The organism is Variovorax sp. GW823-FHT02B07 (assembly GCF_058797695.1).
In genome coordinates this window covers 276968-389640 of the sequence record NZ_JBXAJX010000002.1, presented here as the reverse complement: position 1 = coordinate 389640, position 112673 = coordinate 276968, and the positions used below count along the sequence as shown (strand labels likewise).

Below are 112673 nucleotides of genomic sequence, written 5' to 3'. Positions count from 1 at the left end.
AGCGCGTCGCTGGCCTTGGCCAGCTCGGCCGCGAGGTCGCCGGTGGTGATCGCCACCTTGGCGTCGGGGTCGACGATGTAGTGCTTGAGCTCTTCGGCCCGGTTCATCGGGTTGACCGGCACCACGACGGCATTGGCGCGCAGGATGGCGAAATGCGCGATCACCAGCTGCGGGCAGTTCTGCATGTTCAGCACCACGCGGTCGCCGCGCTGCACGCCCAGCGCATGCAGCGTGCCGGCCAGCCGCTCGACCTGGTCGGCCACGTCGCGGTAGCTCAGCACGCGGCCGAAGAAGACCAGCGCGGCCTTGTCGGGGTAGCGCGCCGCCGAGGTGGCCAGGTTGTGCCACAGCGAGGTCGCGGGGACGGTGATCGAATGCGGGAGGCGCTTGGGCCAGAACTTGTAATGCGGGCGTGGTTGCATGGTCTGTGAACAGGCGAAGGAGGAAAGAGAGGGGAAAGAAAGCGGTGCGAAAAGGCGCAGTGCGCCAGCCTAAGCCGCACCGGCCGCCGCTCCCATCGGGGAAGCCCCCGGGGCGTCACCTTGGCGACGCCCATTCTTCGTACGTCGGGTAGGCACAGCGCATCGGCTATCGTGCGGGCTCCGCTTCACCTGTGCCTGCCTGCCATGCCCGATCCCGCCCGCCCCACCTTGCGCCGACGCATCGCCCTCTTCGGTGCCGCACTGGCCGCCCTGGCCGCGGCGGGCTGCTCGCGGGTCCCCCGGTTCGGCATGTCGGCCCCGACGACGGAGCAGCCGTCCAAGGAACCACCGACGTGGTTCGTGGCCGACTGCTGGCTCGGAACCGAAGAGGTGGTCCCGCCGCACAAGGGCAAGGCCGGCGGCTCGGCGGCCGGCACCCTGACGCTGGCCACCGGGGTGTTCGAATGGCGCGTGAACGCCGCACGCCTGAGCGGGCCGGCAACGGTCGTCGGCTTCTACGGCCCCGCCGCCACGGGCAGCAATGGACCGCTGGCGATCCAGCTGCCGCTGTCCAGCGAGGGGGAGCCGCGCAACGACGGCACCGGCGCCGGCTACGAGCGGACCGGCACGAGCCGGTTGACGCCCGCCCAGATGGCCGACCTGATGGCGGGCCTCTGGTATGTCAGCGTGTCGACGCAGGCCTGGCCGGGCGGCGAGGTCCGGGGCCAGCTCAAGCGCAGCACCTGGGGCGTGCACGGCGGCTGACGTCGGCCCCCGATGCGATGCGCTCTGCGACTACAGACAGGCGCGGATTTCGGAGCGATACCTGCGGTTCTCCCTCCGATCCACCCTCCACCTGACTGAAGGAATGTCCATGGCAGCAGACAAGCACGCAAGCGTTCACTGGGAAGGCGCCGGCAAGACCGGCAAAGGCCTGGTCAGCACCGAGACCGGCGCCCTGAAAGACTACCCCTACGGCTTCGCCAGCCGCTTCGAAGACGACCGGCGCGGCACCAACCCCGAGGAAATCATCGGCGCGGCCCATGCGGCCTGCCTGACGATGGCCTTCGCCTTCGCGCTGGAAGCGGCAGGCCTGACCGCGACGCGCATCGACACCAAGGCCGCCGTGCGGCTGGCCAAGGACGGCGCCGGTTTCAAGATCGATCGCATCCAGCTCGAACTGGACGCGGCCGTGCCGAACCTCGACGAAGCGAAGTTCCAGGAAATCGCCGCCGCCGCCAAGGCCGGTTGCCCGCTGTCGAAGGCGCTGGCGAGCGTGCCCGAGATCACGCTGAAGGCCACGCTGGCGAGCTGACCGCGCTGCTTATGATCGTCTCCACAAAAAGGAGACGGATCATGAGCAAGCCCACCCGGACCGCATCGGCGGTCCTTTCTTTCGCCCTCGGCGCATTTGGCACGTTCGGCACCACGGCGGCCCTGGCCGCCTACCCCGACAAGCCGATCAAGGTCGTCATCGGCTTTCCGGCCGGCGGCCCGCTCGACCAGCATGCGCGCCTTTTGACCGACAAGCTGCAGGCCGTGCTCGGCCAGCCGCTGATCGTCGACTACAAGCCCGGCGCGGGCGGCTCGGTCGGTGCCGACTTCGTCGCCAAGAGCCCGGCCGACGGCTACACGCTGGTGCTGGCTAACACCGGGGTGGCGGTGATCAACGGCGCGCTCTACAGCAAGCTGCCCTACAACACGCAGCGCGACTTCGTGCCGATCGCGCGCACCGCGATGCAGCCGCTCGCGCTCTTGGTCACGCCCAAGCTGCCGGTGCAGAACCTCAAGCAGTTCATCGACTACGCCAAGGCGCGGCCGGGCCAGGTCAACTACGGCTCGGCGGGCAACGGCGGCATCAGCCACCTCGTGCCCGAGATGTTCAAGACCGCGACCGGCCTCTTCATGGTGCACATCCCCTACCGCGGCAGCGCGCCGGCCTTCACCGACCTGATGGGTGGGCAGGTGCAGTTCATGGCCGAATCGATTCCGCAGGCCGCCAACTATCACAAGCAGGGCAAGGTGCGCGCGCTGGCCGTGACCAGCCGCGAGCGCAACCCCGCGCTGCCCGACGTGCCGACCGTCATCGAGTCGGGCGTCAAGGGCTTCGAGGTGGTGGGCTTCTACGGCTTCCTCGCGCCGAAGGACACGCCCAAGGACGTGGTCGCCAAGCTCAGCGATGCGTTCAGGCAGGTGCTGACCAGCCCCGAGGTGCGCGAGCGCATGGTGAGCCAGGGCGCGGACCCGGCCTACCTGGGCAGCGAGGACTTCGCACGCTTCCTCGCGACGGAAACGCCGCGCTGGGACAAGGCGGTGAAGGCCTCGGGCGCGCGGATGGACTGAACCCCGGCCGCGCTCAGCGCGGCGTGGCCGCGTGCCGCTCCAGCTGCGCGCGGTCGAGCAGCTCGATGCTGCGGTAGCGCACGCGCAGCGTGCCGTCTTCTTCCCACAGCTTGAGCTGGCGGTTCACGCTCTGGCGCGACACGCCGAGCATGAACGACAGGTCTTCCTGCGACACGCCCAGCAGCGTGCCGCCCCCTTCCTCCGTCGGCGCGACCGCGCGCGCGTCCAGCGTGAGCAGCCGGTGCGCCAGCCGCACGGGCAGCGGCATCAGGATCACGTCGTCAATCCAGGCCAGCGCCTGGCGCAGCCGCAGGCACACGAGCCGGGTGAAGGCCATGTGCACGTCGGGATGGTCGGCCACCAGCCGGTGGAAGTCGGCCGCCGCGACCACGGCCATCTCGGTGGTGTCGACGGCGCAGGTGTCGTAGACGCGCTCGCGCCCCACCAGCAGCGAGACCTCGCCGAACCAGTGGCCCGGCTCGAGCATCGCGATCACCGCCTCGCGCCCGCCCGGCGCGACCACGCTCACGCGCAACGAGCCGCTGACCACGCCGAACAGCGCATCGGGCGACGAGCCCTTGTGGAACAGCGATTCGCCGCGCACCAGCGTGCGCCGGTGCGCCACCGCGAGCAGCCGCTGCTGCACGTCGTCGGCCAGCCGCATGTCGCTGTTGTGCACGGGCGAAGGCTGCGCGTCCGGCGCGGCGGGGCTGGCGCTGGAAGAAGGGGAAGAGCGTGGCATCGCGGGTTTGTCCGGGGCCTCGATTGCCAACACCGGACAGTCTGGGTTCGAGGGGCTGTCGATAGTACGCAGGCCACCCGGGTCGACGCATTCGCGGCAACCCGATGTCCCCTGTCACCCCTGTCGCATGGAGCACACCCCGATGACCACACTGACCGACCTGCAAGCCCGCCGCGAGCGCCTCGTGCTCGACCATTTCGCCGACGAGACGCGGCAGGATTTCGACGCGGTGCTCGGCACCTTTCCGCACCCGCACTACGAGCTGATTCCCAGCGGCGAGGTGCACGACGGCATCGCCGACGTGCGCCAGTACTACACCGACACGCGCCGCGCCTTCCCCGACCAGCGCCACGAGATCATCCAGCTGCGCCATGCCGACGATTCGGTGATCGTCGAGTTCTGGCTGCTCGGCACGCACCGCGGCCCGCTCAAGGGCCTGCCGCCGACGGGCAACAGCTTTCGCTGCCGCATGAACGCCTTCTTCATCTTCGAGAGCGACCGGCTGGTGTGCGAGCGCGTGTACTTCGACACGCTGACGATGCTGCGCCAGCTGCTCGTGGGCGTGCCTGCGGAGATGGTGGGCGGGCTGGTTGCCGGCCTGCTCGGCCAAACCGCCCCGCGGGCCGAGGCCGCCACGGCATGACCGACACGCCCGCCCGGCCACTCGAAGGACGCCATGCGATCGTGACCGGCGGCGCGCGCGGCATCGGCCTGGCCATCGCGCGGCGCTGCCTCGCGAACGGCGCGAGCGTCGCGCTGTGGGACGTCGAGGCCGCGACGCTGGCGGATGCCATGGCGCAACTGGCGCCGCTGGGCACCGTGGTCACGGCATTGGTCGACGTGCGCGACGAAGTGCAGATCGCCCGCGCGGCTTCGCAGTCGCAGGAGCGCTTCGACCGCGTCGACGTCCTCGTCAACGACGCGGGCGTGCTCGGGCCGACGGTGCCCGCGTGGGAGCACACGCCCGCGCAATGGCGCCACGTGCTCGACATCAACCTCACGGGCGCCTGGCTGTGCTGCCGCGCCATCGCACCGCTGATGCTGGCGCAGCAGCGCGGGCGCATCGTCAACATCGCCTCGGTCGCGGGCAAGGAAGGCAACGGCTTCAACGCCGCCTACTCGGCCTCGAAGGCCGGGCTCATCGCACTGACCAAGTCGCTCGGCAAGGAACTGGCGTCATCGGGCGTGCTGGTGAACTGCATCACGCCATCGGCGGCCGACACGGCCGTCTTCGCAGGCGTGCCCGCCGAGCACCGCGAACAGCTGCGCACCGCCCTGCTCTCGCGCGTGCCGATGGGGCGCTTTGTCGACGTCGACGAGGTGGCGGCGATGGCCGCGTGGCTGGCGTCGGACGAGTGCTCGTTCAGCACCGGGGCGGTGTTCGATATCTCCGGGGGGCGCTCGATGTATTGAGCGACGCACCAGGCAGCCCACGCATCCAGACACAGGAGACCCCCATGACCCGAGACCCCGACCCCATCGGCTTCGCGCAGATCACCGAACTCGACGGCACGCGCCACGCCGCCATGCCGCAGGACCGCCTGCGCGCCATCCGCCGCGGCGCCGAGGCCCTGCGCGAGCGGCTGCTCGACGCGCCGCCCGTGCACTTCGCGCGCAGCTTCAACCTGCTGCGCATTCCGTATCCCGCGTGGTTCGCCTTCACCGGCGTGTACTCGCAGCAGTTGCTCAAGCCGCACATGGTGCATCTGCTGGCGCGCACCGTGCTCGTCCAGTACGACGACTTCGAAGGCCGGCTGCGCACGCTGCTCTTCACGCCGGCCGACTTCGAAGCCGGCAACGAGACGCCCTACTTCAAGCGCCTGAGCGACCAGACGCCGAAGTTCCTGCACAAGGCCATCGCACCGGTCTACCAGACCGTGCTGCAGGCGCTCGCCGGCTGCGGCGTCGCGCCCGAACAGATCGACCACATCACCTACGACCACTTGCACACGCAGGACGTGCGCCGCTGGCTCGGCAGCGAGGGCACACCGGGCCTGCTGCCGAACGCGAAGCTGCTGGTGCACCGCCAGGAACTCGCGAACGTGCAGGGCCTGCTGCCGGTGCAGGCCGAGTGGTACTGCCCGCACGGCCTGGACGGGGTGCCGCCCGAGCGCATCGTCGCCTTCGACGGCAGCCTGCAGCTCGGCCCCGGCGTCGCGCTGGTGCACACGCCGGGGCACACCGAAGGCAACCACTCGCTGGTGTACCGCACGGGCGACGGCCTGCGCGTGAGCAGCGAGAACGGCGTGTCGGCCGACAGCTGGGCGCCGCTGCAGTCGCGCCACAACGGCATCCGCCGCTATGCACAGGCCACGGGCGCCGAGGTGATCCTCAACGGCAACACGCAGGAAAGCAGCAACGACCAGTACCTGTCGATGGTGCTCGAGAAGACGCTCGCGGGCACCTCGGCGCTGCACGGGTTCAGCAACGTCGTGCCGTCGGCCGAGTGCTCGCCGCACTGGCTGTTTCCGGGCGCGCCCACGAGCCACCTGTGGGGCGAAACCAGCTTCGGCGCGCTCGTGCCGGCCTGATCCGCGAACACGCGCAGAACAGAAAAGAGAGAAGGAGACACACCGATGAACACCGCCACCCTCGACGCCGCCGCCGGCGCGCGCACACCGGCCTCGGCCGATGCGCGCGACGACGCCGCGCTCTTTCGCAAGATCACCTGGCGGCTGATGCCGCTGCTGTGCGCCTGCTACGTTCTGAACTACCTGGACCGCACCAACGTCGGCTACGCGCAGCTGCAGATGAAGGACCAGCTGGGCTTCAGCGACGCGGTGTTCGGCCTGGGCGCCGGCATCTTCTTCCTGGGCTACGCGGTGTTCGAGATCCCGAGCAACCTGATGCTCGCGAAGATCGGCGTGCGCGCCACGCTGCTGCGCATCATGGGCCTGTGGGGCCTGGCTTCGGCGGCGATGATGTTCGCCACCACGCCCACGCAGTTCTACGTGCTGCGCTTTCTCATCGGCGTGTTCGAGGCCGGCTTTGCGCCGGGCGTGCTGTTCTACCTGACGCTGTGGTTTCCCTCGCGCCGCCGCGCGCAGGCCACCGCGCTCTTCTTCATGGCCTTCGGCGCAGCGCCCATCGTCGCGGGGCCGATCGCCGGGCTCACGATGACCTACCTCGATGGCGTGCTGGCGCTGCGCGGCTGGCAGTGGCTCTTCCTGCTCGAAGGGCTGCCGAGCGTGCTGCTGGGCGTGATCGCCTTTCGCACACTGTCGAACAGCCCGGCGCAGGCGCCGTGGCTCTCGGCGGCCGAGAAGCAGCGCGTGGCCCACCTGCTGGCCGAGGACCAGGCCGCGCACGGCGCCGCCGGGCGCCACACCTTCGGCGCGGCGATGCGCGACGGGCGCGTGTGGCTGATCGGCTTCATGTCCTTCCTGATCATCCTGGGCATCTATGCGCTGTCGTTCTGGCAGCCGACGATCCTGAAGTCGATGGGGCTCAGCGTGCTGCAGATCGGCTTTTATTCGGTGATTCCCGCCATCGCAGGCATTGCCGCCAACATCGTCGTGGGGCGCCACTCCGACCGGCACCAGGAGCGCCGCTGGCACTTCGCGCTGGGCGCGCTCGCGGGCGCGGCCGGGCTGGCGCTGACCACGCTCTTCATGCACAGCCCCATCGCCGCCGTGCTGTGCCTGGCGCTGGCGTCGATGGGCATCTCGAGCGCCTTCACCGTGCTGTGGGCCATTCCCGGCAGCTTCATGTCCAGGAGCGCAGCGGCGGCGGGCATTGCGCTCATCAGCACCATCGGCGGCAGCGCGGGGCTGGTGGCGCCGATGATGGTGGGCGCGCTCAAGACGCTCACGGGCGGCTTCACGGCCAGCCTGTATGTGCTGAGCGGCGCGCTGGTGCTGTCGGCGCTGCTCATGCTGCTGGCCCTGCCCCGCAGCGCGCTCGGCAAACGGTAGCGCGCACCGCCGGCGCACCACGGCCGGCCCATTTCGGTGCACACGGCTTGCATACCAGTTGGCACGGAAGCTGCTGATATGCAGGCCTATGGCCATCTCCGCATCCGAAATCAGTGCACGCATCGTCGAAGCGGTGATGGCGCAGAAGCTTGAGCCCGGCGCGCGCCTGGGCGAGCAGCCGCTGGCGATGCTGTTCGACTGCAGCCGCACCATCGTGCGCGAGGCGCTCACGCGGCTGGCCGCGCGCGGCATCGTCACGGTGAGCGCGCGGCGCGGCTGGTTCGTCATCGAGCCTTCGCAGGACGAGGCGCGCGAGGCCTTCGAGGCGCGGCGCGTGATCGAGCTCGGCCTCATCCGCAGCACGGGCCGGATCGACAAGGCCGCCCTGCGCCAATTGAAGGCGCACCTGCAGCGTGAAAAGGCCGCACTGAAAGAGAGCGACGTCGGCCACCGCAGCTTCCTGCTGGGCGACTTCCATGTGTGCCTGGCCGAATGCCTGGGCAACACGCTGCTGGCCGACACGCTGCGCGACTTCACCGCGCGCACCACGTTGATCGCCATGCTCTACCAGAGCACGCACGACGCGGTGCAGTCGTGCGAAGACCACGTGCAGATCGTCGCGGCGCTGGAGCGCGGCGACCACGCCGCCGCCGAGGCGCTGATGGCCGAACACATCGGCACGGTGCAGTCAGCGCTGCGCGTGCAGGCGCCTGCCGACCCGCTCGCACAGCTGCGCGATGCGCTGGCACCGCTGAACAACACCCCCGCGCCGAAGCGCCGCCGCAAGGCCGCGCCCGCCGACGACGCCACCACCGATTCATCGACCTACCTAGGAGCCCTGCTATGACCTCTTTCGCCTCCCGCCGCTTCGCCCTCGCGCTGGCCAGCGTCGCCCTGCTGGCCGCCACCGGCGCCGCCCAGGCGCAGAACGCGCTCGACAACGTGCTCAAGGCCAAGACCATCAAGATCGCCGTGCCCACCGACTACCCGCCGTACGGCTCGGTCGACCGCAACATGCAGCCGCAGGGCCTCGACGTCGAGATGGCGCAGCTCGTCGCCGCCAAGCTCGGCGTGAAGGTCGAGCTGGTGCCGGTGACCAGCGCCAACCGCATTCCCTACCTGCAGACGCGCAAGGCCGACCTCGTGATCTCCACGCTCGGCAAGAACGTCGAGCGCGAGAAGGTGATCGACTTCAGCGCGGCCTACGCGCCCTTCTTCCAGGCCGTGTATGCGGCCAAGAGCATGAAGCTCACCAGCTTCGCCGACATGGCCGGCAAGACCGTCGCCGTGACGCGCGGCGCCATGGAAGACCAGGAACTGAACAAGGTGGCGCCGCCGAACGTCGACTACCGCCGCTTCGAGGACAACAACGCGACGATCGCCGCCTTCGTGGCCGGCCAGACGCAGACCCTCGCCACCAGCGCGGCGGTGGCCGGCGACATGCTCGCGAAGAATCCGAAGGTGAGTGCCGAGTACAAGCTGCTGCTGAAAGACAGCCCCTGCTTCATCGGCATCGCCAAGGGCGAAACCGCATTGAAGACGCGGGTCAACGAGATCATTGCCGCCGCCAAGAAGGACGGCACGCTCGACGCGATGTCCAAGAAGTGGCTCGGCAAGGCGGCCGGCGACCTGCCGGTCTGAGCTGAAGGCGCGGCCATGGGCATTGAATTCGACTTCGGCGCGGTGCTCGCCGAGTGGCCGCTGCTGCTGCGCGGCGTGGCATGGACGCTGGGCCTCACGGCCGTGGGCACCGTGCTCGGGCTGGCCGTGGGCACGCTGTGCGCGTGGGCCCGCTCGGGCGGGCCGGCGTGGCTGCGTGCGCTCGTGGGCGCGTACGTGGAGCTGATCCGCAACACGCCCTTCATCGTGCAGCTGTTCTTCATCTTCTTCGGGCTGCCGGCCGCGGGCGTGAAGCTCTCGCCCGAGGTGGCGTCGGTGATCGCGATGGTGATGAACCTGGGCGCGTATTCCACCGAGATCATCCGCGCCGGCATCGAGGCCACGCCCAAGGGGCAGATCGAGGCCGCGGTGAGCCTGGCGCTCAGCAAGGCGCAGGTGTTCCTGCGCGTGGTGCTGCCGCCGGCGCTCAAGAAGGTGTGGCCCGCGATGGTGAGCCAGATCGTCATCGTGATGCTGGGCTCGGCGGTGTGCGGGCAGATCTCGACCGAGGAGCTGAGCTATGCGGCCAACCTGATCCAGAGCCGCAACTTCCGCGCCTTCGAATCCTTCATCGTCGCCACGCTCATCTACCTGGCGCTGGCCGTGGCGCTGCGCCGCCTGCTCCAGTGGGCGGGGCCGCGCTTCTTCTTCGGCCGCTGAACGCGAGGCCCTTGCACCATGGTCGACTTTTCTTTGTGGGACATCCTGCGCAACCTGCTGATGGCGCTGCGCTGGACCGTCGTGCTCTCGCTCATCGCCTTCGTCGGCGGCGGGATCGTGGGCGCGCTGCTGCTGTTCGCGCGGCTGCGCGGCGGCAAGGCGGCGCAGCGGGCCGTGGGCCTGTACGTGCAGCTGTTCCAGGGCACGCCGCTGCTGATGCAGCTGTTTCTCGCCTACTTCGGCATCGCGCTGTTCGGCATCGACGTGTCGGCGTGGACGGCCGCGAGCGTGGCGCTCACGCTGTACACCAGCGCCTTTCTCACCGAGATCTGGCGCGGCTGCGTGGCCTCGATTCCGAAAGGCCAGTGGGAGGCCTCGGGCAGCCTGGCGCTGAGCTTCGGCGAGCAGATGCGCCACGTGATCCTGCCGCAGGCCGTGAAGATCGCCATCGCACCCACGGTCGGTTTCCTGGTGCAGGTGATCAAGGGCACGGCGCTGGCGTCGGTGATCGGGTTCGTCGAGCTCACCAAGGCCGGCAGCATGATCTCGAACGCCACCTTCCAGCCCTTCGTGGTGTTCAGCTGCGTCGCCCTGCTTTACTTCGTGCTGTGCTTCCCCGTGAGCCTGTACGCCAAGACCCTCGAGAGGAAGACCCATGGCCGCCGTGCTTGAACCCCAAACACAACCCGAAGCCGCATCGTTCGCCGCGCCCATCGTGCGCATCACGGCGCTGCGCAAGTCCTACGGCACGAACGAGGTGCTCAAGGGCATCGACCTCGATGTGAAGCGCGGCGAGGTGATCGCCATCATCGGCAAGAGCGGCTCGGGCAAGAGCACGCTGCTGCGCTGCATCAACGGGCTCGAGGTGTTCCAGGAAGGGGCACTCACGGTCGACGGCAAGCCGCTCCTGCATGAGAGCGCGATGGCCATGCGCACGCTGCGCCAGCGCGTGGGCATGATCTTCCAGGGCTTCAACCTGTTCCCGCACCTCACGGTCGGCAAGAACGTGATGCTCGCGCCCACGCTGGTGAAGAAGCGATCGCAGGTGGAAGCCGCTTCGCAGGCGCGCAAGCTGCTCGAACGCGTGGGCCTGGCCGAGAAGTTCGATGCGATGCCCGAGCAGCTGTCGGGCGGCCAGCAGCAGCGCGTGGCCATTGCCCGCGCGCTCGCGATGGAACCGGCCGTGCTGCTGTGCGACGAGATCACCTCGGCGCTCGACCCCGAGCTGGTGGGCGAGGTGCTGCGCGTCGTGGAGTCGCTGGCCGACGAAGGCATGACGCTGTTGATGGTCACGCACGAGATGAGCTTTGCGCGCAAGGTCAGCGACCGCGTGATCTTCATGCACCAGGGCCGCGTGCACGAGATGGGCCCGCCGGCGGAGCTGTTCGGCGCGCCGCAGACGCCGGAGCTCAAGCAGTTCCTGTCGTCGCTGCACGACTGACCGCGCGCGTGGCTGCGGCAGCAGCGGCCGCCGTTACAGGTGCTGCGATTCGTCGATGCCCAGCCGCAGCCCCGCGGCCAGCGGCGGCACCAGCCGCCCGCCGCGCCGCTCGACCTCTTCGCCGGCCTTCAGCAGCTGCTGCACCTGCTGGAAGAGTTCGTCGCCGGCCGCGGTCAGCTGCACGCCCTGCTGGCTGCGCGCGAACAGCGCGTGCCCGAGGATGCCTTCGAGCTCCCTCACGCGGGCCGTGATGGCCGGTTGGCTGACAAAGAGATGGCGGGCCGCCGCGTTGACGGAGCCCAATGTCGCGGCCCAGTGAAAGGCCTCCAGTTGCCGGAAGGTGATGCGCAACACCGCAGCCCCTTTCAGCCGGGGGCTGTTGTAGACGTGCAGGGGTACACCGCGGCCTGTTCGCTCTTCTGCTTCATGTCTGCCTTCTTTCAAAGCAATTCAATCGCATCGAATGGCGAGAAGGCCACGCAACGGGGAATTCTAATTGCGTGAATTCCCATGACTACGGACGCAAACCACGGATCCAATCCAATTCAACAGAGGTGATTCCTTCTCATCAAATCCTTGAATTAACCGACTCCCAAGCTTGTAAGGCATCGCCGGGAGTGAATTGAGAATTTAGTGCAATTGCAGTTCCTGTTAAAGAGAAATTTTTTGATATAGAACTTTGGTGGTAGGCGTAATTCGACCGAAAGCCACGGGAATCGGTGGGCCTTGCGGACCTGGCCGGGGCCGCGCGTCAATGCGCCGTCAATGCGCCGTCAACGCGCGCTCCCGCCAGGCCCCCAGGCCTTCCGGCCCGAAGCGCTCGGCGATGCGGTGCAGCCAGATGGTGAAGTGCGCCGGGGCCCGCGCCAGTTCGCGGTGCAGCTCGGGCAAGGCCAGCCATCGCCACTCGCGTACCTCGCCGGGGTCGGGTTGCGGCAGGTCGTGCGCGATGCCGACGAACACGTGGTCGTACTCGTGCTCGACCAGCTCCGCGGACACCGCCTCCCGGTAGAGAAAGGCTGTCACCGGCTGCAGCGCGCACCGCAGGCCCAGCTCTTCGTGCAGCCGCCGCAGGGCGGCCGCGCCGGTGTCCTCGCCGGGGCGGGGGTGCCCGCAGCAGCTGTTGCTCCACAGGCCGGGCGAGTGGTACTTGCCCAGGGCGCGCTGCTGCAGCAGCACCCGGCCCTGCGTGTCGAACAGGAAGATCGAGAACGCCCGGTGCAGGATGCCCTCGCGGTGGGCACTCATCTTCTCGACCGCGTGCAGCGGCCGGTCTTCGGCGTCGACGGCGATCAGGAATTCGTCCATGAGCTGCTCCAGAAGTGAGGGCCCGGAGCCTCGCGGCCCTGCGATTTCCGTGGCCTGGCGGCTTCGAAAAAACCGGTTCACTTCTTTAGCACGTATTTTTTGCCAGACTGCAATAAGAAATTCAAATTAGTTCGAACTTATTACATCGAAGAAGAATATAAAAAATGGAATAAACACAAATAATTACATAGATAACAAAAATATCGAATCCGATTAGCAAATGAGCTCAAATCGCCCCGCAGGTATTTCTTGCGCATTTCGAACCGTGGTTCCTGGTTCGCCCCTCGCGGCCCGGTCAACGGCGCGCCATCGGCAACGCGTGATCGCCGGCGCTTTCCCGCGCGCCCCGGGCCGGGTTAACCTCGCCCTTCATGGCCCGCCTTCGCACCGCATCGATCATTCGCCCGCTCTCGCGAGAGCGGGTGAGCTAGCGCACGGTTCGAAACCACGCCATGCAACCCGCCCCAGGAGGCGGGTTTTTCTTGTCCGTCTCCCGAGGTTTGTTCCCACCCGCAGGAGACCGAATGACATCGACACCCCCCACATCTCCCCCGCCCGTGCTGCACATGGTCTGCGGCAAGATCGGCGCCGGAAAGTCCACGCTGACCCGGCGCCTGGCGCAGGCGCCCGCCACCGTGTGCATCAGCGAGGACACCTGGCTCGCCGCGCTCTACCCCGGTGAAATCCACGCACTGCCCGACTACGTGCGCGCCGCCGGCCGGCTGAAGCAGGCGATGGGCGAGCACGTCTGCGCGCTGCTGGGCGCCGGCGTGTCGGTGGTGCTCGACTTTCCGGCCAACACGGTGAGCCACCGCGCCTGGGCGCGCGGCCTCTTCGAGCAGGCCGGCGCGGCGCACCAGCTGCACTTTCTCGACGTGCCGGACGAGGTCTGCAAGGCGCGGCTGCGGGCGCGCAACGCGTCGGGCGAGCACCCCTTCGAAACCTCCGACGCGCAGTTCGACCTGATCACCCGCCACTTCGTGCCGCCCACGGCCGAGGAAGGGTTCCACGTGATCCGGCACGCCTGACACCGGTGCCGGTAAGCTGCGCGCCGATGCACATCGAACCCGCCCTTTCCACCGAAGCGCCCGCCGTCGTGGCCGTGTTGACCGAAGCCGCGCAATGGCTCGCCGAGGGCGGACGCCCGCTCTGGAGCGCCGCCGACACCGGCATCGAACGCATCCAGCGCGACACCGACGCCGGCCGCTACGTGGTGGCGAAAGAGAACGGCGACTGGGCCGGCGTGATGCGCCTCGATCTGGAAGACCCGTCGTTCTGGCCCGAGATCGCGCCCGGCAGCGCGCTGTTCGTGCACAAGCTGGCCGTGCGCCGCGCCTGGGCGGGCCGGGGCGTGTCGCGCGCGCTGCTGGGCCATGCACGCGACCACGCCCGCGCGCTCGGGCGCCCCTGGCTGCGGCTGGACTGCGTGGCCGACCGCGCCGCGCTGCGCACGCTGTACGAAGGCTTCGGCTTCGCGCTGCACAGCTGCATCGACCTGCGCGGCGGGACGTTTGCGCGCTACGAACTGCGCATCGACGGCTGACCGTCCGACACGCCGACGCGCCCCTTCGGCGCTGGCGGGAACATCGTCGCCTGTGGCAAGCTCGCAAGCTCCATGACCGACCGAATCCCGCCCTCTCATTTCCGCCGTCGGGTGCTGCGCGCGCTGCTGGGCGCCGCCGCCCTGCCCGCGCCGTTCGCGGCGCTGGCCGGCTTCAACTTCTTTACCAACGAATACACCGCCACGCGCGAGGAGCTGCAGTCGCAGATCGCCAAGCGCTTTCCGGTGGCCGAGCGCTATGCCGAGATCTTCATGGTCGGGCTGCGCGACCCGCAGCTGGGCCTGGACGGGCGCGCCAACCGCGCGGCCATCACGGCCACGCTGACCATCGCCAGCCCGCTGCTGGCGGCCTCGCCGGTGCAGGGCGTGGTGTCGGTGAGCAGCGCGCTGCGCTACGACGCGGCGGCACGCGCGCTGCGGCTGGACCAGCCCAAGGCCGAGCGGCTCGAGCTGCAGGGCGTGGAAGGCCGCGACGCCGAGCGACTGCAGAAGGTCGGCGCGGTGGTCGCGCAGGAACTGCTGCAGGGCCAGATCCTGCGCAGCTTCACGGCCGACGAGCTCACGGTCGGACGCAAGACCTACGAGGTGGGCGACATCACGGTGCAAGACAACGGCATCAAAGTGCAACTCAAATGAAACAACGCACCGCCTTTCTCCTGATCGCCGCCGCCCTGCTCGGCGCCGGCTGCGCCGCCATCGCCCCCAAAGTGAAGCAGCATTTCGACCTGCAGGCCCACCGCGGCGGACGCGGCCTGGCGCCCGAGAACACGCTGGCCGCGTTCTCGAACGCAATGAATCTGGGCGTGACCACGCTCGAACTCGACATCGGGCTCACGGCCGACGGCGTGGTGGTGGTGTCGCACGACACGGCGCTCAACGCCGACCACACGCGCGACGCGCGCGGCGCCTGGCTCACGGCCAAGCCCGCCCCTTCCGTGCGCTCGCTCACGCTGGCGCAGCTGCAGACCTACGACGTGGGCCGTCTCAACCCCGAGAGCAACTACGGCAAGCAGTTCGCGCTGCAGCAGCCGCGCGACGGCGAGCGCATTCCCACGCTGGCCGCGCTGTTCGCGCAGGTGCAGGCGCGCGGCGCCGATGCCGCACGGGTGCGCTTCAACATCGAGACCAAGATCGACCCGACCAAGCCCGACGAAACCGCCGCGCCCGAGCCCATGGTGCGCGCGCTGCTGGCCGAGATCGACAAGGCGAAGGTGGGCGAGCGCGTGACCATCCAGAGCTTCGACTGGCGCACGCTCGCGCTGGTCGGCCAGCTCGCGCCGCAGCTGTCGCGCGCCTACCTCACCACGCCCCGCACACTGAAGGACAGCCGCTGGACCGCCGGCCTTGACGCCGCCGGCTTCGCCTCGGTGCCGCAGCTCGTGAAGGCCGCGGCCGGTACATCGGCCGGGCCGGTGATCTGGTCGCCGGCGCATGCCGACCTGGGCGCCCCCGCGATCCGCGAGGCGCAGAAGCTCGGCATGAAGGTCGTGCCCTGGACCGTGAACCAGCGCGCCGACATGGTGCGGCTCATGGACGCGGGCGCCGATGGCCTGATCACCGACTACCCCGACGTGCTGCGCGACCTGATGCGCGAGCGCGGGCTGGCATTGCCACCACCAGCGAAGGCCACCTCATGAGCACCGTGACGCAACTCGACACCATCGCCTCGGGCATCGCCGCGCTGCAAGGCGGCGCCGGCTCGGTCGCCACGCTCTCCACGGCCGCGCGCGCCAGCACCGAGCTGCTCGGCGCCCTGCCGCCGCGCTACGGCGAGGTGCTGCTGAACCTGCTGGACCGCCTCGAATCGAGCGCGCTCTTCAGCGAGGAAAGCTGCTCCTTCAGCCAGAAAGACCTGCTCGACAACCTGCAGGTGTGGGTCGACAAGGCCCGCGGCCAACTGGTGTCTTGAGGCGCCGACGCCCCACCCCGGTTTATCATCGCGCCCAACCATGCGCACCCTGCTGCTCGCCCTCATGATCGCCCTGCTGCCCATCCGCGGCTGGCTCGGCGACGCCATGGCGCTCGAGATGGTGCGGCATTCGCTGCCCGCCGCCGAGGCGGTGGTGGCCGCGGCAAACGGCATCGCCGAATCGCACTGCCATGAAGCCACCATGGAGGCCGACACCGGCCACGACATGGCGGCCATGCACGGCACCAGCGGCGACGCGCAACAGTCCCACGGCACCGACCACGCGAACTGCGGCACCTGTGTCGCCTGCCAGGTCTGCCACACGGTGGCGCTCGGCGGCATGCCGCTGGTCGACACCCCGCATGCGGCGCCCCAGGCGCCGCCGGCCGCGCACGCGGCCCGCTTTGCCAGCGCCGAGCCCGTCCTGGGCTTCAAGCCGCCCATTTCCTGATCTTCCTGCCCGTAGTCCGTCCGCAGTGAGCCCTTCCCGGCTCGCAGCGTTCGCCGTATTGCCCATGGAGATCGCTCGTGAATTCCCTTGCTCGCCGGCCGTATGCCGGCATCCCCCGCTATCGAACAGGTAGCCCGCCCCTCGGGCGAAAAAGTCACTTTTCATTCCTCAGAACCGCCACCGCGCTGACCGCTGCGTTGGTGCTCGCCGGCTGCGCCAGCCTGTCGCCCGACGGCGGCGCCGGCGACGTGCAGGCGCTGGTCGACGGCAATCCGCTCATGGCGGGCGCCGCGGCCCAGCGCAAGCCGGACGATGCCTCGCAGCAAAGCGTCGACGCGCTGCTCGCCAAGCCGCTGGACGCTGAAGCCGCCGTGCGCATCGCGCTCGTCAACAGCCCGCGCGTGCAGGAGGCCTTTGCCACGCTGCAACTGAGCGACGCCGACCGCGTGCAGGCCGCGAGCCTGCCGAACCCGGTGCTGTCCTTCAGTCGGCTGGCGCAGGGCAGCGAGCGCGAGTTCGAGCGCATGCTGACTTTCAACGTGGTGGGCCTGCTCACGCTGCCGTGGCAGGCGCGCTGGGCCGGCCAACGGCACGAAGCGGCCAAGCTGCAGGCGGCGCAAAGCGTGCTGCTGCTGGCCGCCGACACCCGCCGCGCCTGGGTGCGCGCGGTGGCCGCGCAACAGAGCGTGAGCTACCTGCGAGATGCGAAGGACGCCACCGAAGCCGGCGCCGAACTGGCGCACCGCATGGCCCAGGTCGGCAACTGGAGCGCGCTGCAGCGCACGCGCGAACAGCTGCTGCTGGCCGACGCGTCCGCGCAGCTCGCACGCGCCGAACAGGCGGCCGTCGCCAGCCGCGAACAGCTCACGCGCCTGCTGGGCCTGAGCGGCACGCGCACCGCCTACACCCTGCCCGACCGCCTGCCGCCGCTGCCGAAAGCCGCGCCCGAACTCGGCGACGTGCAGGCCCTGGCGCTGCGCGACCGGCTCGACGTGCGCTCGGCGCGGGCGCAGAACACGGCCGTGGCCGGTTCGCTCGGCCTCACGCACGCCACCCGCATGATCAACGCGATGGAACTGGGCGTGGTGCGCAACACCACCTTCGAGAACGATGCCGATCGCTCGAAATCGACCACGCGCGGCTTCGAGCTCGAGCTGCCGATTCCGATCTTCGACTGGGGCCAGGCCCGCAGCGGCCGCGCCGAGGCCCAGTACCTGCAGTCGGCCGCGCGCGTGCGCGACGTGGGCGTGCTCGCGGCCAGCGAGGCGCGCGAAGCCTGGCAGGGCTGGAACACCGCCTACGCCCTGGCGCGCCGCTATCGCGACGAGGTGCTGCCGCTGCGCAAGCAGGTCAACGAGGAGATGGTGCTGCGCTACAACGGCATGCTCGCCAGCGTGTGGGAGCTGCTCGGCGAAACGCGCGCCAGCATGCTCGCCGTCAACGCCGGCATGGAGGCCCAGCGCGACTTCTGGCTGGCCGACACCGACCTTCAACTGGTGCTCACGGGCAGCTCGCCCGGCGGCATGACGGCCCTGCAGACCGCGGCCACCAACGAACCAGCGGCGGGAGGCCACTGACATGAACCGTCGCAACTTCTTTGCGGGCGCCGCCACGGCCGTGGCCGCCACCACCGTGAGCCGCGTGAGCATGGCCGCGCTGCCCGAACCGGTGACGCAGGCCTCGACCGCCACCGCGCCACCACTCGTGCCGCCCAACGGCCGCCCCTACAACCCCGTCGTCACGCTCAACGGCTGGACGTTGCCCTGGCGCATGAACGCCGGCGTCAAGGAATTCCACCTCGTCGCCGAACCCGTCGTGCGCGAGATGGCGCCGGGCTTCAAGGTCAACATGTGGGGCTACAACGGCCAGTCGCCGGGCCCGACCATCGAGGTGGTCGAAGGTGACAAGGTGCGCATCTACGTCACCAACAAGCTGCCCGAGCACACCACCGTGCACTGGCACGGCCAGCGCCTGCCCAACGGCATGGACGGCGTGGGCGGCATCACGCAGCCGCACATTCCGCCGGGCAAGACCTTCGTCTACGAGTTCACGGCGCGCCGCCCCGGCACCTTCATGTACCACCCGCATGCCGACGAGATGGTGCAGATGGCAATGGGCATGATGGGCTTCTGGGTCACGCACCCGAAGGCGGAGCATCCGCTGATCGAGAAGGTCGACCGCGACTTCTGCTTCCTGCTCGGCAGCTTCGACGTGGAGCCCGGCAGCGCCACGCCCAAGGTCAACACCATGACCGACTTCAACATCTGGAGCTTCAACAGCCGCGTGTTCCCGGCCATCGACACGCTCAACGTGCGCAAAGGCGACCGCGTGCGCATCCGCGCGGGCAACCTCACGATGACCAACCACCCGATCCACATCCACGGCCACGAGTTCGAGGTCACGGGCACCGACGGCGGCCCCGTGCCGCGCACCGCGCGCTGGCCCGAGGTGTCGGTGGACGTGGCGGTGGGCCAGATGCGGCAGATGGAGTTCATTGCCGACGAGGAAGGCGACTGGGCGCTGCACTGCCACAAGGCGCACCACACGATGGGCCCGATGGGCCACGACGTGCCGACCATGATCGGCGTGGACCACAAGGGCGTGGCCGAAAAAATCAAGAAGCTCGTGCCCGACTACATGGTGATGGGCGACAAGGGCATGGCCGACATGGGCGAGATGGAAATGCCCATTCCCGAGAACACCGTACCCATGATGACCGGCACCGGTCCCTTCGGCTCGGCCGAGATGGGCGGCATGTTCACGCTGCTCAAGGTGCGGCGCGACCAGAAGCCGGGCGACTACCGCGACCCGGGCTGGTTCAAGCACCCGGCCGGCACGGTCGCGCGCGAGGTGTCGGCCAGCGGTGCGCCGGTGGCGCCGTGCAAGACCGGCGCCGCACCCGCGAGCCCCGACAGCGGCAGCGCCACCGTGCGCAAGCCCTCGGGCCATGGGGCCCACAACCACTGATCGCATCGATCCAACTTTTTTGAGATTCCATTCATGAACACCCGTTTCTCCACCCTCGTCGCCGGCCTCGCACTCGCAGCCGTCACCACGCTCGCCACGGCTCACGAAAACCACGCGCCCGAAGCCGGCAAGGCCGCTGCCGCATCGCTCGCACCCGAGCAGAAAGCCTGGGGCATCGCCGGCAAGGCCAGCGCCGTGAAGCGCACCATCGACATCGCGATGGCCGACGACATGACGTTCACGCCCTCGGTCCTGGAGGTGCGCGAAGGCGACACCATCCGCCTGCGGCTGAAGAACCGCGGCAAGGACCTGCACGAGCTGGTGCTTGGCACCACCGCCGTCATCGAGGACCATGCCGCCATGATGAAGAAGCACCCCGGCATGGAGCACGACGAGCCCTGGATGGCGCATGTGCAGCCGGGCAAGACCGGCGAACTGATCTGGACCTTCAACCGCGCCGGCGACTTCGACTTCGCCTGCCTCGTGAAGGACCACTACGAACTCGGCATGGCCGGCCGCGTGCGCGTGCGGGCCGCTGCCGCGCCCGCACGATGACCCACTGAAAGGAACTCCACCATGCAACGACGAACCCTCCTGAAACTCGCCGCCGCCACCGCGTCCCTGCCGCTCGCCGCGCAGGCCGCCGCGCCGATGGTCGAGATCTGGAAAGACCCGAACTGCGGCTGCTGCCAGGACTGGGTCAAGCACCTCAACAAGAACGGCTTTGCCACGCGCGTGCACGACGAGGGCAACGGCCCCGCGCGCGAGCGGCTCGGTATTCCAGTCAAGCTGGGTTCGTGCCACACCGGCCGCGTCGGCGGCTACGCCATCGAAGGCCACGTGCCGGCGCGCGAGATGCAGCGCCTGTTGAAGGAAAAGCCCAAGGCCGTCGGCCTGGCCGTGCCCGGCATGCCCATCGGCTCGCCCGGCATGGACGGCCCGGCCTACGGCGACCAGCGCGACGCCTACGACGTGCTGCTGGTGCTGGCCGACGGCAGCACGCGCGTCTTCCAGAGCTACCGCTGACCCCCTCTTACCTTTCATCCCATCCAAACAAGGAAGGAACCCCGACCATGAAAAAAGTCCTCACCGCCCTCTCCACCCTCGTGCTCGCCGCCGCGGCGTTCGCGCAGGCCGCGCTGCCCCAGGTCGACGGCGAAGTCCGCAAGGTCGACACCGACGCCAAGAAGATCACCCTGCGCCACGGCGACATCCCGAACCTCGAAATGACCGGCATGACCATGGTGTTCCGCGTGAGCGACCCGGCGCTGCTCGCCAAGGTGAAGGCCGGCGACAAGGTGAAGTTCACCGTCGACAAGGTCGACGGCGCACTCACCGTGCTGTCGATCACGCCGGCGAACTGAGAAGGTGTGAACCTCAGGACCTGAAGCGCCCCGGATCGAAGGGCGCCAGCGGTATCTCCGGCGCAACGCCCGCCAGCAGTTGCGCCGCCAGCCGCCCGGTTCGCGCCGAGCCGCACAGGCCGACGTGGCCATGCCCGAAGGCCAGCACGATGTCGGCGCTGGCCGCCGACGGGCCGATGCACGGCAGGCCGTCGGGCAGGCTCGGGCGGTGACCGAGCCAGTGCGCCACCGAAGGCGCACCGGGCGCGGGCGGTGCCAGCGACGGAAACATCGATCGCAGATGCGCGTGCAGGATCTCGGCGCGGCGCCAGTCGGGCGCCGCTTCGAGGCCCGCGATCTCCACCTGGCCTGCCGCGCGCAGGCCGCCGTCCATCCAGTGCGCGATGAGTTTGCCGTCGGCCACCATGGTCGGCGTGCGCGGGCCGGCCGTGGCGCCTTCGATCACCACGTGGTAGCCGCGCTCGGACTCCAGCGGCACCGCCGAGCCTGCCGCTGCGGCCAGCGGGCCCGAGCGCGCGCCGGCGCAGATGGCAGCACCATCGCAGGCGATCTCGCCGGCCTCCGTGCGCACGGCGCGCAGCCGGCCGCCCTCGATGCGAAAGCCGGTGGCCCGCGCGGCGACGCGTTCGGCGCCCGCGTCGAGCGCATGTTGAGCGAGGGCCGCCACGTAGGCGCCCGGATTGCGGCAGTGGCCGGCTTCGGGCACGAAGATGCCGAGCGTGTAGCGCGTGGCCAGATCGGGCTCGCGGCGGCGCAGTTCGTCCGCCGGCCATTCTTCCCACTGGACACCGGCGCGCCGGCGCACGCGCCAGCCCAGCGCATCGCCGTCGAACTCGGCGCGCGAACGGTAGGCATGCAGCAGCCCGCGCCGCTCGATGAGCTGCGGCACGCCGGCTTCGGCGGCCAGTTGCGCATGCAGCGCGGGCGCGTCGGCCAGCAGCGTGCGCAATGCGTCGGCGGTGCGCTGCACGCGCGCCTCGGTCCAGCCCGAGGCCAGGTAGCGCAACAGCCACGGCAGCGCGCGCGGCAGGTGGCGCCAGCGCAACGCCAGCGGCCCGAGCGGGTCGGCCAGCCAGCCCGGCACCTTGCGCCAGGCCCCCGGCAGCGCAGGCGGCACCACGGAGTGCGACGACAGCCAGCCGGCGTTGCCGTAGCTCGTGGCCTGCGGGCCACCCGGCTCGCCGGGTTCCACCAGCGTCACGCGCAGGCCCGCGCGCAGAGCCTCGATGGCGGTGGCGCAGCCCACTGCGCCCGCGCCGATCACCACCACGTGGCGGCTGCCGCCCTCGGGGGAGAAACTTCTTGCAACTGTCATTGTGGGGATCGTAAAGGTCGCGGTCCCATAATCGGCCGCCATGTCCGCTGCGTCTTCTTCCCCCTCTTCTCGCGCCGGTGCCATCACCGACGTCGCCGGCATCGAAGTCGGCCATTTCTCCGACACCCGCCGCCCCACCGGCTGCACCGTGATCATTGCGCGCGACGGCGCCGTGGCCGGTGTCGATGTGCGCGGCGCCGCGCCCGGCACGCGCGAGACCGACCTGCTCTCGCCCGGCAACCTCGTGCAGGAAGTGCACGCCGTCATGCTCGCGGGCGGCAGCGCCTGGGGCCTGGCCGCCGCCGAGGGCGCGATGCGCTGGCTCGAAGAGCGCGGTGTCGGCATGGACGTGCGCTTCGGCACCCTGCCCATCGTGCCGGCCGCCGTGCTGTTCGACCTGCCGATGGGCGACGCGCGCATCCGCCCCGACGCGGCCGCGGGCTACGCCGCCTGCGAAGCCGCCTCGACCGACGCACCTGCCGAAGGCAACGTGGGCGCGGGCACCGGCGCGCTGGTGGGCAAGCTGTTCGGCGTGCACCGCGCGATGAAGGGCGGCATCGGCACCGCCTCGGTCACTGTGGGCGGCGTCACGGTCGGCGCACTCATCGCAGTCAATTCGCTGGGCGACGTGATCGACCCCGACACCGCCCTGCCCGTGGCCGGCGCGCGCACCGAGGACGGCGGCGCCCTGCTCGACACGCGCCGCGCGCTGCTGCGCGGCGACCTGCCCAAGCCGCTGCTGGCGGGCACCAACACCACCATCGGCGTGATCGCCACCGACGCGGTGCTGACCAAGGTGCAGGCCAACCGGCTCGCCATGGTGGCGCACGACGGCCTGGCGCGCGCCATCAACCCGGTGCACACCATGAGCGACGGCGACACGCTGTTCGCACTGGCCACCGGCCGCGTGCCGCTGGAAGGCGATGCGCCCGGCATGACCGTGCTGAGCACCATGGCCGCCGAAGCCACCGCGATCGCCACGGTGCGCGCGGTGCGCGCCGCGCGCGCGATGACCGTGGGCGAGCTGCACATTCCCTGCGCCGCCGACCTGGCCGCACCGCGCGGCTGACGCGCGCACCGCACGACGAGGCACCCCATGGCGTTTCCCCGCACCCTGAAGCTGATCCTGCTGTCGATCCGCGACCTGATCGCCTCGGCCGGCCCGATCGTGTTCATCGTCATCGGCCTGCTGATTGCGGCCTACTGGTGGCTGCAGCCGCAGCCGCCCAAGCACGTGACGCTGGCCACCGGCCCCACGGGCAGCGCCTATGCGCAGTTCGGCAAGCGCTACGCCGACGCCCTGAAGCACAGCGGCATCACCGTCGAGCTCAAGGCCACCTCGGGCTCGACCGAGAACCTGCAGCTGCTGCGCACCGGCGGCGCCGACGTGGCCTTCGTGCGTGGCGGCAGCGCCGACCCGGTGGCCGACGAAGAGGCCGGCCTGCGCTCGCTGGGCGCGCTGTTCTTCGAGCCGATCTGGCTGTTCTACCGCACCGACACCGCGCAGAAGATCGATCGCAAGACCGGCACCCTCACATCGCTCACGCAGCTGCGCGGCCTGCGCGTGAACGTCGACCTGCCGGGCAGCGGGCTGCCCGAGATCATGGAGCGGCTGCTCAAGGCCAACCGGCTCGGGCCCGACGACCTGCTGCTGTCGAACCTCGAGCAGGCCGCCGCGGCCGAAGCGCTGCAGGCCGGGCTGCTCGACGCCATCGTGCTGTTCTCGGCGCCACAGTCGCCGCAGGTGCAGCGCCTGCTGCGCGCGAGCGACATCCAGCTCATGGACTTCGGCCAGGCCGAGGCCTACACGCGGCGCTTTCCGTTCCTGTCGGCCGTGACGCTGCCGCGCGGCGTGGTCGACCTGTCGAAGGACCTGCCGCTGCACGACGTGTCGCTGTTGGCCGCCACCACCTCGCTGCTGTCGCGCGACGAGACCCACCCAGCCCTGCGCCAGCTGTTCGCGCAGGCCGCGCAGACCGTGCACAGCGACGCCGGCTGGTTCAACCGCGCGCGCGACTTCCCCAACACCCGCACCAGCGAACTGCCCGTGAGCCCCGAGGGCGACCGCGCGATCAACGGCACGCCGCCCTTCTGGCAGCGCTACCTGCCGTTCTGGGCCAGCAACCTGGTCGAGCGCATGTGGCTGGTGCTGGGCGGCGTGCTGGTGCTGATGCTGCCGCTGAGCCGCGTGATCCCGCCGCTGTACCAGTTCCGCGTGCGCCGCCGCGTGTTCCGCTGGTACGCGCGGCTGCGCGACATCGAGGCCAAGGTGGACGGGCGCCAGAGCCAGGCCGAGCGCGACAAGCTGCTGGAAGAACTCGACGACCTCGACCGCGTGGTCAACAAGGTGGCCGTGCCGCTGTCGTACGCCGACGAGCTCTATGCGCTGCGCAACAACATCTACGCGGTGCGCAAGCGGGCACTCGCGGGATCGGCGGGCGCAGCAGCAGCAGCAGCAGCAGCAGCAGCGCCGGTCCGCGCGGCCACCTGACAAAAAGGCCCGGGCGCGCGCTTGCTGTCCACGCTGATCGATTTCGCCGACCCGCGCACCGACGGGGCGACCCGGCTGCGCGCCGCCTTCGGCGCGCCCGTGCGCGTGCTGGTCGCCCATGCGCCGCACGAGGTGCGCCCCGTGCTGGGCGCCGTCGAGGCGCTGGCCCGCGAAGGCCGCTGGTGCGTCGGCCACCTGCGCTACGAGGCCGCCGCGGCCTTCGACCCGGCGTTCGACGTGCATGCGTCCGACGGGCCACTGGCCTGGTTCGGCGTGCATGACGTGGCGTTGCCATGGCCCGACGCGCCGGCGCCCGCCGTGGCGCCCGTCGCGTGGTCGGCCGACCTGTCGCGCGAAGCCTTCGACCGCCACATGGCCGCGATCCACCGCGCCATCGCCGACGGCGTGCTGTACCAGCTCAACTACACGGCGCCGCTGCGCGCCACTTTCGACGGCGACGCGCAGGCCTGGTTCCATGCGCTGCGGCAAGCGCAGCCCAACGGCTACGGCGCCTTCATCGACACCGGCGACGAGCAGGTGCTGTCGGTGTCGCCCGAGCTGTTCTTCGACCGCGACGGCGACCGCATCCTCGTGCGCCCCATGAAGGGCACCGCGCCGCGCGGCGCCACGCCCGCCGAGGACGCGGCCCACGCGCTGCGGCTGCGCACCGTGCCCAAGGAGCGCGCCGAGAACGTGATGATCGTGGACCTGATCCGCAACGACCTCTCGCGCGTGGCCCAGCCCTTCTCGGTGCGCGTGCCGCGCCTCTTCCACACCGAGGCGCTGCCCACCGTGTGGCAGATGACCTCCGACGTGGAGGCCCGGCTGCGCGAGGGCACGACGCTGGCCGACCTGTTCGCGGCGCTGTTCCCCTGCGGCTCCATCACCGGCGCGCCGAAGGTGAGCGCCATGCGCATGATCCGCGCGCTGGAGCCCGACGCGCGCGGCGTGTACTGCGGCGCCGTGGGCGTGGTGCGGCCCGGCGGGCACGCGACCTTCAACGTGCCGATCCGCACCGTCACGCTGCGCGGCAACGCCGCACGCTGCGGCATCGGCAGCGGCATCACGGCCGATGCGCAGGCGGATGCGGAGTGGGACGAGTGGCGGCACAAGCGCGCTTTCCTCAACACAGCGGTATCTTCGCAACCATGACCTCCTTCGAGCTGCTCGAAACCCTGGCGCTGACCGATGGCACGCTGCGCGATGCGCCCGCGCACCTCGCCCGCATGCGCAACGCGGCGGCGCACTTCGGCTATCCGTGGCACGAAGCACACCTGACGGCCTGCCTGGACCAACTACGCACCACGCATGCCGCAGGCACATGGCGCGTGCGCCTGCTGCTCGACGCACAAGGCCAACCGCGCGCCGAAGCCTTCGCCATGGACGCCCCGCCACCGCGCGTGCGCCTGCAACTGGCCGCGCGTGCCTTCGATGAGGCCGACAGCGAGTTCTCGCGCTTCAAGACCACGCGCCGCGCGCACTACGAGGCGTTCACACCGACCACGCCCGGCGTGTTCGACACCCTGCTGTGGAACCGCGATGGCGAGATCACCGAATGCACGCGCGGCAACATCGCGCTGCGGCTCGACGGCCGCTGGGTCACGCCGCCGCTGCACTGCGGCCTGCTCGACGGCATCGGCCGCGCCCGCCGGCTGCGCGAAGGGCAGCTGACCGAAGCGGTCGTGCGCGTGGACGACCTGCCCCGCGTCGAGGTACTCGCCTTCGTCAACAGCCTGCGCGGCTGGCTCGACGCCGACCTCGTCGACCACGACGCCCCCTGAACGACAAAGCGCGCGGCCCCTTGCGGAACCGCGCGCTCTGGTCGTCGAAGCGGCCGAAGCCGCCTGCGCCCTGTCTTACTTGAGTGCCTTGTAGCGCATGCGCTTGGGCTTGGCGCCTTCTTCGCCCAGGCGCTTCTTCTTGTCGGCTTCGTACTCCTGGTAGTTGCCGTCGAAGAAGGTCCACTGGCTGTCGCCTTCGGCGGCGAGGATGTGCGTGGCGATGCGGTCGAGGAACCAGCGGTCGTGGCTGATGACCATCACGGTGCCGGCGAACTCGAGCAGCGCGTCTTCCAGGGCGCGCAGGGTTTCCACGTCCAGGTCGTTCGACGGTTCGTCCAACAGCAGCACGTTGCCGCCCGCGATCAACGTCTTGGCCAGGTGCAGGCGGCCGCGTTCACCGCCCGACAGCGTGCCGACCTTCTTCTGCTGGTCGGCGCCGTTGAAGTTGAAGCGGCCCGCGTACGCGCGGCTGGCCATCTGGAACTTGCCGACGTTGATGATGTCCAGGCCGTTCGAGATGTCTTCCCACACGGTCTTGTCGGACGCCAGTTCGTCGCGGTGCTGGTCGACGAAGGCCATCTTCACGGTCTGGCCGATGACGACCTCGCCCGTGTCCGGCTTTTCCTTGCCCGCGAGCAGCTTGAACAGCGTCGACTTGCCGGCGCCGTTCGGGCCGATGATGCCGACGATCGCGCCCGGCGGCACGGTGAAGCTCAGGTTGTCGATCAGCATGCGGTCGCCGAAGGACTTGCTGACGCCGTGGAATTCGAACACCTGCTGGCCCAGTCGCTCGGCCACAGGAATGAAGATTTCCTGCGTTTCGTTGCGCTTCTGGTATTCCATGTCGCTCAGCTCTTCGAAGCGGGCCAGGCGCGACTTGCTCTTGGCCTGGCGTGCCTTCGGGTTCTGGCGCGACCACTCGAGTTCCTTCTTCAGGGCCTTGGCGTGGGCTTCTTCGCTCTTTTGCTCCTGCGCCAGGCGTTCGCCCTTCTGCTCGAGCCAGGTGCTGTAGTTGCCCTTCCAGGGAATGCCGCGACCGCGGTCCATTTCCAGGATCCACTCGGCGGCGTTGTCCAGGAAGTAGCGATCGTGGGTGATGGCCACCACGGTGCCCGTGAAGCGCTGCAGGAACACTTCGAGCCACTCGACCGATTCGGCGTCCAGGTGGTTGGTCGGTTCGTCGAGCAGCAGCATGTCGGGCTTGGACAGCAGCAGGCGGCACAGCGCCACGCGGCGCTTTTCACCGCCCGACAGCAGGCCGATCTTGGCGTCCCACGGCGGCAGGCGCAGCGCGTCGGCGGCGATTTCCAGCTGGTGCTCGGAATCGGTGCCGGCAGTGGCGATGATGGCTTCGAGCTGGGCCTGCTCGGCCGCCAGCGCGTCGAAGTCGGCGTCTTCGGCACCGTAGGCGATGTAGACCTCTTCGAGGCGGGCCTTGGCCGCGAACACCGCGCCCATGGACTCCTCGACCGATTCGCGCACCGTGTGCTCGGCGTTGAGCTTGGGTTCCTGCTCCAGGTAGCCGATCGTCATTCCCGGCATGGGCAGGGCCTCGCCCTCGAATTCCTTGTCCACACCCGCCATGATCTTGAGCAGCGTGGACTTGCCCGAGCCGTTCAGGCCGAGCACGCCGATCTTGGCGCCGGGGAAGAAAGAGAGCGAAATGTCCTTCAAGAGCTGCCGCTTGGGCGGCACGGTCTTGCTGACGCGGTTCATCGAATAGACGTATTGAGCCATCTGTGAATGATTACCTTGGGTAGCTTGGGATTTGCGTAAAAGCACGGTCGTCCGGACAGTGATCCGGGCGCGGCGAACCCATGATTATCGACTCATGCGACAATAGTCCTCGTTGCCGGGTCCAGTTGCCCGCAAACCGGCTCTCTGCCGGGGACGAAGAAAACCCCAAATCACCGCGGGTCTTCCGGCTCCCACCCCTGACCTTCATCTGCCTTGACTGGCTCGGCGTCACCCCAAAACGACGCCTGGCGGGCCGATGCCACTGCGCCGTGTATGGCGCTTGTTGTTTCCACAATGAATTTTGACGAACTGAAGCTGGCTCCCGCCATCTTGAAGGCTGTGCACGAGCACGGCTACGACACCCCCACCCCCATCCAGGCGCAAGCCATTCCCGTGGTCCTCGACGGCCACGACCTGCTGGGCGGCGCCCAGACCGGCACCGGCAAGACCGCGGCCTTCACCCTGCCGATGCTGCACAAGCTCACCATGAGCCGCAGCGCCACCAACAAGTTCGGCGGCATCGGCATCCGAGCCCTCGTGCTGACCCCCACGCGTGAACTCGCGGCCCAGGTCGAAGAGTCGGTGCGCACCTACGGCAAGTACCTGCAACTCGACTCCACCGTGATCTTCGGCGGCGTGGGCATGAACCCGCAGATCAGCAAGCTCAAGAAGGGCGTCGACATCCTCGTGGCCACCCCCGGCCGCCTGCTCGACCTGCAGCAGCAGGGCATGCTCGACCTGAGCCAGGTCCAGATGCTGATCCTGGACGAAGCCGACCGCATGCTGGACATGGGCTTCATCCACGACGTGAAGAAGATCCTGGCCCTGGTGCCCAAGGAAAAGCAGAGCCTGCTGTTCTCGGCCACCTTCAGCGACGAGATCCGCGACCTCGCCGGCTCGCTGCTCAAGAACCCGCAGAGCATCCAGGTCACGCCGCGCAACACCACGGTGCAGCGCATCACGCAGGTGATCCACCCCGTGGGCCGCGGCAAGAAGAAGGCGCTGCTCGCGCACATCATCAACGAGAACAAGTGGAGCCAGGTGCTCGTGTTCACGCGCACCAAGTTCGGCGCCAACAGCGTGGCCGAGTTCCTCACCAAGAACGGCATCGAGGCGATGGCGCTGCACGGCAACAAGAGCCAGAGCGCGCGCACCCAGGCGCTGGCCGGCTTCAAGAGCGGCGACATCCGCGCCCTGGTGGCCACCGACATCGCCGCGCGCGGCATCGACATCGACGAGCTGCCGCACGTCGTGAACTACGAGATCCCGAACGTCAGCGAAGACTACGTGCACCGCATCGGCCGCACCGGCCGCGCCGGTTCGAGCGGCGAGGCCGTGAGCTTCGTGTGCCTGGACGAAGAAGGCTTCATGCAGGAAATCGAACGCTTCACGAAGCAGACGATCCCGGTGCAGAAGGTCGAGGGCTTCGGTCCTGAAGAAGGCGAACGCGCCGAGCCGATCGCCATGGGTCGCCAGACGATCTGGGGCGGCGCCGGCCGTCCGCCGAGCCGCGAAGTCATGCAGGCAGCCGCCAAGGCCGCCCGCACCGAGATGATGTCGCGCATCCGCGAGAACAAGGCCGGCCAGGGTGGCGGCAACGGCGGTGGTGGCGGCGGCAATGGCGGCGGACAACGCCGCGGTGGCGGCCAGGGCGGCGGCGGCCAAGGCCGCAATGCCAACAGTGGCGGCCAAGGCCAGGGCCAGGGCCCGCGCGGCCAGGGCGCAGCCCGTCCCGCACAGGGCCGCGGCCCGCAGCAAGGCCAGCCGCGCGCGCCGCAGCAGCCGCATCACCACGCACCGCACGAAGAGCGCCAGCCGCGCCATCACGGCAACAGCCACAGCCCGACGCAGGCCAACCAGGTCGCGCACCTGCGCGCCGAAGCCGTTGCAGGCGGCGGCGCCGGCCAGCCGGACCCGTTGCGCACGAGCGTCGACCACATGGGTGGTCGCGGTCGCGGCGGCCGTCCGGGCGGCGGTGGCGGCTACGGCGGCAACCGTTCGGGTGGCGGTGGCCGCTCGGGTGGTGGCGGTGGTGGCTACGGCGGTGGCGGTGGTGGCCGCTCCGGCGGCGGCGGTGGCCGTTCGTTCGGTCGCTGAAACGCACACACGCGTCGATACACGCGTCGATTCCACAAAGGGCACTTCGGTGCCCTTTTTCGTTTCTGCCGGTGCGGCCGGCGCGGCAGGTTCGTTTGCACCGTCTCAGGACACAATGTGCGGGCCATGCCCTCCTACATCCCGCCCAACTACGCCACGCTCTTCGTCGCGACCTGCAACCTGCTCAACCTCGCGAACCCCAACCGCGTGTACTACGAGAACCAGGACGCCTACAACGAGCGCGAATACGAACGCAAGATCGACTGGATCGGCGAGCGCATCCACGCGCTCAATGCCGACGTGCTCGCGGTGCAGGAGGTGTGGGACGAGGCCGCGCTGAAGGCCGCCATCGGCCGCAGCGGGCTGCGCTACGACTTCGTCTCGGTGCCGGGCGCCGAGAACTCGCCGCCGCCCGGCAGCCCGCCGGGCACGCCCGGGCGGCCGGGCGCACAGGGCACGCCGCGCGTCGGCATCGTCACGCGGCTGCAGGTGGACAGCGTGCAGTCCTTCGTCGACTTCCCCGCGGGCTTCGGTGTCGAGGTGCCGGGCATCGGCCCGCACACGCGCTTCGAACGCCCGCCCCTGCTGGCCACCGTGCGCATGAAGCACGGCCAGCAGGTGCATGTGCTGACGGTGCACCTGAAGTCCAAGCGCCCCAAGTTCCTGCAGGACGCGCAAGGCAACCACCTCGAAGACCGCGACGACCGCAAGATCGGCGCCATGGCCTCGCTGCGCTCCTTGCTGATGCGCGGTGCCGAGGCCGCGGCCCTGCGTTGCATCGTGATCGACCTGCTGCAGGGCACCAACGTGCCGCTGGTGGTGATGGGCGACTTCAACGACAACCCGCACAGCGTGACCACGCAGCTGGTGGCCGCCACATCAGAGGTTGCCTACGACAAGGCCGCGCGCGACGTGGCGCTGTTCAACGCCTACGAGATGCAGGGCGAGTCGGCGCTGAAGAAGGACGTGGCCTATTCGCACATCCACCAGGGCTTTCCGGACGTGCTCGATCAGATCCTGGTGAGCGAGGAGTTCGTCGCCAGCAGCCGCCACAGCCTGGGCGACGTGCGCCGCGTCGACTACTTCAACGACCACCTGCACGAAGGCCGCGACCGCTCGCGCTCGGACCACGGCTTCGTGCGCGCCCTGCTGCGGCTGCGCACCGACGACAACCGCTGATAGCGACGCCCCTACGCCGCCTTCGACACCCGCACGATCGCGTCGGCGCGCTTGTGCAGGTCGGGCAGCAGCTCCAGGCCGAGGCCGGGCTTGTCGTTGAGGCTGATCATGCCGTTCTCGACCTTCGGCAGCTCGGTGACGAGTTCCTTGTACCAGCCGGTGAAGAAGGCGCGCACGCTCTCCTGGATCAGCGCGTTGGGCGCATGCAGGCTCAGGTGCGTGGACGCGGCCCAGACCACCGGCCCCGTGCAGTCGTGCGGTGCCACGGGCAGTTGCCAGGCGTCGGCCATGGCGGCGATCTTGCGCGCCTCGGTGAGGCCGCCGCACCAGCTCAGGTCGAGCATCGCGACCCCGGCCACGCCGGTCTGCAGGTAGTCCTTGAAGCCCCACTTGTAGCTCAGCGTTTCGCTGGCGCAGACGAGCGCCCGGCAGTCCTTGGCGTACTGCTTGAGCAGGTCGAGGCTGTCCATGCGGATGGCGTCTTCGTGCCAGAAGGTGTCGAACTCCTGCAGCGCACGTGCGATCTTCTGCGCCATCGGCAGCCGCCACAGGCTGTGGAACTCGACCATGATGTCCATCTTGCCGCCCACCGCCTGGCGGATTTTGCGGAAGGGTTCGAGCGCGGTGTTGAGATCGGCGTTGCTGATGTACTGCCCGTGGCTCTTTTCCGCCGCCGGGTCGAAGGGCCAGATCTTCATGGCCGTGATGCCTTCGGACAGCAGCGACTCGGCCAGCTCGTCGGCGTGGTGCAGGAAGCCCTGCAGGTCTTCGTACGGCCCGTTGTTGTTGGCCAGGCCCCAGTTCGAGCTGGTCTGGTTGGTGGCGCTGCGGATGTACTGGTAGCCCGCGCAGGTGTTGTAGATGCGGATGGCATCGCGGCTCTTGCCGCCCAGCGCCGTGTGCACCGGCATGTTGGCGGCCTTGCCGAACAGGTCCCACAGGGCGATGTCGACGGCCGAGTTGCCGCGCGTTTCCACGCCCGACCCGCGCCAGCCGAGGTAGCCCGTGATGTCGCGGTTGCGCGCCTCGATCTGCAGCGGGTCGGTGCCCAGCAGTTTCAGCGCCGCCCACTCGTGCAGGTAGGCCTCGACCGCTTCGGCGCCCATGAAGGTCTCGCCGAGGCCGACCAGGCCCTCGTCGGTGTGCAGGCGCACCCACAGGATGTTGGGAAATTCGCCGAGGCGGATGGTTTCGACTTGCGTGATTTTCATGAAAGGGGTTCCGCAAAAAGAAAAAGCCGCAGCGGCGTATGCCGCGCGGCTCTTGCACACATTCAGCGCATGGCCGAACGCCTCGATCAGCCCCCGCGCGCCTTCTTCAGCGCGTCGGTGACCACGCCCACGGCTTCCGTGCCGATGTTGGGCACGTTCTTGTCGTACACGGGCTTGACCTTTTCCAGCATGCGCTTCTGCTCGGCCGCCGAGACTTCGTTCACCGTCATGGTCTTGCGCAGGCTGACAAGCGACTTCTCGTTGAGCGCGCGGTTGGCTTCGCGCTGGACCTTCTGGCCTTCCTTCGCGGCCTCGCGCAGCACCGCCTGCTCCTGCGGGTTGAGCTGGTCCCAGAGCTTCTTGCTGTAGAGGATGAGGAAGGGCGTGTAGGCGTGGCGCGTCACGCTCAGGTACTTCTGGACCTCGCTGAACTTGGAGGTCTCGATGGTCACGAAGGGGTTCTCCTGGCCGTCGATGGTGCGGGTCTCCAGCGCGGTGAACACCTCGCCGAAGGCCATGGGCACGGCGTTGGCGCCCAGGGTCTTGAACGAGTCGAGGAAGATGTTGTTCTGCATCACACGCAGCTTCACGCCTTCGAAGTCCTCGGCCTTGGCCACGGGCTTCTTGCTGTTGGTGAGGTTGCGGAAGCCGTTCTCCCAGTAGGCCAGGTTGACGAGGCCGGCGGCTTCGAGCTTCTTGTTGAAGTACTCGCCCGCGGGGCCGTCGAGCACCGCGTCGGCCTCCTTCTCGTTGGCGAACAGGAACGGCAGGTCGAAGGCGCCGAGTTCCTTCACGATGCCCACCAGCGGCGAGCTCGACGTGCACACCATTTCCTGCGTGCCGGCGCGCAGCGCCTGCGTGGCCGGCAGGTCGCCGCCCGCGGCGCCGCCCCAGAAGGCCGTGATCTTCATCTTGCCGCCGGTCTTGGCCGCCAGCACCTCCTGCATCTTCTTCACGCCCACGCCCACGGGGTGGTCTTCGTTCACGCCGTTGGTGAACTTGATCGTGCGTTCGGCAAATTGCGCGAGGGCGCCGGTCGACGCCAGCAGGCCGCCGGCCACGAGGGCGGCGGTCATCAGGGTTCTGCGAAACAACATGCTTGTCTCCTTCGATTCGAGGGGTTGGTTGAACGAACTGACTGACAGGAAAAAAGAAGAACTAGCGCCCCATCCACCACTGCAGCGGCACTGTCACGAGCTGCGGGAAGAACACCAGCGTGAACAGCACCACCAGGTGGGCGATGAAGAAGGGCATCACGCCCTTGAAGGCATCGTCCATCGAGATGCGCGCCACGCCGCTCACCACGTTGAGCACCGTGCCCACGGGCGGCGTGATCAGGCCGATGGCGTTGTTCATGATGAACAGCACGCCGAAGTACACCGGGTCGATGCCGGCCTTGAGCACCACGGGCATCAGCACCGGCGTGAGGATGAGCACGGTGGGCGTGAAGTCGAGCGCGGTGCCCACGATGACGATCAGCACCATCATCACGAACATCAGCAGCGTCTTGTTGTCCAGGAAGGGCTCCAGCAGCGACACCACCTCGGTCGGGATGTTGGCCACCGTGATGAGCCAGGCGCTCACCATCGCGGCGGCCACGAGGAACATCACGACCGCGGTGGTCTTGCCCGCCGCGAGCGTGAGGCGGTACAGGTCTTTGACCTTGAGTTCGCCATAGATGAAGAGACCCACCACGAGCGAATAGACGGCCGCGACCACGGCGGCTTCGGTCGGCGTGAAGACGCCGAACTTCATGCCGCCGATGATGATGATCGGCAGCGCCAGCGCCAGGCTGCCCTGCGCCGTGACCTTCAGCCGCTCGCCCCAGGGCACGCGCGGCGAGGACTTCACGTTGTCCTTCCGGGCCACGATCCACCAGGCCACGCCCACTGCGAGCCCCATCAGGATGCCGGGCACGATGCCCGCGAGGAACAGCTTGGTGATCGACACGTTGCCCGCCACGCCGAACACAATGAGCCCGATCGACGGCGGGATCACCGGCGCGATGATGCCGCCCGCGGCAATGAGGCCGGCCGAGCGGTTCATCTGGTAGCCGGCGGCCTTCATCATCGGGATGAGGAGCGCGGCGAGCGCGGCCGTGTCGGCCACGGCCGAGCCCGACAGCGAGGCCATGATGATCGCGGCCAGCACCGCCACATAGCCCATGCCGCCGCGGTAGTGGCCGACCCAGGCCATCGCCAGGTTCACGATGCGCCGGCTGAGCCCGCCGGCGTTCATGAACTCGCCGGCGAGCAGGAAGAACGGCACCGCGAGCAGCGGGAAGTTGTCGGCGCCATCGACGAAGCGCTGCGCAATGATCTGGCTGTCGAAGGCCGGCAGGCCGCCGGTGTAGGCCAGCCAGCCCATCAGCGAGACGCCGCACACCAGCAACGAATACGAGATCGGAATGCCCAGTGCCATGGCGCCGAGCAGGGAAACGATGAAGATCGTGACGGTCATTGCGCCACCTTCCCGTGTGCGGCGGCGTCGAGCACCTGTTCTTCGGATTCCATGATCTGGATCAGCTCCTGGTCGGGCACCCTGCCCCTGAACAATCGCCAGAGCTTGTCGATGTTGAAGAGGGCCATCACCACCGACACCACGTAGCCGATGCCGTAGACCCAGATCATCGAGATGCCGACCACGGGCGAGATGTTGGTCACCTGCAGCTCATGCATCTCGTAGGTGCCCATGAAGAAGAGCACGTTGCAGAACAGCATGAGCGACTGGCTCAGGAAGAAGCAGACCTTCTTGCCCCTGAGCGGCAGGTGCTTGATGAGCGTGTCGACACCCAGGTGCGCGCCGTCGCGCATGGCCACCATGGCGCCGATGTAGGTGAGCCAGATGAAGCAGTAGCGCGACATCTCGTCCGACACCGAAATGCCCGAATTGAAACCGTAGCGCAGCACCACGTTGCCGAACACCATGACGACCATCGCCACCATGCACACGACGACGAGGAACTCCAGCAGGCGAAAAAATCCGTCGATAGCCCTTTGCATCAGCATCTGCGTCTCCTGACTTTCCAGTGTTGTTATGGGATGTCTGCGCGGCCGCCGCGTCTAGAGCGGGAAGGCCTTCAGCTGCGTGGCCGGGCGGCTGATGCGCGGAATCTTCTTGCGCGAGGCCAGCACCGTCTCGATGTCGTGGCGCGCACCGTCGATGAGCACCAGCACAGCTTTTTCGGCGGCGGCCGGATCGCGCGCGATGACGGCGTCGAGCACCGCGCGGTGCAGCGGCAGCGAACTCGCGGGCCCGTTCTTGCGGGTGGTCGATATCTCGAAGCTGGTGCGCAGCAGCGCGCCCAGCGCACGGCTCATCTGCACCAGCATGCGGTTGTGGCTGGAGCGGATGAGACCCTGGTGAAAGCGCAGGTCGGGCGTGATGTAGTCGCCGCCGAACTCGATGGCGCGCTTCATGCCCGCGTAGGCGTCTTCCATGTCGGCGATGTCTTCGGCGGTGGCGCGCTGGGCGGCCAGCGCCACCGCGGCGGGCTCGACCACGCGGCGCAGGTCCTGCAGGTCGCGCAGAAACTCGGCCGACAGGCCCGCCTGCGTCTGCCAGACGATGACGTCGGCGTCGAACCAGTTCCACTGGTCGGGCGGCTGCACGCGCGTGCCCACCTTCGGGCCGCTGGTCACCAGGCCCTTGGCGATCAGCGACTTGATCGATTCGCGCACCACGGTCCGGCTCACGCCGAGCTCTTCGCACAAGAGCGGCTCCGGCGGAATCGACGCGCCGGGCGCATAGCGGCCCGCGACGATGTCGCTGCCGATGCGGTCGACCGTGTTGCCGTGAACGTTCTTGATCATGCCTGCCTGTGGGTGTGTGGTTCTGGTGGTGTCCGGTGCCTGTTTACCTGCCCGTATCGGGGCCGGATTCAGGCGGATTTGCCTGTGCCGGCCACTCGAAAACCCTGAATGCGCGACAGCTCGTCACGCTTATCATATGATGATTGAAACGGTCGTCCCGCAGGAAAAACCCTGAGGATTTCCGCAAAGCATCAACGACGAAGAGACACATCCCATGAGCAACGCCCCGAAGAAAAAGCCCGCCAGCGAACTGCGCAGCCAGCAATGGTTCGGACGCCACGACCGCGACGGTTTCATCTACCGCAGCTGGATGAAAGGCAAGGGCGTGCCGCACGACCAGTTCGACGGTCGCCCGGTCATCGGCATCTGCAACACCTTCAGCGAACTCACGCCCTGCAACTCGCACTTCCGCACGCTCGCCGAGCAGGTGAAGATCGGCGTGTACGAGGCGGGCGGCTTCCCGCTCGAATTCCCGGTGATGTCGCTGGGCGAGACGCTCCTGCGCCCCACCGCCATGCTGTACCGCAACCTCGCGAGCATGGACGTCGAAGAAAGCATTCGCGGCAACCCGCTCGACGGCGTGGTGCTGCTCATGGGCTGCGACAAGACCACGCCCGCGCTGATGATGGGCGCGGCCAGCGTCGACCTGCCGACCATCGGCGTGTCGGGCGGCCCCATGCTCTCGGGCAAGTGGCGCGGGCAGGAACTGGGCTCGGGCACCGGCGTGTGGCAGATGAGCGAGCAGGTGCGCGCCGGCACGCTCAAGCTGCAGGACTTCTTCGAGGCCGAGAGCTGCATGCACCGCAGCCACGGCCACTGCATGACGATGGGCACGGCCAGCACCATGGCCAGCATGGTCGAGTCGCTGGGCATCGGCCTGCCGGGCAACGCGGCCTACCCTGCCGTCGACGGCCGCCGCAACGTACTCGCGCGCCAGGCGGGCCGGCGCATCGTCGACATGGTGCATGAAGACATGAACATGTCGAAGATCCTCACACGCGAAGCGATCGAGAACGCGATCAAGGTCAACGCGGCCATCGGCGGCTCGACCAATTTCGTGATCCACCTGCTGGCCATTGCGGGCCGCATGGGCGTCGAGCTCACGCTCGACGACTTCGACCGCCTCGCCGCCGACCTGCCCTGCCTCGTGAACCTGCAGCCCTCGGGCCAGTTCCTGATGGAAGACTTCTGCTACGCGGGCGGCCTGCCGGTGGTCATCAAGGAAATCGCCGACCACCTGCACAAGGACATCCTCACCGTCACCGGCCAGAGCGTGTGGGAGAACGTGAAGGATGCCGAGAACTACAACCCGCAGGTCATCCGCACCCAGGCCGAGCCCTTCAAGGACAAGGCCGGCATCTGCGTGCTGCGCGGCAACCTCGCGCCCAACGGCGCCATCATCAAGCCCAGCGCGGCCACGCCCGAGCTGCTGGTGCACAAGGGTCGCGCGGTGGTGTTCGAAAGCGCCGACGACCTGCACAAGCGCATCGACGACGAGAACCTGGACATCGACGAGCACTGCATCATGGTGCTCAAGAACTGCGGCCCCAAGGGCTACCCCGGCATGGCCGAGGCCGGCAACATGCCGCTGCCGCCGAAGGTGCTGCGCAAGGGCATCACGGACATGGTCCGCATCAGCGACGCACGCATGAGCGGCACGGCCTACGGCACCGTCGTCCTGCACACCGCGCCCGAGGCGGCTGCAGGTGGCCCGCTGGCGCTGGTGCAGGACGGCGACATCGTCGAGCTCGACGTGCCGAACCGCAAGCTGCACCTGCACGTGAGCGACGAGGAACTGGCGAAGCGCCGCGCGAAATGGGTGGCGCCCAAGGCCCCGCTCGATTCGGGGTACTGGAAGCTGTACGTCGACACGGTGCTGCAGGCCGACCAGGGAGCGGACCTGGCCTTTCTGCGTGGTCGCCGTGGGGCTTTTGTGCCGCGAGACAATCACTGATTTGGAGAGATCCAGGGCTCGATCCCGCCGACGGGGTACCTTGCTCCGCGAATGTCCCCCGCCCTTCGGGCTCCTCCTTGATTTCGCTGCGCAAGGCACCCCATCGACGTGAGCGGGTTCAGAGCAGTCGTTGATCGGCCCGCACGACGACCGCGCCTCTAGTGCCCAGGACACTGGGTGCTTCCCGCAGCGAAATCAAGGAGGAGGCCGCAGGCCGGGGGACATTCGCGGAGGGAAGTACCCGGTGGCCTGGGCACGCGCCCCGAACAAACTCTCGAAACGCTACAGACGACAGACATGACAAGACTCATCGCCATCGACTGGGGCACAAGCTCGCTACGCGGTGCATTGCTCGACCCGAGCGGACAGGTCATCGAAGAGCGCAGCGACGCCCGCGGCATCCTCACCGTGCCCGAGGGCGGCTTTCCTGCCGTGTTCGAGTCGCTGTTCGGCGACTGGATGCGCCTGGAAGACACGCGCTGCCTGATCTCCGGCATGGCCGGCAGCAAGCAGGGCTGGGTCGAAGCGCCCTACTGCCCCTGCCCCGCAGGCCGCGTCGAAGTAGGCCGCAGCATCATCGCCACAGACGCCATCCCCGGCGCGCGCATCGCCATCGTGCCCGGCCTCAGCGACGAGCACGCCGGCGTGCCCGACGTGATGCGCGGCGAAGAGGTGCAGATCCTCGGCGCCATGACGATCACCGGCCTGGACGACGGCGTCTTCGTGCTGCCCGGCACCCACAACAAATGGGCCACGGTCAAGAAAGGCCGCGTCGCGGGCTTTCGCACCTACATGACGGGCGAGTTCTACGCGCTGCTGAGCCAGCACTCGATCCTGGGGCGCTCGCTCGACGCGGCCGCGCCGCTCGACGAAGCCGCGTTCCTCGAAGGCGTGACGCGCTCCGAGAACGGCCACGGCCTGCTGCACAACGCCTTCGGCACCCGCACGCTCGCGCTGTTCGAACGCATGCCGAAAGAGGAGCTGTCGAGCTACCTGTCAGGCCTGCTCATCGGCGAAGAGCTGCGCACGCAATCGGTACAGGCCGTCGGCGAGGTCGTGCTGATCGGCTCTTCCGCCCTCACCCAACGCTACACCCTGGCCCTGCGCGCCACCGGCGTCGCCACGCGCACGCTCGGCGCCGAAGCCACCTGGGCCGGACTGCACACGCTGTCCGGCTTCCTCGACACCGACCGGACACCCGCCCCATGACCACGCCCCTCGATAAATTCAACGCCGCGATGCAGGCCCTGCCGCTCGTGGCCATCCTGCGCGGCCTCTCGCCCGCCGAAGCCGCCGACGTGGGCGACGCCATCGTCGAGCCCGGCTTCCGGCTGCTCGAAGTGCCGCTCAATTCGCCGCAGCCGCTGGAGAGCATCGCGCTGATGCGCCAGCGCTTCCCCACCGCACTGGTCGGCGCGGGCACCGTGCTCGACGCCAAGCAGGTGCGCGAAGTGCATGCGGCCGGCGGCGAGCTGATCGTGTCGCCCAACTTCAATGCCGACGTCATCGCCGAGGCCGCGCGCCTGGGCATGGTCTGCCTGCCCGGCGTGATGACGCCGACCGAAGCCTTCGGCGCGCTCGCGGCCGGTGCCACGGGCCTCAAGCTGTTCCCGGCCGAGCTGGCCTCGCCCGCCGTGGTCAAGGCCCTGCTCGCGGTGCTGCCCGCCGGCACGCCCGTGATGCCCGTGGGCGGCATCGCGCCTGACAACATGGGCGCGTGGCGCGCGGCCGGCGCCGCCGGCTTCGGCATCGGCTCGGCGCTCTACAAGCCCGGCAAGACCGCCGCCGCCGTGCGCGAGGACGCGCAGCGCTTCGTGGCCGCCTGGGCCGGGCTGGTCCGCGCCTGATCCGGCACGAACGATTCACCCACCACAAGAAAGAAGGAGACCCCCGCGATGTCCGCCGATTCCGAATACGCCAGCCCCGCCGTGCGCCAGTTGCGCGAAGACCTCGCGCTCGCCTTGCGCGCCGCGGCCCACCACGGGCTGTCCGAAGGTGTGTGCAACCATTTCAGCGTGTTGCTGCCGGGTGCGCAGGACCGTTACCTGATCAACCCGCGCGGGTTGCACTGGAGCGAGATCGGCCCGGACGACATCGTGCTGATCGACGTGCACGGCGAAGTGCTCGCGGGCCGCCACCGCGTGGAACCCACCGCCCTCTTCATCCATGGCGCGGTGCACCGGCTCACGGGCCACGCCGTGGTGCTGCATTGCCACATGCCCTACGCGACGGCGCTGTCGCTCACGGTCGATCGCGCACTCGACCCGACCGCCAGCCAGAACGCCATGCGCTACATGAACCGCATCGCCATCGACGCCGAGTACAACGGCCTGGCACTGGACGACGCCGAGGGTGAGCGCATCGCGCGCGCCATGGCGGGCAAGGACGTGGCCTTTCTCGCGAACCACGGCGTGATCGTGGCGGGCGGCACCATCGCGCATGCCTACGACGACCTGTACTACCTGGAGCGCGCCTGCCTGCACCAGGTGATCGCGCAATCGACCGGGCGCCCGCTGGTGCCCGTCGACGCCAAGCTGGCCGCGCACGTGGCGGCGCAGATCCAGGGCGAACGGGAACAGTCCGACCTGTTCTTCGAAGCCCTGCGACGCATGCTGCCGACCCCGCAACGCTGAAAAAGCGCGAGCGCAGCGGCTTACAGCTCTTCATGCGATTTCGCTTCCGGCTTACAAGAACTTCACATAATGGCGCGACGATGAGGCATCGCAATCACTCCCCAGGAGTCGCCATGAAAAAGCTGACATTCGCCTTCGGTGCTGCCGCCCTGCTGTCGCTGGCCGCCCTCACCGCGCCGGCCCATGCCCAGGCCGGCGGCCCGTTCATCCAGGCCCAGGTGTACGTGACGCCCGCGCCGCCGCCGCGCCATCACTACTACGCCCCGCCGCCGCCCCCGCGCCACTACCACCCGGGCTACTACGACGGTCCGCGTCGCCATGGTTACTACGACCACGGCCGCCGCGATTGGGAAGGCCGGCGCCACGGCCGCCGGGACAACGACGGCGACGGTGTGCCCAACCGCTACGACCGCCGCCCGAACAACCCCTACCGCTATTGACGCACGTCAGACCGGCGGGCTCGCATACGCGGGCCGCTCGGTCGACAGGCTCCGCTTGAGCTGGCGCGTGACCTCGTCGGCCAGCACCTCGGGCAGCCCCGCTTCCACGCCCGCCAGCGCCTGGCGCGCGGCGTCATCGGGAGAGGTCTTGGGGCCAGGCAGGCGCGCCGCCATGTCGGTGTCCATGAGCGCCACGTGCAGGCTCGTGACCTGCGTGCCCTGTCCCGCCAGTTCGTTGCGCAATCCGTTGCTCAGCGACCAGGCCGCCGACTTGGTGGCGCTGTAGGTCGCCACGCCGGGGAACGTCGTCCAGGCCAGGGCCGACAGCACGTTGAGGACCGCACCGCCGCCGTTCGACGCGAGCACCGGCGCAAAGGCCTGCGTGAGCGCCCAGGGGCCGAAGAAGTTGGTCTCGAACTCGGCGCGCGCCGCGGCCACCGCGTCGGGCGACCCCAGGAAGCTCGATCCGCGCGAGATGCCCGCGTTGTTGACCAGCAGCGTCACGTCGCCGCAGGCACGCACCGCGGCTTCGATCTGCGCGGGCTGCGTCACGTCGAGTGCCACGGGCACGACGCCCGCGAGCGTGATGCTCTTGGGGTCGCGCGCGGCCCCGTAGACCTTGCGCGCGCCGGCCGCGAGCGCCGCCTTGGCGAACGCCAGGCCGAGCCCCCGGTTGGCACCGGTGATGAAGACGACGGAGTCCTTGATCTGCATGACGAGCCTTTCGTTGAAAAAAAATCGATGGGCACTCAGGCCTGCGCCACGCGGCGCAGCAACCCTTGGGTCGTGCGCGGCCAGCCGACGCGGCCGAACCACGCACCGCCCGCGATGGCCGAGGCGATGACGATGCCGTACACCACCAGCGCCACGCCCTGCGCCGCGAACACGCCGGTGAGCCCGCCGCCCCAACGCAGCGCCAGCCAGCCGCCCGTGCCCGCAACGGCGAGCCGCGCGATGTTGCCGAGCACCGGCCACAGCAGCCGGCCCGCACCCTGCGACGCGAAGTACAGCACCAGCCCGACGCCGAAGAAACCGTACAGCGGCCCCACCACGCGCAGGTAGTGTGCGCCGGTCTCGAGCATCACGGGGTCGTGGCCGAACAGCATCAGCCACGGACGCGGGAACAGCGCGGCGGCCAGCCCGATGACCTCGGCCATGCCGAAGGCCAGCGCCGCGCCAGCCCAGGTGGCACGCAGCGCACGCTCGCGCAGCCCTGCGCCCATGCAGGTGCCGACCATCGCGACCAGCGGCGCGCCGAGGCCGAACACCAGCGGCACCAGCAGGTACTCGAGCCGCGATGCCGTGCCGTAGCCGGCGAGCGCGCCCGCGCCGAAATGGCCGGTGAGTGCGGTGGCGATACCGATCGACAGGTTGGTCGCCACCGTCGACACCGTGCCCACCAGCCCGATGCGCAGGATGTCGCGGAACAGCGGCCAGCGCATCTGGAACGCCGCCAGCGTGGGCCGCAGCAGGCTGCGCGGCGAGCGCAGGTAGGCGATGAGCGCGAGCGAGCCCAGCAGGTAGTACAGCAGGAGCGCCAGCGCCCCGCCCGCGATGCCCATGCCGCCCCACGGCCCGATGCCGAAGATCAGGAGCGGCGACGCGGGAATGAGGAACACCACGCCCACCACCGTCACGTTGGCCGGCACCGCCATGTTGCCGGTGCCGCGGATGATGGCGGACAGCGAGTTGAACAGCCACACCAGCACCGCGCCCGCGAACACCCAGTTCGAGTACGTGAGCGCGGCTTCCAGCGCCGCGCCGGTGCCGCCCATCACGCCATAGAGCCAGCGCCCGCCCAGCAGCAGCGCCAGCGTGAAGCACAGGCCGAAGCCGATCGCGATGACCACCGCGTGCCACACCAGCGCGTCGGCGTCGCCCCGGCGGCGCGCGCCCAGCGCACGCGCGATCGACGAGGCGATGCCGCCGCCCATCGCGCCGCTGGAGGTCATCTGCATCAGCATGACGATGGGGAACACCAGCGCCATGCCGGCCAGCGCGTCGGTGCCGAGCTTGCCGACGAAGTAGGTCTCGATGAGCCCGACGGAGGCCTGCGCCAGCATCACGAGCACATTGGGCGCGGCCAGCCGCAGCAGCGTGGGGATGATGGGCGCCTCGAGCAGGCGGCGCGTGCGCGGGTCGAGGTCGCCGTTCGCTTGTTGGGGGGTGGTCATGCGGGTCTCCGGCGTTCAGGCGCGCGCCGCGGCGCTGGTGGTGGCTGCGGCCGGTGCGGTGGCGGTCTTGGCGGGACGGCGGATCGCCATGACGATCAGCGCCGCGAACAGGCAGGCCGCGCCGGCCGTGTACAGCGCCGGCGTGTAGGTCAGCAGCAGCGTGCGCGCAAAGCCCGCGCCATACGCCGCGGTGGCCGCGCCCAGCTGGTGGGCCGCGAAGATCCAGCCGAACACCAACCCGACCTTCGCGGGGCCGAAGGCGGCGCCCGCGAGCTTGACGGTCGGCGGCACGGTGGCGATCCAGTCCAGGCCGTAGAACATCGCGAACAGCCCAAGGCCGTAGATCGTGAATTCGGAGTGCGGCAGCCAGAACAGCGACAGCCCGCGCAGGCCGTAGTACCAGAAGAGCAGCTTGCGGTTGTCGTAGCGGTCGGAGAGCCAGCCCGACAGGATGGTGCCGACGAAGTCGAAGGCGCCCATCATTGCGAGCACCGAGGCGGCCGGCACGGCGCTCATGCCGTAGTCGCCGCACAGCGAGATGAAGTGCGTCTGCACCAGGCCGTTGGTGCTCAGGCCGCAGATGAAGAAGGTGCCGGCCAGGATCAGGAAGGTGCGGTTGGTCGCCACCTCGCGCAGCACGCGAAACGGCGTGGCGAAGTTCATCGTGAAGGCGGGTGCCGGCGCCGGCTGCGTGCCGGGCGCTTCACCGTAGGGCAGCAGGCCGATGTCCGACGGCCGGTTGCGCACCAGGCACAGCGCGAGCAGCGCGATCACCACGCTGCCGACCACGATCGGCACGATGGCCGAGCGCCAGCCCCAGTGCTCGATCATCCAGGCCGCCAGCGGCAGGAAGGCCAGCTGGCCGGTGGCCGCGCTGGCCGTGAGCATGCCCACGACCAGGCCGCGCCGCGCAACGAACCATCGGTTGGCCACCACGGCGCCCAGCACCAGCGCCGTCATGCCGGTGCCCAGGCCGAGCATCAGGCTCCACAGCACGAACAGCTGCCACAGCTGCGAGGCCGTGGTGACCAGCGCCATGCCCAGCCCGACCAGCGTGAGGCCGGCGCACATCACCGCGCGCAGGCCGTAGCGCTCCATCAGCACCGCGGCGAACGGGCCCATGAGGCCGAACAGCGCAAAGCGCAGTGCGAGCGCGGACGAGATCTGCTCGGTGCTCCAGCCGAACTCCTCGCCGAGCGGCTTCATCATCGCGCCCGGCAGGCCGAGCGCGGCCGACATGGTGAGCATGGTCAGGAAGGTGACGGCGGCGACGATCCAGCCGTAGTGGATGCCGCGGCGCTGCAGCCATGCGGAGACGTGGGTGGCGAACATGGGACCTCTGGAACTGTTGGAATGGGTCGGGGGAGAAACGAAGAGACAGGGAATCCGGCCGCGCGGCTACAGGGGCGCGGAACGTGTTCGTTGAAAAGGGGTGGGAGCGTCAGTCCTGCACGTCGGCCGGCTCGCCCGTGCCCAGCAGCGCGAGCGATTCGTCGATGAGCGCATGCAGCGCGAGCACGCGCTCCACGCCCAGCAGCGCATTGAGCTTGAGTTGCGCCGTCTTCCAGTGCTGCTGCGCTTCGCGCCACTTGGCCTCGCCGGCCTCGGTGAGCGACACCAGCCGGCTGCGCGCATCGGCGCCCGCCACTTGCGCCACCCAGCCCGCGGTGATCAGCGGCTGCAGGTTGCGGCTCAGCGTGGACGCGGTCATCTTCAGTTCGCCCGCCAGGTCGACCGGGCGCATCGGGCCCAGGCGCTTGAGGTGCGACAGCAGCGAGTACTGCGTGGTCTTGAGGCCGCTGCGCGACACCTCGGCGTCGTAGTGCTGCGTCAGGCGGCGCATCAACTGGCGCGTCTTGAAGCTGGTGCAGCCGCGGGGTTGGGTGGGTGTGTCCATGGGGTATTATTGTATGTGCAACTATTGCATATGCAATCAACCCCTCCCCGCAAAGCCCCCAGCAGGAACACAGGCATGACGCAGCAAGCTTTCACCGACACCCCCTCCCATCTGCTCGACGAATGGATCGCCGAAGAGCGGCAGATCGCCGAGCGCCTCGAGAACGGCCCCGGCCCCGGGCTCGCGCGCCCCGAGCAGGTCGCCGGCAAGACCGGCCTTGAGGTCATGCAGGCCATGCTCAACGGCGAGATTCCCTACGCCGCCATCGCCAAGACGCTGGACTTCACCATCGTCTCGGTCAGCAAGGGCATCGCCATCTTCCAGGGTACGCCGCTGCCGCAGCACCTGAACCCGCTGGGCACCATCCATGGTGGCTGGGTCGCCACGATGCTCGACTCCGCTCTGGGCTGCTCGGTCCACACCATGATGCCGCCCGGTCGCGCGTACACCACCGCCGAGCTCAGCGTGAATTACGTCAAGGGCCTCACGCCGAAGGTGCAGCGCGTGCGCGCCGAGGGCAAGGTGATCCACTGCGGCAAGCAGCTCGCCACGGCAGAGGCTCGGCTGGTCGGGGCGGACGGCACGCTGTACGCGCATGCGACGACGACGTGCCTGGTGTTCGAGGTGCCTGCGGGGCGGTGAGGCGTTTCAAGTAGGCCCTCAAGCTGTAAGCCAAAAGGAAAACCCGCTCCTCCCTGTCAGTGATAATTGTTCGCATCAGCGACAGGCTCCGTCGTCGCCGATGCCTTTCCTAGAACACCTCACCGCACCTGGAGGATCCTTCATGACCGACCGTTCCGGCCCCCAGGGCCGCGTGGCGCACGCCCTCCTCGGCGTTTCCGCCGCCTGGCTCGCCCTCTCCGCCCTGCCCGCGCACGCCGCCAATGACGAGCTCACGCTCTACACGACGCGCGAGCCGGCGCTGATCCAGCCGCTGATCTCGGCGTTCAGTGCGCAAAGCAAGATCAAGGTCAACACGGTGTTCGTGAAGGACGGCCTGCTGGAACGCGTGAAGGCCGAAGGCGCGCGCTCGCCGGCCGACGTGCTGATGACAGTGGACATCGGCAACCTCGTCGACCTCGTCGAAGGCGGCGTGACGCAGCCGGTGAAGTCGGCCGCGCTCGAGTCGGCCATTCCGGCCAACCTGCGCGGCGCCGACGGCCAATGGTTCGCGCTCTCGCTGCGCGCACGCGTGCTGTACGCCGACAAGAACCAGCCGCTGACCAGTTTCCGCTACGAAGACCTGGCCAACCCGAAGTACAAGGGCAAGGTCTGCATCCGCGCCGGCCAGCACCCCTACAACACGGCCCTGGTGGCCGCGATGATCGCGCACGACGGCGAGGCCAAGACCGAGCAGTGGCTGCGCGGCGTCAAGGGCAACCTGGCGCGCAAGGCCACCGGCGGCGACCGCGACGTGGCGCGCGACATCCTCGGCGGCATCTGCGACATCGGCGTGGCCAACTCGTACTACGTGGGCCAGATGAAGAGCGCCAAGGAAGGCACCGACGCGCGCAAGTGGGGCGACGCGATCAAGGTGATCCGCCCGACCTTCGCCAGCGCCAAGAGCGGCGGCACGCACGTGAACATCAGCGGCGCGGCCGTGGCCAAGAACGCACCGCAGCGCGCCAACGCGGTCAAGCTGCTCGAGTTCCTGGTGTCGGAACCGGCCCAGGCGCTGTACGCCGACGCCAACTACGAGTACCCGGTGCGCAAGGGCGTGGCCCTCGACCCGATCATCGGCCAGTCCATCGGCGAGCTGAAGGTCGATCCGCTGCCGCTGACCGAGATTGCCAAATACCGCAAGCAGGCCAGCGCCCTCGTCGACAAGGTCGGCTTCGACCAGTGACCTTGCATGGCCGGGCACACCTTGCCGGCGACTGAATGCTGATTTCGCGGCGCCAGCCGCCGGGCCTGCGCGCCGCGGGCCCGGCCTGGCGCTGCGCGTCGTTCCTGATCGCACTCGGCGTGCTCGCGCCGGTGCTCACGCTGGCCTGGCTCGCGTTCGGCTCGGGCGTCGGCCACTGGGGGCCGCTGTTCGCGCACGTGCTGCCGCAGGCGGCGCTCAACACGGCGCTGCTGCTTGCGGGCGTTGGCACCCTCGTCCTCGTGATCGGCACCGGCTGCGCCTGGCTGGTCACGGCGCATGACTTCCCCGGCCGCGGCGTGCTCAACTGGGCGCTGCTGCTGCCGCTGGCGATGCCGACCTACATCGTCGCCTTCGCCTACCTCGACCTGCTGCACCCGATCGGCCCCGTGCAGGGCGCGATCCGCTGGATGCTGGGCTTCGACAGCCCGCGCCAGTTCCGCCTGCCCGACCTGCGCTCGATGCCGGGCGCGATCTTCGTGCTGGGCTTCGTGCTCTATCCGTACGTCTACATGACGGCGCGCGCGATGTTCATGACCCAGCCCGCGCACCTGCTGGAAGCGGCGCGCACGCTGGGCGAGAGCCGCCGCGGCGCGTTCTTTCGCGTGGCCTTGCCGCTGGCGCGGCCGGCGCTGGCCGTGGGCCTGAGCCTGGCGCTGCTCGAGACGCTCAACGACATCGGCGCCTCCGAATTCCTCGGCGTGAACACGCTCACGGTGGCGGTCTACACCACCTGGATCACGCGCTCCGACCTGGCCGGCGCCGCGCAGATCGCCTGCGCGATGCTGTTCGTGGTGGTGGCGCTGGTCTGGCTCGAACGCAACGGCCGCCAGCACCAGCGCTTCGGCTCCGCGCAGCGCATGCGCGCGGTGCAGCCCCGGCGCCTGCACGGCGGCGCGGCCTGGGCGGCGACCGCGACGGCGGCGCTGCCGGTGCTGATCGGCTTTGTCGCGCCCGCGCTGTACCTGGTCTGGGAAAGCGGCAAGCGGCTGCACCAGGGCGGCGGCATTTCGCAGGGCCTCGTGGCCAGCCTGGGCAACACGCTGGCACTGGCGGCCGGCGTGACGGTGGTGGCCGTGGCGGCGGGGCTGGTCGTGGCCTGGGCCTCGCGCAGCCAGGGCACGAGCCTCAACCGCGACCGCTGGCAGGCGCGCGTGGCCACGCTGGGCTACGCAGTGCCGGGCACGGTGCTCGCCATCGGCCTGCTGACGCCGGCGCTGGCCTTCGACGCGGCGCTGGCCGGCGCGATGGGCTGGCAAGGTCTGCCGCTGATGGGCGCGGGCATCGTGCTGGTCATGGCCTGCGCCATCCGTTTCCTTGCGATGCCCGTGGGTGGCATCGAAGCCGGGCTGGCACGCATTCCGCCGGCCATCGAGCAGGCCTCGCGCCTGCTCGGCGAAACCACCGGCGGCACGCTGCGCCGCGTGCACCTTCCGCTGCTGCAGCCCGCCATCGCGGCGGGCGCGCTGCTGGTCTTCGTCGACGCCATGAAGGAGCTGCCGGCCACGCTGCTGCTACGCCCGGCCAACTTCGACACCCTCGCCACCTGGCTCTACGCCGAGGCCGCGCGCGGCACCTACGAGGAAGGCGCGATCGCCGCGCTGGCCATCGTGGTCGCCGGCCTGCTGCCGGTGGTGCTGCTGGCGCGCAACCAGCTCGGCACGACACCGGCGGTGACGCCTCCCGATACGGACCCCGCATGAGTTCCCCGCTTCATCTCGACTCGCTCCAGCTCGCGTACGACACGCCGCGCGGCCCGCACACGGTGGTCGACGGCTTCTCGCTGGACCTGGCCGCGGGCGAGATCGCCTGCCTGTTCGGCCCCTCGGGCTGCGGCAAGACCACGGTGCTGCGCGCCATCGCTGGCTTCGAGCCTGTGCGCGCCGGCACCATCCGCCTCGGCGACACGCTGCTGTCGTCTCCGCAGAAGCACCTGCCGCCCGAGCAGCGGCGCGTGGGCATGATGTTCCAGGAGTACGCGCTGTTCCCGCACCTGTCGGCCGCCAGGAACGTGGCCTTCGGCCTGCGCCGCCTGGGCCGCGCGGCGCAGCAGGCACGCGTGACCGAGATGCTCGCGCTGGTCGGCCTGGCCGAGGCCGGCGAGCGCTACCCGCACGAGCTGTCGGGTGGCCAGCAGCAACGCATCGCACTGGCCCGCGCGCTGGCGCCCTCGCCCGCCCTGCTGTTGCTGGACGAGCCGTTTTCCAACCTCGACGGCGGCACGCGCGAGCGCCTGACCGCCGAGGTGCGCGGCATCCTGAAGAAGGCCGGGCAGACCGCGATCCTGGTCACGCACAACGAGGCCGAGGCGCATGCGATGGCCGACCGCATCGGCGTGATGCACAACGGGCGGATCACGCACTGGCTGGAGACGGTCTCCTAACGGAAGGCCCCACGATGCGCAACGCGACCCGACTCTTCCTCGCCTGGGCGACGTTGCTCGGGTCTGCGATGCCGGCCCTGGCAGAAGTCCGTACGGTCTACCAAGGCACCCTCGGCACCAGCGAGGTCGTGCTCGAAGTGAATGCCTCCGGCGGCGGGCGGTATTTCTATCGCCGCCACGGTGTCGACATTCCACTCTCCGGGCGGATGACGAAGCTCGTGGAAGCCCTCCCGATCCAGGGCGAGGCGATGTACCGCGCGGCACAAGGCGGCAACACGCCGTTGTTCGAAGACGCGCAGACCCGACAGCCGGGTCCGACGTGGCGCGGCCAGGTGATCAACGGCACCTTTGCCGGAAGCTGGAGCGATGGCCCTGGCAAGCAGAACGTCGCGTTCGGGCTTCGGCAAGTTCGCCAGTACGACCCGGACCAGAATCCCGGCGCAACCGCACCAGTGACGCGCGCCATCCCGCCAGGCAACACCATCGGCGCGGCTTCGGACGCGCCGATCTCCATCGAGACGGCGCCCTACGACCACCTGAAGCTGCAGACATCGCTCAAGCAAGGCGCGGAGCACGTCAGCGGAGCGGTGGCATGGCGCATGGTCATCGATCCGCGCACGCGCTTTTCCTATCCGCGGCTCACCCGGCACCCGGATGCGCGCATGGTCGAGAAAGTCAACGCCATCCTCGCGCGCAGGCATGGGCAACTCAACCTCGCCGCGCTCGAATGCAAGGCCACCCTTTACACCGAGACGCACCCGGCGGCCGGCTCGCTGGGAAACTACGACGCGGAATCGGTGCGCGTCACCTTTCTCAGCCCGACGCTGATGAGCGTCGTCGAATCGGGGAGCACCGACTGCGGCGGCGCCCATCCCCACAACCACTACGCGCCCTACACGCTCGACCTGGTCCGCGGCGAGTACCTCGACTTCGAACGCCTGTTCCGCGCGTTCACCAGGACGCCGGACGGGTTCGTGCCGAGCCAGACGCTCATGGCGCTGATCGGGAAGAAGCTGAAGGCACAGGGACGCGGGCCCGAATCCGCAGCCGCCGCAGACCCGCAGCACTACACGGGTTGCGACGAGGTGTGGCCCCAGTACCTGGCATTGCATTTCGAGCGCACCCACGGGCGCGATGCGTTGGCCGTCGCGGTCAGCGGCGTGCCGCATGCGCTCGGCGCCTGCCTCGGCACCACGGTGGCGCTGCCGTTCACCGAACTCAAGCCCCTTCTCAAGCCTGCGGCCGGCGCGTACCTTTTTCCCAAGCCGTAGCAACCGGGCGGCGCCCGAATGGGCTTTTCCAGAAAAGGTTGTTCAGGACCGCAAGAATCGCGGCGATCCGACCACCCATTTCTTCGAAGACGGAACGCCCCATGACCCAGGCCCTCACCCTCGTCAGCCACCTGCTGTGCCCCTACGTGCAACGCGCCGCGATCGCGCTGCACGAGAAGAACGTGCCCTTCGAGCGCGTCGTGATCGATCTCGCGAACAAGCCCCAATGGTTTCTCGACATCTCGCCGCTGGGCAAGGTGCCGCTGCTGAAGGTGCAGCGCCCCGATGGCACCGAGGCCGTGCTGTTCGAGAGCAACGTGATCTGCGAGTACCTCGAAGAGACGCAACCCGGCGCCCGCCTGCACCCCGAAGACCCGCTCGCACGTGCACAGCACCGTGCATGGATGGAGTTCGGCTCGGCCATCCTCGTCGACCTGTGGGGCTACGAGACCACGCAGGACGCCGCCGTGTTCGCGCAGAAGCGCGAGGCACTGGCCGCCAGGTTCGAACGCGTCGAGGCCGCACTGGCGCAAGGCCCCTATTTCGCGGGCGAAGCCTTCAGCCTCGTCGACGCAGTGTTCGCACCGGTGTTCCGCTACTTCGAGGTGTTCGATGCGATCAGCGATTCGCACCTGTTCGACGCGCTGCCCAAGGTGAATGCCTGGCGCCATGCGCTGGCGGCGCGGCCCAGCGTGCGCGCGGCGGTGGTGCCCGAGTACCCGCGGCACCTGATGGATTTCCTGAAGAAGTACCAGGCGCACCTGCTGACGCTGGCCGCTTGATCGCCAAGAGCAGAGGGCGACAATAGCCCCCTCCCCCCATAACGACAGACCCACGAGATGCGACTTCTCCACACCATGCTGCGCGTTGGCAATCTCCAGCGCTCCATCGACTTCTACACGCAGGTGCTCGGCATGACGCTGCTGCGCACGTCGGAAAACCCCGAATACAAGTACAGCCTCGCGTTCGTCGGCTACGGCAACGGCAACCCCGACCAGGCCGAGATCGAACTCACCTACAACTGGGGCACCGAGAGTTACGAGCTCGGCACCGCCTACGGCCACATCGCGCTCGGCGTGCCCGACGCCTACGCGGCCTGCGAGAAGATCAAGGCCGCCGGCGGCAACGTGACGCGTGAGGCCGGCCCGGTCAAGGGCGGCACGACGGTCATCGCCTTCGTGACGGACCCCGACGGCTACAAGATCGAGCTCATCCAGCGCAACGAGAACGCTGCGGGCGGCGGCCTGCGCTGAGCCGTTTCGGGCCGCACCCCCACGCCATGGCAAGCCCGAAGACAAAGAAGAAGGACGCGCCGCTGACGCGCTACGTCGCCCTGCTGCGCGGCGTGAACGTCAACGGCATCACGATCAAGAGCGCCGACCTGAAGGCGCTGTTCGTCGACGAACTCGGCTTCGGCGCGGTGCGCACGGTGCTCGCCAGCGGCAACGTGCTGTTCGACACCGACGCGCCCGATGCCGCCGCGCTGCGAACACGCATCGAGAAAGCGCTGCGCCAGTGCTTCGGCTACGAGGCGTGGATCGTGCTGCTCACGCAGCGGCAGGTGGCCGACATGGCGGCGGGCTACCCATTCGAACGCATCGACGACACGCACCATCCGTACCTCGTGTTCGGCTCCGACGCCGCGATGCTCGACGAGATCATGGACAAGGCCGGCACGGTCGATGCCAAGGTCGAGCAGCTGGTGCGCGGCGATGGCGTGCTGTACTGGCAGTGCCCGCGCGGCGAAAGCCTGGAGACGCCGGTCGCGAAGCTGCTGGCGAAGACCCGCTACAAATCGAGCACCACCACGCGCAACCTGCGCACGGTGGAAAAACTCATCACGGACTGATCGATCAGCAGCCCAGCCGGTCGGCCAGCGCGACGATGTCGCGCACATGCAGGTTGTTGTCCGGCTGCGGCGACACGTCCTTCGGCTGGTTGCGGCCGAACTCGTGGGGCCGCTCGATGTACGCCGTCTTCAGGCCGCACACGCGCGCGGCCGCCAGGTCGTCGTGGTGCGCGGCGGCGAGCATGACCTGCCCGGGCGTCGCGTCGAACACGCCCGCCACGCCGAGGTAGGTGCGCGGGTCGGGCTTGTAGGCCTTGAACACTTCGGCCGACAGCACGCAGTCCCAGGGCAGGCCGGCGCGCTTGGCCATCTCGGTGAGCAGGCCGATGTTGCCGTTGGAGAGCGTGCAGATGGTGAACTTCTTCTTCAGCCGCGTGAGCCCCTCGACCGCATCGGGCCAGGCCGGCAGGCGATGCCAGGCGCGGCTCAGGTCGCGCTTGGCGGCGCTGTCGAGGTGGTCGGCCAAGCTGAAGTCGTGCAGCACCTGCTCGAGCATGCTCAGGTGCAGCTCGTCGAGCAGCGTGAAGCCCCCCTCGCCGGCCGCGATGCGTTCCATCACGGCCTTCATGGCGGGCTGGTAGCCGGCGCGCCAGGCCAGCGCAAAGGCCGCGCCGTCCACGCCGGGCAGTACGCGCTCGACCTCGGCCGCGATGCCGCTGTGCCAGTCGACCACCGTGCCGAACACGTCGAACGCGATGACCTTGAGGTCGCCCGCGTCGAAATCGGCCGACATGCTCAGCGGGGCAGCTGGCTCGCGGCGCGCGCCAGTTGCTCGATGCGGGTCCAGTCGCCGTCGCGGATGGCGTCGGTCGGCACGATCCACGAACCGCCCACGCAGGCCACGTTCGACAGCGCGAGGAACTCGGCCGCGTTGCCCGCATGGATGCCGCCCGTGGGGCAGAAGGTGACGTCGCCGAACGGGCCCTGCCAGGCCTTGAGCATCGGCAGGCCGCCGGCCTGCAGCGCGGGGAAGAACTTCAGCTGGGTGTAGCCGTCTTCCTGCGCCGTCATGATCTCGCTGCCGGTGGCCACGCCGGGCAGCAGCGGCAGGCCGAGGTCGTGGCAGGCCTTGCCGACCGCGCGCGTGTAGCCCGGGCTCACGCCGAACTTGGCGCCGGCCAGCGCCGAGGCCTGTGCGTCGGCCGCGCTGCGGATGGTGCCCGCGCCGGCGACGGCTTCGGGCACTTCCTTGGTGATGGCCTCGATGCACTGCAGCGCCTGCGGCGTGCGCAGCGTGACTTCGAGCATGCGGATGCCGCCTGCGACCAGCGCGCGCGCCAGGGGCACGGCGTCTTTCACGTCGTTCAGCACGATGACCGGAATGACGGGTGCGTCGCGCATCACGTCGAGGGGGGTGAGTCTGTCTGTCATCTCATGGCTCCATAAATTTCTTGCGGCCCGCGTAGGGCCCCGTCACATCCAGGTGCAGGCGCCCTCTTCGGCGGTCAGGGCGTTGCGGCGCATGCCGGCGAACAGTTCGCGGCCCAGCCCGTGCCCGTCCGCGATGCGTTGCGCGTCGGACAGCGTCGCGGTCTCGCGCGCGGCCCATTCGTCTTCGGGCAGCAACACGGCGAGCGTACCCGCTACGGCGTCGAGGCGGATCAGGTCGCCGTCGCGCACCTTGGCCAGCGGGCCGCCGGCAGCGGCTTCGGGCGACACGTGGATGGCCGCGGGGATCTTGCCCGAGGCACCGCTCATGCGGCCGTCGGTGACCAGCGCCACGCGGAAGCCCTTGCCCTGCAGCACCGACAGCGGCGGCGTGAGCTTGTGCAGCTCGGGCATGCCGTTGGCCTGCGGGCCCTGCCAGCGCACCACGCAGACCACGTCGCGCTCCAGCTCGCCGGCCGTGAACGCTTTTTGCAGCGCGGCCTGCGAGTCGAACACGCGCGCGGGCGCTTCGATGACGTGGCGGTCGTCGGGCACCGACGACACCTTGATCACGCTGCGTCCCAGGTTGCCGCTGAGCAGCTTGAGGCCGCCGGTGGCGCTGAAGGGGCTGGCCACCGGGCGCGTGACGGCTTCTTTCTGCAGCGGTGCAGCGGGCGTCCATTGCAGCGTGTTCTCACCGGCCAGCGACGGGATGTTGGCGAATTCGCGGATGCCGCCGGAGCGCACCGTGAGCACGTCGGCGTGCATCAGGCCAGCCTCGACCAGCTCGCCGATCACGAAGCCCGGGCCGCCGCAGGCCTGGAACTCGTTCACGTCGGCGCTGCCGTTGGGGTACACGCGCGTGAGCAGCGGCACCACGTCGGACAGCTGGGAGAAGTCGTCCCAGTCGATGAGGATGCCCGCGGCGCGCGCCACGGCCACCCAGTGGATCAGGTGGTTGGTGGAGCCGCCCGTGGCCAGCAGCGCGACCATGGCGTTGACGATGCAGCGCTCGTCGACCATCTCGCCGATGGGCGGGCAGTTGAAGGCGGTGTCGCTGGCCTTGCCGAGCACCGAGCGCACCGCTTCGCGCGTGAGCGTTTCGCGCATGGCGTCGCCGGGCTGGATGAAGGCCGTGCCGGGCACGTGCAGGCCCATGGCCTCCAGCAGCATCTGGTTGCTGTTGGCGGTGCCGTAGAAGGTGCAGGTGCCGACCGTGTGATAGGCGGCCATCTCGGCCTCGAGCAGGCCCTGGCGGCCCACGAGGCCCTGCGCCGCCTGCTCGCGCACCTTCGACTTGGCGGTGTTCGACAGGCCCGAGGGCATCGGCCCGGCGGGCACGAAGACGGTGGGCAGGTGGCCGAAGTGCAGCGCGCCGATCAGGAGGCCCGGCACGATCTTGTCGCACACGCCGAGCATCAGCGCGCCGTCGAACATGTCGTGCGTGAGCGCCACCGCAGTGCTCATGGCGATCAGGTCGCGGCTGAACAGGCTCAGCTCCATGCCGGGCGTGCCCTGCGTGACGCCGTCGCACATGGCGGGCACGCCGCCCGCGACCTGCGCGGTGGCGCCGTGGCGGCGGGCCTCGTGCTTGATGATGTCCGGGTAGCCCTGGTACGGCGCGTGGGCCGAGAGCATGTCGTTGTAGGCGGTGACGATGCCCAGGTTGGGCGCGCGCTCGGCCACCACCTTGAACTTGTCGTTGGCCGGGATGCCGGCCACGGCGTGCGCCACGTTGGCGCAGCCCATGCGGTCAGAGCCGCGGTCGCGGGCGCGGATCTCGGCCAGGCGCGTGAGGTAGGTGCTGCGCGTGTCGCGGCTGCGCGCGCGGATGCGATCGGTGACGTCGCGGACGGTGGGGTGTGTGCTGCTCATGGGGAAGTTGGCTCTTGCTGCGTGTCGCCGGCGCGACTGTGGGCCTGGAGGCCCATCGTACCAATTCGAGCGCGACGCCCCGATGAAATCCGGCCGCAGAACGATACGAAATTACTCAGGCATGCACCCGGTCGCGTGCAGGCACAAAAAAACCCGGCCATGCCGGGTTTTTCCTTGGGGGATGCAAAAGGCCGGATCGCTCAGTCGACCAGCCGGACCTCGACGCGGCGCGCCTCGGCGTTGTTGCCCGAGCCGGCGGTGACGGCGGGCTTCTGCAGGTCGATCTTCTCGGCCGGCACGCCCAGGCCTGCCAGCACCTCGCGCACCATCTGGGCGCGCTTCTTGGCCAGTTCCTCGTTCACGGCGGCATCGCCGGTGGCGTCGTGGAAGCCCGAGACCACCGCCTTGCGGCCGCCCTCGACGCCCTCGACGCCCTTGATGACCAGGGCCAGCGCCTCGGCGGCGCCCGGTGCGAGGTCGGCGCTGCCGGTCGCGAAGTAGAAGTTCACCACGCCGCCGACCACGCGGATGCTCGCGCCATCGGGGATCACCACGGTGACGGTCTCGGTGACTTCGGTCACCTGCACCGCGCCGCCCGGCGCCGCTGAAGCCGAAACCGCGACAGCGGGCTTGGCCTGCGCGGCCGTCGCGCCCAGGCCCTTGTGCCAGAAGGCGACGCCGATCACGAACATGATCACGAGCGCGATCAATGCCACCAGGAAGCCGAGGGCGAAATTCTGCTGGCTGTCGTCGTTGTTCATGGAAGCGCGATCTCCGTAGGAAAGGGGTCGGTAAATAATGGTGCGGTGAACCATGATCACGAAATTGTAGGCGCCACCCCCGACACCCCCGTGTCAGCCGTCGCGCCGGACCCCGGTCCGCCGGGGCTGGACCCCATGCCCCGTCCGCTGCGCGACCCGCAGCCGATGCTGGAACGCGCGATCGCCGACTGGGGCGGACGCGACGATCTCTGGCTGTTCGGCTACGGCTCGCTGATCTGGCGGCCCGAGTTCGGCTTTGCGGAGCGGCGCGCGGCCTCGGTGCACGGCTGGCACCGCGCGCTCAAGATGTGGAGCCGCGTCAACCGCGGCAGCGTGCAGACGCCGGGCCTGGTGTTCGGCCTGCTCTCGGGCGGCAGCTGCCGGGGCGTGGTGTTCCGCGTGCCGAAGGCCGAGGGCCTGGAGACGCTGAAGCGCCTCTGGCTGCGCGAGATGCCGACCGGCGTGTACGACCCCAAGTGGCTGCAATGCGGCACCGCCGAAGGGCCGGTGCGCGCGCTGGCCTTCACGCTGTCGCGGCGCAGCCCGAACTTCACGGGCGAGCTCAGCGACGAGCGCTACCGCCACATCTTCGCGAATGCCGTGGGCCGCTACGGCAGCTCGCTCGACTACGCGCGCCAGACCCTGCTCGAGCTGCAGCGCCACGCGATCCACGACGCGGCGCTGGCCCGGCTGGTGGCGCTGGCCGCCGAGCCGCCATTTCAGACACCGGCCGATTGCGGGACAGCCCCGGCTCCGGTATACGTTGCGGGGTCTTCGGACACCGCGTCCTCTCAACCCTCCACCCCGTTCATCAACAAGGAAAACCAATGATCCATCGCCGTCTCCTCGCCACTGGCACCGCCCTCCTCGCCACTGCCGTGCTCGCCGCCTGCGGCAGCATGGGCGGCAAGCCGAGCACCACAGTCGAGCTGACGCCGACCGCCGCCGTCACGCCCAACCCCGCGCGCGGCTCGGTGACGCTCACCGCACTCGACCACGGCGTGCGCGTGTCCGGCGAGGTGCGCGGCCTGGCGCCGGGCAGCGAGCACGGTTTCCACATCCATGAAAAGGGCGACTGCGGCAACAACGGCAACGCCTCGGGCGGCCACTTCAACCCGGCCGGCGGCACGCACGGCAAGTTCTCCGCGCCCGGCAGCCACGCCGGCGAACTGCCCAGCCTGGTGGCCGACGCCAGCGGCGTGGCGCGCTTCAGCGTCGAGAACCACGCGATCTCGCTGACCGACGGCGCCGCCAACAACGTGCGCGGCCGCGCGCTCGTGGTGCACCGCGACCGCGACGACTTCACGACGCAGCCCGCCGGCAACTCCGGCCCGCGCGTGCTCTGCGCGGTCGTTGCCCAGAACTAAGCAAAAAGTGTGAGCGGTCAGGCGCCCGCGCGCGCCTGCCAGAGCGCCTCGGCCCGCGCCAGGGCCTCGGGCGTGTCGATGTCGGTCACGACGCCGGCATCGTCCACGGCCAGGTCGACGACCGAATCGATCGCACGCATCGCCCGCAGGACGGACGATGCGCCCAGGTTCCCCTCCAGCGCCGCCAGCTGCGCCCAGCAGCCCGCCGCAAAGCCCACCGGATGCCCGCGCTCGCCCCGGTACTCCGGCTGCACGGCATTCACCCGCCCGCCGAGCGCGGCGGCCACCGCCCGCAGCGTCGCGGCCTGCACCAGCGGCAGGTCGCCCGGCAGGATCAGCCAGCCCGCCGCGTGGGGCGTGGCGCGCACCGCGGCGGCAATCGAATCGCCCATGCCGGGGTGCCCCGCGTCTTCCAGGTGCCACGGCAGGCCGCTCGCGCGCACCGCGTCGAGCGTGCGCTCGAGCACCGGCCGGCCCGCGAGCAGCGCCTTCAGCTTGGAACCCGTGCCGCCGGCCGCGATGAAACGCTCGCCACGGCCCGAGGCCAGCACGATCACGGTCGGGGAGTTCGCCTCTGTCGTCGTCATGGGCCGAGTATGTGCGCAACAATCCCGGCATGACTTCTTCTCCTCTTTCCAAGGACGCGCTGGCCGCGCTGCGCAAGAGCTACGAGCGCGCCGAGCTCGACGAGACCCGCAGCGCCGCCGACCCGATCCAGCAGTTCGAGCGCTGGCTCACCGAGGCCGTCGACGCGCACATCCCCGAGCCCAACGCGATGACGCTGAGCACCGTGGGCAGCGACCTGCGGCCGTCCAGCCGCATCGTGCTGATCAAGGGCTACGACGCGCGCGGCATCGTCTGGTACACCAACTACGACAGCCGCAAGGGCCGCGAGCTGTCGGGCAACCCGTATGCCTCGCTGCAGTTCCACTGGGTCGAGCTGGAGCGCGTGGTGCGCATCGAGGGCCGCGTGGAACGCGTCAGCGCCGAGGAGAGCGACGCCTACTACGCCAGCCGCCCGCTCGATTCACGCATCGGCGCCTGGGCCAGCCCGCAGAGCGAAGTGATCAGCGGACGCGACGTGCTGGTGAAGAACGCCGCCGTGTACGCCGCCAAGCACCTGCTCTCGCCGCCGCGCCCGCCGCACTGGGGCGGCTTCCGTCTGGTGCCCGACCGCTGGGAGTTCTGGCAGGGCCGCAAGAGCCGGCTGCACGACCGGCTGCGCTACCGGCTCGAAGGTGCCGATTGGGTGCGCGAACGGCTCGCGCCCTGAGCCTGGCTCAGGCCTCGCAACCAGCAACCTTGAATTCGACGCGCCGGTCCAGCGCGTCGCTCGCATCGTCGGCGCCCGTGCCGACGATGTTCTCGCGAAAGCCCATGCCGGCTTCGCGCAGCTTCTTCGACAGCGGCGGCGCCTCGCCCACCAGCCGCGCCTTGACGCTGGTGGCGCGCTGCAGCGACAGCCGCTCGTTGACCGCCTCCGAGCCCGTGCGGCTCGTGTGGCCCGTGACCACCACGCACGACTCGATCTGCGCCGCCTGCCGCGCGATCTGGCGCAGCCACATCGGGTAGGCCGCGCTGATCTTCGGGTCGGCCAGGAAGTCGGTCGAGCCCGGCTTGAACAGGAACTTGACGCTCAGGTTGTTGCTCTCGAGCCCCAGCCGCGCCAGCGTGCCGAAGGTGCGCTCGGCATCGGCCGTGCGGCCCAGCTGCGACTGCGTGAGGTACAGCCCGCTGTAGATGCGCAGCTGCTGGCCGTCGGCGCGTTTCGACGCGGCCTCGTAGCGGCTCAGGGCCTCGCTCATGCGGCCGGCCTCGTAGGCGGCGGTGGCCTCCTGCAGCACCGTGGCGGTCGGCAGGCGCTCCAGGTAGAGCGCGTCGGCGGCCTGCCCGGCCGGCGTCTCGGCGGTGCGGATGTAGCCTTCCACGCCGCGGTCCTTGCCGTTCACGGGGCTGTCGCGGAAGAAGGCGGTGGGCCGCGTGTCGAGCGAGGCATCGCTGATGCGCGCCACCGACTGCGCGATCACCATGCCGCTCTTGATCTCGGTCATGGCGAGGTTCAGCCGGTACGGCGCGCCCGAGGCGTCCTTGTCGCGCACCAGCGTGCCGTTGAGCACGTACTGCGCGTTGCCGATCTCGTTGGCGTTGAACGGCGTCACGGTGAACTGCTTGAACTGCGCCTGCATGCGCTGCACGATGCGCTGCTCGGCCACGCGCGTCACCTCGGTCTGCTGGCCGCTGGCGCCTTCGAGCAGCGGGTCGATCACGATGCGCCGCTGCGTCAGCGTCGACTCCACCTTGGCCAGGAAGGCCGGCAGTTTCTGGGTCTGCACCATGAGGTCGTCGACCGCCTGGGTGACGGCCTGGTCGAAGGGCATGGCGCTGCTGGGCGCGGGGCGGTGCGCGCAGGCGACGGCCAGCAGCGCGGCGGTGCACAGCGCCAGCACGCGCCACAGGGTGCGGGGCGCGGCGGTGTTCGCTGTGTTCGTGTGGGTCGTGGTCATCAGCACTGGCTCCTCAAAATGGTCATGTCCTGGTCCGACAGCGGCTCGCCCACGGCGGCGCGCATGTTGATCTCGCTGCAGCGTTTCGATGGCGCAGGGCGCCGCTCGGCCGGTTCGCGATGCACCTCGGGCGCCGGGGCCGGCGCTGCGGTGGCGGTGATCTGCGGGCGTGGCTTCGGCGCCGGCCGCACGACGGCGGGCTTGGGCTCCACCTCCTTGGCCTGCGGCGCCTCGGCCGGCACCGGAACGGCCAGGCACGGCGTGCGGCATGGCTTGGCCTCGCCCGCCGCATGCGCGCGCGCGCCGTGCAGCGCGATCACCGTCGCGACCACCGCCGTCACTGCAAGGGCAAGGGGCGAAACACGCGCCGGGTAGATCGTCATCAGCCGGCAAATGTAGGGGCGCGAACGCCGCTCGCCAGCCCACCAAACGGCCACCCCTGCCAAACGGCATAGGGCTAGCGCTGTCGCCCAGTCGGGCAAAAGTTCGCGAAAGGCGCGGAAGAAATGGGGGCCGTCAGGGCAACCACTGCACCCAGGTCATCACCAGGGTGAGCGTGCCCAGCGCCAGCACGGTCGACACGGCGACGCTGGCCGTGACCATGTCTTCGGCACTGCGGTAGCGCTGCGAGAACAGGAACACGTTGGCGCCGATGGGCAGCGCCGCCGCCACCACCATCACGGTGAGCGGGATGCCGCGCACGCCCAGCAGCCAGCCGATGAGCGCCACCAGCAGCGGGTGCACGAGGTTCTTCACCAGCGCCTGCACCAGCGCGCCGCGCCAGTGGCGCCCGATGGGCGTGAGCGCGAGCGTGATGCCCACCATCACCAGCGCGACCGGCCCGAAGGCCTGGCCCAGCAGCTGGATCGGCTTGTCGATCACCTCGGGCATCACGAGCCCCGTCTGCGCGAACAGCAGGCCCGCGATGATGGGTAGCGGCACCGGATGGATGATGGCGTTGCGCAGCGCGCGCCCCACGGTGCGCGCCATGGAGCGCCGGTCGGCGCCGCTCACCGCCGCGTGCTCGCGCGCCACGGCCAGCTCGAGCACCACGGTGGCGCTGGTCATGAGCACGAGCGAATGCAGCGAGATCAACGTGAGCAGCACCACCATGCCGGGCTCGCCGTAGGCCAGGCCGATCAGCGCGATGCCGATCATCACGGTGTTGCTGTAGGTGTTGGCCAGCGCGAGCACCGCGCCCGTGCGGTTGAAGCCGCGCCACGCGAGCGTGGCCGCGAACAGCAGGCCCGAGGCGATGAAGTACGCCGCCACGGGCTTCAGGCTCAGCTGCTGCACGTGCACCGTGCTCATGGCGCGGAACAGCAGCGCGGGCGCGAGCAGCAGGAAGATGAGGTTCGACAGGTCTTTCACCGCATTGCCGCCGATCCACCGGCGCCGTCCGGCGAGATAGCCGGCGGCAATGAGGAGAACGACGGGCAGCAAGGAAGAAATGACGAACGAATTCACCCGGCGAGGATAGCGCGCGCCCGTCGCTCAAGAGGTCGGAACGTCAGAACGTGACGCGCAGGCCCACCTTCAGCGAACGCCCCGGCAGCGGCGCCTTCGGGAACACCGTGGTCGTCAGGATCGAGGTCGGCGTGTAGGCCAGCGTGTTCCCGATGTTGTCCATGCGCGCGTACCAGGTGAGGTTGGCGCGCTGCACCTTCATGCGGTAGCTGATGGACGCGTTCCACAGCGTGTACGCGTCCGTCTCGCGCGCGCCCACGCTCGGCACCCGGCGCTGCGCCGCGTTGTAGTCGAAGCCGACGCGCGCGGTCCACGGCCCGTTGCCGTAGGCCAGCGTGGCGCCCAGGCGCAGCGGCGCGATGCGCGGCAGCGGCTCGCCAGTGTCGAGGTTTTTCGCGCGCACGATGTCGCCGCGCCATTCGAGGTCGAGCGTGCCCGCGTCGGCCATGCGCGCGAAGCCGTCGGCGCCCAGCAGCCGCAGGTTGCCGTTGGCCTCGATGCCGGTGAAGCGCGCGCGCATGCCGCCGTAGCGGTACTCGGCCAGCGTGTCGGTGGCTTCGGGGTCGGTGACGACCTGCCCTTCCTCGTCGAGCGTGCGGCCCGACGCGGTCAGGCCGATGTAGTTGCGAAAGCGCGTGACGTACGCGTTCACGCGGGCCGTGTTCGGGCCCGACTTCCACTGCGCGCCCAGGTCGAAGCCGGTGGACTTTTCCTTGCCCAGGTTCGGGTCGCCCACCTCCCACGCCGCCGTGGCCACGTGCGGGCCATTGGCGAGCAGCTCGTAGTCCTTCGGTGCGCGCTCGGTGTAGGCCAGGTTCGAGGTCAGCTGCCACTGGGGCGTGAGGTTGACCAGCGCGCCGAACGCCGCGCTGTGCGGATTGAAGCTGCGCTCGCCGATGGCGAAGCGCGTCACCGACAGGTCGTCGGGGTAGCCCAGCGAGCGCACCGTGACCTTCTCGGTGCGCGCGCCGAAGCTCAGGCGACCCCACGAGGTGCCGAGCTCTTCGTGCAGGAACAGCGCGTTGGAGCGCGTGCGGCTGTGCGGCGCGAAGGCCTCCGAGCCGTCGGCGGCGAAGCGGTTGGTCTCGCGGCTGAAGCCGACCAGGCCTTCGAGGTTGCCGATCTTTTCGTGCCGCGCCTCGATGCGCAGGTCGTTGCTCAGGTTCGAGAAGGTGGTGCCGGCCTCGCGGCCCTCGAACTCGGTGTGGCGGTAGTCGGTGCGGCTCACCTTCGCGTGGATGCTGCGGATGAAGCCGCCCGGGCGCCACTCGCCTTCCAGCGCGTAGCGGTCGGACTTCATGCCGATGGTCACCTCGTCCTCGGCCACGGTGCCGTAGTTGCTGCGGTAGGTGCTGGCCGAGGCGCCGATCCAGCCCTGGCCGAAGAACAGCGTGCCGCCGACCGCGCCGCCGTGCGCCTCGTTCTGCGAGTTGCAGATGCGGCGCGCGAGCGACAGGCGCCCGGGCTTGCTGCATTCGAGGTCGACCGGCACCGCCACGTCCTTCGAATCGCGGTTGAAGGCGTCGACGTGCAAGGCGAAGCGGTCGTTGCCGCCTTCGAGCAGCACGCCGCCGCTCTTTTCCTTGTTGCCGCTGGCGTAGCCCAGCTCGGCACGGCCGCCGAAGCCGTTGATGGGCTCTGTGGGGATGCGGTTGTCGATCACATTGACCACGCCGCCCACGGCGCTGCCGCCGTACTGCAGCGCCGAGGGGCCGCGCAGCACCTCGATGCGCTCGGTCACCAGCGCATCGACGGGCACCGCGTGGTCGTAGCTCAGCGCCGAGGCGTCGGGCGCGCCGCCGCCGTTCTGCAGGATGCGGATGCGGTCGCCGTCCTGGCCGCGGATGCTGGGGCGGCTGGCGTTGGGGCCGAAGTAGCTGCTGCTCACGCCGGGCAGGTTGTTCAGCGTTTCGCCCAGCGTCGATTCGGAGCGCAGCAGCAGCTGGTCGCCCGACAGCGAGGTGGTCGGCGCGATCAGGTCGCTCGCGCCCAGCGGGTTGCCGGTGACGGTGACCTCGCGCAGGCTGGCGGTGTCAGCGGCCTGGGCCGCGGCGGTGTCGGCGGTCTGGGCCAGGCTCGCCACCGAGGCGAGCGAAAGAACGGCAGCGCCGATGGCGTTGCGACGGAATTGGGGGGTCATGAAGAAGGAACACTCGTTGAATCGGGGAACGACCGGCCGCCCTCACCCGCCCGAAGGGGTGCGGCAACCGGAACACGGGGGATTCAGCGAGTGGACGGCGGGCCGCGCGCGTCGAAGAGCGCGACCCAGCGGGCGATGGCTTCGCCCTGCAGATAAGCAAACGTGGCTGCCGGCAGCAGCATCGGCAGCACCACCAGCGGCACGCCGGGCACGCCCGTGCCGTGCGCGAGCTGGTCGTACAGGCGGCAGTCGGCGTCGTCGTGCACGCCGAACAGGCTGGCCAGCGTGTGGCCGCTGTCGTGCCGGTGCGCGACCTGTGCCTTCGCCGCCGCAGCAGCGGCGGGCAGGCCCGGCACGTGCAGCGAACGGTGCATGAGCCCCATCGTGCCCGCGAACCAGAGCGCGAACGCCAGCGCGACGACGAGCGCGCGGGTGGCGCGCGTCGTGCGGGTCGGGGTCTGGCGCAGGGTGGCGGACACGGGGCGTGAAAGAAGAGGCTCAGGCCTTGACGCGCGAAGCGAAGGTCTTCTGGAACTTCTCGACCTTCGGGCCAACCACGAACGCGCAGTAGCCCTGGTTCGGGTGGTTCAGGAAGTAGTCCTGGTGGTAGGCCTCGGCCGTCGAGTAGTTGGCCAGCGGTGCCACTTCGGTCACCACGGGCGAGCTGTAGGTCTTGCTGGCCTCGATCTCGCGGATGACGGACTCGGCCACTTCTTTCTGGGCGTCGCTCGTGGTGTAGATGCCGCTGCGGTACTGGGTGCCGACGTCGTTGCCCTGGCGGTTGAGCGTGGTGGGGTCGTGCACCACGAAGAAGATCTCGAGCAGCTCGCGCAGGCTGATCTGCGCCGGGTCGAATTCGAGCTTCACGACCTCGGCATGGCCGGTGCGGCCGGTGCAGATCTGCTCGTAGCTCGGGTTCAGGGTCTGGCCGTTGCTGTAACCCGATTCGACGTCCAGCACGCCCTGCACCCGGTCGAACACCGCCTCGGTGCACCAGAAGCAGCCTCCGCCGAGCACGATGGTTTCGGTGGGCGACGGTGAGGAAGACATGGCGCGGCTCCGGGTGGGTTGGAAAAAGCGGGGACCGGTATTGTCGCGGCTTGACGGGCCGGATGCCGGTCACTACATTACTAACCCGTCAGTCATTAACACCATGGCCTCCCCCCGTTCCCTCGTCGACAAGTTCTGCCCGCTGCCGTCCAAGCGCGAGCGGCGCAAGGAGGCGCGTCCGGGCGAGCTGCTGGCGGCGGCGCTCGACCTGTTCGTCGAGAAGGGCTTTGCCGCCACCCGCTCGGAAGAAGTGGCGGCCCGCGCCGGCGTGTCCAAGGGCACCCTCTTTCTTTACTTTCCGAGCAAGGAAGAGCTGTTCAAGGCCGTGGTGATCGAAAACCTCGGCGGCCGTTTCACAGAGTGGAACGCCGAGTTCGAGGCCTTCGAGGGCACGACGGCCGAGATGCTGCGCTATTGCATGAACGTCTGGTGGGAGCGCGTCGGCCTGACCAAAGCCTCGGGCCTGACCAAGCTGATGATGAGCGAAGGCGGCAACTTTCCCGAGCTGGCGGAGTTCTACCGCGAGCAGGTGGTGCGCCCGGGCCACGAGCTGCTGCGGCGCATCCTGCAGCGCGGCATCGACCGCGGCGAGTTCGTGCAAATGGACATCGACCACGCCATCTATTCGGTGGTCGCCCCCATGGTGTTCCTCATGCTCTGGAAGCATTCGGCCATGGTCTGCGTCGACGGCGTGAGCACGCTCGACCCCGAAAAATTCATCGCCACCCAGTGCGAAACCGTGCTCCACGGCCTGTGCGTGCGCCCCGGGAGCCCCGCATGACGGCCATCGGATGGCCGACTGGCGCGGTGGCGTCATCGACGCGACCTAAAATTGAAGGTTTGTCCCGTCCAGAGCCTTCAAGGAAAGCCACGCCATGAACCCCACGCCCACCCTCGAGCGCTTGCGCTTCAACATGATCGAACAGCAGATCCGTCCCTGGGACGTGCTGGAGTCGGACATCCTCGAGCTGCTGGCCGAGATTCACCGCGAAGACTACGTGCCCGACGCGCACCGCACGCTGTCCTTCTTCGACATGGAACTGCCGCTGCTCGACGGCTCGGTGCCCGGCGAATTCATGCTGTCGCCCAAGGTCGAGGCCCGCACCCTGCAGGACCTGCACATCCAGAAGCACGAATCGGTGCTCGAGATCGGCACCGGCTCCGGCTTCATGGCCGCCCTGCTCGGCGCCCGCGCGGCCCAGGTGCTGTCGCTCGAGATCAACCCCGTGCTGGCCGCCCGCGCCGCCGAGACGCTGCGCAGCAACGGCGTGACGAACGTCGAAGTGCGCCACGCCGACGGCGCCGTGCCCCTGGCCAGCGGCCCGAGCTTCGATGTGATCGTGCTCAGCGGCTCGGTCGCGCGCATTCCGCAGAACCTGCTCGGTTCGCTCAAGGTCGGCGGCCGCCTGTCGGCCATCGTCGGCGACGAGCCCATGATGCGCGCCCATTTCGTGACCCGCACCAGCGAAAGCAAGTGGGAGACGATCCAGCCCTGGGACACCGTGGCACCGCGCCTGCTGAACTTCCCCGAGCCCTCGCGCTTCGCGTTCTGATCGAGCGGCCCACCGAATGATCGATCAAGTCCGCCCCGCCGACCTGGCCGCCTGGTTCGCACAGGACGCCGATGCCGCCCCCGTGCTGCTCGACGTGCGCGAGCCCTGGGAGCTGCAGACGGCGAGCGTCGCGCCGCAGGGCTTCACGCTGGTCGCGATCCCGATGAACGAGATCCCCGGCCGGCTGGCCGAACTCGCCGCCGGCGACGGACAGCCCGCGCCGCGCATCGCCTGCCTGTGCCACCACGGCGCCCGCAGCCAGCGCGTGGCCGCTTTTCTGCACCAGAACGGCTTTGACTCGCTCGCCAACGTGGCGGGGGGCATCGACGCCTGGTCCGCGCAGCACGACCCGAGCGTGCCGCGCTACTGATTCTTTCCCTCCCAAGGACGTTCAATGCCTCCCAGGCCCCGGCTTCTGCCTCTTTCCGCAGCCCTCGCAAGCGCCATTGCGAGCCTGCTCGCACTGCCGGCCCAGGGCCAGACACTGAACGAACTCTACGATTCCGCGCGCGGCTTCGACGCCACCTACCAGGGCGCGCGGGCCCAGTACGAGGCCAACCTGGCGCGCGCCGCGCAGGCCAAGGCCGGCATCCTGCCGGCCGTCGGGCTCACCGCGGGCGTGAACCGCAGCAACCTGGACATCGACACCCTGACCGGCACCGGCCGCGGCAGCAGCGCCTCGCGCGACTTCACCACGCAGAACGTCGGCATCAATGCCACGCAGCCGCTGTACCGCCCCGCCAACTGGGCCACCTACGAGCAGGGCAAGCGCCAGGCCGAAGTGGCGCAAGCGGTGCTCACCATCGCCGAACAAGACCTCATCGTGCGCGTGAGCCAGGCCTACTTCGACGTGCTCGCCAGCCAGGACAGCCTGGCCCTGGTGCGCGCGCAGAAGGTCGCCGTGGCCGAGCAGCTGGCATCGGCCAAGCGCAATTTCGAGGTCGGCACCTCCACCATCACCGACTCGCGCGAGGCCCAGGCCCGCTACGACCTCGTGATTGCCCAGGAAATCGCCGCCGAGAACGACCTGCAGGTCAAGAAGGTGGTGCTCGACCAGCTGGTCGGCCGCCCGGGCAGCGTGCCCGTGCCGCTGGCCGCGCCGGTCGTGCTGCCGACCGCGCAGCCCGCCGACATCAACGCCTGGGTGGCGCAGGCCGACGAGGTGCATCCGGCGATCCGCCAGGCGCGCCTGGGCCTGGACGTGGCCGGGCTCGAAGTGCAGAAGGCGCAGGCCGGCCACAAGCCCACGCTGGACGCCAACCTGGGCTACAACGTCACGCGCAACCCGACCGGCACCAGCACCAGCACGGTGGGCACGCGCGTCAATGCCGCCACGGTCGGCGTCACCTTCAACCTGCCGCTGTTCGCGGGCTTTGCCACCGAGAACCGCATCAAGGAAACGTTGGCCCTCGAAGACCAATCGCGCAGCGTGCTCGAGGGCACGCGCCGCAGCGTGGCGCAGGCCACGCGCGCGGCCTACCTCGGGCTGGTGTCGGGTGCGGGGCAGGTGAAGGCGCTCGAAGCGGCCGAATCCTCCAGCCAGAGCGCGCTCGACGCCAACAAGCTGGGCTACCAGGTGGGCGTGCGCATCAACATCGACGTGCTCAACTCGCAGAGCCAGCTGTTCCAGACCAAGCGCGACCTCGCGCAGGCGCGCTACAACGTGCTGCTGGGCAACCTGAAGCTGCGCCAGGCCAACGGCACGCTGACGACCGACGACATGAACGCGATCAACGCGACGCTGGCACGCAACGGCAGCACGCCTGCGGTGCCTGCCGCGACGACGGGTGCGCCCGTGGTGCCCGTGACGCCGCCGGCCATTCCGGTGGTGCCGCCGGTGCCGGTGCAGCCGTTCAACCCGCCCGCGCCGACGATGCCGTCGGCACCGCCGCCGCCGCCGGTCATCAACCCAACCGGGCGCTAACAACCGCCCGTGAACTATCTGGGGCTAGGCTGGAACAGGGGTACCCCAATCCCGATGCCCCGGTGTTCAGTGCAAAGTCGACAGCGACGTTGACAACTGCGATGCCAGCGCCACCGCCCTCTTCAGCGCAGCACTCTCGTCGAGGTCGCGCGCGATCACCATTCGCCGTACTATCGCCGTGTCGAATCGCGTGAGGCCAGGCAATTGCTTTTCGAAGTGGCGACGCAGGTCAGCTTCATCGCCATGGGCGTCGTCGAAGGACGCCCGACGCCAGACTGCGCGCAACGTATAGCGCGGTTTGTCATCGTCACTCTTGGGTTGCCGATAGATGTTGATTGACAATGCCCACCAGGGGCTGTCGTCGACAGTCAATTCGGCGATATCAGGTGTGGCGAACTGCAACCAAGTGCGTCCATTGTCCATATCCTCGGGGGTAAGCGAGAGAGACTTACGAATCTTGCGCTGCAGCGAAGCGATGCCCAAACTGCGCGTCAGGAGCGTGCACAAGCGAAGGTGCTGTGCTCGGAAAAGAGTCAATTCGCCACTCAGGCCTTCCAGTGTCTTTGGCGTCCATTTCGGCACAGTCTGATCGCGCAGTTCGCGTAGTGCCGCAATCACCTGCGGATGCTTGCCGGCCATATCTCCAGCCAACTCAGAAAGACGTGCTTCCGCCGGACTTTCCCAGTCGGTCTGCTTCTGGCAATAGGCCACCAGCAATTGCGCAGCCTGGTTGTTGCGCGCAACCTGCAGCCTCGCTCGTCGAGCCGACGCCTCCAGCCACGAATAGTCGAGTAGCACCCAACGCTTGCCAAGTGCCTCAAGGTCATCATCCGCGTACCAGCTTAACTCTCGGTCTAACACGATATAGGCAAACTCGTAGTCACTGAAGATCGGCCGCCCGCCGATCTCTGTATTCACTGCCTTCTGATAGCGCGCAAGCTGCGCTTCCGTCAGTTGCGAGCCGACCTTGTTTTCGATTGCGATTAGCAGTTTGTTCAGAGGATCGACTAGAAACAGATCGAGTCGACCGGCGCGCTTGTCGCCGTGGTCCGGGTCGCTCACCTTGATCGCAAACTCACGCGTGACGAAGGCTGAACCGAAGCTCGAGACGCGGATGCGTCCGGGCGTCCACTTACGAAAGAACTTCTTGTTGTCGTAAATGGCCCCATCCGATGCGTGGTAGGCAGCCTCCAAGAAGTCCTTGATGACAGAGTCGCCCTGACCATGCCCTTCATCTGGCGTCAAACACCATGCCAGCATGTCCGAATGCTGGTTTTCAGTCAGGGTGACAACATCGAGGATGTCATCCGACACTTTGGCCTGCTCGATCAATTCGATCAGCTCGGGGTCAGACAAGAATGAGTAAAGATCGTCGGCTTCCATCCAAGTGCGTTGGCCAGTTATTGGCCGCTCCCTACGGGGGATGCTAACGTACTAGCTTGAATTGAAGCTATTGCCGCAAACGTGATGCAGAAGCAGTCCCGATTTGGCATCGCGAGAAACGGAGGCCTCACGGAGGCCCGAGACAGGTGTCGATACACCTTTCCGACGGTCTGCGATTCAATCTAGGGTCGGTTCTGCACGCGACGGCTCACTACTGTTCAACGACACGGCGGCAGCTTCTGCTCCCACCGGCTCGGCCGCCTGCGCAATCGCCAGCACCGCCGCCGCCGTCCGTTCGGCTGCACCGCGGTTCGACGACGAAAACGCCAACGCGGCCTGCGCCATCGCGGCGCGGCGCTCGGGGTTCTCGACCAGCTTGAGCGCGGCCGTCACGGCCTGCTCCATGCCCTCGACGCGCAGCGACGCGCCCGCCGCCAGCGACAGCTGCGCCGCCTCGGCGAAGTTGAAGGTCGAGGGGCCCATGACCACCGGGCAGCCGCAGGCCGCCGGCTCGATGAGGTTCTGCCCGCCCAGCGGCTCGAAGCTGCCGCCGAGCAAGGCCACGTCGGCCAGGCCGTAGTACAGCGCCATTTCGCCCAGCGAATCGCCGAGCCAGATCTCGGCCTCGGCCGGCTGGCCGGCCGCGCTGCGGCGCGCCACCGCGAAGCCCTCGGCCTCGATGAGCGCCGCCACTTCGTCGAAACGCTGCGGATGGCGCGGCACGATCATCCATTGCACGTCGTGCACGCGCTTGGCGATCGAGCGGATCGCGCCCTGCTCGGGCGGCACCGGCGAGGTGGCGCCGAAGCGCTTGAGCACCTCGAGCAGCAGGCGTTCTTCCCCGTCGCGCGAGCTGGCCAGCACGACCATCGGGCGCGGCAGGTGTTCACGCAGCGACACGGCCGTGGCCAGTTGCCGCGCGTCGGGCGTGGCGTCGAACTTGAGGTTGCCGTAGATCCCGGCCACCTTGGCGCCCAGCGACACCAGCCGGTGCGCGTCGGCTTCGGTCTGCGCCCAGACGGCGGCGAGCGCCGAGTACGCCGGCCGCGCCAGCCCGCTGAGCCGTTCGGCCGCGGCGCGCGATTTCTCGTTGAGCCGCGCATTGGCCAGCACCAGCGGAATGCGGCGCTCGGCGCAAGCCGCGGCCATCTCGGGCCAGACCTCGGTTTCCATCAGCACGCCGATGCGCGGCTGGAAGCGGTCGAGAAAGCGGGCGACGGCGCCCGGCGTGTCCCACGGCTGCCAGACCTGCGTGTCGCCGGGCTCGAGCAGCTTGGCGCCCTCTTCGCGGCCCGTGGCAGTGCCGTGCGTGAGCAGGATCGGAATGCCCGGGTACTGGCGCCGCAGCTCGGCGATCAGGATGGCGGCGGCGCGCGTCTCGCCCAGCGAGACGGCGTGCACCCAGCACTGGGCAAAGCCGGTGGTGGCCTCGTCGTAGTGGCCGAAGCGCTCCTCGACGGCCACGGCATAGCCGGGCTCGGCGACGGCGCGGCGGCGCAGCTTGCGGCGGACCAGCGGTTGGACGGCGGTGGTGAAGACGCCGTAGAGGCGAAGCAGCAGGGAACGCACAGGTTCTTCAGTGGGCAGCAGCGGCCAGCGTGGCGTCGGGCTTGACCGTTCGCAGCACCGCAAGCATCTCGGTCTCGATGCGTTGGAGCGCCGCCTCGGTCTGGCCTTCGAAGCGCAGCACCAGCACGGGGGTGGTATTGGAAGCGCGGATCAGCCCGAATCCATCGGGCCAGTCCACGCGCAGGCCGTCGATGGTCGAGACCTGGGCGGGCGCGTCGAAGCGCGCGTTCTGCACGAGCTGGGCGACCAGCGCGTGCGGCTCGCCTTCGGCGCAGGCGACGTTCAGTTCGGGGGTCGAGAAGCTGGTGGGCAGCGCATTCAGCACGGCGTTCGCGTCCGGGTGCTTGCTCAGGATCTCGAGCAGGCGGCAGCCGGCGTACGTGCCGTCATCGAAGCCGTACCAGCGCTCCTTGAAGAAGATGTGGCCGCTCATCTCGCCGCCCAGCGGCGAATCGATTTCCTTCATCTTCGCCTTGATGAGCGAGTGGCCGGTCTTGTAGATCATCGGCGTGCCGCCCGCGGCCTCGATGGCCGGCGCCAGGCGCTGCGAGCACTTCACGTCGTAGACGATGGTGCCGCCGGGCACGCGCGAGAGCACGTCCTGCGCAAAGAGCTGCATCTGGCGGTCGGGGAAGATGTTCTGGCCGTCCTTCGTGACGATGCCCAAACGGTCGCCGTCCCCGTCGAAAGCCAGGCCCAGCTCGGCCTGGCCCTTGGCCAGTTCGGCCATCAGGTCCCGGAGGTTGTCGGGCTTGCTCGGATCGGGGTGGTGGTTGGGGAAGTTGCCGTCGACCTCGCTGAACAGCTCGACCACGTCGCAACCGATGGCGCGGAAGATGGCCGGCGCGGTCGCGCCCGCGATGCCGTTGCCCGAGTCGACCACGATCTTCATGGGGCGTGCCAGCTTGATGTCGCCCACGATGCGCTGCACGTAGGCCTCGGTGACGTCGACCTTGCGCACGCTGCCGCCGGGCGCCAGCGTGGCGCTGCCGTCTTCCATGGTCTTGCGCAGGCCCTGGATCTCGTCGCCGTAGATCGCGCGGCCGGCCAGCACCATCTTGAAGCCGTTGTAGTCCTTCGGGTTGTGGCTGCCCGTGACCTGGATGCCGCTGGCGCACAGCGTGTGAGCCGCGAAATACAGCATCGGGGTCGTGACCGCGCCGATGTCGATCACCTCGACGCCGGTGGCGACCAGTCCGTCGATCAGCGCGTCCACCAGCGCCGGGCCCGACAGGCGCCCGTCGCGGCCCACGGCCACCGCGGTCTCGCCGGCTGCGCGGGCCGCGCTGCCGAAGGCACGGCCCAGCGCCTCGGCCACGTCGACATCGAGACTGAGGGGCACGACGCCGCGGATGTCATAGGCCTTGAAGATCGATGCGCTGAGCTGCATGAAGGGCGGGGTCACTGTTGGTTCGGAGTCGGGCATTGTAGGCAACGCGTTGTAGACATCGATGTCCGAAAACGGCCAGTTGAAACGAGTCGAAACCGTATCATTTCCCCATGTCTACCGCCCACGCCCCCTCCGAAGTGCTCGAGAGCGACGCCTGCTACCTGGCGATGAAGACGCACGACGCGCGCTTCGACGGCTCGTTCTTCACGGCCGTGACCTCCACCGGCATCTACTGCCGGCCGGTGTGCCGCGTGAAGCTGCCGCGGCGCGAGAACTGCCGTTTCTTCCGCCACGCGGCCCAGGCCGAGGCCGCAGGCTTTCGCCCCTGCCTGCGCTGCCGGCCCGAACTGGCGCCGCGCGCGGCCAGCTGGTCGACCGAAGATGCCTCGCGCATCCTGGCGCTGCAGGCGGCGCGGCTCATCGACGAGCCCGACGCCTGGTCCGAAGAAGGCCCCGGCGCGGCGCAGATCGCGGCGCGCCTGGGCGTGAGCGACCGCCACCTGCGGCGCATCTTCGAGGCGCAGTTCGGCGTGTCGCCGCTGCAGTACCTGCAGACGCGCCGCCTGCTGGCCGCCAAGCAGCTCATCGCCGACACGCGCCTGCCGATGACGCAGGTGGCGCTGGCCAGTGGCTTCGCGAGCGTGCGGCGCTTCAATGCGGCCTTCGTGGAGCACTACGGGCTCAACCCGAGCGCACTGCGCCGCGCGGGCGGCGCCGAAGGCGGTGAAGGCAAGGCCATCGAGGTGCGGCTGGGCTTTCGCCCGCCCTACGACGCGAACGCCATGCTCGGCTTCTTCGCACGGCGCGCGCTGCGCGGCGTCGAGACCGTGCACACCGCCGACGGCAAGGAGCCCGCCAAAGGCAGCACGCCGACTTATGTGCGGCTGGCGCGCACCCTGCGCGTCCAACAAGGCGGGCAGGCGCATGCCGGCTGGCTGCAGCTGCGCTTCGACCTCGAACGCGAGCAGGTGCTGCTGGCCGTGAGCGATTCGCTGGCCGCGGTGCTGCCCATCGTCATCAGCCGCGCACGCGCGCTGTTCGACCTCGACGCGGAGCCGATGGCCATCAACGCAGCGCTGCATGCCGCCTTTCCGCACGGCGACGGGCTGCGCGTGCCGGGCACGGTCGACGGCTTCGAGCTCGCGGTGCGCGCGGTGCTGGGCCAGCAGATCACCGTGGCGGCGGCGCGCACGCTGGGCTCGCGGCTGGTCGAGGCCTTCGGCGACCCGATCGACACGCCCATCGACGGCCTGACCCGCCTCTTCCCCACGCCCGCCGCGCTGGTAGCGGCCAGCGGCGATGCGCTCGGGCAGCTGGGCATCGTGCGCCAGCGGCAGGCCGCGCTGCAGGCCATCGCGCGCGAAGTGGCCTCGGGCCGGCTGGCGCTGCATGCGGGCGCCGACGTGCCCTCCACCCTCGCGGCGCTGCAGGAACTGCCCGGCATCGGCGCCTGGACCGCGCAGTACATCGCGATGCGCGCGCTGCGCTGGCCCGACGCCTTTCCCGCCGGCGACGTGGCGCTGCAGAAGGCGCTGGGCGTGACCACCGCGCGCGCCGCGGGCGAGGCCTCGCAGGCCTGGCGCCCCTGGCGCAGCTACGCGGTGCTGCGGGCCTGGCACACGCCGCCCGCGCCCTCCGAACCGGCATCGGCCGTAGCGCCGACCGCCACTTCTTCCGACCTCGCAACGGCAGGCCCCGTGCCTGAAAGACCATGAAATTCAAGCGCACCGTCATCTACACCTCGCACATCGACACGCCACTGGGCGGCGTCACGATGGCCGCCACCGACCAGGGCCTGGCCGGCGTCTGGTTCGACCACCAGCGCCACTGGCCCGACACCACGGGCTGGCAGACGAAGGATGACCACCCCGCATTGGTCGAGGCCGCCGCGCAGCTGCGCGACTACTTCGCGGGCCGCCGCAACCATTTCGACATGCAGCTCGACCTGTCGCACGGCACCGCCTTCCAGCAGGGCGTGTGGCAGGCGCTGCTGGCCATCCCGGCCGGCGAGACCACGACCTACGGCGCGCTGAGCCAGCGCGTGGGCAATCCGGCCGCGGTGCGCGCGGTCGGCGCGGCGGTCGGGCGCAACCCGATCAGCGTGATCGTGCCCTGCCACCGCGTGCTGGGTGCAGACGGCTCGCTGACCGGTTACGCTGGCGGGCTCGAGCGCAAGACGGCCTTGCTCGAACTCGAGACCGGCAAGTAAGACAGAAGAAAACACCGCCGATGGCGTAACGCGCCATTCCTCAAAGAGACGCATGACCACAACGAACAACAACACCACCGTCGCTCCCTCGCCTTCGCCCGCCCCCGCCGCGCTCGCACCGAAGGCGTGGCTCGTCGACCTCGTGCTGCTGGGCGCGCTGTGGGGCGCCTCCTTCCTGTTCATGCGCATCGGCGCGGCGGAGTTCGGCGCGCTGCCCACGGCCGCCGTGCGCGTGGTCATCGCGGCGCTGTTCCTGCTGCCGATCGCGCTGCTGCGCGGCCAGGGGCCGTCCATCGCGAAGCACTGGAAGGCCAGCCTCACGGTCGGCATCTTCAACTCGGGCATGCCCTTCGCGCTGTTCTGCTTTGCGCTGCTGACCATCAACACCGGCCTGGCGGCGGTGCTCAACGCCACCACGCCGATGTTCGGCGCGCTGGTGGCCTGGGCCTGGTTCCGCGAGCGGCCGAACGGCTCGCGGCTCGTCGGCCTGGTGATCGGTTTCGCGGGCGTCGCGATGCTCGCCAGCCGCAGCGCCGGCCTGCATGCCGGCGCCAGCAACCACGCCGCGCTGTGGGCCGTGCTGGCCTGCCTGGCGGCGTGCCTCTGCTACGGCATCTCGGCCAGCGCCACGCGGCGCCACCTGTCCGGCGTGCCCGCGCTGACCACGGCCACCGGCAGCCAGATCGGCGCCAGCCTGTTCCTCGCGCTGCCCGCGATCTGGCTCTGGCCCGCGCAGATGCCCAGCCTGCGCGCATGGCTGGCGCTGCTGGCGCTGGGCATCGCCTGCACGGGCGTGGCCTACATCCTGTTCTTCCGCCTCATCGAGCGCGCCGGCCCGGCGCGTGCGCTCACCGTGACCTTCCTCGTGCCGGTGTTCGCGCTGTTCTACGGCGCCGTGTTCCTCGGCGAGCAGATCACGCAGTGGATGCTGATCTGCGCTTTCGTGATCGTGTGCGGCGTGGCGTTGTCGACCGGCATCGTCAAGCTGCCGTCGCTGCGCAAGGCCGCGGGCTGAGTTTTCTTCAGACCACGCCGGCCACCACGTTCACGGACAGGGCCAGCACGAGCATGTTGAAGGCGAAGGCGAGCACGCTGTGGACCAGCGTGATGCGCCGCATCTCGTGCGAAGTGGCCTGCACGTCCGACACCTGCGAGGTCATGCCGATCACGTAGGCGTAGTACATGAAGTCGAAGTAGTCGGGCGCCTCCTTGCCCGGAAAGTCGAGCCCACCGTCGGAGGCGCTGTCCTTGCGGTCGATGTAGTAGCGGTGCGCGTAGTGGAAGGCGTAGATCGTGTGCATCATCAACCACGAACCCGCCAACGCCACCAGCCCCAGCGCCACGTGCGCGCCGCGCGCCCAGCCGCTGAGCTGGCGCACCTGCTGCAGCAGCATCGCGATGGCGACCACGCTCACGCCCACCGCCACCAGCATCGACACCAGGATCACGACGTTGGGCTGGTCCAGCTGCTGCGCGCGCTCGCGCGTGCGCTGGGCATCGAAGGTCTCGGCCAGCCACCAGCTGAGCACCTGGTACACCGCCACGCCCGCGCACCAGCCGGCCAGCGCGCGCGCCGTGAGGCCCATCGGCCAGGGCACGAGCGCCACCGCGACGGCCGCCGCGGCCCCGTAGAGAAGACGTTGGGGACCGGTGGTGGTGGAAAGGTGTTCGCGCATGGGCGGACTGTAGCGCCGAGGCATGCGTCGGCGTGCGATCGGCAATTTCCTACAGGCACATCGGCCAACGGCGCATGCGCAGCGCGGTGCCGCGTCACTAAGGTGATGCGGTTTCAGGGAGCCTCAGCCCGGAGGCATCGCGCCATGCACATGCCCGAGGCATCTTTCACCCGAAGGATTTCTTTCATGCTGTTGCTTCGTTCGCGTCCGTTCGACCGGACCGCGAGATTCGGCGCCCTGGGCGCCCTGGCCGGAACCGGCGCCCTCTCCCTTCTCTGCTTCGCGCCCTTTGCTGCGGCCGAGCCCTCGCCGGCGCTGGACCGTTTCAGCTTCTCGGTGGGGGCCTTCAGTGCCGATCCCAAGTTCAGCGCCTCGGTCGAAACGCCCTACGGCGTGCTGCGCTCGAACGAGCTCAAGCCGGGCCGCGTGACCATGCCGCGCATCTCGGCCGACGTGCTGATCGGCGACAGCCAGGGCCTGTCTTTCGACTACTACCGCTACAAGCGCGACTACGAAGGACAGGTGGCGGGCAACACCTCGTTCGGCAGCTTCGGCTCGCTGAGCGCCATCGGCAACGCGAACCTCTCGGCCCAGCTCGACTTCGCCAAGCTCGCCTACAAGTGGTGGCTCGGCTCGGGCAACACCGTCTTCGGCCTGGGCGCCGGCGCGGCCTACTACCGCGCGACGCTCGGTGCCAGCGCGCTGGTCGGCGTGAACGGACAGGTGCGTTCGGTCAGCGAGCGCTCGAGCGACAACGCCATCGCGCCCCTGCTCGAGGTCGGCGTGCGCCACGCGATCACGCCCGACCTCCGGCTGTTCGCCGACGCCTCCGGCGTGTGGAAAAGCAGCGGTCGCCTCCACGGCAACATCTACAACGCCGCAGCCGGCGTGGAGTGGTTTCCGGTGAAGAACGTGGGCCTGGTGCTGTCGTATGGCGTGACCAACATCGACCTCACGCGCGAGGGCGGCTTTGCCGATTCGCGCCTCAAGGTGCGGCTGCAGGGGCCCTCGGCCTTCCTCAAGGCCCGCTTCTGACGCGGCCCCGGCGGGCGGCCGGCGCCGCATAGCCACTCTTCGCAAGACCGGCAGGCGGTGCCGGTCTTAGTCTGCGCTCCGATCGAACACCCCCAACGACCGGAGACACGCCCCCATGCCCGCCGCCCGCCCCGAGCCCACGCCCTCCTCCTTCCAACGCATCGCCCGCATCGCGCTGGGCGACGTGATCCACCGCAGCGCGCGGCGCTTCGGCGCGCGCACCGCGCTCATCGAAGGCGAGCACCGCATGAGCTACCGCGAGCTCGACGCCGCATCGAACCGCTTCGCGCACCACCTGCTGGGCCTGGGCCTCGCAAGCGGCGAGCGCGTGGCCATGCTGTGCAACAACTCGATCGAGATGGTGGTCGCGCTGCTCGGCATCCAGAAGGCCGGGCTGGTGTGGGTGCCGATCAACACGGCGCTCGCGGTCGATGCCATCGGCTACATCCTCGAACATGCCGAGGTGCGGCACCTCGTGATCGACACCGCGCTGCACGCCAAACCCGAACTGCGCCAGTTGCTCGACACCGCGGCCGTCTCGCCGCTGCTGTGCGTGCTCGACGGCGACACGCCGCCGCCCGGCGTGCCCACCGTGGCGCAGGCCATCGCGCAGGGCCCCGCCACGCTGCCCGACGTGGCCATCGACAGCGACCAGCTCGCGCTCATCATGTACACGAGCGGCACCACCGGCCGGCAGAAGGGCGTGATGCATTCGCACGCCTCGGTGCACTCGGTGCTCCAGAGCAACATGCTCGAATGGGGCGGCGGTCCCGCGCACCACGACGTGTGGAGCAACGTGCTGCCGCTCTTTCATTGCGGGCAGCACACGGTGCTGATGTCGGCGCTCGCGGTGGGCGGCACGAACGTCATCCTGCGCGGCTTCGACCCCGGCGCGATGCTCGCGGCCATCGAGCGCCACAGGATCACCGTGACGGTCGGGCTGCCCATGATGTACGGCGCGCTGCTGGCCCACCCGCAGCGCGAATCGCGCGACCTGTCGAGCTTGCGGCTGTGCGTGTATGCGATGGCGCCGATGTCGCGCACGCTGCTGCTGCGCCTGCTCGACGCGCTGTGCCCGAACTTCGCGCTGGCCTCGGGGCAGACCGAGATGTACCCCGGCGCCACCATCTTCGAAACGCACCAGCAGCGCGAGCGCTTCGGCTCGTACTGGGGCGTGGGCACGCTGGTGAACGAGGTCGCGGTGATGGGCGACGAGGGCGAGCTGCTCGCACCGAACCAGGTCGGCGAGATCGTCTTTCGCGGACCGAACGTGATGCTCGGTTACTACAAGGACCCGCAGGCCACGGCGCACGCGCAGCGCTTCGGCTGGCACCACTCGGGCGACCTGGGCAAGCTGGACGACGACGGGCAGCTGATCTTTCTCGACCGGCTCAAGGACATGGTCAAGTCGGGCGGCGAGAACGTGCCCTCGCTCAAGGTCGAGGAGGTGCTGCTGCGCCACCCGGCCGTGCTCAATGCGGCGGTGGTCGGCTTGCCGCACGAGCGCTGGGGCGAAGCCATCACGGCCTTCGTCACGCGCCGGCCCGATGCACCGGCAGAGTTCTCGGAAGCCACGCTCACGGCGCACTGCAAGGAGCACCTGGGCGGCTTCGAGGTGCCCAAGGACATCGTCTTCCTGCTCGCGCTGCCGATGACCTCGACGGGCAAGATCCAGAAGTTCGAGCTGCGCCAGGCGCACCAGGGGCACTACCAGCGCGACTGAATCAGGATGACGACAGCTTCTGCAGCAGCGACGCCCGCACTTCCTTCTTGAGCACCTTGCCGACCTTGGAGCGCGGCAGGTCGGCCCACACCTCGACCTGCTTGGGTGCCTTCACGCTGCCGATGCGCGACTTGACGAAGGTCTTGATCGCCTCGGCGTCCACGCTGCGGCCCGCATGCAACTGCAGCACCGCCACCACGCGCTCGCCCCACTTCTCGTCGGGCAGGCCGACGACGGCGCTGTCCTGCACGTCGGGGTGCTGCATCAGCACCTGCTCCACCTCGGCGGAGTAGACGTTGAAGCCGCCCGAGATGATCATGTCCTTGGCGCGGTCGACGATGTACAGGAAGCCGTCGGCGTCGAGGTAGCCGATGTCGCCCGTGTGGTGCCAGCCGTGGCGCGAGGCCTCCTGCGTGGCCTTCGGGTCCTTGTAGTAGCCGCGCATCACGAGCGAGCCGCGCACCACGATCTCGCCGCTTTCGCCCGTGGGCAGCAAGGCGCCCTCGCCGTTCATGATGCCGACCTGCACCAGCGGCCCGGGCCGCCCCGCCGAGGCCAGGCGCTGGCGCGCCACCGAGCCGTCGGCGTTGAAGTGGTCGCGCGGCGGCATCATCGAGACCATCATCGGCGCCTCGGTCTGGCCGAAGAGCTGGGCCATGACGGGGCCGATCTTGTCGAGCGCCTCTTCGAGCCGCGCGGCCGACATGGGCGCGGCGCCGTACCAGAAGCACTGCAGCGAATCGCGCTTCGTCTGCGCCAGTTCGGGGTGCTGCAGCAGCATGTAGATCAGCGTCGGCGGCAGGAAGGTGTGGGTGACGCGCCGGCGCTCGATGAGCGAAAGGAACTCGCTCAGGTCGGGCTTGGGCATGATGACCACGCGCCCGCCCAGCGCCATCACGGGCAGGCACAGCACGCCGGCCGCATGCGTGAGCGGCGCGAGCGCCAGGTACACGGGCCGGCCTTCGAACGGGTAGCCCATGAGGGTCAGCGCCGACATGGCCTCCAGGTTGCCGCCCGAGAGCATCACGCCCTTGGGCTGGCCGGTGGTGCCGCCGGTGCCGGCGATCATGGCCACGTCGTCGGGCGGTGCGATGTCGATCGGCGCATCGTCCAGCCCGTCGAGCCATTCGTCCATGGCGGGCGCGAAGGCCTGCTGCTGGTCGAGGCACACCAGCGCCTTCAGTTTCGGCAGCTGCGCGCGCATCTGCTCGACCATGGGCGCGTAGTTGCTGTGGAACACGAGGCACGCGCAATCGAAGGCGTCGAGCACGAAGGCGTTCTCGCTGGCTTCGTTGCGCGGGTTGATCGGGCACCACACGCCACCGGCGCGCGAGATGCCGAACACCGTGGCGAAGGCCAAGGCGTCGTTGCTCGAGAGCACCGCCACCTTGTCCCCGGGCTGGATGCCCGCGCGCTGCAGGCCGCGCGCCACGCGCCAGCTGATGCGTTGCACCTGGCCGTAGCTCAGGTCGGCGTCGCCCATGGTGAGGCACGGCGAATCGGCGCCCTGCTGGGCGCCTTTGTCGAGGTAGTCGACGAGGCGCATGCGCGTCAGCCCATCCGCGTGAGCACGGGTTCCTGCACCAGCCCGAAGCTGCGCAGCGCGCCCAGCAGCTCGCGGTGCCCGAAGGCCTGGCAGCCCGAGGCAAAGCCCGCGCGGCGCGGCGCCTGCTGCAGCAGCGAGGCCGCGGCATAGGCCTGCAGCAGGCCGGTCTGCTTGTAGTTGCAGTTGCCGAAGATCACGCAATGCGCGCGCCCCAGCGGACCGGAGGCATGCACCGAATCGACCGACTTGTTGATGCGCGGGTTCTCGCGCGGCGGCATGGTGTTCATCACGCCCGCAGCCGTCTGGGCCAGCGCGGCATAGCGGTCTTCGTCGTTCATGCCTTCGGTGGCCTTGAGCGCGGCGGCCACGATCTGCGGCACGCCCAGCATCAGCGGCTTGTTGAAGACGCCGCCGAGCACCTTCACGTTGGCCACGCGCGGATCGCGCTTGAACCACACCGGGTGCGAGGTGCCGCCCCAGGGCAAGGCCAGTGCGGCTTCGTGCTGGCCGGGAATCGACAGGTGGTACAGGCCCGCGTCGGGCTGCCATTCGACGTACTGGTTCTGCTCCAGGTAGAAGGCCTTGGAGGTGGCCGCGTTCACCAGGATGGTCTGCGTCGACGCGATGGTCGGGCTGCCGCCCCAGAACACGGCGATGTCGAGCGTGTCCAGGCCGGGCGTTTCCAGGCACAGCTGCGCCGCGATTTCGCCGGTGGTGTACATCTGCGCCAGGCCGGGCGAGAGCAGCAGGCCGGCCGCCGCGAACTTGGCGCCGTATTTCTGGTCGAGCGTGATGAGCCAGTCTTGCTCGCCGGTGGTGTCGGTGTAGTGGCAGCCGGCGGCCAGGCAGGCATCGACCACCTCGGGGCCGAACTTGGCGAACGGCCCCACCGTGTTGAGCACCACCGAGGCGCCAGTGAAGAGCTCGGTGAGCGCTTCAACCGTGTGCGCGACCTCGACCACTTCGTAGTCCGCGGTCTCGATGCCGGGCACGTTCGACTTCATCGCGGCCTCGAGCTTTTCCGCGCTGCGGCCCGCCGCGATGAAGGGGATGTGGTACTCGCGCAGGTACTCGCAGACCAGGCGCCCGGTGTAGCCGGAGGCGCCGTAGACGATGACGGGTTTCTTCTTGCTGCTCATGTTTCTTGCTCCTTGTTGATCGCTCACATGCCCATGCCGCCGTCCACCGCGAGGCCCGCGCCGGTGATGAACCGGGCGGCGTCGGAGCAGAGGAAGACCACCACGTCGGCCATGTCGCCGATCTCGCCGAGGCGGCCCAGCGGCGTCTGGCCGATGACGTCGCCCACGGCGGCCTCGACGCTGGGCGCCAGCCCCGCGGCCACGATGTCGTTGGCGAGCTTCATGCCCATGTCGGTGGGCACGAGGCCGGGGTAGATGCAGTTGACGCGCACGCCGTAGCCCAGCTTGCCGGACTCCATGGCCGCCACGCGCGTGGCGCGGTCGACCGCCGACTTGGTGGCCGAATAACCGGCGATGGCGGGAAAGGCGATGGTGGCCGCGACCGACGCGATGTTGACCACCGCCCCGCCGCCGCCCGCGCTGCCGCCGGGGCGCATCGAGCGAAAGGCGTGCTTCATGCCCAGCAGCGTGCCGGCCACGTTCACGTCGAGCATGCGGCGCAGGTCGTCGCCGTCGACGTCGACCACCAGCGAGGTGATCTCGATGCCGGCGTTGTTCACCAGGATGTCGAAGCCGCCCAGCGCCTTCACCGTGGCCTCGGTGGCGGCGGCCCAGTCGCCATCCTTCGTGACGTCGAGCGGGACGAAGCCCACCTTCGCCCCTTCGGCGGAGAGCCGCTGCGCGGTCTCCTTGCCCAGATCGGCGAGCACGTCGCCGATCATCACCGACGCACCCGCCTGCGCCAACGCCTGGGCGATGCCCGCGCCAATGCCGCGCGCACCACCCGTCACCAGGGCCTTGCGCCCCGTCAAGTCGAACTTGGCCATCACTTGTCTCCTGTGGATATGTGTATGAGATGGAGCGGCCATGCTAGGAATCGACTTGACGAGTGTCAAGAATTTTTTTGACGACTGCCCAAATTTCGTAAAATGCCTCTGGAATGCACGTAGGAGGGATTTCCCACGCCGCGTGCTATGGTTTGCAATCACCAGGAAACACAGCGGCCGGCACTCTGCGGCCTGGCTAGAAATGACCACTCATTCACGGGTAAAGAAGCACGCCGGGCGGGTGCAGAAGGCACCGGCCGACAAGTTCGAGCAGCGCCGCGCCGAGCTCGGCGAAGCCGCCCTCACCACGCTGGCCACGCTCGGCTACGCGCGCACCAGCCTGCGCGAGATCGCGCAGAACTCCGAGTTCTCGCATGGCGTGCTGCACTACTACTTCAGCGACAAGGTTGACCTCATCGTCTGCAGCGTCAAGCAGTACAAGGCGCGCTGCGTCACGCGCTACGACCACGCAGTCGACACCGCCACCACGTATGACGAGCTCATGGAAGGCTTCCTGCAGAGCCTGGGCGACACGCTGCTGGGCGAAGGCCACGTGCACCGGCTCTGGTACGACCTGCGCTCGCAGGCGCTGTTCGAAGCGGCCTTCCACGACGACGTGGTGCAGATCGACAAGAGCCTCGAAGACATGATCTGGCGCATCATGAGCCGCTTCGCCGAACTCTCCGGCCAGGCGCCGGGCCTGCCGCCCTCGGCCTGCTACGCCCTCTTCGACGGCCTCTTCCTGCAGGCGCTGCTCAAGCACCTCTCGGGCGACACCAAGGCCATCGCAGACATGCAGGCCGACGTGCGGCAATCGATCGAGCGGCTGTTCGCTGCGCCCGTCGCGCCGGCCTCCCGCAAGCGGCGCGCCTGACGCCGCCATGGCGCCGTTCAACACCGCCTACCGGCAGACGCTGCTCGCCGGACGCCTCACCCTGGGCCTGATGACGCCGCTGGCGCGCCCGCACGGCGCGATGGCCGAGCCCGCATCCGAACTGCAATTGGCCCGGCTGGCCGACACGCTCGGCTTTGCCGCGCTGTGGACGCGCGATGTGCCAGTGATGGTGCCGCAGGGCGAAGAGACCGCGGTGCTCGACGAGCCCTTCATCTGGCTCACCGCGCTGTCCGCCGCCACGCAGCGCATCGCGCTCGGCACCGCCGCCGCCGTGCTGCCGCTGCGCCATCCGCTGCACGTGGCCAAGGCCGCGCTCTCGCTCAACCGCCTGTCGAACGACCGCTTCATCCTCGGCCTGGGCTCGGGCGACCGCGAGGCGGAGTTCGCCATCTTCCAGCAGGACATCGCGCTGCGCGGCGACGTCTTCCGCGAGCGCTGGAACCTCGTGCGCTCGGCGCTCTCGCCCGATGCGAACGAGCGCACTGCGTTGCACGAAGCCACCGGCGGCCACGACCTCATGGCGGCGCCCACCGCGCGCATCGGCATGCTGGTGGTGGGCTCGGCGCGCCAGTCGCTGCAATGGACCGCCGCCCACGCCGACGGCTGGGCCACCTACCACCGCGACGAAGCGCGCCAGCAGGGTCGCATCGGCCTGTGGCAGACCGCGCTGCGCGAACGCGCGGGCGGCGAGGCCAAGCCCTTCGTTCAATCGTTGCAGCTCGACCTGCTGGACGATGCCGACGCGCCCGCCGAGCCCATCGAACTCGGCCTGCGCGCCGGACGCCATGCGCTCGTCGACTACCTCGACCGCATGGAAGACGCCGGCGTCGCCCACGTGCTGCTGAACCTCGTGCGCAGCAGCCGGCGGCCCGCGCAGGACGTGGTCGACGAGCTCGGCCGCGAGGTGCTGCCGCGCCTGCAAGGCCATGCGCGCACACCGCCGGCCTGAGCCGTGCAGAATCCGGCGCTCGCCGTTGTCGCCCCTATTCCAAGGACTTTCCCCATGACCGATCTCTCGCACTTCCCCATCACGAAGAAATGGCCCGCGCAGCACCCCGAGCGCCTGCAGCTGTACTCGCTGCCCACGCCCAATGGCGTGAAGGTGTCGATCCTGCTGGAGGAAACCGGCCTGCCCTACGAGCCGCACCTCGTGAGCTTCGAGACCCAGGACCAGATGTCGCCGGAGTTCCTGTCGCTCAACCCGAACAACAAGATCCCCGCCATCCTCGACCCCAACGGCCCGGGCGGCCAGCCGCTGGCGCTGTTCGAATCGGGCGCCATCCTGCTGTACATCGCAGAAAAGACCGGCCAGTTCATCCCGAAGGATGCGGCGGCCCGCTACGAGACCATCCAGTGGGTGATGTTCCAGATGGGCGGCATCGGCCCGATGTTCGGCCAGCTCGGCTTCTTCAACAAGTTCGCCGGCAAGGACTACGAAGACAAGCGTCCGCGCGACCGCTACGTGGCCGAGTCGAAGCGCCTGCTCGGCGTGCTCGACAAGCACCTTGCCGACCGCGCCTGGATCATGGGTGACACGTACACCATCGCCGACATCGCCACCTTCCCGTGGGTGCGCAACCTGATCGGCTTCTACGAGGCCGGCGACCTCGTGGGCTTCAGCGAGTTCAAGAACGTCGCGCGCGTGCTCGAGGCCTTCGTGGCGCGGCCGGCGGTGGTGAAGGGCCTGGGCATTCCGAAGCGGGGCTGAGGCCCTCTCGATCGGGCCTCTGCCGGGGCCGTCGTCTGCATCGGCGACGGCTGTACCGAACCCGTTGCTCGAGCGACTCCCTCGTTTGTGGGATTCCTGACCTTTCCGGCGACTGGAACAGTCCCTCTGCGTTGTTGCGGGGGCCGACAAAAATTACGCGATCGCACACTTGCGGCGATACAGCGCACGCCGTCCCCTCCTCCACGCACGAAGCCGGATTCGACATCCACGTGGAACCACAAGGAGGAAGCCATGAAGAATGCAAGCATCCTGCGCGCAGCGGCCGTCGTGCTGGTGCAGGCCTGCACTTTTGCGAACGCCGCCGACGACCAAGGCGTCAATGACTACGCGAAGGCGCACTGGAGCATCGCCAATTCCTGCGTCCCGTTCGTCAGGAAATACCAATCGGTGTGCGGCAACGATTTTTCCGCAGACACGGACGCTCAGTCCTATGACATTCGGGCCACTGGCGAGAGATGTAGTGCGGTCACACAGAACCAGCACCCCGCCATACAAAAGGGCGACGTGATCACGGTTCATCTGAGCCAGGTCTTCATCAACGAGTTCGTCGAGCGCGGTGCCAGTCTGCTCGGCTTCAAGAAGCGCGGCGAGATCGCCATCGTTGCACGCATCGCAGAGCAAGACGCCCAGACCGATTTCGATTTCAGTGTTGCCGGAAGGGATCGTGGCCGCCTCATCTACTACTCGGAAGGCGTCGCGCCTGGGCAGTACCTGAATTTCAGCCAGTTGCCCATCTACGGGCCCATCGAATACCACGGCAAACCTCTGCTCCTGGAGTTCTACATCATGGAGCTCGACATCAAGGAGAACACGGAAATCTCGGGCCTGCTCACCGCAGCGGCCAGCCTGGGCGCCGTGGCCTATCCGCCAGCATCGCCAGTGCTGAAGGTGCTCGACACGATCGGCGGCGGCTTGCTCAAAGCCAACAAGAGCGACATCGAGTTCAAGTACCACGCCTCGTTGCTCCCGGGCGCGGAGCAGATCAATTCACTGCATTCCGGTCGGCTGGAATACGGCAACTACGCGTTCGTGCGCATGCCATTCGCGGACTCGGGTGGCTCTGGGAGCAGTTCAACGCATCCCTGGACACGCTGGTGGTTCAACCAGAAAAATGGGCGGATCTACGAAGACACGACATGCAATTCAGTGCTGAAGAATCGCACCTACCTCACGGTGCAGATCAATCGCGCCAAGGAGGAGGCCACACTCGACCCCGCCAACACCTTCGCTGCATTTACCGCCAAACTCTCTTCCGAGGCCCAGGCTTCCACCGCCGAGCGCGTCGCGGTCATCGATGCGCTGAAAGCCAGCGTCAACAAGAACCAGCGCTATCGAGACGCGAAGAAGTTGATCGATTTCGCACAGAGCGTGAAATGGCCCGACGGCACCAAGAGTGACAAGAAGGCCCTGGATGCGGTAACCGTCAATGCGCTCGCCGCGGTTGCAACCAAGATCGAAACATCCTCGACTCAATTGCGCGACCCCCAGCAGCGCGACAAGGCGGACTTCGATGAATCGCAAATACAGGTGCTCGTCGATGCACTGTCGCGGCTCTCCGGCAAACGCTACTCACCGCAAACCTTCAAGGCGAGCGATCTGAAGTTGGAGCTCGAGAAAACCTGACGCTGGCACTCCACGCCAGCGTCCCCAGGAACCGAAATCAGTTCGCGCTCAAGTCCATGAGCATCCGCGACAGCAGATAAAGCCGCGGCACCACGCTCTCGACCTCGGCGTATTCCTCCGGCGTGTGGATGCCGCCGCCCACGATGCCGAAGCCGTCGAGCACCGGCACGCCGACACCGGCCACGAGGCTGGCGTCGGCGGCGCCGCCGCTGCTCTCGATGGTGAGCTTCTTGCCGATCTCGCCGTAGATGCCCTCGGCCATGCGCACGAGCTTGTCCGATGCGGGCGAGCGCGGCATCGGCGGCAGGCCGCGCACGAGGCGCACGCGCACCTCTGTCTCGGGGATGAGCTTGTTCTGCGCGATGCGCGTGAGGTCCTTCTCGACGCGGTCGAGCTCCTCGGACGTGGCGGCGCGCACGTCGCCCTTGGCGCTGGCCGACGCAGGGATCACGTTGGTCGGTCCGTTGGCCGTGAGCACCGTGAAGTTGACCGTGGTCTTCTTCGCCGCATCGGCCACCTTCGACAGTTGCAGCACCTGGTGCGCGACTTCCATGGCCGCGTTGCGGCCCGCCTCGGGCGCAACGCCCGCGTGCGACGCGAGCCCCTTCACCTCGATGAGTGCCGTGGCCGAGCCCTTGCGCTCGACCACGAGGCCGTCGGCCGGGCGACCCGGCTCGAGGTTCAGTGCCACGTCGTGCTGCTTGGCCACGCGCTCGATGAGCGCGCTGGTGCCGACCGAGCCCGTCTCTTCGTTGGTGTCGATCAGGAAGGTGATCTGGCCGTAGTCCTTGAAGCCGATCTTCTGCAGGATCTTCAGCGCCTGCAGGCCGGCCACGACACCGCCCTTGTTGTCCATCACGCCCGGGCCGTAGGCGCGGCCGTCCTTGATGTAGAAGGGCTTGGCCGCGGCCGTGCCGTCCTTGAACACGGTGTCGATGTGGGCCAGGATCAATATCTTCTTCTTGCCCTGCCCCGTCAGCGTCGCGACCAGGTTGGTGCCCGGGTGCGGCTCGGCGGGAAAGCTCTCGATGCGCGCGTCGAGCTTGCGCAGTTCGTCCGCCACCATCTCGCGCACCTTGGCCAGGCCCTCGGTGTTGGTCGAGCCCGAGTCGATGTTGACCATGCGCTCCAGCAGCTGCAGCGTCTCGTCCTTTTGCTGCGTGGCGGCGTCGAGCACGCCCTGGTGCGGCTTCTGGGCCATGGCGTTGGCGGCGAGCAAGGCACTGGCCAGAACGGCGCCCTGGCAGGCGGCGCGCGTCCATGAACGCGGGGTGGAGCGAAGGTGCATGAGGAAGCCTGTTCTTTCTGTTGTGGAGGTTCGTTCGAAGCGAACCCCACACTAGCACCCGCTTCGCGAACGGGTCAAGCCGCGAGGCTCGGTGCCGGCGCCTCGGTGGCCTGTGCGATGCGCCCGGCCTTCATGTGGACGATGCGGTCGGCCACGTGAAAGTAGCGATCGTCGTGCGAGATGACCACCAGCGAGTGCCCCTTGGCGCGCAGCTCGGGCAGCAGCTCGGTGTAGAACAGATGGCGAAAGGCCGGGTCCTGGTCGGCCGCCCATTCGTCGAACACCAGCACCGGCCGGCCTTCGAGGTACGCGTGCACCAGCGCCAGCCGCTTGCGCTGGCCGGTCGAGAGGTCGGTGGTGCTGAAGGCGCCGTTCTTCACCGACACCTTGTGCGCGATCTCCAGCCGTTGCAGGTAGGGCAAGGCGGTTTCGGGCAGCGCCTGGTGGCCGCCCTCTTCGCCGGCCACGAGGTCTTCGAACAGGTAGAAGTCGGAGAACACGGTGGTGAAGAGCTGGCGGTAGTCGTCGCGCGTCTGCGGCGTCACGGCCTTGCCGTCGAGCAGCAGCTCGCCATCCACCGGCGCGTACAGGCCCAGCAGCAGCTTGATGAGCGTGGTCTTGCCCGAGCCGTTGTCGCCGACGATGAAGACGATCTCGCGGCGGCCGATGCGCAAATCCACCGGGCCGAGCACGAAGGGCTCCGCGCCCTCCACCGCCGGGAACGCATAGCGCGCGCCGCGCAGCTCGATGGCGTCGTGCAGCACCGGCGTGGCGGGCGGCGCGTGCAGGTCCAGGTGCGGCTCGGGCGTGGCGAAGCGGGCCGACAGGTCACCGATGCGCTCGAAGGCCACCTTCGCGCGCCCCAGGTGCGGCAGCGCCGCCACCACCTGGTCGAGCGGCCCCTTCAAAAACAGCAGCACCAGCACGAAGCCGCTGAGCACGACCGGCGCGGTGTCGCGGAATGCGGCCCAGCCGAGGATGAGTGCAATCAGCAGAAAGAACAGCGCCGAGCCGAAGGACGAGGCCAGCACGAAGATGTTGATGGCGCGGCGGTTGATGTCGTGGATGCGCTCGACCGTGTGCGCCACCTGCTGCTCGTACACCTTGGCGCGGCGCGCGCGGTGCATGCGCAGCTCCTTCGCGCCTTCGCTGATACCGCGGTAGGCCTTGTGCAGCGCCTCTTCCTGCTCGCGCGCCTTGAAGAAACCCGAGATGCCGCGCGCATGCGCCAGGCTCTGCACGGTGATGCCCACGAGCAGCGCCCCCAGCAGCAGGCCGAACAGCGGCGGCGAAAGCCACGCCAGGTAACCCAGGCAACCAAGGGAAACGGCCAGCGCGATCATGGTCGAGGCCAGCATGAAGGCCACGTCGCTGATCATGTCGACGTCCTGCGTGAGCACGGGCATCAGGCGGTGCATGCGGTAACGCTCAAGCGCATCGATCGGCGCGGCGAGGATCTTCAGCGCCAGGCTCTTGCGCACTTGCGCCACGAGCCGCTGGCCGACCACGTTGTTCGACATGTCGGAGGTGGCGCGCCCGACCAGCGCCACCACGCACAGGCCGATGAAGGTCAGCAGCAGCCCGCCGGCCAGGCCGCCGGGGCGATGCAGCACCTGGTTGATGGTCGCCAGCAGCGCGACGGTCGCGATGCCCGCGCCGATGCCGGTCACGGTCGACAGCGCGATCCACGGGAAGTAGGGCCGCAACAGCCGGACGAGTTCGGACGCGGGGGCGCTGGCGGGTGTGAGGTTCATGCGGCGGACGGTTCGTTGCAAAGGGAGACGGGCTCCTTGCAATGACGTTCGACGCGGCCGCTTGTTTAGGAAACCGAGACCGACGGGCGCCGCCTATTGCAGCAGCGGCTGCGCGCCCGCCTCGCGCGCGGCCTCCACCACCGAGGCGCCGGCCAGGGCCCACAACGTCAGGGCCTCGTCGAGCGCGCGCACATGGCCCGGGTCCTGGCCGAGCCAGGCCACAAGCTGTTCGGCGCGCTCGGGCGACGGTGCGTCGTGCAGCTCGCGAAAAAGCCGCCAGGCCATGCTGAAGGCCGGATCGGAGGGACGGTGTCTCGGGAAGCTCATGGGGATTCGCACGCCTGCACTGCTGTCGATGAGTGAGTAGACGCTCCGTGGGGCACGCTGTTTAGGTGCGGGGCCTGCGCGGACTAAATTTCCGGCCCGCCGGCGCGTCTTCTGCTGCATGCCTGTGCGCCTTCTTCTTCACGCCACCTTCGGCCCCGCCCCGTGATCCCGTTGCTCGCGCCGATCTTCCAGGGCGAGTGGGCGCCCTACGGCGAAACGCTGGCCTGTGCTCCGCACCCGCCGCCCGACGCCGTGCGCGTGGCCGACCTGCTGGCCGACCCGCCGCGCCTGCTGGCGCTGCTGCGCCTGAAGGCGCGCACGCTGAACATGCCGGAGCGCGATCTGCGCGCAGTCGCTTCCGCTTGGAGCATGAACTACCTGCACGCGCTGCTGCCGCCCGTGGCCGCCGCGGCGAGCCTGCTGCAGCACGGTTTTCCCGTCACGCCCGAGCAGGTCTGGGTGTCGCTCGATGACGCAGACGGCGACCCGGAGTGCTTCCACATCGTCGAGCTCGGCACGCCGCGCCCCGGCACCGATACGGCCGCGCGCTACGACGTGCTGCTGTGGACGCACCTGGCGCCCCTGTTCGCGCGGCTGACGCAGCTCACGCGGCTGGCGCCCAAGATCCTCTGGGGCAACGCCGTGCGCTACCTCGAGCCGGTGCTGGAAGAAGGCCTGCGCATGAGCGGCCAGGCGCCCGCCGTGGCCGCCGACCTCGAGCACCTGCTGCAACGCCCGACCTGGCCGCAACCGTGCGGCACGCTGCGCGACAACCCGATGTTCATGCCCGCGCGCCGCGGCGTGCGCGTGGCCGATCGCAGCGCGCCGCCGGTCACGCTGCACCGCCAGTGCTGCCTCTACTACCTCGTGCCGCGGCTGGACTACTGCGGCGCGTGCCCGCTCTCGCCCGAGTTCGAACGGGAGCGCTGTGCAAGCACCGCCGACTAAACATCCGGCCGCAGCCCGCGTCTTCCTTCTGCATCCCACACATCGACCACACCCCGGAGGTTTTGCTTGACCGCCCACGACACTGCATGGCGCTTTCACGCGCATCCCGAAGGCCGGGTGCTGGACGTCCGGCTGGAAGGCACCGTGCTCAAGGTCACGCCGCACGACGGCGACCGCCACGGCAGCACCTGGGCCCTGCGCGCGCAGCCCGGCACGCCGCGCCTCGAATGGCTGGGCGCCTGCGCGGGCGAGCCTGACGAAGCGCACCTGCTGGCGGCGATCGAGGCGGCCTTCCAGCGCCACCCGGCCGCGCGGCAGCTCGCGCTGCAGTCGCCGCTGCCGACCGGCACGCGGCTGGTGGACGCGGGCATCGTCACGCCGGCCGAGGGCGCGCTGCCCACGGTCGCGCGCGAAGCCTTCTGGCAATGGCCACGTGCCTGGCTGCCGCAGCCGCGCGAGCCCTTCGCGCAGCGCTTCGTCGTCACGCAGGGCAAGCGCCATCCGCTGCGCCCCGCCAAGCCGCAAGGCACCGTGTACCGCCGCCACATCCCGTGGCTGGGCCAGACGCTCACGCTCGACACGGTCGACATCGAACGCGACCTGCCCGCCTTCAACCGCTGGATGAACGACCCCGTGGTCGCGCATTTCTGGGAAGAGGAAGGCGACCTCGCGCGCCACCGCCAGTACCTCGAAGGCATCGCGGCCGACCCGCGCGTGACCGGCCTCGTCGGCCGCTTCGATGGCGAGGCCTTCGGCTACTTCGAGGCCTACTGGGCGAAGGAAGACCGCATCGCGCCCTTCTACGACGCGGCCGACCACGACCGCGGCTGGCACGCGCTGGTGGGCGAGGCACGCTTTCGCGGCAAGCCCTTTCTCACGGCCTGGATGCCGTCGGTGTCGCACTACCTGTTCCTGGACGACCCGCGCACGCAGCGCCTGGTGATCGAGCCGCGCGCCGACAACGAAAAAATGATCCGGAGCCTGGGCCGCTGCGGCTACGCCCATGTGAAGGAGTTCGACTTTCCGCACAAGCGCGCCCTGCTGGGCGTGCTGTGGCGCGAGCGTTTCTTCGGCGAGGCGCTGTGGATTCCGCGCGCCGACCCCACCGCCGCTTCGCCGGCCCCGGCTCGTCGACACGAGCCATCCCTGGAGGACATCCATGCAAATCCATGACCTGATCGGCGTCGGCTTCGGCCCGTCCAACATCGCACTGGCCATCGCGCTCGACGAGAAGCGCCAGAAGGGCCACTTCGTCGATGCGCTGTTCATCGAGAAGCAGCCGGGCTTCGTCTGGCACCGCAACATGTTGCTGGACAACGCGCACATGCAGATCTCGTTCCTGAAGGACCTGGCCACGCTGCGCAATCCGTCCAGCCGCTTCACCTTCCTGAACTACCTGCACGAGAAACAGCGCCTGCAGGACTTCATCAACCTCAAGACCTTCTTCCCGAGCCGCCACGAGTTCAACGACTACCTGGGCTGGGCCGCGGCGCAGTTCGAAGACCGCTGCGCCTACGGCGAGGCCGTGTTCGAGGTGGTGCCCGAGATGAAGGGCAACGAGGTCTCGCTGCTGCGCGTGCGCTCGCGCGACGCCAACGGCGCGGTGCGCGAGCGCCTGGCGCGCAACCTGGTGGTGAGCGTGGGCGGCGTGGCCAACATCCCGGCGCGCTTCCAGCCGCTGCGCGACGACGGCCGCGTGTTCCATTCGAGCACCTACCTGGAAGCCATTGCCCGCCACCCCGGCGCCGACCGCATCGCCATCGTGGGCGCGGGCCAGAGCGCGGCCGAGATCTTCATGGACCTGCAGTTGCACCCGGCCAAGCCGCAGGTCGACCTGATCATGCGGGCGCGCTCCATCAAGCCCTCGGACGACAGCCCGTTCGTGAACGAGATCTTCAACACCGACTTCACCGACTTCGTGTTCAACCGCTCGGTGAACGAGCGCGCCGAGCTGCTCGAGGAGTTCTGGCACACCAACTACGCCGCGCCCGACCTGGAGCTGATCCAGCAGATCTTCAACGTGTTCTACCGCCAGCGCGTGGCCGGCTCGACGCGCCACAGCTTCCTGCGGCGGCACGAGGTGTCGGCCGTGCGCGCCGCGCAGGACGGCATCCACCTGTCGCTGCACGACCTGAACACCGGCGCGCGCCACGACAAGGCCTACGACGCCGTGGTGCTCGCCACCGGCTACGCGCGCGACGCGCACCGCACGCTGCTGGCGCCGCTGGAGCCCTACCTGGGCGATTTCTCGGTCGACCGCGACTACCGCGTGCAGGGCACGCCGGCGCTGCGCCCGGGCATCTTCCTGCAGGGCGCCTGCGAGACCAGCCACGGCCTGAGCGACACGCTGCTGTCGGTCACCGCCATCCGCTCCGACGAGATCGGCCAGGCGCTGCTGAACGCCACGCCGCGGCACACCGCGCAGGCGCCACAAGCGCCCGCCGCGGAGCGCCCCGCCCACGCCACGCCCGTGGTCTAGCCACGGAAACGCAAGGCTTCGGTGCTACACTCAATAAGAATAGTTCTTATTCACCCCATCCCCGGGGTCACCGAAGCCAGCGCCCTCGCCTCCTTGTTCACCGGCGCGCACCAGCCATCGGCCCAGGGGTCCTTTGTCGATGCTTGCGAGAAGGCGACCGGATGCGCGACCTCGTCCAGGAACTTGTGTCTCACTACGCGGACTTGCGCCGGCAGCTCACGCGCGACCTGCGCGACCCGCACCATGCGGCCGACATCGCGCAGTCCAGCTTCGAGCGGGTGTACACGCACACCCTCGGCCTGCGTGACGGCGCCGCCATCGAGTCGCCGCGCGCCCTGCTGTTCCGCGTGGCGCGCAACCTGTGCATCGACGAAGCCCGCCACCGCAAGGTGGCGCAGGAGTGGGCCGTCTCGCATGCCGTCGTGGGCACGCACCTCACGGCCCCCTCGTCCGAATACGTCGTGGCGCAGCACCGCGTGCTGCGCCGCGTGGTGGAAACCATGGAACAGCTGCCGCCGCGCCGGCGCGAGGTGTTCCTGCTGTTCCGCGCCTACGGCCATTCGCGCGCGGAGATCGCGCAGCGCCTGGGCATCACCGAGATGGCGGTCGCCAAGCACCTGCTGCGCGCCACCATCGACTGCTCGCGCGTGTTCGCCGAGCTGCGCCAGGAACTGATCGAGCCGCAGGCGGTGAACAGCCACGCCGGTTTCGACACCGCACTGGCCGAAGACTTTTCATGAGCCGTGCGGCCACAGCGGTCGTTCCGCGTGAACGGCTGATCGAACGCGCGCTCGCGCTCATCGTCGAGGACGAGATCGCGCCGCCGAGCCCGGCCGCCAACAGCGCCCGGCTCGCGCTCGACCAGTGGCGCACCCGCTCGCCCGAACACGCCGCCGCCGTGCGCGAGGCGCGCGAGCGCTGGAACGCGCTGGGCGGCATGGCCGACGATCTGCGCGCGCACTTCGACGAACCCGTGCCCGCACCGGCCCCACGCAACCCCTCGCGCCGCAAGATGCTGCTGTCGGTCGCCGGGCTGCTCGGCGCCGGCGTGGTCGCGGGGCGCGGCGTGCAGTGGTACTGGCAGCAGCCTGTGTTCCAGGCCGCGTATCGCACGCCCAACGCGCGGATGCTCAAGGTCACGCTGGCCGATGCCGCCGATGCCTCGGCCGGCAGCCGCCTCGACCTGGCGCCCCAGAGCGCCGTCGACGTCACGCTCTACCGCCGCCGCCGCATGATCGACATGGCACGCGGCGAAGTCCGCTTCGACGTCGCCCCCGACGCCGAGCGGCCCTTCGTGGTGCGCACGCGCGAGGCGATCATCGAAGTCGTCGGCACCGCCTTCACCGTGCGCGACCGCGGCGGCCCGATCACCGTGGGCGTCGAGCACGGCCATGTGCGCGTGCAGGTGCTGCGCCACGCCGGCACCGAACGCAGCGGCGAAGTGGTCGACCTGCGCGCCGGCGACATGCTCGAGGTGCGCGACGGCCACGCCGACCCGGTGCGCCAGGCCGACACCGCCGCCCTCTCGGCCTGGCGCGACGGCTGGCTGGTGTTCGACAACACCCCGCTGGGCGACGCGCTGGCCGCGGTCAACAGCTACCGCAGCGCGCCCATCGTCGGCGCCGACGCCCGCATCGACGCGATGCGGCTCTCGGGGCGCTTTCGCACCAACGACTCGGCCGGCCTGCTCGACGCGCTGCCGGCCATCCTGCCGCTGGTGGCGGTGGCCCGGCCCGACGGCAGCGTGCGCCTGCAGGCGCGCTGACCCGGGTGCGCCCGCCGGCGCGCCGCTCCCTTTCTCGCACCCTTTTCCCGCTCGTTTTCGACCCGCATCGACGCGGCGGCCGATGCCTTGTCACGGGCCTGTCTCTCTTTTTCGAGTTCAAACGTCTTACATCCAGAAGCACCCCGCATCCGATCGACGGCTGCGGCGCGCCCCGTTTTCATGCCGCACCGATTTATTTGTCTGGAGCCTTCACCCATGCGTTTCTCGCCTCGCCACCGACTCCTGAGCGCCGCGCTTGCCGCCGCCTTCGGAACCGCCCTTGCCAGCTGGAGCGGCCTCGCCGCCGCCCAGGGCGCCGACCAGGCCGCTGCACAAGCACGCGACATCAACGTCCCCGCCCAGCCGCTGGGCGCCGCGCTCAACGAGCTGTCGCGCCAGACCGGCGTGCAGGTGCTCGCCGCCGGTGACGTGGTCTCGGGCCTGGCCTCACCGGCCGTGTCGGGCCGCCTGAGCTTCCAGCAGGCGCTCGACCGCCTGCTCGCCGGCAGCGGCCTCGTGGCGGTGCGCAACGGCCCCACGCGCGTCACCATCCAGCGCCAGAGCACGGCCGGCGCGTCCACGCTGCCGGCCGTGACCGTGGCCGCGCAGGCCGCCACCGACGGCACCACCGAAGGCACGGGCTCGTACACCACGCGCGCCGCCGCCGGCGCCACGCGCATGGACCTGTCGCTGCGGGAGACGCCGCAGTCGGTCAGCGTCATCGGCCGCCAGCAGATCGACGACCAGAACCTCGTCACCCTCGAGGACGTGCTGCGCCAGACGCCCGGCATCGTGGCCGACCGCAACGACGAGCGCGTGACCTTCTCCTCGCGCGGCTTCGCCCTGAGCACCATGATCGACGGCGTGCCCACGCTGGGCTTCAACAGCGTGGCCGGCGAGTCGAGCATGATCAGCACCGCCTTCTACGACCGCGTCGAGGTGATCCGTGGCGCGGCCGGCCTGCTCAACGGCGTGGGCTCGCCCGGCGGCGCCATCAACCTCGTGCGCAAGCGCCCGACCTCCGAATTCGCCGGCCACATCTCGGGCGGCATCGGCAGCTGGAGCCGCTACAACGCGGAGATCGACGTGGGCGGCCCGCTCAACGCCGACGGCACCGTGCGCGGGCGCTTCATGGCCTCGCGCACCGACGGCAAGAGCTTCATCGAGAACAAGAAGCGCAGCGAAGACGCGCTGTACGGCATTCTCGAAGTCGACCTCGCGGCGGGCTCGCGCCTGTCGGTGGGCTTCGAGCACCAGAAGACCGCCATCGACGGCGCCAACTACGGCCAGAGCCCGCTGTTCTTCAGCAACGGCCAGCGCACCAACCTGCCGCGCTCGTTCAACTCCAGCGCGCCGTGGAGCTACTGGGACATGTACTCCGACAAGCTGTTCGCCAACCTCGACCAGCGCCTGGGCGCGGGCTGGCAGCTGAAGGTGGACGCCAGCTACCTCAAGAGCAAGCGCGAGCGCGCCTCGGGCGACCTGAGCATCTACCGCGCGATCAACGCGCGCACCGGCGCCTCCACCATCGACATCCGCGAGAACCCCGCCGAAGGCGCCAACAAGGCCCTCGACGTGCACCTGAAGGGCCCGTTCGAGGCCTTCGGCCAGACGCACGAGGCCGTGGTGGGCATGAGCTACAACACCTACGACGCCACGGTCTACACGCGTGGCGCCGTGCCGCGCATGATCGACCGCCGGCCGCTGAACTTCTACCAGCTGCAGAGCTTCCCCGAGCCGACCTCCTTCTCGTACCCGCTGTACACGGCGCCGCTGAACACCACCGAGAAAGCCATCTACGCCTCGACCCGCCTGAAGCTGGCCGAGCCGCTGTCGCTCATCGTCGGCGCGCGCGGCACCTGGTACAAGTCCGATGCGTCCACGCTCGACTGGACCACCTGGCGGCGCACCGGCGTGAGCTCGATGCGCGAGAACGGCGTGGTCACGCCCTACCTGGGCGTGGTGTTCGACGTGAGCAAGGAACTCTCGCTGTACGGCAGCTACACCGACATCTTCCAGCCCAACACGGTGCGCGACCGCAACAACTCGCTCATCGCACCGCAGCGCGGCAAGAACATCGAGCTGGGCCTGAAGGGCGAGCACTTCGGCGGCAAGCTCAACACCAGCGCCGCGATCTTCAAGACGCGCGAGACCAACCTGGCCGTGATCGACACCGGCGCCGGCTCGCTGCTGCCCGACGGCGGCATTCCGTACCGCGCGGTGCAGGGCGCCAAGAGCAAGGGCTTCGAGCTCACCGCCGCCGGCGAAGTGCTGCCGGGCCTGCAGATGCTCGCGGGCTACACCTACCACGCCAAGCGCGACGCCGACGGCGTGCTGCTGAACCCGCAGTACCCGCGCCGCCTGTTCCGAGTGGCCACCAGCTACCGCCTGCCGGGCGAGTGGAGCAAGCTCACCGTCGGCGGCAGCGTGAGCTACCAGAGCGGCATCTACTACGACGAGTTCAACGAACTGGGCCGCGCCTCGCAAGGCGGCCTGACGCTGTTCGGCCTGATGGCGCGCTACGACATCAACAACCGCCTGAGCGCCTCGCTGCACATCGAGAACCTCGGCGACAAGCGCTACTACAACGGACTGGGTGCCTACAACGGCTACACGCAGGGCAACCCGCGCAACGCCTGGCTGAAGCTCAGCTACAAGCTCTGACACGTACCAACGAATTGACTTAGGGCGGCACCGGCAGAAGGTGCCCTTGACGCACGACCCGGCTTCCGGGTCGTGCGTTTTTTTATGCCCGGGCCTCAGGCCGCGAGGGCCTCGGCCTCGCCCAGTCGCTCGACCAGTTGCGTCAACAACACCGGGCTGCGCAGGATCGCGTGGTGGTCCTCGTCCAGCGCCGCAGCGCTCGCGAGGTCCGGCCGCCCCAGCTGCAGCGCGAGCGCGGCGCGGTCCGCCGCCGGGCGCCGCGCGATCCACCAGCACTCGGCGCGACATCGCAGCGGCACGAGCGCCTCGGTCTCGATCGCCTTCAGCTGCTGGCTCACGAGGAAGATGCGGGCCAGCTCGTCGTCGGGCAGGTTCGCGTGCGCCGGCATCTCCAGCGCATCGCCACGGGCCTGCGCCTTGGCACGCGCCTGGGCGATCAGCGCGGCCACCGTCGCCTCGTCGCAGACGAAGTCGTCGATGTCCAGCAGCCCGGCCAGGTGTGCCGCCGGCCAGGCCGAGGCAACGAAGTCGGCGAAGTCGCGGCGGCCGTCGTCGTCCACCGTCTGCAAGGGCGCGTCGGGCTCGGGCACATAGGGATCGACCAGGCCGAGGAACGCCACGGCCTGCCCTTCGGCCTCGAGCCGCGCGGCCACGGCCGCCGCGAGCGCGCCGCCGAGCGACCAGCCCAGCAGGTGGTACGGCCCCTGCGGCTGCACGCCACGGACCATGCGGGCGTAGTCGTCGGCCATGCGCGCCAGCGACACGTCGCGGTGCGCGGGGTCGGCGAGCATGCGGCACGGCAGGCCGTACACGGTGCGCACACCCTGCAGGCGGCGCGCCAACGGCGCGTAGTCGTACACCGTGCCCAGCGCGGCGTGCAGGCAGAACAGCGGCGCCGCGCCCGGCACCACGGCATTCAGCGCGACCAGCGACGGCGCCTCGGCACGCCTGCCCAGCAGCCCCGCGATGGTCGGCGCGCGCAGGAAGTCGTGCAGCTTCAGATCGAGCGCCGGCAGGCCCAGGCGCCGTGCCTGCGCCATCACCTTCAGGCTCAGCAGCGAATCGCCGCCGAGTTCGAAGAAGTTGTCGTCGCGGCCCACGCGTGCCACGCCCAGCACCTCGGACCAGATGCGCGCGAGCGCCTGCTCGGCGCTGCCGCGCGGCGCGTCGTAGCCGTCACCCCCGGCAAACACCGGCACCGGCAGCGCATGGCGGTCGACCTTGCCGCTCATGTTCAGCGGCAGCGTGTCGAGCACGACGATGGCCGCCGGCACCATGTGCTCGGGCAGCAGCGCCGCGAGGCCGGCACGCAGCCGCGCTGTCTCGATGCGCTCGCCCGCCAGCGGCGACACATACGCCACCAGCCGCGCGCCGCCCGCGCCCTGGCTGGCGACGACCACGGCCTCGCGCACCTGCGGCAGCGCCAGCAGCTGCGCCTCGATCTCGCCGAGTTCGATGCGAAAGCCGCGGATCTTCACCTGGTGGTCGATGCGCCCCAGGTAGGCCATCTGCCCGTCGGCCTCCCAGCGCACGAGGTCGCCCGTGCGGTAGAGCCGGCCGCCCGGCGCGCCGAAGGGGTCGGCCACGAAGCGTTCCGCGCTCAGGCCCGCGCGCTGCAGGTAGCCGCGCGCCAGGCCGTCGCCGCCCAGGTACAGCTCGCCGGCCACGCCGGGCGGCACCTGGTTCATGGCGCCGTCGAGCACGTAGGCCGTGCGGTCGCCGACGAGGCGGCCGATGGGCATGTAGGCCGCGTCGAAACCCTCGCCCGGCGCGGCCTTGGCGATCATCGGCGTGATCACCGTCTCGGTCGGCCCGTAGCCGTTGACGATGCGCGGCGGCTTCAGCACCGACTGCACCAGCGCGAAGCTGGTGCGCGGCATCGCCTCGCCGCCCACGGTGTAGGAGCGGATCGGCAGCCGGCTCGCAGCCTCGCCCATCAGCTCGGCCATCTGGTGCAGGTAGCCGGGCGTGAAGCAGGCAATCGTGATGCCGTGGCGGGCAATTTCGGCGCAGGTTCGCTCCACCGGCCAGACCTCTTCGTCGCGCGGCATCAACGCCGCGCCGAAGGCCAGCGGCACCCAGGTGCGCTCGTGCGCGCCGTCGAAGTTGATCGATGCGAACTGCAGCTCGCGGTCCTCCGGCGTCATGCCGTAGGCCTCGCCAATCGACTGCACGTGCATGGCCAACGGCCCGTGCGCCACCGCCACGCCCTTGGGCTTGCCGGTCGAGCCCGAGGTGTAGATCACGTAGGCCAGGTGCTCGCGGTGCACCGCCACGCCGGGGTCGTGCGAGGGGCCGCCCGACAGGTCGAGCGTGTCGAGCCTCAGCGCCTTCACACCGGGCAGGCCGATGCGGTCCAGCACCACGGCGTCGTCGGCCAGCAGCAGCGCGACGCCGCTGTCTTCCACCATGTAGGCCAGCCGCTGCGGCGGATACGCTGGGTCGAGCGGCACGTAGGCGCCGCCGGCCTTCAGGATCGCGAGCAGCGCCACGACCATGTCGGCCGAACGTCGCACCGCGAGGCCCACGCGCACTTCGGGCCGCACGCCCACGCGCACAAGGTGGTGCGCCAGCCGGTTGGCGCGCGCCTCCAACGCCGCGTAGCTCAACGTGCGGTCGCCGAAGATCAGCGCCGTGGCCTCGGGCCGCAGCGCGGCCTGCCGTGCCACCAGCACATGCACCGGCGCGGTGTGCTGGTAAGACGGCGTGTTCGCGCCCCAGGCCTGCAGGCGCTGCGCCTCGTCGGCCGTGTACAGGTCGAAGGCGACGACCGGGTGCATGGCCGCCTGAGCGAGATCGTCCGCCACGCGGCGCACCGCGTCGTGCATGTACTGGCACACGCGCGCGGCACCGACCGCCGCATCGACCTGCGCGGTCAGCGCGAAGCCGTCGGCGCGTTCGTTCACCGACAGCGCGAAGGCGTAGTTCGAGCGCTCCTGCGCGCCGAGCGTCTCGATGCCTTCCCAGCCGCCGGCATCGGCACCCGCCTCGGGCGCCTGCGCCACATAGCGGTAGTTCAGCAGCGTCGAAAACAGCGGCGTGCCCTTGGGCACCGCGCTGCAGCGCTGCGCGAGCGACAGGCTCGCGTGCTCGTGGTGCAGCAGGCCGGCCAGCGCGGCGTGCGTCTGGCGCACGCAGGCCAGTGCATGGCTGCGACCCAGCGTCACGCGCAGCGGCAGCGTGTTGATCATCATGCCGAGCGCGCGCCCCGCGCCCTCGCCGCCTGCGAGCCGGCCGAACAGCACGGTGCCGAACACCACGTCGTCCTTGCCCGTGGTCTTGGCCAGCACCAGCGCCCACGCCAGGTGGAACAGCGTGGCCGCGCTCACGCCGCTGCGCTGCGCCTGCGTGCGCACGGCCTGCGCCAGCGCCGCGTCGAGTTCGAGGTGTGCTTCTTCCACGGCCGTGCCGTCGCCGCGCGCATCGAACAGGTCGAAGGGCGCGGTCGGCTCTCGCACGTCGCCGAGCATGCGGCGGAAGAACGCCTCCTGCTCGGCCACGTCGGCCCCGAGCCGTGCCTGCGCGACGAAGCTGCGGAATGGCACGGGTGGGGGCAGCGCGTCGGCGCGGCCTTGCAGCAGCAGCGTGATCTCCTCGACCAGCAGGTCGCGCGAGACATGGTCGAGCGCCAGGTGGTGGCTCGGCAGCTGCAACAGCCAGCCGCCGCCCGCCGCGTCGTGCGCGGCGATGGCGCGCAGCATGGGCGCGCGGCGCACGTCGAGGCGGTAGTGGCCGGGGCGCACATGCGCTTCGAGTTGCGCGGCAACATCGCCCGCGGCGGCGTCGACCGGCAGCCATTCGATCTCGGCGGGCGCATGACGGTGCACCACCTGCACCGGCTCCGCCAGCCCTTCCCACAGCACGGCGGTGCGCAGCATGTCGTGACGCGCGATGACGCGGTTCAGGCAGTCCATGAACGCGTTCAACCGCGCTTCGTTGTCGAAGCGCATCTGCAGCGACTGCACGTAGACGTCGCCCTCGGCCTGCATCAGGTGATGGAACAGCAGGCCTTCCTGCAGCGGCGCGAGCGGGTAGATGTCCTGGATGTTGGCCGCGCCGCCTGGCACGGCGGCTTCGATGCGGCGCAGCTGCGCGTCGTCGAGCGTCACCAGCGGCAGCATCTGCGGCGTGAGCCGTGTGCAGCCGTCGGGGATCGCGTTGTCGGGCACCACAGGCGCCGGGCGCGGCGAGGCGCCGGCCTCCAGCGTGGCGCGCGCGAAGTCGGCGAAGCGCGGGTTCTGGAACAGCGTGCGCACCTGCGCGCCGAAGCCCTGCCGGCGCAGCCGCTCGAGCAGCTGCATGGCCAGCAGCGAATGGCCGCCGAGTTCGAAGAAGTTGTCGTTGCGGCCCACGCGCGGCGCGCCGAGCACCTCGGCCCACACGGCCGCCATCGCCTCCTCGGCCGCACCTTGCGGCGCTTCCCAGGTGTCGGCTGCGGCGGCGAACACGGGTTCGGGCAGCGCGGCGCGGTCGACCTTGCCGTTGGCGTTCAACGGCAGCGCCGCGAGCACCGTGATCGCCGACGGCACCATGTACTCGGGCAGCACCTGCGCCAGCCCGTCGCGCAGCGTGAAGGCCTCGACCGGGCGTTGCGCGTCGAGGCTCGACACGTAGGCCAGCAGCAACGCACCGCCCGCACGCTCGCGCGCAACCACCACGGCCTCGCGCACGCCGGGCTGCGCGCGCAGCCGCGCCTCGACCTCGCCGAGCTCGATGCGGAAACCCCGCACCTTCACCTGGTGGTCCAGCCGCCCCAGGTACTCGAGCTGCCCGTCGGCGCGCCAGCGCACGAGGTCGCCGGTGCGGTACAGGCGCCCACCCTCCGTGTCGAAAGGGTCGGCCACGAAGCGTTCGGCGCTCAGGCCGGCGCGGTTCAGGTAGCCGCGCGCCAGCCCCGAGCCGCCCAGGTACAGCTCGCCGGCCATTCCGGGCGGCACCAGGTTCATGTCGGTGTCGAGCACCACGGCGCGGCGGTCGCCCACGGGCGCGCCGATGGGCAGGTAGGCCGCGTCGAAGGCGGTGCCGGCATAGGCCTTGGCGATGGTCGGCGTGATCACCGTCTCGGTCGGGCCGTAGCCGTTGATGAGGCGCGGCGGCTGCAGCGTCTGCATCACGCGCTCGCAGGCCACGCGGCCCATGGCCTCGCCGCCGACGGTGTACGAGCGCAGCGTGGGCACGCGCCCGTCCTCGCCGAGTTCGTCGGCCATCTGCTGCAGGTAGCCCGGCGTGAAGCAGGCGACCGTGATGCCGTGGCGCCGCATCTCTTCGCGGCTGCGGTGCACGGTCCACAGCTCCTGGCTGCGCGGCATCAGCGTGGCGCCGAAGGCCAGCGGCGTCCAGATGCGCTCGTGCGCACCGTCGAAGTTGATCGATGCGAACTGCAGCTCGCGGTCTTCGGGCGTCATGCCGTAGGCGCGACCGATGGTCTGGATGTGCATGCTCAACGGGCCATGCGCCACGGCCACGCCCTTGGGCTGGCCGGTGGAGCCCGAGGTGTAGATCACATAGGCCAGGTGCTCGGGATGCACCGCGACATCGGGTGCACCGTCGGGGCCACGGTCGAGCACACCGCCGTCGAGCAGCAGCGCGGGCAGCGCCTGCATCGACGCGCCCAGCCGCTCGCGCACACGCGCCTGCGTGAGCAGCAGCCGCACGCCGCTGTCGGCCGCCATGAAATCGAGCCGGTCGGGCGGGTAGTCGGGGTCGAGCGGCACGTAGGCCGCGCCCGCTTTCAGCACGCCGAGCAGCGCCACCACCATCTCGGGCGAACGTTCCACCGCGAGGCCGATGCGGTCCTCGGGCTGCACGCCCTGCGCGATGAGTGCGTGCGCGAGCCTGTTGGCGCGCATGTCGAACTCGCGAAAACTCATCGGCACGCCATCGACGATCAGCGCCGTGGCCTCGGGCCGCAGCGCGGCCTGGCGCTCGACGAGGTGGTGCACGGGCACCTCGTCCCAGGCCGTGTCCCGGCCCTCGCCCCATTCACGCAGCTGGGCGTGCTCCTGCGGACCGAGTAGCGCCACCTCGCGCAACGTGCGCGTGGGGTCGTCGACCAGCTGGCGCAGCACCGCGACGTAGTGCGCAGCCATGCGTTCGATGGTCACGGGCTCGAAGATCGCGCGGGCGTACGTGAAGCTCAGGCCGAGCGTACCGTCGGCCTGCTCCAGCGTGTCGAGCGCGAGTTCGAAGGGCGCCGCCTGCTCGTCGAGTTCGCAGGCTTCGATGCGCAGGCCTTCGAGCCGGTCGAGCGCGCCCAGGTCCTGCTGCCGGTGGTTGAAGATCACCTGGAACAGCGGCGGGTGGCTCAGGCTGCGCTCGGGCTGCAGCGCCTCGACCAGCTGTTCGAACGGCAGGTCCTGGTGCGCCTGCGCGCCCAGCGCCGCTTCGCGCGCCTGCGCCAGCGCCTGGGCCAGCGTGGTGTGGCCGGCCAGTTCGGCGCGCAGCACCTGCGTGTTGACGAACAGGCCGAGGATGCCGGCCGTCTCGGGCCGGTCGCGGTTGGCCACGGGCACGCCGAGCCGGATGTCGCCCTGCCCCGTGTAGCGGTGCAGCAGCGCCTGGAAGCCGGCCAGCAGCACCATGAAGAGCGTTGCGCCTTCGGCGTTCGCGCGGCGGCGCAGCGCCTGTGCCAGTTCGCCCGGCAGGTCGAGCCGGTGGCGTACGGCCAGGTACGGCCCCTGCGGCGGACGCGCGCGGTCGGCGGGCAGTTGCAGCAGCGGCTGCTCGCCACCCAGGCGTTCGGTCCAGTAGGCGAGCTGGCGTTCGCCCTCGCCTGCTTCGAGCCAGTGGCGCTGCCAGGCGGCGTAGTCGGCGTACTGCAGGGCGGGCGCGGGCGACACGGCGGCGTCGTTCCCTTGACGGTGCGCCTGGTACAGCGCGCCGAAGTCGTCGACCAGAAGCTGCATCGACCAGCCGTCGGACACGATGTGGTGCATCACCAGCACCAGCAGGTGCGCGGTCTCGCCGGTGCGCAGCAGGCCCACGCGCAGCAGCGGGCCGCGCGACAGGTCGAAGGGCGTGCGCACGAGGCGCGCAGCCTCGTCGCGCACCTGCGCGGGGTGGGCGCGCAGATCGGCTTCGCGCAGGTCGAGCACCGCCTCGGGCGAAACCGTCTGCTGCGGCACGCCGTCGTCGCTCACGCCGAAGCGCGTGCGCAGCGACGGATGCCGCGCCACCAGCGCCTGCAGGCTCGCGCGCAGCGCCGCACCGTCGAGCGCGCCGTGCAACGTGAGCGCGGCCGTGATGTGCTGCGCGGTGCTTTCGGGGTCCATCTGCCAGAGGAACCACTGGCGCGCCTGCGCGTACGAGGCGGGCCGCGGCGCACCGGGCACGGCGACCGGGTCGGGCACGATCGGCAGGCGGCCGAAGTCGATGCCCTGCGCACGCAACGCGGCGATGAATTCCTTCTGCCGCGCCGGCGGCAAACCCGCCAGCCGTTGGGCGATGGCCCTACTGCGTTCGCTACTGCTCACTCAACCCCCCAGACTTTCCAACAATGCATCCATGCGATCGAGATCGCTCTCGGCCTGCGCGGCCTGCTGCGCCTGCGCCGGCCCTTGCGCGTCGAGCGCCTGTGCGCACGCCGCCAGGTCGGGCAGTTCGAAGTAGCGCTGCAGCGGCAGGTCGATGCCCATCTGCGCCTTGACCTGCTGCCGCAGCTTGAGCACCGCGAGCGAATGCCCACCGAGCTCGAAGAAGTTGTCGCCGCGCCCCACGCGCGACAGCCCCAGCACCTGGGCCCAGAGGCCGGCCAGCGCGGTTTCGGTGGCGCCCTGCGGCGGCACATGGGCGCGCTCTTCCGCGGCCTCAGGCGGTGGCAGCGCCTGCCGGTCGACCTTGCCGTTGGCGTTCAGCGGCAGCCCCTGCGGCATCGCGACGATGACGCTCGGCACCATGTAGTCAGGCAACGCCGCCGCCAGCCCCGCACGCAGCGCCGCGGGGCGCAGCGGCTGGCCTTCGGCGCCGGCCGCATAGGCCACCAACCGCGCGCCACCCGGTCCTTCCTGCGCCAGCACCAGCGCTTGTCGCACGCCGGGCTGCGCGAGCAGCTGCGCCTCGACCTCGCCGAGTTCGATGCGGAAGCCCCGCACCTTCACCTGGTGGTCGAGCCGGCCGAGGTACTCGAGCTGGCCGTCATCGCGCCAGCGCACGAGGTCGCCGGTGCGGTAGAGCCGCCCGCCATGCCCATCGAACGGATCGGCGACGAAGCGCTGCGCCGTCAGGCCGGCCCGGCGCAAGTAGCCGCGCGCCAGCACCTCGGCGCCGACACACAGCTCGCCGGCCACGCCGACGGGCACGGGGTTCAGTTGCGCATCGAGCACATGCAGGCGTGCGCTCGATGCCGGTGTGCCGATGGGCGGCAGGTCTTCATCGCCCGCGGCGTCGAGCACGAACTCGCTCACCACGTGCGTCTCGGTCGGCCCGTACTGGTTGATGAGCCGGCACTGCGATTCGCGCGCCAGCCACTCGGCCAGCGCGGGCGTGCGCTTGAGCTGCTCGCCCGCCGTGACGACCTGGCGCAGCGCCGGCAGCCGACGGCCCGAGGCCAGCGACTGCTCGGCGAAATGCTGCAGCACCGAGAAGGTGAGGAACATGCGTTCGACGCCTTCTCCGTGCACCAACGCCTCGAGCGCATCGAGGTCGAGCCGCTGCGCGTCGGTGGTCTGCACGAGGCAGCCGCCGCCGGCCAGCCCGCTGACCATTTCCTGGAACGCCACGTCGAAGCACGGCGACGCGAACAGCAGCGTGCGGCTCGCGCCCGGCAGGCGTTGCAGCTGCCACGCGATGAGGCGCGCCACCGCGTCGTGGCGCATCGCCACGCCCTTGGGGCGACCGGTGGAGCCCGAGGTGTAGAGCACATAGGCCAGCTGTTCGCCATGCACCGGCACCGCCGGGTCGTGGTCGGGCCAGGCGGCCATGCCGTCGTCGGCCGCGTCGAGGTCGAAGGCCAGCCGCTGCACGCTCGCTGCGTCGGGCAAACGGGGCATCAACGCGCGGCGCGTGAGCAGCAGCGAAGCACCGCTGTCCTCGACCATGTAGGCCAGCCGCTCGGGCGGGAACGCCGGGTCGAGCGGCACGTACGCGCCGCCGGCCTTGAGCACGGCGAGCAGGCCGACGACGGTTTCGGCCGAGCGATCGACGGCGATCGCGACCGGCATGTCGGGCCGCACGCCCTGTGCGATCAGCCGGTGCGCCCAGCGGTTGGCGAGGCGATTGAGTGCGGCGTAGGTGAGGCGATGCTCGGCCGTGACGAGTGCCAGTGCATCGGGGTTCGCCTTCGCCTGTTGTTCGATGAGGTGGTGGACGGACACGACCGCCTGCGGTGCGAATGCACCACGCGACCATGACGACAACCGCTCACGCTCGGCCGCATCGGCCAGCGTCAGCTGGCCCACGGCCTGCGCCGTACCGCCGGCCAGCGCCAGCAGCGCCGCACGCAACTGGCCCACGAGCACTGCGGCCTGCGCCTCGTCGCACGCGTCGAGCGCATGCACGAGGTCGATGTGCAGCGCCGCATCGTCGTGCACCATCAACGTGAGCGGGTACGAGGTTTCTTCCTTCGTATGCACCGCGCCGAAGCTCAGGCCGGCCGCAGCGTCGCCTCGCAAGGCCGCATCCACCGGGTAGTTCTCGAACACCACCAGCGTGTCGAACAGGCCCTGCCCGCCCAGCCCGGCCCAGGCCTGGATCTCGTGCAGCGGCGTGTGCTCGTGTTCGCGCGACGCGACCTGCGCCGCCTGCAGTTCGCGCAGCCAGTCGCCCACGGGCTGGCCGGGCCGCAGGTGCGCGACCACGGGCAGCGTGTTGATGAACAGGCCCAGCATGCGTTCGGCGCCCGGCATCTCAGTGCTGCGGCCGGCGACGGTGGCGCCGAACACGACAGTGCCGGTGCGCGTGCGCTGGCTCAGCAGCAGCGCCCAGGCGGCCTGCACAAACGTGTTCAGCGTGACGTGCGCGGCGCGCGCGGCTTCGCGCAGGCTGCGCGTGGTTTCGGTGTCGAAGGCCAGGCGCTGGCGGGCCTTGCCGGGACGCGGTGCAACGGGCGGCACCAGCGCCGTGGCAAGGCGCGTCGGTTCTTCCACACCGGCCAGCACGCTGCGCCAGTGCGCCTCGCCGGCCTGCGCGTCGCGCGTTGCAAGCCACGCGATGTGGTCGCGGAAGCGCCCCGGCGCGGGCTCGCCGGCCTGCCCCGCGTAGCTGCGCAGTACCTCGGCCAGCAACTGCGCCACGCTCCAGCCGTCGAGCAGCAGGTGGTGGTAGGTCCAGACAAGGTGGTGCCGCTGCGCCTGCGTGCGGGCCAGCGCGATGCGCATCAACGGCGGGCGCACGAGGTCGAAGCCGCTCGCACGCTGCGACGCGGCCAGCCGCGCCAGTGCACCTGGCACGTCGACGCTCTCGCGCAGGTCTTGCACGGCCCACGGCATCTCGGCGGCGCGCACCACCCATTGCAGCGGCGTGGCGCCGTCAGCCAGGAAGCCGCTGCGCAGGATCTCGTGGCGTGCCAGCACCCGCTGCCATGCGGCGCGGAAGCGCTCGGCATCGAGGCCGTCGATGTCCATGCACAGCTGGTTGACGTAGGCCTCGCCCTGCGCATCGACCAGGCTGTGGAACAGCATGCCCGACTGCATCGGCGACAGCGGATAGAGGTCTTCGAGGTGTGCCACGGGCAGCGGCAGCGCGTCGAGCTGCGCGGCGTCGAGCCCGGCCAGCGGGAAGTCCGACGGCGTGACACCGGAAGCGCCCGAGGTGCAGTGCGCAATCAGCGCTTCGAGCTCGTCGCCGAAGCGGTTCACCCAGCCCTGCACGTCCTCCTGCGCATGCCGCGCCGCGCTGAAGTCCACCGTCAGTTGCAACGCACCGTCGCGCACCTGCGCGTTGACGCTGAACTCGTGCAGCAGCGGCGCGCTCGCCGCGACGGGCTCGCCCGCGTCTTCGGGCGCGAGCGACCACGCGGCCTCGGCCGCACCATCGACCTGCCCCAGGTAGTTGAAGACCAGCTGCGGACGCGGCAACGCGCGCAGCGCCTGCTGCTGTGCGTCCGTGCCCAGGTGCCTCAGCACGCCATGGCCGAGCCCGCGTTGCGGCACGCGGCGCAGGTCTTCCTTCACACGCTTGATCGCGTCGCCCCACGCGCCCAGCGGATCGAGCCGCACGGGGAACAGGCTGGTGAACCAGCCCGTGGTGCGCGACAGGTCGAGTGCCTTCTGCGCCGGGAGGACGTCTTCGCGGCCGTGGCCTTCGAGCAGGATCGCGAGCTGCGCGTGCCCGCTCCAGCCGCACAGCGCGCGCCCGAGCGCCGTGAGCAGCAGGTCGTTGACCTGCGTGCGGTAGGCAGCCGGTGCCGCCTTGAGCAGCGCCTGCGTGCGCGCGCGGTCGAGCTGCCACGCGATGCTGGCGCGGCGCGCCACGGTGTTCGCGCCCTCGGGCCGCGCGCAGGGCAGCGCGACCGGCACGTCGGCGAAGGCCTGCCAGTGCGCTAGTTCGCCATCCATCGCGGCAGCCTCGCCCTGCAACGAACGTGCCCAGGCTTGCAAGCTGGCGCTCTTCGGCGGCAGCACGACCGGGTGGCCATCGCGGCACTGCGCGTACGCAGTGGCCAGGTCGTCGAGCACGATGCGCCACGACACGCCATCGACCACGAGGTGGTGCGCCGCCAGCAGCAGGCGCCAGTCGCCGCCGGGCAGGCGGATGACCAGCGGGCGCAGCAGCGGCCCGTGCGCGAGGTCGAGGCTGCGCTGCGCCTCGTCGCACAGCGCGGCGATCTGCGCGGGGTTCGCTGCATCGCGCACCCAGAGCCATTCCTCGCGCCAGCGCGCCGGCAACGCTTCGTAGACCTGTCGCCAGCGGCCATCGCTTGCCTGATGGAAGCGCAGGCGAAAAGCATCGTGGTGCTGCACCACGGCCGCCAGCGCGGCTTCGAGCGCGGGCACCGCCAGCGGCTCGCGGCCTTGCAGCAGCAGCGACTGGTTCCAGTGGTGACGCTCGGGCATGTCGGCCTCGAAGAACGCAGCCTGGAACGGCAGCAGCGTCACCTCGCCTTCGGCGGCTGCCTGCTCGGCTTGCAGCGCTGCGCCCACGGGCTCGGCCACCACCGCTTGCCCGGCCACGGTCTGCCGCTCGAACATCTGGCGCGGCGTGAGCTTCCAGCCCGCCGTGCGCAGCCGCGACACGATCTGCAGGCTCAGGATCGAATCGCCGCCGAGTTCGAAGAAGTTGTCCTGCCGGCCCACGCGCGGAAGGCCGAGCACCTCGGCCCAGACCGTGGCGAGCGCCTGTTCGACCACGCCCTCGGGCGCCTCGTAGGCCTGCGCCTCGCTGCGTTCGGGCTTGGGCAGCGACTTGCGGTCGATCTTGCCGTTGGCGTTGAGCGGCAGGGCCGGCAGCACGCACAGCAGCGACGGCACCATGTACTCGGGCAGCACCTCGGCCAGGCGCGCCTTGAGCACGGCCACGTCCACCGCCGCACCGGGCTGCGGCGACACGTAGCCGATCAACCGCGTGCCACCCGGTCCTTCGTCGGCCACCACCACGGCCTCGCGCACCTGCGGTTGTGCCAGCAGCTGCGCCTCGATCTCGCCGAGCTCGATGCGAAAGCCCCGCACCTTCACCTGGTGGTCGATGCGGCCCAGGTAGGCCAGCTGGCCGTCGTCGCGCCAGCGCACGAGGTCGCCCGTGCGGTACAGCCGCTCGCCGGCGTCGCTGAAGGGGTCGGCGACAAAGCGCTCGGCCGTGAGGCCCAGCCGGTGCAGGTAGCCGCGCGCCAGGCCGATGCCGCCCAGGTACAGCTCGCCGCCCACGCCCGACGGCACCGGGTTCAGGCCCGCATCGAGCACGTAGGTCTTGCAGCCCGCGATGGGGCGGCCGATGGCGACGTGGTTCAGCCCGTCGGCGCGGCAGGTCCAGTGCGTCACGTCGATGGCCGCCTCGGTCGGGCCGTAGAGGTTGTACAGCCCCGCGCCCGGCAGGCGCTCGAACACCTTCGCCTGCGCCTCGGCGGGCAGCGCCTCGCCGCTGCAGACGATGCGCCGCAGGCTGGTGCAGGCCTCGATGCCGTCGTGCGCCAGGAAAGCCTGCAGCATCGAGGGCACGAAATGCAGCGTGGTCACGCCGTGCGTGCGGATCAGCTCGACCAGGCGTGCCGGCTCGCGGTGATCGCCAGGCGCAGCGACGACGAGGCGCGCGCCCTGCATCAGCGGCCAGAAGAACTCCCACACCGACACGTCGAAACCGAACGGCGTCTTCTGCAGCACGGCATCGCCCTCGTTCAACGCGTAGGCGTCCTGCATCCAGGCCAGGCGGTTGTACAGCGCGTTGTGGCGGTTGGCCGCGCCTTTGGGGCGGCCCGTGGAGCCCGAGGTGAAGATCACGTAGGCGAGGTTTTCGCCATGCAGTGCGACCTGCGGGCACGCGGTGGATTCGGCCGACAGGTCGAGCGCATCCAGCGCCAGCATTTGCACATGCGCCGCCACCGGCAGCGCCTCGCGCAGGTGCGACTGCGTGAGCAGCAGCGTCACCCCGCTGTCTTCCAGCATGTAGGCGATGCGTTCGCGCGGCAGCTCGGGGTCGATGGGCACATAGGCGCCGCCGGCCTTCAGGATCGCCAGCAGCCCCACGACCATCTCGAGGCTGCGCTCGGCGGCGATGCCCACGGGCATGTCGGGCCGCACACCGAGGCCGATCAGGCGGTGGGCCAGCGCGTTGGCGCGCGTGTCGAGTTCGCCATAGCGCAGCACCGTGTCGCCGAACACCAGCGCGACCACCTCGGGCCGCTCGCGCGCCTGCGCTTCGATCAGTCGGTGCACGGGCTGCGTGTAGGGGCGGTGCGTCAGGTTCTCGCTCCACGCACGCAGCCGCGCCTCGTCGTCC

99 protein-coding genes and 2 pseudogenes (2 of these 101 running past the window's edge) are annotated in these 112673 nt (G+C 69.5%); 63 read left to right on the top strand and 38 right to left on the bottom strand.

Annotation, left to right across the window (positions count from 1 at the left end; translation table 11 throughout):
* Window positions 1-422, bottom strand: partial view of a long-chain fatty acid--CoA ligase gene (locus AC1RGU_RS13025; protein ID WP_492696486.1) — the 5' portion only. The gene continues 1276 nt to the left of window position 1, outside the view; only the first 422 of its 1698 coding nucleotides appear in the window; the start codon lies at window positions 420-422; its stop codon lies off the left edge, out of view.
* Between the two features lie 204 nt (window positions 423-626).
* Here AC1RGU_RS13025 and AC1RGU_RS13020 point away from each other — a divergent pair, with 204 nt between their 5' ends.
* The 3 genes from AC1RGU_RS13020 to AC1RGU_RS13010 all read left to right on the top strand — a co-directional run bounded on the left by AC1RGU_RS13020 (window position 627) and on the right by AC1RGU_RS13010 (window position 2765).
* On the top strand, window positions 627-1187 hold the full coding sequence (locus AC1RGU_RS13020) for a CHRD domain-containing protein (protein WP_492696485.1): 561 nt from the start codon (window positions 627-629) through the stop codon (window positions 1185-1187).
* Between the two features lie 109 nt (window positions 1188-1296).
* Window positions 1297-1737 carry an OsmC family protein gene (locus AC1RGU_RS13015; protein WP_492696484.1) on the top strand — a complete coding sequence of 147 codons (441 nt, stop codon included), beginning with the start codon at window positions 1297-1299 and terminating at the stop codon, window positions 1735-1737.
* A gap of 41 nt (window positions 1738-1778) precedes the next feature.
* Window positions 1779-2765, top strand: coding sequence for a Bug family tripartite tricarboxylate transporter substrate binding protein (locus tag AC1RGU_RS13010; protein WP_095746226.1), 987 nt, complete (start codon window positions 1779-1781; stop codon window positions 2763-2765).
* Between the two features lie 13 nt (window positions 2766-2778).
* Here the strand turns inward: AC1RGU_RS13010 and AC1RGU_RS13005 are convergent, their stop codons facing one another.
* Entirely contained in the window at window positions 2779-3507 is a 729-nt protein-coding gene (locus AC1RGU_RS13005; protein ID WP_095746227.1) for a Crp/Fnr family transcriptional regulator, read from the bottom strand.
* 142 nt (window positions 3508-3649) lie between these two features.
* On the opposite strand from AC1RGU_RS13005, the gene AC1RGU_RS13000 reads away from it, so the two are divergent.
* The 9 genes from AC1RGU_RS13000 to AC1RGU_RS12960 all read left to right on the top strand — a co-directional run bounded on the left by AC1RGU_RS13000 (window position 3650) and on the right by AC1RGU_RS12960 (window position 11181).
* Window positions 3650-4150 carry an ester cyclase gene (locus tag AC1RGU_RS13000; protein WP_492696483.1) on the top strand — a complete coding sequence of 167 codons (501 nt, stop codon included), beginning with the start codon at window positions 3650-3652 and terminating at the stop codon, window positions 4148-4150.
* On the top strand, window positions 4147-4920 hold the full coding sequence (locus tag AC1RGU_RS12995) for an SDR family NAD(P)-dependent oxidoreductase (RefSeq protein WP_492696482.1): 774 nt from the start codon (window positions 4147-4149) through the stop codon (window positions 4918-4920). Before AC1RGU_RS13000 ends, AC1RGU_RS12995 begins: the two co-directional genes overlap by 4 nt.
* A 44-nt stretch (window positions 4921-4964) precedes the next feature.
* Window positions 4965-6038 carry an MBL fold metallo-hydrolase gene (locus AC1RGU_RS12990; RefSeq protein WP_492696481.1) on the top strand — a complete coding sequence of 358 codons (1074 nt, stop codon included), beginning with the start codon at window positions 4965-4967 and terminating at the stop codon, window positions 6036-6038.
* Window positions 6039-6083: 45 nt separating this feature from the next.
* A complete protein-coding gene (locus tag AC1RGU_RS12985) occupies window positions 6084-7421 on the top strand; it encodes an MFS transporter (RefSeq protein ID WP_492696480.1) in 1338 nt (445 codons plus the stop codon).
* An 88-nt stretch (window positions 7422-7509) separates the two neighbouring features.
* Window positions 7510-8268, top strand: coding sequence for a GntR family transcriptional regulator (locus AC1RGU_RS12980; RefSeq protein WP_492696479.1), 759 nt, complete (start codon window positions 7510-7512; stop codon window positions 8266-8268).
* A complete protein-coding gene (locus AC1RGU_RS12975) occupies window positions 8265-9062 on the top strand; it encodes a transporter substrate-binding domain-containing protein (RefSeq protein WP_492696478.1) in 798 nt (265 codons plus the stop codon). Before AC1RGU_RS12980 ends, AC1RGU_RS12975 begins: the two co-directional genes overlap by 4 nt.
* Window positions 9063-9077: 15 nt before the next feature.
* On the top strand, window positions 9078-9740 hold the full coding sequence (locus tag AC1RGU_RS12970) for an amino acid ABC transporter permease (protein ID WP_062475944.1): 663 nt from the start codon (window positions 9078-9080) through the stop codon (window positions 9738-9740).
* Window positions 9741-9758: 18 nt separating this feature from the next.
* Window positions 9759-10412, top strand: a complete 654-nt coding sequence (locus AC1RGU_RS12965) for an amino acid ABC transporter permease (protein WP_095746234.1) — start codon at window positions 9759-9761, stop codon at window positions 10410-10412.
* Window positions 10396-11181 carry an amino acid ABC transporter ATP-binding protein gene (locus tag AC1RGU_RS12960; protein ID WP_492696477.1) on the top strand — a complete coding sequence of 262 codons (786 nt, stop codon included), beginning with the start codon at window positions 10396-10398 and terminating at the stop codon, window positions 11179-11181. The genes AC1RGU_RS12965 and AC1RGU_RS12960 overlap by 17 nt, the downstream gene beginning before the upstream one ends.
* A gap of 33 nt (window positions 11182-11214) precedes the next feature.
* Here AC1RGU_RS12960 and AC1RGU_RS12955 read toward each other — a convergent pair whose 3' ends face one another.
* Window positions 11215-11535: a LysR family transcriptional regulator gene (locus AC1RGU_RS12955; protein WP_159275929.1), complete on the bottom strand. Its 321-nt coding sequence runs from the start codon at window positions 11533-11535 to the stop codon at window positions 11215-11217.
* 408 nt (window positions 11536-11943) lie between these two features.
* A complete protein-coding gene (gene idi / locus AC1RGU_RS12950) occupies window positions 11944-12489 on the bottom strand; it encodes an isopentenyl-diphosphate Delta-isomerase (RefSeq protein WP_070062502.1) in 546 nt (181 codons plus the stop codon).
* 524 nt (window positions 12490-13013) lie between these two features.
* Here idi and AC1RGU_RS12945 point away from each other — a divergent pair.
* The 11 genes from AC1RGU_RS12945 to AC1RGU_RS12895 all read left to right on the top strand — a co-directional run bounded on the left by AC1RGU_RS12945 (window position 13014) and on the right by AC1RGU_RS12895 (window position 20741).
* Window positions 13014-13517, top strand: a complete 504-nt coding sequence (locus AC1RGU_RS12945) for a P-loop nucleotide/nucleoside kinase family protein (RefSeq protein ID WP_492696476.1) — start codon at window positions 13014-13016, stop codon at window positions 13515-13517.
* Window positions 13518-13543: 26 nt separating this feature from the next.
* Entirely contained in the window at window positions 13544-14032 is a 489-nt protein-coding gene (locus tag AC1RGU_RS12940; protein ID WP_492696475.1) for a GNAT family N-acetyltransferase, read from the top strand.
* Window positions 14033-14104: 72 nt separating this feature from the next.
* Window positions 14105-14686, top strand: a complete 582-nt coding sequence (locus tag AC1RGU_RS12935; protein ID WP_062475964.1) for a YceB family lipoprotein — start codon at window positions 14105-14107, stop codon at window positions 14684-14686.
* Window positions 14683-15687, top strand: a complete 1005-nt coding sequence (locus tag AC1RGU_RS12930; protein WP_492696474.1) for a glycerophosphodiester phosphodiesterase — start codon at window positions 14683-14685, stop codon at window positions 15685-15687. The genes AC1RGU_RS12935 and AC1RGU_RS12930 overlap by 4 nt, the downstream gene beginning before the upstream one ends.
* Window positions 15684-15959, top strand: a complete 276-nt coding sequence (locus tag AC1RGU_RS12925; RefSeq protein WP_492696473.1) for a hypothetical protein — start codon at window positions 15684-15686, stop codon at window positions 15957-15959. Before AC1RGU_RS12930 ends, AC1RGU_RS12925 begins: the two co-directional genes overlap by 4 nt.
* Before the next feature lie 40 nt (window positions 15960-15999).
* On the top strand, window positions 16000-16410 hold the full coding sequence (locus AC1RGU_RS12920) for a hypothetical protein (protein ID WP_492696472.1): 411 nt from the start codon (window positions 16000-16002) through the stop codon (window positions 16408-16410).
* 200 nt (window positions 16411-16610) lie between these two features.
* Window positions 16611-17987 (top strand): TolC family protein, encoded by a 1377-nt coding sequence (locus tag AC1RGU_RS12915; protein ID WP_492696471.1) that lies wholly within the window; start codon window positions 16611-16613, stop codon window positions 17985-17987.
* Window position 17988: 1 nt separating this feature from the next.
* Window positions 17989-19377, top strand: a complete 1389-nt coding sequence (locus AC1RGU_RS12910) for a multicopper oxidase family protein (RefSeq protein ID WP_492696470.1) — start codon at window positions 17989-17991, stop codon at window positions 19375-19377.
* 33 nt (window positions 19378-19410) lie between these two features.
* Entirely contained in the window at window positions 19411-19932 is a 522-nt protein-coding gene (locus AC1RGU_RS12905; RefSeq protein ID WP_159270863.1) for a cupredoxin domain-containing protein, read from the top strand.
* Window positions 19933-19953: 21 nt separating this feature from the next.
* The gene (locus tag AC1RGU_RS12900; protein ID WP_492696469.1) at window positions 19954-20403 is read left to right on the top strand and encodes a DUF411 domain-containing protein; all 450 of its coding nucleotides are present in this window, start codon (window positions 19954-19956) and stop codon (window positions 20401-20403) included.
* 47 nt (window positions 20404-20450) lie between these two features.
* On the top strand, window positions 20451-20741 hold the full coding sequence (locus AC1RGU_RS12895; protein WP_062475985.1) for a copper-binding protein: 291 nt from the start codon (window positions 20451-20453) through the stop codon (window positions 20739-20741).
* A 13-nt stretch (window positions 20742-20754) separates the two neighbouring features.
* Here the strand turns inward: AC1RGU_RS12895 and AC1RGU_RS12890 are convergent, their stop codons facing one another.
* Window positions 20755-22056 (bottom strand): NAD(P)/FAD-dependent oxidoreductase, encoded by a 1302-nt coding sequence (locus AC1RGU_RS12890; RefSeq protein ID WP_492696468.1) that lies wholly within the window; start codon window positions 22054-22056, stop codon window positions 20755-20757.
* Window positions 22057-22096: 40 nt separating this feature from the next.
* On the opposite strand from AC1RGU_RS12890, the gene AC1RGU_RS12885 reads away from it, so the two are divergent.
* The 3 genes and pseudogenes from AC1RGU_RS12885 (at window position 22097) to pabB (ending at window position 26328) form a co-directional block, all read left to right on the top strand.
* Window positions 22097-23125 carry a P1 family peptidase gene (locus AC1RGU_RS12885; protein ID WP_492696467.1) on the top strand — a complete coding sequence of 343 codons (1029 nt, stop codon included), beginning with the start codon at window positions 22097-22099 and terminating at the stop codon, window positions 23123-23125.
* Window positions 23126-23152: 27 nt separating this feature from the next.
* Window positions 23153-24547: a TAXI family TRAP transporter solute-binding subunit gene (locus tag AC1RGU_RS12880; protein ID WP_492696466.1), complete on the top strand. Its 1395-nt coding sequence runs from the start codon at window positions 23153-23155 to the stop codon at window positions 24545-24547.
* A gap of 24 nt (window positions 24548-24571) precedes the next feature.
* Window positions 24572-26328, top strand: a pseudogene (gene pabB / locus AC1RGU_RS12875) (aminodeoxychorismate synthase component I).
* A 75-nt stretch (window positions 26329-26403) separates the two neighbouring features.
* On the opposite strand, the gene ettA reads toward pabB, so the two are convergent.
* The gene (ettA, locus tag AC1RGU_RS12870) at window positions 26404-28065 is read right to left on the bottom strand and encodes an energy-dependent translational throttle protein EttA (protein WP_062475998.1); all 1662 of its coding nucleotides are present in this window, start codon (window positions 28063-28065) and stop codon (window positions 26404-26406) included.
* Between the two features lie 294 nt (window positions 28066-28359).
* Between ettA and AC1RGU_RS12865 the strand changes: the two genes are divergently transcribed.
* Both AC1RGU_RS12865 and AC1RGU_RS12860 read left to right on the top strand, forming a co-directional pair.
* Window positions 28360-30162: a DEAD/DEAH box helicase gene (locus AC1RGU_RS12865; protein WP_492696465.1), complete on the top strand. Its 1803-nt coding sequence runs from the start codon at window positions 28360-28362 to the stop codon at window positions 30160-30162.
* 126 nt (window positions 30163-30288) lie between these two features.
* Window positions 30289-31341 carry an endonuclease/exonuclease/phosphatase family protein gene (locus AC1RGU_RS12860; protein WP_492696464.1) on the top strand — a complete coding sequence of 351 codons (1053 nt, stop codon included), beginning with the start codon at window positions 30289-30291 and terminating at the stop codon, window positions 31339-31341.
* A gap of 11 nt (window positions 31342-31352) precedes the next feature.
* On the opposite strand, the gene AC1RGU_RS12855 is transcribed toward AC1RGU_RS12860, so the two are convergent.
* From AC1RGU_RS12855 to AC1RGU_RS12835, 5 genes are all read right to left on the bottom strand, one after another.
* The gene (locus AC1RGU_RS12855; protein WP_492696463.1) at window positions 31353-32552 is read right to left on the bottom strand and encodes a mandelate racemase/muconate lactonizing enzyme family protein; all 1200 of its coding nucleotides are present in this window, start codon (window positions 32550-32552) and stop codon (window positions 31353-31355) included.
* A gap of 86 nt (window positions 32553-32638) precedes the next feature.
* Complete coding sequence (locus tag AC1RGU_RS12850; RefSeq protein ID WP_492696462.1) at window positions 32639-33649, bottom strand: TRAP transporter substrate-binding protein; 1011 nt, start codon at window positions 33647-33649, stop codon at window positions 32639-32641.
* 61 nt (window positions 33650-33710) lie between these two features.
* Entirely contained in the window at window positions 33711-35012 is a 1302-nt protein-coding gene (locus tag AC1RGU_RS12845; RefSeq protein ID WP_070062487.1) for a TRAP transporter large permease, read from the bottom strand.
* Complete coding sequence (locus AC1RGU_RS12840) at window positions 35009-35560, bottom strand: TRAP transporter small permease (protein ID WP_492696461.1); 552 nt, start codon at window positions 35558-35560, stop codon at window positions 35009-35011. The genes AC1RGU_RS12845 and AC1RGU_RS12840 overlap by 4 nt, the downstream gene beginning before the upstream one ends.
* Before the next feature lie 54 nt (window positions 35561-35614).
* The gene (locus tag AC1RGU_RS12835; RefSeq protein ID WP_062476018.1) at window positions 35615-36364 is read right to left on the bottom strand and encodes a FadR/GntR family transcriptional regulator; all 750 of its coding nucleotides are present in this window, start codon (window positions 36362-36364) and stop codon (window positions 35615-35617) included.
* A 214-nt stretch (window positions 36365-36578) separates the two neighbouring features.
* On the opposite strand from AC1RGU_RS12835, the gene AC1RGU_RS12830 reads away from it, so the two are divergent.
* The 5 genes and pseudogenes from AC1RGU_RS12830 to AC1RGU_RS12810 all read left to right on the top strand — a co-directional run bounded on the left by AC1RGU_RS12830 (window position 36579) and on the right by AC1RGU_RS12810 (window position 41391).
* Window positions 36579-38318, top strand: coding sequence for an IlvD/Edd family dehydratase (locus tag AC1RGU_RS12830; protein ID WP_307587408.1), 1740 nt, complete (start codon window positions 36579-36581; stop codon window positions 38316-38318).
* A gap of 297 nt (window positions 38319-38615) precedes the next feature.
* On the top strand, window positions 38616-39527 hold the full coding sequence (locus AC1RGU_RS12825; RefSeq protein WP_492699321.1) for a 2-dehydro-3-deoxygalactonokinase: 912 nt from the start codon (window positions 38616-38618) through the stop codon (window positions 39525-39527).
* Window positions 39524-40165, top strand: coding sequence for a 2-dehydro-3-deoxy-6-phosphogalactonate aldolase (locus AC1RGU_RS12820; protein ID WP_492699319.1), 642 nt, complete (start codon window positions 39524-39526; stop codon window positions 40163-40165). Before AC1RGU_RS12825 ends, AC1RGU_RS12820 begins: the two co-directional genes overlap by 4 nt.
* 33 nt (window positions 40166-40198) lie before the next feature.
* A pseudogene (locus tag AC1RGU_RS12815) lies at window positions 40199-40951 on the top strand (aldolase); the annotation flags it as partial.
* A gap of 113 nt (window positions 40952-41064) precedes the next feature.
* Window positions 41065-41391: a hypothetical protein gene (locus AC1RGU_RS12810; RefSeq protein ID WP_095746254.1), complete on the top strand. Its 327-nt coding sequence runs from the start codon at window positions 41065-41067 to the stop codon at window positions 41389-41391.
* Between the two features lie 6 nt (window positions 41392-41397).
* On the opposite strand, the gene AC1RGU_RS12805 is transcribed toward AC1RGU_RS12810, so the two are convergent.
* The 4 genes from AC1RGU_RS12805 to AC1RGU_RS12790 all read right to left on the bottom strand — a co-directional run bounded on the left by AC1RGU_RS12805 (window position 41398) and on the right by AC1RGU_RS12790 (window position 45462).
* Window positions 41398-42105: an SDR family oxidoreductase gene (locus tag AC1RGU_RS12805; RefSeq protein ID WP_492699317.1), complete on the bottom strand. Its 708-nt coding sequence runs from the start codon at window positions 42103-42105 to the stop codon at window positions 41398-41400.
* Between the two features lie 35 nt (window positions 42106-42140).
* Window positions 42141-43565, bottom strand: coding sequence for an MATE family efflux transporter (locus tag AC1RGU_RS12800; RefSeq protein ID WP_095746256.1), 1425 nt, complete (start codon window positions 43563-43565; stop codon window positions 42141-42143).
* A gap of 15 nt (window positions 43566-43580) precedes the next feature.
* Entirely contained in the window at window positions 43581-44897 is a 1317-nt protein-coding gene (locus AC1RGU_RS12795; protein ID WP_492699315.1) for an MFS transporter, read from the bottom strand.
* 109 nt (window positions 44898-45006) lie between these two features.
* Window positions 45007-45462 (bottom strand): MarR family winged helix-turn-helix transcriptional regulator, encoded by a 456-nt coding sequence (locus tag AC1RGU_RS12790; RefSeq protein WP_492699313.1) that lies wholly within the window; start codon window positions 45460-45462, stop codon window positions 45007-45009.
* Between the two features lie 75 nt (window positions 45463-45537).
* Between AC1RGU_RS12790 and AC1RGU_RS12785 the strand changes: the two genes are divergently transcribed.
* From AC1RGU_RS12785 to AC1RGU_RS12750, 8 genes are all read left to right on the top strand, one after another.
* Window positions 45538-46104 (top strand): PaaI family thioesterase, encoded by a 567-nt coding sequence (locus AC1RGU_RS12785; RefSeq protein ID WP_492699311.1) that lies wholly within the window; start codon window positions 45538-45540, stop codon window positions 46102-46104.
* Window positions 46105-46246: 142 nt separating this feature from the next.
* Entirely contained in the window at window positions 46247-47308 is a 1062-nt protein-coding gene (locus tag AC1RGU_RS12780) for a Fe(3+) ABC transporter substrate-binding protein (protein ID WP_159275910.1), read from the top strand.
* Between the two features lie 35 nt (window positions 47309-47343).
* Complete coding sequence (locus AC1RGU_RS12775) at window positions 47344-49029, top strand: ABC transporter permease (protein WP_492699309.1); 1686 nt, start codon at window positions 47344-47346, stop codon at window positions 49027-49029.
* Window positions 49026-49709: an ABC transporter ATP-binding protein gene (locus AC1RGU_RS12770; RefSeq protein WP_492699307.1), complete on the top strand. Its 684-nt coding sequence runs from the start codon at window positions 49026-49028 to the stop codon at window positions 49707-49709. The genes AC1RGU_RS12775 and AC1RGU_RS12770 overlap by 4 nt, the downstream gene beginning before the upstream one ends.
* Window positions 49710-49723: 14 nt before the next feature.
* Entirely contained in the window at window positions 49724-50980 is a 1257-nt protein-coding gene (locus AC1RGU_RS12765) for a hypothetical protein (protein WP_492699305.1), read from the top strand.
* 101 nt (window positions 50981-51081) lie between these two features.
* Window positions 51082-51762, top strand: a complete 681-nt coding sequence (locus AC1RGU_RS12760) for a glutathione S-transferase family protein (RefSeq protein ID WP_492699303.1) — start codon at window positions 51082-51084, stop codon at window positions 51760-51762.
* Window positions 51763-51819: 57 nt separating this feature from the next.
* Window positions 51820-52233 carry a lactoylglutathione lyase gene (gene gloA / locus AC1RGU_RS12755; protein WP_492699301.1) on the top strand — a complete coding sequence of 138 codons (414 nt, stop codon included), beginning with the start codon at window positions 51820-51822 and terminating at the stop codon, window positions 52231-52233.
* 26 nt (window positions 52234-52259) lie between these two features.
* Window positions 52260-52829, top strand: a complete 570-nt coding sequence (locus tag AC1RGU_RS12750; RefSeq protein WP_369646250.1) for a DUF1697 domain-containing protein — start codon at window positions 52260-52262, stop codon at window positions 52827-52829.
* A 4-nt stretch (window positions 52830-52833) separates the two neighbouring features.
* Here the strand turns inward: AC1RGU_RS12750 and AC1RGU_RS12745 are convergent, their stop codons facing one another.
* From AC1RGU_RS12745 to AC1RGU_RS12730, 4 genes are all read right to left on the bottom strand, one after another.
* A complete protein-coding gene (locus AC1RGU_RS12745; protein WP_062480144.1) occupies window positions 52834-53562 on the bottom strand; it encodes a haloacid dehalogenase type II in 729 nt (242 codons plus the stop codon).
* Between the two features lie 2 nt (window positions 53563-53564).
* Window positions 53565-54200, bottom strand: a complete 636-nt coding sequence (gene eda, locus AC1RGU_RS12740) for a bifunctional 4-hydroxy-2-oxoglutarate aldolase/2-dehydro-3-deoxy-phosphogluconate aldolase (protein WP_492699299.1) — start codon at window positions 54198-54200, stop codon at window positions 53565-53567.
* A 42-nt stretch (window positions 54201-54242) separates the two neighbouring features.
* Window positions 54243-56072, bottom strand: a complete 1830-nt coding sequence (edd, locus tag AC1RGU_RS12735) for a phosphogluconate dehydratase (protein ID WP_492699298.1) — start codon at window positions 56070-56072, stop codon at window positions 54243-54245.
* 200 nt (window positions 56073-56272) lie between these two features.
* Window positions 56273-56833, bottom strand: coding sequence for an OmpA family protein (locus AC1RGU_RS12730; protein WP_492699296.1), 561 nt, complete (start codon window positions 56831-56833; stop codon window positions 56273-56275).
* Window positions 56834-56968: 135 nt separating this feature from the next.
* Here AC1RGU_RS12730 and AC1RGU_RS12725 point away from each other — a divergent pair, with 135 nt between their 5' ends.
* Both AC1RGU_RS12725 and AC1RGU_RS12720 read left to right on the top strand, forming a co-directional pair.
* Window positions 56969-57664, top strand: coding sequence for a gamma-glutamylcyclotransferase (locus AC1RGU_RS12725; RefSeq protein WP_062480152.1), 696 nt, complete (start codon window positions 56969-56971; stop codon window positions 57662-57664).
* Window positions 57661-58200 (top strand): superoxide dismutase family protein, encoded by a 540-nt coding sequence (locus AC1RGU_RS12720; protein WP_095949020.1) that lies wholly within the window; start codon window positions 57661-57663, stop codon window positions 58198-58200. Before AC1RGU_RS12725 ends, AC1RGU_RS12720 begins: the two co-directional genes overlap by 4 nt.
* Window positions 58201-58217: 17 nt before the next feature.
* On the opposite strand, the gene AC1RGU_RS12715 is transcribed toward AC1RGU_RS12720, so the two are convergent.
* Complete coding sequence (locus AC1RGU_RS12715; protein WP_492699294.1) at window positions 58218-58787, bottom strand: nucleotidyltransferase family protein; 570 nt, start codon at window positions 58785-58787, stop codon at window positions 58218-58220.
* A gap of 29 nt (window positions 58788-58816) precedes the next feature.
* Between AC1RGU_RS12715 and pdxH the strand changes: the two genes are divergently transcribed.
* Window positions 58817-59473 carry a pyridoxamine 5'-phosphate oxidase gene (pdxH, locus tag AC1RGU_RS12710; protein ID WP_062480157.1) on the top strand — a complete coding sequence of 219 codons (657 nt, stop codon included), beginning with the start codon at window positions 58817-58819 and terminating at the stop codon, window positions 59471-59473.
* Window positions 59474-59480: 7 nt separating this feature from the next.
* On the opposite strand, the gene AC1RGU_RS12705 is transcribed toward pdxH, so the two are convergent.
* From AC1RGU_RS12705 to msrA, 6 genes are all read right to left on the bottom strand, one after another.
* Window positions 59481-60704, bottom strand: coding sequence for an OmpA family protein (locus AC1RGU_RS12705; protein ID WP_492699292.1), 1224 nt, complete (start codon window positions 60702-60704; stop codon window positions 59481-59483).
* Window positions 60704-61087 carry a hypothetical protein gene (locus tag AC1RGU_RS12700; RefSeq protein WP_492699290.1) on the bottom strand — a complete coding sequence of 128 codons (384 nt, stop codon included), beginning with the start codon at window positions 61085-61087 and terminating at the stop codon, window positions 60704-60706. Before AC1RGU_RS12700 ends, AC1RGU_RS12705 begins: the two co-directional genes overlap by 1 nt.
* Before the next feature lie 133 nt (window positions 61088-61220).
* Window positions 61221-62171: an AEC family transporter gene (locus AC1RGU_RS12695; RefSeq protein ID WP_492699288.1), complete on the bottom strand. Its 951-nt coding sequence runs from the start codon at window positions 62169-62171 to the stop codon at window positions 61221-61223.
* Window positions 62172-62214: 43 nt separating this feature from the next.
* Window positions 62215-64311 carry a TonB-dependent receptor gene (locus AC1RGU_RS12690; protein ID WP_492699286.1) on the bottom strand — a complete coding sequence of 699 codons (2097 nt, stop codon included), beginning with the start codon at window positions 64309-64311 and terminating at the stop codon, window positions 62215-62217.
* An 83-nt stretch (window positions 64312-64394) separates the two neighbouring features.
* Complete coding sequence (locus AC1RGU_RS12685; RefSeq protein ID WP_492699284.1) at window positions 64395-64790, bottom strand: hypothetical protein; 396 nt, start codon at window positions 64788-64790, stop codon at window positions 64395-64397.
* 19 nt (window positions 64791-64809) lie between these two features.
* The gene (gene msrA, locus AC1RGU_RS12680) at window positions 64810-65361 is read right to left on the bottom strand and encodes a peptide-methionine (S)-S-oxide reductase MsrA (protein ID WP_492699282.1); all 552 of its coding nucleotides are present in this window, start codon (window positions 65359-65361) and stop codon (window positions 64810-64812) included.
* 103 nt (window positions 65362-65464) lie between these two features.
* Here msrA and AC1RGU_RS12675 point away from each other — a divergent pair, with 103 nt between their 5' ends.
* From AC1RGU_RS12675 to AC1RGU_RS12660, 4 genes are all read left to right on the top strand, one after another.
* On the top strand, window positions 65465-66142 hold the full coding sequence (locus tag AC1RGU_RS12675) for a TetR/AcrR family transcriptional regulator (RefSeq protein ID WP_487848212.1): 678 nt from the start codon (window positions 65465-65467) through the stop codon (window positions 66140-66142).
* 94 nt (window positions 66143-66236) lie between these two features.
* Window positions 66237-66914 (top strand): protein-L-isoaspartate O-methyltransferase family protein, encoded by a 678-nt coding sequence (locus AC1RGU_RS12670; RefSeq protein WP_062469799.1) that lies wholly within the window; start codon window positions 66237-66239, stop codon window positions 66912-66914.
* 16 nt (window positions 66915-66930) lie between these two features.
* The gene (locus AC1RGU_RS12665) at window positions 66931-67284 is read left to right on the top strand and encodes a rhodanese-like domain-containing protein (RefSeq protein ID WP_070062458.1); all 354 of its coding nucleotides are present in this window, start codon (window positions 66931-66933) and stop codon (window positions 67282-67284) included.
* 24 nt (window positions 67285-67308) lie between these two features.
* A complete protein-coding gene (locus AC1RGU_RS12660; RefSeq protein WP_492699280.1) occupies window positions 67309-68838 on the top strand; it encodes a TolC family outer membrane protein in 1530 nt (509 codons plus the stop codon).
* 66 nt (window positions 68839-68904) lie between these two features.
* On the opposite strand, the gene AC1RGU_RS12655 is transcribed toward AC1RGU_RS12660, so the two are convergent.
* The 3 genes from AC1RGU_RS12655 to AC1RGU_RS12645 all read right to left on the bottom strand — a co-directional run bounded on the left by AC1RGU_RS12655 (window position 68905) and on the right by AC1RGU_RS12645 (window position 73180).
* Entirely contained in the window at window positions 68905-70221 is a 1317-nt protein-coding gene (locus AC1RGU_RS12655; RefSeq protein WP_492699278.1) for a PDDEXK-like family protein, read from the bottom strand.
* A 177-nt stretch (window positions 70222-70398) separates the two neighbouring features.
* The gene (locus AC1RGU_RS12650; RefSeq protein ID WP_492699276.1) at window positions 70399-71790 is read right to left on the bottom strand and encodes a 3-deoxy-D-manno-octulosonic acid transferase; all 1392 of its coding nucleotides are present in this window, start codon (window positions 71788-71790) and stop codon (window positions 70399-70401) included.
* A 7-nt stretch (window positions 71791-71797) separates the two neighbouring features.
* Complete coding sequence (locus tag AC1RGU_RS12645) at window positions 71798-73180, bottom strand: phosphomannomutase/phosphoglucomutase (RefSeq protein ID WP_492699274.1); 1383 nt, start codon at window positions 73178-73180, stop codon at window positions 71798-71800.
* 110 nt (window positions 73181-73290) lie between these two features.
* Between AC1RGU_RS12645 and AC1RGU_RS12640 the strand changes: the two genes are divergently transcribed.
* The 3 genes from AC1RGU_RS12640 to AC1RGU_RS12630 are packed head-to-tail and all read left to right on the top strand — an operon-like array spanning window position 73291 to window position 76404.
* Entirely contained in the window at window positions 73291-74895 is a 1605-nt protein-coding gene (locus AC1RGU_RS12640; protein ID WP_492699272.1) for a DNA-3-methyladenine glycosylase 2 family protein, read from the top strand.
* Window positions 74892-75389: a methylated-DNA--[protein]-cysteine S-methyltransferase gene (locus AC1RGU_RS12635; RefSeq protein WP_307696046.1), complete on the top strand. Its 498-nt coding sequence runs from the start codon at window positions 74892-74894 to the stop codon at window positions 75387-75389. Before AC1RGU_RS12640 ends, AC1RGU_RS12635 begins: the two co-directional genes overlap by 4 nt.
* 52 nt (window positions 75390-75441) lie before the next feature.
* Window positions 75442-76404 (top strand): DMT family transporter, encoded by a 963-nt coding sequence (locus AC1RGU_RS12630; RefSeq protein ID WP_159270831.1) that lies wholly within the window; start codon window positions 75442-75444, stop codon window positions 76402-76404.
* A gap of 7 nt (window positions 76405-76411) precedes the next feature.
* Here AC1RGU_RS12630 and AC1RGU_RS12625 read toward each other — a convergent pair whose 3' ends face one another.
* Entirely contained in the window at window positions 76412-77065 is a 654-nt protein-coding gene (locus AC1RGU_RS12625; RefSeq protein WP_070062606.1) for a DUF1345 domain-containing protein, read from the bottom strand.
* Between the two features lie 186 nt (window positions 77066-77251).
* Here AC1RGU_RS12625 and AC1RGU_RS12620 point away from each other — a divergent pair, with 186 nt between their 5' ends.
* Window positions 77252-78100 (top strand): hypothetical protein, encoded by an 849-nt coding sequence (locus tag AC1RGU_RS12620; RefSeq protein ID WP_492699269.1) that lies wholly within the window; start codon window positions 77252-77254, stop codon window positions 78098-78100.
* Between the two features lie 115 nt (window positions 78101-78215).
* A complete protein-coding gene (locus tag AC1RGU_RS12615; protein WP_492699267.1) occupies window positions 78216-79823 on the top strand; it encodes a class I adenylate-forming enzyme family protein in 1608 nt (535 codons plus the stop codon).
* A gap of 1 nt (window position 79824) precedes the next feature.
* Here AC1RGU_RS12615 and AC1RGU_RS12610 read toward each other — a convergent pair whose 3' ends face one another.
* The 3 genes from AC1RGU_RS12610 to AC1RGU_RS12600 are packed head-to-tail and all read right to left on the bottom strand — an operon-like array spanning window position 79825 to window position 83335.
* A complete protein-coding gene (locus AC1RGU_RS12610) occupies window positions 79825-81369 on the bottom strand; it encodes an acyl-CoA synthetase (protein WP_492699265.1) in 1545 nt (514 codons plus the stop codon).
* A 5-nt stretch (window positions 81370-81374) separates the two neighbouring features.
* Window positions 81375-82508, bottom strand: a complete 1134-nt coding sequence (locus AC1RGU_RS12605; protein ID WP_062469831.1) for a DUF5938 domain-containing protein — start codon at window positions 82506-82508, stop codon at window positions 81375-81377.
* Between the two features lie 23 nt (window positions 82509-82531).
* Window positions 82532-83335 (bottom strand): SDR family NAD(P)-dependent oxidoreductase, encoded by an 804-nt coding sequence (locus AC1RGU_RS12600; protein ID WP_492684490.1) that lies wholly within the window; start codon window positions 83333-83335, stop codon window positions 82532-82534.
* Between the two features lie 202 nt (window positions 83336-83537).
* On the opposite strand from AC1RGU_RS12600, the gene AC1RGU_RS12595 reads away from it, so the two are divergent.
* The 4 genes from AC1RGU_RS12595 to AC1RGU_RS12580 all read left to right on the top strand — a co-directional run bounded on the left by AC1RGU_RS12595 (window position 83538) and on the right by AC1RGU_RS12580 (window position 87582).
* Entirely contained in the window at window positions 83538-84209 is a 672-nt protein-coding gene (locus tag AC1RGU_RS12595; RefSeq protein ID WP_139702901.1) for a TetR/AcrR family transcriptional regulator, read from the top strand.
* A gap of 7 nt (window positions 84210-84216) precedes the next feature.
* Window positions 84217-85179, top strand: coding sequence for a TIGR03571 family LLM class oxidoreductase (locus tag AC1RGU_RS12590; protein WP_492699263.1), 963 nt, complete (start codon window positions 84217-84219; stop codon window positions 85177-85179).
* 54 nt (window positions 85180-85233) lie between these two features.
* On the top strand, window positions 85234-85938 hold the full coding sequence (locus AC1RGU_RS12585; RefSeq protein WP_307637852.1) for a glutathione S-transferase N-terminal domain-containing protein: 705 nt from the start codon (window positions 85234-85236) through the stop codon (window positions 85936-85938).
* A gap of 252 nt (window positions 85939-86190) precedes the next feature.
* Window positions 86191-87582 (top strand): hypothetical protein, encoded by a 1392-nt coding sequence (locus AC1RGU_RS12580; protein ID WP_492699261.1) that lies wholly within the window; start codon window positions 86191-86193, stop codon window positions 87580-87582.
* 37 nt (window positions 87583-87619) lie between these two features.
* On the opposite strand, the gene AC1RGU_RS12575 is transcribed toward AC1RGU_RS12580, so the two are convergent.
* The 3 genes from AC1RGU_RS12575 to AC1RGU_RS12565 form a co-directional block, all read right to left on the bottom strand.
* The gene (locus AC1RGU_RS12575; RefSeq protein WP_492699259.1) at window positions 87620-88870 is read right to left on the bottom strand and encodes a glutamate carboxypeptidase; all 1251 of its coding nucleotides are present in this window, start codon (window positions 88868-88870) and stop codon (window positions 87620-87622) included.
* A 74-nt stretch (window positions 88871-88944) separates the two neighbouring features.
* Window positions 88945-90624 carry a cyclic peptide export ABC transporter gene (locus AC1RGU_RS12570; protein WP_492699257.1) on the bottom strand — a complete coding sequence of 560 codons (1680 nt, stop codon included), beginning with the start codon at window positions 90622-90624 and terminating at the stop codon, window positions 88945-88947.
* A 93-nt stretch (window positions 90625-90717) separates the two neighbouring features.
* Window positions 90718-90951, bottom strand: coding sequence for a hypothetical protein (locus tag AC1RGU_RS12565; RefSeq protein ID WP_062469860.1), 234 nt, complete (start codon window positions 90949-90951; stop codon window positions 90718-90720).
* A 162-nt stretch (window positions 90952-91113) separates the two neighbouring features.
* On the opposite strand from AC1RGU_RS12565, the gene fhuF reads away from it, so the two are divergent.
* The 6 genes from fhuF to AC1RGU_RS12535 all read left to right on the top strand — a co-directional run bounded on the left by fhuF (window position 91114) and on the right by AC1RGU_RS12535 (window position 98807).
* Window positions 91114-91899, top strand: coding sequence for a siderophore-iron reductase FhuF (gene fhuF, locus AC1RGU_RS12560; protein ID WP_492699255.1), 786 nt, complete (start codon window positions 91114-91116; stop codon window positions 91897-91899).
* A 66-nt stretch (window positions 91900-91965) separates the two neighbouring features.
* Window positions 91966-93072, top strand: a complete 1107-nt coding sequence (locus AC1RGU_RS12555) for a GNAT family N-acetyltransferase (RefSeq protein WP_492699253.1) — start codon at window positions 91966-91968, stop codon at window positions 93070-93072.
* The gene (locus tag AC1RGU_RS12550; RefSeq protein ID WP_492699251.1) at window positions 93059-94378 is read left to right on the top strand and encodes a lysine N(6)-hydroxylase/L-ornithine N(5)-oxygenase family protein; all 1320 of its coding nucleotides are present in this window, start codon (window positions 93059-93061) and stop codon (window positions 94376-94378) included. The genes AC1RGU_RS12555 and AC1RGU_RS12550 overlap by 14 nt, the downstream gene beginning before the upstream one ends.
* 161 nt (window positions 94379-94539) lie before the next feature.
* Window positions 94540-95118, top strand: a complete 579-nt coding sequence (locus AC1RGU_RS12545; protein WP_159275880.1) for an RNA polymerase sigma factor — start codon at window positions 94540-94542, stop codon at window positions 95116-95118.
* Window positions 95115-96143, top strand: coding sequence for a FecR family protein (locus AC1RGU_RS12540; protein ID WP_307637846.1), 1029 nt, complete (start codon window positions 95115-95117; stop codon window positions 96141-96143). Before AC1RGU_RS12545 ends, AC1RGU_RS12540 begins: the two co-directional genes overlap by 4 nt.
* Window positions 96144-96359: 216 nt before the next feature.
* A complete protein-coding gene (locus tag AC1RGU_RS12535) occupies window positions 96360-98807 on the top strand; it encodes a TonB-dependent siderophore receptor (protein WP_492699248.1) in 2448 nt (815 codons plus the stop codon).
* Window positions 98808-98902: 95 nt separating this feature from the next.
* On the opposite strand, the gene AC1RGU_RS12530 is transcribed toward AC1RGU_RS12535, so the two are convergent.
* Window positions 98903-106279 carry an amino acid adenylation domain-containing protein gene (locus AC1RGU_RS12530; RefSeq protein WP_492699246.1) on the bottom strand — a complete coding sequence of 2459 codons (7377 nt, stop codon included), beginning with the start codon at window positions 106277-106279 and terminating at the stop codon, window positions 98903-98905.
* Window positions 106280-112673, bottom strand: partial view of an amino acid adenylation domain-containing protein gene (locus tag AC1RGU_RS12525; RefSeq protein WP_492699245.1) — the 3' portion only. 1358 nt of this gene lie beyond the right edge of the window; 6394 of the gene's 7752 nt are visible here — the last part of the coding sequence; the start codon falls outside the window, past its right edge; the stop codon is at window positions 106280-106282.

What these genes read in the sequence shown, in the direction of transcription:
- AC1RGU_RS12615 (WP_492699267.1), top strand. Translation starts at nt 78,216, where the DNA reads ATGCCCGCCGCCCGCCCCGAGCCCACGCCCTCCTCCTTCCAACGCATC.
- AC1RGU_RS12705 (WP_492699292.1), bottom strand. Translation starts at nt 60,704, where the DNA reads ATGACCACGACCCACACGAACACAGCGAACACCGCCGCGCCCCGCACC.
- edd (WP_492699298.1), bottom strand. Translation starts at nt 56,072, where the DNA reads ATGAGCAGCACACACCCCACCGTCCGCGACGTCACCGATCGCATCCGC.
- AC1RGU_RS12575 (WP_492699259.1), bottom strand. Translation starts at nt 88,870, where the DNA reads ATGCACCTTCGCTCCACCCCGCGTTCATGGACGCGCGCCGCCTGCCAG.
- AC1RGU_RS12860 (WP_492696464.1), top strand. Translation starts at nt 30,289, where the DNA reads ATGCCCTCCTACATCCCGCCCAACTACGCCACGCTCTTCGTCGCGACC.
- AC1RGU_RS12985 (WP_492696480.1), top strand. Translation starts at nt 6,084, where the DNA reads ATGAACACCGCCACCCTCGACGCCGCCGCCGGCGCGCGCACACCGGCC.
- AC1RGU_RS12960 (WP_492696477.1), top strand. Translation starts at nt 10,396, where the DNA reads ATGGCCGCCGTGCTTGAACCCCAAACACAACCCGAAGCCGCATCGTTC.
- AC1RGU_RS12935 (WP_062475964.1), top strand. Translation starts at nt 14,105, where the DNA reads ATGACCGACCGAATCCCGCCCTCTCATTTCCGCCGTCGGGTGCTGCGC.
- AC1RGU_RS12545 (WP_159275880.1), top strand. Translation starts at nt 94,540, where the DNA reads ATGCGCGACCTCGTCCAGGAACTTGTGTCTCACTACGCGGACTTGCGC.
- AC1RGU_RS12920 (WP_492696472.1), top strand. Translation starts at nt 16,000, where the DNA reads ATGCGCACCCTGCTGCTCGCCCTCATGATCGCCCTGCTGCCCATCCGC.
- AC1RGU_RS12630 (WP_159270831.1), top strand. Translation starts at nt 75,442, where the DNA reads ATGACCACAACGAACAACAACACCACCGTCGCTCCCTCGCCTTCGCCC.
- AC1RGU_RS12595 (WP_139702901.1), top strand. Translation starts at nt 83,538, where the DNA reads ATGACCACTCATTCACGGGTAAAGAAGCACGCCGGGCGGGTGCAGAAG.
- AC1RGU_RS12540 (WP_307637846.1), top strand. Translation starts at nt 95,115, where the DNA reads ATGAGCCGTGCGGCCACAGCGGTCGTTCCGCGTGAACGGCTGATCGAA.
- AC1RGU_RS13015 (WP_492696484.1), top strand. Translation starts at nt 1,297, where the DNA reads ATGGCAGCAGACAAGCACGCAAGCGTTCACTGGGAAGGCGCCGGCAAG.
- AC1RGU_RS12535 (WP_492699248.1), top strand. Translation starts at nt 96,360, where the DNA reads ATGCGTTTCTCGCCTCGCCACCGACTCCTGAGCGCCGCGCTTGCCGCC.
- pdxH (WP_062480157.1), top strand. Translation starts at nt 58,817, where the DNA reads ATGACTTCTTCTCCTCTTTCCAAGGACGCGCTGGCCGCGCTGCGCAAG.
- AC1RGU_RS12585 (WP_307637852.1), top strand. Translation starts at nt 85,234, where the DNA reads ATGACCGATCTCTCGCACTTCCCCATCACGAAGAAATGGCCCGCGCAG.
- AC1RGU_RS12720 (WP_095949020.1), top strand. Translation starts at nt 57,661, where the DNA reads ATGATCCATCGCCGTCTCCTCGCCACTGGCACCGCCCTCCTCGCCACT.
- AC1RGU_RS12625 (WP_070062606.1), bottom strand. Translation starts at nt 77,065, where the DNA reads ATGCGCGAACACCTTTCCACCACCACCGGTCCCCAACGTCTTCTCTAC.
- AC1RGU_RS13005 (WP_095746227.1), bottom strand. Translation starts at nt 3,507, where the DNA reads ATGCCACGCTCTTCCCCTTCTTCCAGCGCCAGCCCCGCCGCGCCGGAC.
- AC1RGU_RS12835 (WP_062476018.1), bottom strand. Translation starts at nt 36,364, where the DNA reads ATGATCAAGAACGTTCACGGCAACACGGTCGACCGCATCGGCAGCGAC.
- AC1RGU_RS12975 (WP_492696478.1), top strand. Translation starts at nt 8,265, where the DNA reads ATGACCTCTTTCGCCTCCCGCCGCTTCGCCCTCGCGCTGGCCAGCGTC.
- AC1RGU_RS12670 (WP_062469799.1), top strand. Translation starts at nt 66,237, where the DNA reads ATGAACCCCACGCCCACCCTCGAGCGCTTGCGCTTCAACATGATCGAA.
- AC1RGU_RS12945 (WP_492696476.1), top strand. Translation starts at nt 13,014, where the DNA reads ATGACATCGACACCCCCCACATCTCCCCCGCCCGTGCTGCACATGGTC.
- AC1RGU_RS12690 (WP_492699286.1), bottom strand. Translation starts at nt 64,311, where the DNA reads ATGACCCCCCAATTCCGTCGCAACGCCATCGGCGCTGCCGTTCTTTCG.
- AC1RGU_RS12640 (WP_492699272.1), top strand. Translation starts at nt 73,291, where the DNA reads ATGTCTACCGCCCACGCCCCCTCCGAAGTGCTCGAGAGCGACGCCTGC.
- AC1RGU_RS12965 (WP_095746234.1), top strand. Translation starts at nt 9,759, where the DNA reads ATGGTCGACTTTTCTTTGTGGGACATCCTGCGCAACCTGCTGATGGCG.
- AC1RGU_RS12715 (WP_492699294.1), bottom strand. Translation starts at nt 58,787, where the DNA reads ATGACGACGACAGAGGCGAACTCCCCGACCGTGATCGTGCTGGCCTCG.
- AC1RGU_RS12980 (WP_492696479.1), top strand. Translation starts at nt 7,510, where the DNA reads ATGGCCATCTCCGCATCCGAAATCAGTGCACGCATCGTCGAAGCGGTG.
- AC1RGU_RS12725 (WP_062480152.1), top strand. Translation starts at nt 56,969, where the DNA reads ATGCCCCGTCCGCTGCGCGACCCGCAGCCGATGCTGGAACGCGCGATC.
- AC1RGU_RS12895 (WP_062475985.1), top strand. Translation starts at nt 20,451, where the DNA reads ATGAAAAAAGTCCTCACCGCCCTCTCCACCCTCGTGCTCGCCGCCGCG.
- gloA (WP_492699301.1), top strand. Translation starts at nt 51,820, where the DNA reads ATGCGACTTCTCCACACCATGCTGCGCGTTGGCAATCTCCAGCGCTCC.
- AC1RGU_RS12770 (WP_492699307.1), top strand. Translation starts at nt 49,026, where the DNA reads ATGAGTTCCCCGCTTCATCTCGACTCGCTCCAGCTCGCGTACGACACG.
- AC1RGU_RS12865 (WP_492696465.1), top strand. Translation starts at nt 28,360, where the DNA reads ATGAATTTTGACGAACTGAAGCTGGCTCCCGCCATCTTGAAGGCTGTG.
- AC1RGU_RS12905 (WP_159270863.1), top strand. Translation starts at nt 19,411, where the DNA reads ATGAACACCCGTTTCTCCACCCTCGTCGCCGGCCTCGCACTCGCAGCC.
- AC1RGU_RS12795 (WP_492699315.1), bottom strand. Translation starts at nt 44,897, where the DNA reads ATGTTCGCCACCCACGTCTCCGCATGGCTGCAGCGCCGCGGCATCCAC.
- AC1RGU_RS12780 (WP_159275910.1), top strand. Translation starts at nt 46,247, where the DNA reads ATGACCGACCGTTCCGGCCCCCAGGGCCGCGTGGCGCACGCCCTCCTC.
- eda (WP_492699299.1), bottom strand. Translation starts at nt 54,200, where the DNA reads ATGACAGACAGACTCACCCCCCTCGACGTGATGCGCGACGCACCCGTC.
- AC1RGU_RS12600 (WP_492684490.1), bottom strand. Translation starts at nt 83,335, where the DNA reads ATGGCCAAGTTCGACTTGACGGGGCGCAAGGCCCTGGTGACGGGTGGT.
- AC1RGU_RS12840 (WP_492696461.1), bottom strand. Translation starts at nt 35,560, where the DNA reads ATGCTGATGCAAAGGGCTATCGACGGATTTTTTCGCCTGCTGGAGTTC.
- AC1RGU_RS12745 (WP_062480144.1), bottom strand. Translation starts at nt 53,562, where the DNA reads ATGTCGGCCGATTTCGACGCGGGCGACCTCAAGGTCATCGCGTTCGAC.
- AC1RGU_RS12660 (WP_492699280.1), top strand. Translation starts at nt 67,309, where the DNA reads ATGCCTCCCAGGCCCCGGCTTCTGCCTCTTTCCGCAGCCCTCGCAAGC.
- AC1RGU_RS12620 (WP_492699269.1), top strand. Translation starts at nt 77,252, where the DNA reads ATGCTGTTGCTTCGTTCGCGTCCGTTCGACCGGACCGCGAGATTCGGC.
- AC1RGU_RS12570 (WP_492699257.1), bottom strand. Translation starts at nt 90,624, where the DNA reads ATGAACCTCACACCCGCCAGCGCCCCCGCGTCCGAACTCGTCCGGCTG.
- AC1RGU_RS12800 (WP_095746256.1), bottom strand. Translation starts at nt 43,565, where the DNA reads ATGACCACCCCCCAACAAGCGAACGGCGACCTCGACCCGCGCACGCGC.
- msrA (WP_492699282.1), bottom strand. Translation starts at nt 65,361, where the DNA reads ATGTCTTCCTCACCGTCGCCCACCGAAACCATCGTGCTCGGCGGAGGC.
- AC1RGU_RS12855 (WP_492696463.1), bottom strand. Translation starts at nt 32,552, where the DNA reads ATGAAAATCACGCAAGTCGAAACCATCCGCCTCGGCGAATTTCCCAAC.
- AC1RGU_RS12610 (WP_492699265.1), bottom strand. Translation starts at nt 81,369, where the DNA reads ATGCGCCTCGTCGACTACCTCGACAAAGGCGCCCAGCAGGGCGCCGAT.
- AC1RGU_RS12785 (WP_492699311.1), top strand. Translation starts at nt 45,538, where the DNA reads ATGACGCAGCAAGCTTTCACCGACACCCCCTCCCATCTGCTCGACGAA.
- AC1RGU_RS12810 (WP_095746254.1), top strand. Translation starts at nt 41,065, where the DNA reads ATGAAAAAGCTGACATTCGCCTTCGGTGCTGCCGCCCTGCTGTCGCTG.
- AC1RGU_RS12790 (WP_492699313.1), bottom strand. Translation starts at nt 45,462, where the DNA reads ATGGACACACCCACCCAACCCCGCGGCTGCACCAGCTTCAAGACGCGC.
- AC1RGU_RS12605 (WP_062469831.1), bottom strand. Translation starts at nt 82,508, where the DNA reads ATGAGCAGCAAGAAGAAACCCGTCATCGTCTACGGCGCCTCCGGCTAC.
- AC1RGU_RS12825 (WP_492699321.1), top strand. Translation starts at nt 38,616, where the DNA reads ATGACAAGACTCATCGCCATCGACTGGGGCACAAGCTCGCTACGCGGT.
- AC1RGU_RS12850 (WP_492696462.1), bottom strand. Translation starts at nt 33,649, where the DNA reads ATGTTGTTTCGCAGAACCCTGATGACCGCCGCCCTCGTGGCCGGCGGC.
- AC1RGU_RS12665 (WP_070062458.1), top strand. Translation starts at nt 66,931, where the DNA reads ATGATCGATCAAGTCCGCCCCGCCGACCTGGCCGCCTGGTTCGCACAG.
- AC1RGU_RS12550 (WP_492699251.1), top strand. Translation starts at nt 93,059, where the DNA reads ATGCAAATCCATGACCTGATCGGCGTCGGCTTCGGCCCGTCCAACATC.
- AC1RGU_RS12675 (WP_487848212.1), top strand. Translation starts at nt 65,465, where the DNA reads ATGGCCTCCCCCCGTTCCCTCGTCGACAAGTTCTGCCCGCTGCCGTCC.
- AC1RGU_RS12990 (WP_492696481.1), top strand. Translation starts at nt 4,965, where the DNA reads ATGACCCGAGACCCCGACCCCATCGGCTTCGCGCAGATCACCGAACTC.
- AC1RGU_RS12775 (WP_492699309.1), top strand. Translation starts at nt 47,344, where the DNA reads ATGCTGATTTCGCGGCGCCAGCCGCCGGGCCTGCGCGCCGCGGGCCCG.
- AC1RGU_RS12590 (WP_492699263.1), top strand. Translation starts at nt 84,217, where the DNA reads ATGGCGCCGTTCAACACCGCCTACCGGCAGACGCTGCTCGCCGGACGC.
- AC1RGU_RS12885 (WP_492696467.1), top strand. Translation starts at nt 22,097, where the DNA reads ATGTCCGCTGCGTCTTCTTCCCCCTCTTCTCGCGCCGGTGCCATCACC.
- AC1RGU_RS12820 (WP_492699319.1), top strand. Translation starts at nt 39,524, where the DNA reads ATGACCACGCCCCTCGATAAATTCAACGCCGCGATGCAGGCCCTGCCG.
- AC1RGU_RS12925 (WP_492696473.1), top strand. Translation starts at nt 15,684, where the DNA reads ATGAGCACCGTGACGCAACTCGACACCATCGCCTCGGGCATCGCCGCG.
- AC1RGU_RS12995 (WP_492696482.1), top strand. Translation starts at nt 4,147, where the DNA reads ATGACCGACACGCCCGCCCGGCCACTCGAAGGACGCCATGCGATCGTG.
- ettA (WP_062475998.1), bottom strand. Translation starts at nt 28,065, where the DNA reads ATGGCTCAATACGTCTATTCGATGAACCGCGTCAGCAAGACCGTGCCG.
- AC1RGU_RS12730 (WP_492699296.1), bottom strand. Translation starts at nt 56,833, where the DNA reads ATGAACAACGACGACAGCCAGCAGAATTTCGCCCTCGGCTTCCTGGTG.
- AC1RGU_RS12900 (WP_492696469.1), top strand. Translation starts at nt 19,954, where the DNA reads ATGCAACGACGAACCCTCCTGAAACTCGCCGCCGCCACCGCGTCCCTG.
- AC1RGU_RS13010 (WP_095746226.1), top strand. Translation starts at nt 1,779, where the DNA reads ATGAGCAAGCCCACCCGGACCGCATCGGCGGTCCTTTCTTTCGCCCTC.
- idi (WP_070062502.1), bottom strand. Translation starts at nt 12,489, where the DNA reads ATGGACGAATTCCTGATCGCCGTCGACGCCGAAGACCGGCCGCTGCAC.
- AC1RGU_RS12940 (WP_492696475.1), top strand. Translation starts at nt 13,544, where the DNA reads ATGCACATCGAACCCGCCCTTTCCACCGAAGCGCCCGCCGTCGTGGCC.
- AC1RGU_RS12910 (WP_492696470.1), top strand. Translation starts at nt 17,989, where the DNA reads ATGAACCGTCGCAACTTCTTTGCGGGCGCCGCCACGGCCGTGGCCGCC.
- AC1RGU_RS12580 (WP_492699261.1), top strand. Translation starts at nt 86,191, where the DNA reads ATGAAGAATGCAAGCATCCTGCGCGCAGCGGCCGTCGTGCTGGTGCAG.
- AC1RGU_RS13000 (WP_492696483.1), top strand. Translation starts at nt 3,650, where the DNA reads ATGACCACACTGACCGACCTGCAAGCCCGCCGCGAGCGCCTCGTGCTC.
- AC1RGU_RS12890 (WP_492696468.1), bottom strand. Translation starts at nt 22,056, where the DNA reads ATGACAGTTGCAAGAAGTTTCTCCCCCGAGGGCGGCAGCCGCCACGTG.
- AC1RGU_RS12880 (WP_492696466.1), top strand. Translation starts at nt 23,153, where the DNA reads ATGGCGTTTCCCCGCACCCTGAAGCTGATCCTGCTGTCGATCCGCGAC.
- AC1RGU_RS12830 (WP_307587408.1), top strand. Translation starts at nt 36,579, where the DNA reads ATGAGCAACGCCCCGAAGAAAAAGCCCGCCAGCGAACTGCGCAGCCAG.
- AC1RGU_RS12970 (WP_062475944.1), top strand. Translation starts at nt 9,078, where the DNA reads ATGGGCATTGAATTCGACTTCGGCGCGGTGCTCGCCGAGTGGCCGCTG.
- AC1RGU_RS12700 (WP_492699290.1), bottom strand. Translation starts at nt 61,087, where the DNA reads ATGACGATCTACCCGGCGCGTGTTTCGCCCCTTGCCCTTGCAGTGACG.
- AC1RGU_RS13020 (WP_492696485.1), top strand. Translation starts at nt 627, where the DNA reads ATGCCCGATCCCGCCCGCCCCACCTTGCGCCGACGCATCGCCCTCTTC.
- AC1RGU_RS12645 (WP_492699274.1), bottom strand. Translation starts at nt 73,180, where the DNA reads ATGCAGCTCAGCGCATCGATCTTCAAGGCCTATGACATCCGCGGCGTC.
- AC1RGU_RS12655 (WP_492699278.1), bottom strand. Translation starts at nt 70,221, where the DNA reads ATGGAAGCCGACGATCTTTACTCATTCTTGTCTGACCCCGAGCTGATC.
- AC1RGU_RS12930 (WP_492696474.1), top strand. Translation starts at nt 14,683, where the DNA reads ATGAAACAACGCACCGCCTTTCTCCTGATCGCCGCCGCCCTGCTCGGC.
- AC1RGU_RS12805 (WP_492699317.1), bottom strand. Translation starts at nt 42,105, where the DNA reads ATGCAGATCAAGGACTCCGTCGTCTTCATCACCGGTGCCAACCGGGGG.
- AC1RGU_RS12635 (WP_307696046.1), top strand. Translation starts at nt 74,892, where the DNA reads ATGAAATTCAAGCGCACCGTCATCTACACCTCGCACATCGACACGCCA.
- AC1RGU_RS12760 (WP_492699303.1), top strand. Translation starts at nt 51,082, where the DNA reads ATGACCCAGGCCCTCACCCTCGTCAGCCACCTGCTGTGCCCCTACGTG.
- AC1RGU_RS12750 (WP_369646250.1), top strand. Translation starts at nt 52,260, where the DNA reads ATGGCAAGCCCGAAGACAAAGAAGAAGGACGCGCCGCTGACGCGCTAC.
- AC1RGU_RS12845 (WP_070062487.1), bottom strand. Translation starts at nt 35,012, where the DNA reads ATGACCGTCACGATCTTCATCGTTTCCCTGCTCGGCGCCATGGCACTG.
- AC1RGU_RS12765 (WP_492699305.1), top strand. Translation starts at nt 49,724, where the DNA reads ATGCGCAACGCGACCCGACTCTTCCTCGCCTGGGCGACGTTGCTCGGG.
- AC1RGU_RS12565 (WP_062469860.1), bottom strand. Translation starts at nt 90,951, where the DNA reads ATGAGCTTCCCGAGACACCGTCCCTCCGATCCGGCCTTCAGCATGGCC.